We start from the raw sequence: 112478 nt of genomic DNA on the forward strand, positions 1-112478 counted from the left end.
CCCGCCAGGGACCAGGCCGCGGCGGTGGTCCAGGCGTCCAGCGTCTCGGCCTTCTTGTAGAGCGTGGCCGAGAGCCGGTCCACGACCAGGCCCCCCACGAAACACGTCCACCAGGAGTTGAGCAGCGTGAGCTCACGGGCGCCGTCGGCGGCGTACGGGTCCGGACGGCTGGCCCGCCAGGTGTCGACGGCGATCTGGCGCGGGATCCACAGGTTGGCGAGCGGGATGAACCAGGCGCCGATGGCCCAGCCTGGCGTACGGCTGTGGATGTCGAGGGCCCAGACGTCGGAGTTCTTCCGGACCCGGTGGAACCAGATGATGAAGACGACGACGGTCGCCAGGTAGGCGACGCCGGAAGCGAACGCCGTCAGCGCCGGGTCGAGCCCGGCGATGGTGGTCGCCTCGTAGGCGGCCTCCGGGTCGGTGAGTGTCCAGACCTCGTCACCCGCGAGCAGCAGGTCGAAGGCGATGCCGACGCCCAGCAGGGCCATGACGGAGTACGCCAGGCCGTGGGGATTGCACAGCATGAAGGTTCCCCCCAGGAACATGTGAACGGAACGCCCCTCCCCCAAGGGGCCGGGCCGGAACGTATGTCAGGCGGAGGCGTTCCGCCCAGGGGAAAACCCGCAGCTCAGCCGCGCACCTTAGCCGCCAGGGTGCGGAAGTCGGACCACGGCACGGCGGGTTTGCGGGGGTCCCACACCTTCTGGGAGAGGGCCGCGAGCGGGAGGCGGATGCCGGCGGCGACCTGGTCCTGGGTCTGGGCGTCGGCCAGGTCGCACCAGACGGCGAACCGGGCGCCCTGGATCTGCGCGTCGTAGCGGGCCGGGACGGGGGTGGTGCCGCGGACGACCAGCGGGGTCCACTGCTCGTAGATGCGGCGGCCGGTCGGGTAGGTGAACCGGTTGGGCTCGCCGAGCACGTAGTAGAGGTACTCGTCGTTGAGGTTGACCAGCCTGCGGCCCGCCTGGAGGTACGGGAGCGGGGGCCGGGCGCCGTACTCCTTGCCCGTCCAGTACTCGACCTCGATGTCCTTCGCCGCGCTGACGACGCCGCCGGCGAAGAAGCCGTCGTTCCACGCCTTGAGGGTCTTGCCGGTCGGCCGGACGGTGGCGGCGCGGTCGTTGAGCCAGTCGGTCGCCAGGTCCTGGACGCGGCCGGAGGGGCCGTACGCCTCCCGCGCCGCGCGGGCGAGCTGCGGGTAGGTCGCCTCGGGGTCCTTCGCCATCAGGGCCACGTACTCGTCGGCGCCGAGGTGCCAGTAGGCGCCGGGGAAGAGGGCGGTGTACTCGCGCAGCAGGTCGTCGACGATCCGGGCCGCGTCCGGGTCGGAGACGTCGACGGCGCCGCGCGGGGTGCGGCCGCTGACGCTGACCAGCTGGAGGTCCGGGTGGGCGGCGATGACCGCGCCGAGGTGCCCGGGCGAGTCGATCTCGGGGACGACGGTGACGTGCCGGCTCGCGGCGAGCGCCAGGATCCGGCGGACCTCCGCCTTGGTGAGGTGCTGCTTCGACACCACCTCGGGGTGCGAGTCGGACTCGATCCGGAAGCCCTGGTCGTCGGAGAAGTGCAGCCCCAGCTGGTTGAGCTTGAGGTCGCCCATCTCCCGGATCCGGTCCTCCAGCCAGGCGGCGGTGAAGTGCTTGCGGGCGATGTCGACGTTGAGCCCGCGCTGCGGCTTCGCCGGGCGGTCGGCGACCGTGCCCTCGGGCATCGCGCCGCTTCCCCTCACCGACTGCTTGAGGGTGCGGGTGCCGTAGAAGACGCCGGCCTCGTCGGGGCCGGTGATCCGGACCCGGCCGTCCTTCACGGTGAGCGTGTACGACTCGGCGGCGCCCTTGCCGCCGAGCGCCAGCTCGACGTCGCCCGGCCCCGCGGCGGCCTCGCCGCGGTAGCGCAGGCCCAGCTCCCGGGCGAGCAGCCGGCCCTCGTCGGCGAGGCCCGCGCTGTCGGCGCCGAGGACGACCCCGGCGCTCGCGGCGGGCTTCCAGCCGGGGCCCCGGGCCGGTTCGTGGGAGCGGACGGCGGGGACGGTGCGGGGGGCCCGGGAGAGCGGGTAGGTCCGGGTGGGCGTGGGGCTCGGGGTCGGCGCCGCGGTGGGCTTCGCGGCCGAGGTGGTCGCGGCCGGGGCCGTACCGGAGGGTGACGGGGATCCCGCGCCGGAGGGGGAGCCGTCCGAGCAGGCCGCCACGGTGGTCAGGGCCACCGCGGCCGCCAGGAGAGCCGGGCCGCGCAGGGGGCCCCGTGGGGAGTGCCGCATCCCACGCATCCTCCCCCACCCGGGCCGGCCCGGCCACTCGCCGGACGCGCTTCCGCACCCGCCGGAACGGAACCTTCACGTCCATCACACGTTCCTAAACTCTCCCTTCCGGGTGAAATTCGCGCACTCGTCGGACACTTCCCCCGTCCCGTCGATAACGTTGCGTCACGCCCACCCCACTCGTCCCGCCGTCCCGGAGCCCACGCTGACCAGCGACACCCACGCCCCCTGCCACAAGCCGGGCCCGGCGGACGCACCTGCCATACCCGCCCAGAAGTCCGCCGGCGCCCCGCACGGCCTGCTGCCGCTCAACGCCGCCACCCCGGCCGAGGCCGTGGAGCTGCTGCTCTCCTGCTGCCACAGCCGCCGCTGGGCCGAGCGGATCGCCGCCCACCGCCCCTATCCCACGGTGGACGCCCTGCTGGCCGCCGCCGAGGAGGCCGGGTACGACCTGACCGGCGCCGACCTCGACGAGGCGCTGGCCGCCGAGTCCTCCGCGCTGCCGCACCCGGACGCGCCGCCGGCCGCCCGGACCGCGCTGCGGGCCGCCCACGCCGCGTACGAGAGCCGCTTCGGCCATGCGTTCGTCATCAGCCTGGACGGGGTGCGGCCGGGCGAGCGACTTGACGTGGTCCTGGCCGGAATCCGGTCACGTCTCGGCAACGAACCGGAGGAGGAACGGGCCGTCGCGGCCGACGAACTGCGCCGCCTCGCCCGGTCCCGGCTGGCCTTCGCGCTCGCCCGGGGGCTCACCCACAGCCGGGGGAACCCGTGATTCCCCCCGGAATCGCCCGAAACGGCCTCGGACGATAGCCCGTCCGTGCCTGTTTGATCACACTGAAGGACCCCGCGCGAGCGAACCGACAAGTCGTCGCTACGATGACCGGGGCCGGTGGACCGTACCCGGCCGGGCCAGACCGACAGAGAAGCCGGCCGGGCCCCGATCCCCGCTCCCGGAGGGTTTTTCCGTGCCGGCTGGAACGCTGTACCGCGGCCGGGAAGGAATGTGGTCCTGGGTGGCTCATCGAGTCACCGGCGTCCTCATCTTCTTCTTCCTGTTCGTACACGTGCTGGACACCGCTCTCGTCCGCGTCTCCCCCGAGGCGTACGACGAGGTCGTCGCGACCTACAAGACGCCGATCGTCGCTCTTCTGGAGTACGGCCTGGTCGCCGCCATCCTCTTCCACGCGCTGAACGGCCTCCGGGTCATCGCCGTGGACTTCTGGTCCAAGGGCCCCCGCTACCAGAAGCAGATGCTCTGGACCGTCGTGGGCATCTGGGTCGTCCTGATGGCGGGGTCGATCTACCCCGTCCTCGGCCACGCCGCACGTGAACTGTTCGGGAGCTGACGCGCCTCATGTCCGCTGACACCACCTCCGCGATCGGTCCCGTCAAGGACGCCTCCTTCGACGTGGACAACCCCGCCCCGTACATCGAGGCCCCCCGCAAGCGCACGGGCAAGACCCCGCGCGCGACCCGCGGCAACTTCGAGATGGCCGCGTGGCTCTTCATGCGCCTCTCGGGCGTGGTCCTCGTGGTCCTCGTCCTCGGCCACCTGCTGATCCAGCTCTTCCTGGACGGCGGCGTCTCCAAGATCGGCTTCGCCTTCGTGGCCGGCCGCTGGGCGTCCCCGTTCTGGCAGGTCTGGGACCTGCTGATGCTGTGGCTGGCCATGCTCCACGGCGCCAACGGCCTCCGCACGGTCATCAACGACTACGCGGAGCGCGCCAACACGCGCCTGTGGCTCAAGGGCCTGCTGTACACCGCCACGGTGTTCACCATCCTTCTGGGCACGCTGGTGATCTTCACCTTCGACCCGAACATCCGCTAGCCACGGGGCTGAGGTAATCCACGTCATGAAGATCCACAAGTACGACACCGTCATCGTCGGCGCCGGCGGCGCCGGCATGCGCGCCGCCATCGAGGCGACGAAGCGCAGCCGCACCGCCGTGCTGACGAAGCTCTACCCCACCCGCTCCCACACGGGCGCCGCGCAGGGCGGCATGGCCGCCGCGCTGGCCAACGTGGAGGAGGACAACTGGGAGTGGCACACCTTCGACACGGTCAAGGGCGGTGACTACCTGGTCGACCAGGACGCCGCCGAGATCCTGGCGAAGGAGGCCATCGACGCCGTCCTCGACCTGGAGAAGATGGGTCTGCCGTTCAACCGGACCCCGGACGGCACCATCGACCAGCGCCGCTTCGGCGGCCACTCCCGCAACCACGGCGAGGCCCCGGTCCGCCGGTCCTGCTACGCCGCGGACCGCACCGGCCACATGATCCTCCAGACGCTGTACCAGAACTGCGTCAAGGAGGGCGTGGAGTTCTTCAACGAGTTCTACGTCCTGGACCAGCTGATCACCGAGGTCGACGGCGTCAAGAAGTCCGCCGGCGTCGTCGCGTACGAGCTGGCCACCGGCGAGATCCACATCTTCCAGGCGAAGGCGGTCATCTACGCCTCCGGCGGCACCGGCAAGTTCTTCAAGGTGACGTCGAACGCCCACACCCTGACCGGTGACGGCCAGGCCGCCTGCTACCGCCGCGGCCTGCCCCTGGAGGACATGGAGTTCTTCCAGTTCCACCCGACGGGCATCTGGCGCATGGGCATCCTCCTGACGGAGGGCGCCCGCGGTGAGGGCGGCATCCTCCGCAACAAGGACGGCGAGCGCTTCATGGAGAAGTACGCGCCGGTCATGAAGGACCTCGCGTCCCGTGACGTCGTCTCCCGCTCCATCTACACGGAGATCCGCGAGGGCCGCGGCTGCGGTCCCGAGGGCGACCACGTCTACCTGGACCTGACGCACCTCCCGCCGGAGCAGCTCGACGCCAAGCTCCCGGACATCACCGAGTTCGCCCGTACGTACCTCGGCATCGAGCCGTACACGGACCCGATCCCGATCCAGCCCACCGCGCACTACGCCATGGGCGGCATCCCGACCAACGTCGAGGGTGAGGTCCTGGCGGACAACACCACCGTCGTCCCGGGCCTGTACGCGGCCGGCGAGGTCGCCTGCGTGTCGGTGCACGGCGCCAACCGCCTCGGCACCAACTCGCTGCTCGACATCAACGTCTTCGGACGCCGCGCGGGCATCGCCGCCGCCGAGTACTCCCACACGCACGACTACGTCGAGCTGCCGGAGAACCCGGAGTCCCTGGTCGTCGCGCAGATCGAGAACCTGCGCAACTCCACGGGCAGCGAGCGGGTCGCCGACCTGCGCCGCGAGCTCCAGGAGACGATGGACGCCAACGTGATGGTGTTCCGCACGGAGCAGACCATCAAGACGGCCGTCGAGAAGATCGCCGAGCTGCGCGAGCGCTACAAGAACGTGTCCATCCAGGACAAGGGCAAGCGCTTCAACACCGACCTCCTGGAGGCCATCGAGCTGGGCAACCTGCTCGAACTGGCCGAGGTCATGGCCGTCTCGGCCCTGGCGCGCAAGGAGTCCCGCGGCGGTCACTACCGCGAGGACTACCCCAACCGCGACGACGTCAACTTCATGCGCCACACGATGGCGTACCGCGAGGTCGGCGAGGACGGCTCCGAGACCGTGCGTCTCGACTACAAGCCGGTCGTCCAGACCCGCTACCAGCCGATGGAGCGTAAGTACTGATGGCCACCCCCGTTCTGGACAAGGTCGAGGCGGAGTCCGCCGCCTCCCCCTACATCACGGTCACCTTCCGGATCCGCCGCTTCAACCCCGAGATCTCGGACGCGGTGGTCTGGGAGGACTTCCAGGTCTCGATCGACCCGAAGGAGCGTGTGCTCGACGGTCTCCACAAGATCAAGTGGGACATGGACGGCACGCTCACCTTCCGTCGCTCCTGCGCGCACGGCATCTGCGGTTCCGACGCCATGCGGATCAACGGCAAGAACCGTCTGGCCTGCAAGACGCTGATCAAGGACCTCAACCCCGAGAAGCCGATCACCGTCGAGCCCATCAAGGGCCTCACGGTGATGAAGGACCTCGTGGTCGACATGGAGCCCTTCTTCCAGGCGTACCGCGACGTCATGCCGTTCCTCGTCACCAAGGGGAACGAGCCGACCCGCGAGCGCCGGCAGTCCGCCGAGGACCGCGAGCGCTTCGACGACACCACCAAGTGCATCCTGTGCGCCGCGTGCACGTCGTCCTGCCCGGTCTTCTGGAACGACGGCCAGTACTTCGGTCCGGCCGCGATCGTCAACGCGCACCGCTTCATCTTCGACTCGCGCGACGAGGCCGGTGAGCAGCGCCTGGAGATCCTGAACGACAAGGACGGCGTGTGGCGCTGCCGCACCACGTTCAACTGCACGGACGCCTGTCCGCGCGGCATCGAGATCACCAAGGCGATCCAGGAGGTGAAGCGCGCGCTCATCACGCGTCGCTTCTGATCCGTCGCCGTACGCGGGAAGGCCCCGTCTCCCCCTGGGAGGCGGGGCCTTCCCGCGTACGGAGGAGGGGTCAGCCGCCGACCAGGGGGACGAGTCGGAGGAAGACAACCTCGGTGTCCGGGCCGAGCGCCACCGTCTCGTCGGGGTCCTCGATCTGACGGTCGCCGACCAGGACCAGGAAGCCGTTGCGGGAGAAGGCGTCGAGGGTGCGGGCGAGCGCGGCCCCGTAGCCCTCCGGGCCGGTCTCCAGGGCGACCCGGCGGGCGATCAGCTCGCGCAGCGGCAGCCGCTCCTCGGGGACGGCGAGGGGCGCGGAGGCGGTGCGGTCGCCGAGGGTCGTCTCGTCGACGAAGGTGACTGTTCCCATGGCGCCGAGGGTAGGACCCGGCACCGACAGCGGGTCAGCGCGGCCAGTGGGGGACGTCCGGGTCGGCCTCGGCGGCGAGCATGACGCGGCGGAGCAGGTCGTTGAGGGTGGCGCGCTCGGCGGGGTCGAGGACGCCGAGGAGGCGCTCCTCCTCGTGGCCGAGGACGCCCATGGCGCCGACCCAGACGGTGCGGCCCTCCTCGGTGAGCTCGACGACGACCCGGCGGCGGTCGGTGGTGGAGGGGGTGCGGCGGACGAGGCCGCGCCTCTCCAGGGCGTCGAGGCGGCCGGTGACCGAGGCGGGCGCCAGGTCGAGGTCCTGGGCCAGCTCGGAGGGGGCGGCGGAGCCGCCGCGGCCGGCCAGTTTGTGCAGGGTGTCGAACTCGTGGCGTTCGAGGTCGAAGTCGAGGAGGGACTGCTCGCGGACCCGGCGGAGGTGGACGGAGAGCTTCTTCATCCGGGTGACCGCGCCTTCGACGACGGGGTCGAGCTCGGGCAGGACGGGCTGCCAGCGGGCGACGTGCCCGTCGGTCCAGTCCTGTTCCTGGGGCGCTGCGGGGTCCGGCTGGTTCATGGGGCGATCGTACGTGCGGGGGTCCCGCCACCCCCCGTAGAGATATTTCGTTGCCGAATTATTCGGTGCCGAAATACTCTGCGTCCATGGCCGCTCCCGTCACCGCCCCGCCGCCCGTCCGCCACCCCCTGCGCACCCGCCCCTTCCGGCTGCTCTTCGCCGGACGGGTCCTCTCCCTCACCGGTGACGCCGTGATCCCCGCCGCGCTCGCCCTCGCCGTCCTGGAGGCCACCGGCTCCACCGGCGCGCTCGCCCTGGTCCTCACCTGCGCGATGGTGCCGAAGCTGCTCCTGCTCCCGGTCGGCGGCGTCCTCGCCGACCGGTTCGACGCCCGCGCCATCGCCCTCGCCACGGACCTCGTCCGGTGCGCCGCCCAGCTCCTCGTCGGCCTCCAGCTCCTCGGCGGCAGCCCCACCCTGTGGCTGATCGCCGCCGCCTCGGCCGTCGGCGGGGCGGCCGGCGCCTTCGCCATGCCGACCTCCTCCCCGCTGGTGCGCGGCACCGTGGCCGAGGCCGTACTGCACCGGGCCAACGCCGCCATGGGGATCGCGGCCGGCGCCACCCGCGTCGGCGGGCCCGCGCTCGCCGGCGCCCTCGTCCTCACCGTCGGCCCCGGCTGGGCCTTCGTCCTCGACGCCGCCTCCTTCGCGGTCAGCGCCGCGCTCCTCGCCGCGCTGCGGATCGACCGGGTACCGGTCCCCCACCGGCCCTTCCTGACCGATCTGCGCCAGGGCTGGCGGGAGGTCAGGTCCCGCGACTGGTACTGGACCAGCCTCGTCGCGCACAGCGCCTGGAACGGCGCCGCCGCCGTCCTGATGACCCTCGGCCCCGCGATCGCCCTCGACCGGCTCGGCGGGGCGGGCGCCTGGGTGCTGCTGCTCCAGGTCGGCGCGGTGGGGCTGCTCGCCGGCTCCCTCCTCGCCGACCGGCTCAGCCCCTCCCGGCCCGTCCTCGCCGCCAACCTGGCCCTCGCGAGCTACGCGCTGCCGCTGCTGCTGCTCGCGGCCGGGGCGCCCGCCTGGGCCGTCATCGGCGCGTACGGGCTCGCCCAGGTCGGCCTCGGCTTCCTCGGCCCCCTGTGGGACACCGTCGTCCAGCGGAGGATCCCCGAGCGGGTGCTGGCCCGGGTGGTCTCGTACGACTCGCTGCTCTCCTTCGCCGCGATGCCGGTCGGGTACGCGCTGGCGCCGCTCGCCGCCGACGCGTGGGGGCCGGGCGTGCCACTGGCCGTGGCGGCCGTCCTGGTCGGCGGCTGCTGCCTGGCGACGGCGCTGGTCCCGGGGGTGCGGCGGGTGCGCTGAGGCGTTGTCGGTGGCGGGGCCTAACGTCGGGGGCATGGTGGGGAACACGGGCCCGGTGGGCGATCCGATCGAAGCGGTGGCGCGCGCGGCGGCCGAAGGGCCGGACGCCCTGCGGGGGTTGCTGGACGGGCTGGAGGGGGCGGAGCTCCGGGAGGCCGCGCTCGCCCTCCACCTGCGCGTGTGCCGCAGGGACGGCGAGGAGGCGGCGGAGGCCGCGCTCGCCGGTCTGGCCCGGCGGGAGCTGGGATGGTCGGCCGCCGGGGCGGACCTGCTGCTGGGCCGGCTCCTGGGCGGAGAGGCGGTGGTGGCCCCGCACGAACTGCAGTCCAGGTTCCTCGCGGTGGCACCGCTCGCGGTGGCCGCCTGCGAGCAGGCGGAGGACTTCTCCCGGGCGCACGTCCGGTCACTGCGGGGTACGGCCGAGTCCCTGCGCGTGTACCGCCAGGACCGGTTCAGCCTGCTCCGCGACCGGATGGACGCACTGCTGAAGCGCGAGTCGCGGGTGGATCAAGGGGTACTGCCCCGCCATCTCCTGGACGGTTTCGACGACTTCGGTCCGGCCATGCGGGCCGCGCACACGGAGCTGCTGGCGGGGGCGGGGGTGTCCGCGTTCCTGGCGCACTGTGCGCTGATGGGCCGACCGCGGGCGACACGGACCTGGCGCAGGGAGGCGGCTGCGCTGCTGGCGGAGGCGGAGTCTGGTGCGGAGGTGGTGCGGCGGCTGCTGGAGGGGATCGCCGCACAGTCCGCGCACCGGGTGAACGACCCGGACCCGTACGGGATGGGCGTCCCGACCCTGGCGAGCGCCGCCAACACCTCCCTCGTCCGGGGCCTGTTGTGGGCGGCGCTCGGCATCGGGGAGGAGTGGGTGGTGCCGCTGGTGGGGGCCGTGGCGCTGCACGCGGGGACGGGACTCGGCGGATCCGGGGGGATGTGCCGGAGCCGGCCGATCGCGACGGCGGCCGTCGCGGTGCTCGGGGAGTGCCCGGCGGACCGGGCCGAGGCGGCCGTCGCGGAGCTGGGACGGCTGCCGAAGCGGGTGGTCAACCGCACGGTGGGGAAGGGGATCGCGCGCGCCACGGAGGCGGTCTCGGCCCGGGCCGGGGTGACCGCGTCGATGCTGCGGGAGCGAGCCGTGCCGGCGCTCGGCCTGGACGGACGCGGGGCGCGGGAGGTCGCGCTCGGTGCGTACGCGGCGGAGCTGGCGGTACGGGAGCCGGGCACCGCGCTGCTCTCCTTCAGGGGCCCGGAGGGGAGGCTCCTGAAGACCGCGCCGAAGGAGGTGCGGGAGGCGTGCGCCGGAGAGCTGAAGGAGGTCAGGGCGGGGCTGCGGAAGCTGTCGGCGCTGCTCTCCGAGGAGCGGGCGCGCCTGGAGGAGCACCTGGCGGCGGGCACGGTCTGGCCGGCGGCGGACTGGCGGCGGTACTACGCGGACCATCCGGTGACGGGCGCGGTGGCGCGGGCGCTCGTCTGGGAGGCCGGGGACGGCGACGGGGGCTGGACGGCCGGGCGGCCCGAGCGGTCGGGGGACGGCTGGGCGCTGGCCGGGCCGGACGGCGCCGTGCGGCCGGTGGGGGCGGGCGACCGGCTGCGGCTGTGGCACCCGCTGCGGGCCGGGGACGGGGAGGTCGCCCGGTGGCGGGCGGCGCTGCTCGACCGGGAGCAGCGGCAGCCGTTCAAGCAGGTGTACCGCGAGGTGTACCCGCTGACGCCGGCGGAGCGGACGACCGCCACGTACTCGAACCGCTTCGCGGGGCACGTGCTGCGGTACGGGCAGGCGCGGGCGCTGATGACGGCCCGCGGCTGGGCGGGGCCGCACCTGGGGCACTTCTCCGACGGGTACTCCTCCGAGATGGTGAAGGAGCTGCCCGCGCCGGGCGAGCTGCCGGCGGCGGAGGGGACGCGGTGGCGGGCCCGGTTCTTCGTCGACCTGGCCGACGACGGGGCGTACGCGGACGGGGCGGCCCTGCTCTGCGCGACGGACCAGGTGCGGTTCGAGCGGCGGGCGGGGGCGGCGGGGCCGCGCGGGCCGTGGGAGCGGGCGCCGCTGGAGGAGGTGCCGGCGCTGGTGCTGTCGGAGGCGCTGCGGGACGTGGACCTGTTCACGGGGGTGGCGTCGGTCGGGGCGGACCCGGACTGGCGGGACCGGGGCGAGGACCGGGCCCACGGCGACTACTGGACGCGCTGGGGCTTCGGGGAGCTGGGCGAGGGGGCGAGGGTGCGGCGGGAGACGCTGGGCCGGCTGCTGCCGCGGACCCGGATCGCGGACCGGGTGGAGCTGACGGACCGGTTCCTGCGGGTGCGGGGGGAGTTGGGGGCGTACCGCATCCACCTGGGCTCGGGGAACGTGCTGATGGAGCCCTCGGACGCGTACCTGTGCGTGGTGGTGGACCGTTCGCGGGAGGCCGGGCGGGCGGCGGGGAAGGTGTTCCTGCCGTTCGAGGAGGACGGCGGGATGCTGTCGGTGATCCTGTCCAAGGCGTTCCTGCTGGCCGCCGACGACCGGATCACCGACCCGACGATCACCGCGCAGCTGCGGCGGGGGCGCTGAGTCCGGCCAGGAAGCCGGTCAGCAGGGCCAGGGTCTCCTCGGGGCGCTCCAGGGCGGGGAGGTGGCCGGCCCAGGCGAGTTCGACGCGGCGGGCGTCCGGGAGGAGCTCCGCGAGCCGGTCGCCGACGGCGCGGAAGTCGGGGACGTCGTGGGCTCCGGTGGCGACGAGGGCGGGCACGGTGACGCCCCGGAGGTCGTCCTCGGTGACGCCGGAGGGCCGGGCCCCGTGCTCCTCGGGGACGGGGAGCTGGAGGTCGAAGGCGCGGCGCTGCATGGCGTGGACGAGGGCGCGGGCCTCCGGCCCGGCCTCGGGGCCGCACCACAGGTCGACGTTGAGGGCGGTCGCGGCGTCCACGTCGCCGGCTTCGAGGAGGGCTTCCTCGCGCGCGAAGAAGGCGCGGAGCTCGGGGCCCGGCCGGTGCTCGACCGGGGCGGCGGCGCAGAGCAGGGCGAGCGCGGCCGTGCGGCCGGGGTGGCGGACGGCGACGTCGAGGGCGACCTCGCCGCCGAAGGAGGAGCCGACGAGGACGGCCTTCTCGGCGCCGAGGTCGTCGAGGAGGTCGCGGACGTCGTCCGCGTGGAGGTGGGGCGCGTCGACGGGGGTCTCGCCGAAGCCGCGGAGGTCGCAGCGGACGACCCGGTACCCGGCGTCGGCGAGGGCCTGGAACTGTCCGTCCCACATCCGGCGGTCGCAGACCCCGGAGTGCAGCAGGACGACGGTCCGGTGGCCGGTTCCGGCCGTGTCATGAGAGAGCGTCACCCGCGTGACTGTAGACGCTCCCGATGCCCCCGGCCACGCCTTTCCCCATTGACTTGAACACGTTCAAGAAGAGGTCTACAGTCATGCCTGCCAGCATTTGAACGCGTTCAAGGGAGCGTGGGGCATGGACCTCACTGTCGTCGCGTACATCGCCTACCTGCTGATCAGCGTGGCCCTCACCACCTGGGTCGCCCGCACCCTCAGCCGCAACGGAAGGATCTTCCTCGCCGACGTGCTGCACGGGAACGAGAAGCTCGCGGACGCCGTCAACCACCTCCTGGTGGTCGGCTTCTACCTCGTCAACTTCGGCTTCGTCGCCCTCTACCTGCGCCAGGACCAGACCGTCGCCGACGCCCGGGAGCTCTTCGAGGCCCTCTCCGTCAAGCTCGGCGTCGTCCTGCTCGTCCTCGGCGTGATGCACCTCGGCAACGTCTACGTCCTCAACCGGATCCGCCGCCGCGGCGCCATGGAACGCGAGCAGGTCCCGCCCGTCGCCCCGCAGGGCTGGACCGACCCCAAGAGCGGCCCCTGGGCCCCGCCCGCCCCGCAGGCCTGACCACCGTGTCCACGCCGGCACACCCCACGACCCCCGTGGCGCGCCTGACCGTCCTGTACGACGCCGAGTGCCCGCTCTGCGTGCACCTCAGGCACTGGCTGCTGCGCCAGCGGCAGCTCGTGCCGCTGGACCTCGTCCCGGCCGGCTCGCGGCGGGCCAGGGACCTCTTCCCCGGCCTCGACCACGCCGCCACCCTGCGGGAGATCACCGTGGTCGGGGACCGGGGCCAGGTCTACACCGCCTCGGCCGCCTGGATCGTCTGCCTGTGGGCCCTGGCCGAGCACCGGCCCCGCGCCCACTGGCTCGCCGCCCCCGTCGGGCAGCCCCTCGCCCGCGCCGCCGTCCTCGCCGCCTCGAAGTGGCGGGAGGCGCTCAAGGGTTCCGGCGGCGGGGACCGGGACTGCTCCGACGGGCACTGCGAGGTGCCCGGACCGCCCGGTTAGGCTCGACCACGTGACGGAAGAGAAGAAGGCCCCGGACACCCCGAAGGCCGCGAAGGCCCCGAAGAGCGAGCAGACCCGGACGCTCATCCTGGAGACCGCGCTGCGGCTCTTCCGGGAGCGGGGGTACGACAAGACCACCATGCGGGCCATCGCCCAGGAGGCAGGGGTCTCGGTCGGAAACGCCTACTACTACTTCGCGTCCAAGGAACACCTGGTCCAGGGCTTCTACGACCGGATCGCCGAGGAGCACCAGGCGGCCGTCCGGCCGGTCCTGGAGGGCGGCGAGAAGGAACTCGTCGCCCGCATCAGGGGCGTCCTGCTCGCCTGGCTCGACATCGCGGAGCCGTACCACGAGTTCGCGGCGCAGTTCTTCAAGAACGCCGCCGACCCGGACAGCCCGCTCTCGCCGTTCTCCCCCGAGTCGGAGGGGCCGCGCGAGGCGGCGATCGAGGTGCACCGCAGGGTGATCTCCGGCGCCTCGGTCAAGGTCGACCCCGAACTGTCCGAGGCGCTGCCCCAGCTGCTGTGGCTCCAGCAGATGGGGCTCGTCCTCTTCTGGGTGTACGACCGCTCCGAGGGCGCCGCCAACAGCCGGCGCCTGGTGGAACGCCTGGCGCCGGTGACCGCCCGGGCGATCTCGCTCTCCCGCTTCCGGATCCTGCGCCCGCTGGTCAAGGAGACCCACGAACTGCTCGCCGACTTCATGCCCACGGCGGCCGGGATGGCGGCGTCGGGGCGGCCCCGCAGGACCACCCCGAAGAAGGACTGAGCGCCGCCCGGAGCACCGAGCACGGACCGGACCGGGCAGTGGGCGCGGCTCAGATCCAGGAGAGTTCCCACAGCCGCCAGATGCCGGTGCCGTCGGAGAGGTTCTGCGAGCCGCCGACGGCCTCGGTGGCGAGGACGTAGTCGTTCTTCTGCCAGAGCGGGACCAGCGGCACGTCCTCGGCGACCAGGTCCTGGATCGCCTTGAAGTCGCGGGTGGCGCGGGCGCGGTCGCCGTACTGCTGGGTGTCGGCGATCAGCCGGTCGACGGCCTTGCTGGAATAGCCGCTGGAGAGGGCGTTCCCGGTGCCGACGAGCGGGGCGGTGAAGCTGTCCGAGTCGGGGAAGTCGGGGAGCCAGCCGACGGTGTAGGCGTCGTAGGCGCCGCTGGTGTAGCCCTTCTGGAAGGCCTGCCAGTCGGCCTCCACCGCCTTCACCTCGAAGAGGCCGGTCCTCTCCAGCTGCTTCTTGATCTCGGCGGTCTCCGCCTTGTACGTGGCGTCCTGGCGGTAGCCGAAGGTGAACCGGACCGGCGTCTCCACGCCGGCGTCCGCCAGGAGCTTCGCCGCCTTCGCCTGGTCCGGCGCCGGGTAGCGGTCGTAGAAGGCCGTGCTGTGGCCGACGAAGCCCTGCGGGATCAGCGAGTACAGCGGCTCGACCGTGCCCTTGTAGGCGCCGGTGGTGATGGCCGGGCGGTCGAGGACGGCCGCGACCGCCTGGCGCACCGCCTTCTCCGCCATCACCGAACCGGGCCGGGTGTTGAAGTTGAGGTTGCGGATCTCGGCGCTCTCCGCCTCGGTGAGCCGGGTGCCGCCATTGGTGCCGAGGCCTTCCACGAAGGACGGCGGGAGCTGGCGGTGCGTCACCTGGACGTCGCCGGACTTCCAGGCCTCCGCCAGGTCCTCGGACCGCTTGAAGTACTTCACGAGGACCGGGCGGCCCGTCCCCGTCAGCGCGCCCCGGTACTTCGGGTTGGGCTCCAGGAGGGCGCTCCGGCCGGGCTTGTACTCCTTGAGGAGGTACGGGCCGGTGCCGTCGACGGCGTGGTCCTGGCGGAGGGTGTCGGCCTGGTAGCGGTCGCGGTCGACGATCGAGCCGGCGCCGGTGGCCAGCTTCAGCGGGAAGGTGGCGTCCCGGGCACCGAGGTGGAAGGTGACGGTGCGGCCGTCGGCCACGACGCTCTTCAGGGTGGGGAAGAGCGGCGCCGGACCGACCTCCGCCTTGATCTTCAGCATCCGGTCGAAGGAGTACTTGACGTCCTCGGCGGTCACCTTGCGCCCGCTGGAGAAGCTGAGGTCGTCGCGGAGCGTGCACTGGTACGTGGTGAGCCTGTCGCCCACGAACCTGCAGCTCTCGGCGGCGTCCGGGGTGGGGGTGGTGAAGCCGGGCTTGAAGGTCAGCAGCGACTGGTAGACGTTGCCGTAGAGCGCCCAGGAGCCGGCGTCGTACGCGCCGGCCGGGTCGAGCGAGGTGACCTCGTCGGTCGTGCCCACGGGGATGGGGTCGGTGCGTCCCTCGCCGGAGGGCAGGAGTTGCCAGCCCCCCACCCCCGCGGCCACCAGTACTCCACAAGTGATGAGGATCCGGAGACGGACCGTCGACCGCATTGCCGTGCTTCCTTTTTTCGCGCAAACGCCCCAAAGAGCGACGGCCCCCGAATCGTCGCGTTTGCGCCACCCAATCACACGGGTTTCACAGGGGGAAGAGGAAATCTTCACACGGCATGCATATGTCCGGGAAATGCGAATTTAAGTCGATGAGCAGCACGTATCGACCCCGGCGCACGGAGTGACAATCACCGATTACGCCTGTTTCGAGGCGAGTTGGACGACCGTGATGTCGGACGGCGCGCCGACCCGGACCGGGGGTCCCCAGGCGCCCGCGCCCCGCGAGACGTACAGCTGGGTGTCGCCGTACCGCTCCAGACCGGCCACGGTCGGGTTGGCGAGCTCGGCGAGGAGGTTGCCGGGCCAGAGCTGGCCGCCGTGGGTGTGGCCGGAGAGCTGGAGGTCGACGCCGTGGGCGACGGCGTCGTCGATGACGACCGGCTGGTGGGCGAGGAGGACGGCCGCGCGCGAGCGGTCGCGGTCCCCGAGCGCCCGGACGAAGTCGGGCCCCTGCCCCTCGCTCTCCCCGGCCACGTCGTCCACGCCGGCGAGGTCGAAGCCCGCGGCGATCTCCAGGCGTTCGTTGCGCAGCGGCCGCATGCCGAGCTCGCGGACGTGGTCGACCCAGGCGTCGGCGCCGGAGAAGTACTCGTGGTTGCCGGTGACGAAGAAGGAACCGTGCCGGGCGCGCAGCCCGGCGAGCGGCTCGGCGGCCGGCCCGAGGTTCTCCACGGTGCCGTCGACGAGGTCGCCGACGACGGCGATCAGATCGGGCTGGGTGGCGTTGATCGCGTCGACGATCCGCTGCGAGTGCGCCCGGCCGAGGATCGGCCCGAGGTGGATGTCGGAGACGACCGCGATCCGGTACCCGTGCGCGGCCCGCGGCAGCTTCGCCAGCGGCACGGTCACCCGCTTCACCCGGGGTCCGCGCAGCACCCCGTACGCCCCGTTCGCCACGGTCCCCGCGGCGACGGCGGCGGCGGCCCCGCCGACGACCCGGGAGACGAAGAGACGCCGCGACACGCCGCCGACCGGTGCCGTGGCCGGGACCACCTTCGGCTCGGGCTCCACCACGGCCTCCGGCCCGGGCGCGGCTTCCGGCTCCGGAAGCCGCTCCGGTACGGGGACGGGCGCGGGCGCCGGTACGGCCGCGGCCGCCTCGGTCCGGGCCGGGCTCTCGGCCGCGGCCGGGGCCTCGGCGCCCGCCGCCCGCCGCGCGAGCCACCGCGTCAGGAGCGGCCGCACGGCCTCCCCCGCGACGAGCGCGAGCACCAGGTACAGCAGCGTCGCGAGCCACAGGAAGCCGGGCCAGGCCACCACCCTCTGCACCGCGAACGGCATCCCCGCCCGTCCCGACACGAGCGCCGCGACCGACAGCACGGGCAGTACGATCACCACCCCCGTACCGATCCGCCGCGCGAGGCCGCCGGGCGCGGTGACGTCCCGGACCATCCGGCGCCACACGTACCAGTGCACGAGGGCGAGCAGCCCGAGAACCACGACCAGGAAGAAGGCGATCACGCCCGGAACCTCACTTGTGTCAGTCGGCAAGAACGGCGGCAAGCACGGGTGGAACCCCCGCCACCGAATCGAGGGGACCGCGTCGGATACTGGCAGAGCCGACCCGCTCACCTCTCGGAAGGGCACCCGTGAAACTCAACCGGCCCACGTCGTGGTTCCTGCTCGCGTTCGGCGCCTGGTCTTGGGTGATCTGGATCACCTTCGCTCGCAACCTCGTCAAGGACGCGAGCGGACTCGCCTTCGACGACGCGGGCGACCCGACCGCCTACTTCTGGGTGCATCTCGCCCTCGCCGCGACATCGTTCGTCCTAGGGACGGCCGTCGGCGTGATCGGCCTGAGGGGCGTGCGCGCGAACTCGGGCAAGTAGAAAACCCCGCCCATGCGCCACGGGGAGCGCGTAGGCGGGGCAGTCTCGCGGTTCAGCCGGGTCGAGGGACGCGCTTGATCATGCTTGTCCGGCTACGCGGACTCGCCCGTTGCGGTCGCCGTCAGAACGTGGGTAGGGCGGCGCACCAGGGTGCGTCGAACCCTCCGCACTCTTGCTACCGGGGCTTGCCCGGCTGTCTGCGGTGTCAGAGGGCAGCCGACACCTCTTCGTCCTCCTCCTGGGCCTCCTTCTCGAGGTGCCGCCAGTGGAGCGTCACGCGGTCCTCGATCTCGATGTACTTGCGGGACTCCGGGTCCCGGCCGGGGCCGACCGAGATTCCGGAGAGGAAGAGGTCGAGGAACTCGCGGCGCTCGAACACGTCCCACGCCGCCCAGGGAGAGCCGGCGCCCAGGGGGTCCTCGCCCGGTTCGAACCAGTCCGAGGGAACCTGGATCGCTGCCGTGGTCTGCTTGTCCAGTTCTTCCAGCCTGGCCGTGCACCGATCCTCGAAAGTCCGGTACTGCGTCATCGTCGCGCGCCACACGGCCAGCTCCTCCCGCCCCCGGTAGAGCCCCGCCTTGCGGTCGGCCTGGAGTTCGGCGATGGAGTTCCGGACGTGCTCAAGATGCGCCGCAGTCTCGCGCCGCTCCTCCCGGACCCCGGACAGGTCGCGCTGAAGCGCGAATCGGAGTGCCGCCTCCGCCAGCCATTCCCTGTGCTCGTGGTCGTCCACGTCCGCGGCGGCAAGGCGTGCCCAGACGCGCCGGGCCACATAGTCGTCGGCGTCTTTGCGCTTGATGCTCAAACCACCGTGGCCCTTGGGGTTGGCGCACATGTAGTAGTCCTGCCCGCCGTTGTTCCTGCTCTGTCCCATGGACCCCGCGCAGATTCCACAGGTGGTGAAGCGCCACCCGCTCAGGAGCGTGGGTGTGGCCTCTCCGCCGGGCTGCCTGTTGGTCTTGTTGCGCTTGCTGCGCTGCTCCTGGAGTTCCAGCCACTTGGCCCCCGGGACGATGCCCCGGTGGGGAGTCAGGGGCTCCCCGCCCTCACCCCGGGCGACCACGTTCACGTACGCCTTGCCGCGCTTCACCCGTTCGCTGGCGAAGCCTCCGATGGCCGGATGGGAGAGGATCCAGCGGACCGTCTGCGCGCGCCACCGAATGGGGCTGTCCTCGTTCGACACACGGCGCTTCTTGATGGACTGCACCCGCTTCTCGGTGGCACGCCGTTCGGCCTCTCCGGGGGCCGGTACGTCCTCTGAGTCCAGCGTCGTCGCGATCTTGTTGTCGGAGACTCCGGCACATGACAACTCGACCATGCGCTCGACGGTTGCGACGTGGTCCGGATTGTCCTCGTCCGGCTCCAGGACGGAGACGACAAGGTTGCCGATCTTCTCGCGAGTCGCCCTCATGCCGTACGGCGCGGAGCTGGAATGCCGGCCGCCGACCGCCCTGATCACGTCCTTGGCTCCGCGCAGGCGCTCCGCCTTGATGTCGCTGTCCTGCTTCGCGAGGGCTGCGATGAGCGTGAAGATCGCGACACCGACGGCGTTCGACGTGTCGAGGAACGGTTCGAGGACGGAGACGAAGCGGACTCCGTACTTCTTGAACTCGTTGTCGATCTCCAGGGCGTCGTGTGCGCCCTTGCGGGTCAGTCGGGACAGCTCGTTGACCACCACCACGTCGACCTCACCCGCGCGCACGGCGGACAGGAGGTCTTCGAAAGCCGGGCGGACCGCGTGGGGATCCCAACCGGACCTACCGACGTCTTTGAACGTGTGAACGACCTCCCAACCCCGGCTCGCCGCGAGCGCCTCACCGGCTGCCACCTGTGCCTCCGGCGAAGCCTCGGAGGAGTCGGGGCGCGCCTTGGACTGTCGGGCGTACACGGCCGCCCGCACCGTGTCGAGCTGCTTCGCCCCCACGGCCGACACAAACGGAGACATGCTCTCTCACCTGCCCCTTTCGCCCCCCAGGGCGTACCGGTTCAATCCCCATGGAAAGCGATCCAGATGAACCTGCTCACTCTGTCCAACGAAGGAAAGAACCAGAGGACACGACCGCCGAGCGGGCTGCGTCCGAGGACGCCGGACGCTGCCGCGGCCCCGCGTCCGGGTGGACGGGTGGGCGCGGGAGGGGGCGCGGGGTTCGGTTCGGCGGGGCGGGGAGGTACGTTCTCGGTCGTGTCTGTTTCGAACAGGACCGCTGGTGCGGTCGCCGCCGCTCTGTTGCTCCCGTTCGCGATCGGTGTCGGGCCCGCCCACGCCGACGAACCCGTGAAGCCGGGGGGCACGCCGACCGCCTCGGCCTCCGCCACGCCGACCGCCCCGCCGCAGCCGAAGCCGCCGGCGAACATGTCGTCGGTGGGCGGGGCGCTGCTCGGGCTGCCGGGGACCCAGGTGAAGCTGGGGACCGGGGCGCCGGTGCTGCCGAAGGAGCTTTCGGCGCGGTCGTGGATCGTCGCGGACGCGGAGAGCGGCGCGGTGCTCGCCTCGCACAACGCGCACTGGCGGCTGGCGCCGGCCTCCACGCTGAAGATGCTCTTCGCGGACACCCTGCTGCCGAAGTTCACGGATCCGAAGCGGGCGCACCTGGTGACCGCCCAGGACCTGTCGGGGATCGGCGAGGGGTCGAGCCTCGTCGGGATAAAGGAGAAGCAGAGCTACACGGTCCGGGACCTGTGGCTGGGCGTCTTCCTGCGGTCGGGGAACGACGCCGTGCACGTGCTGACGCAGATGAACCAGGGCCTCGCCAAGACCGTCGCCGAGATGAACGCGCACGCGGCGGAGCTCCAGGCGCTCGACACCCAGGTGAAGACGCCGGACGGCTACGACGCCCCGGGGCAGGTCTCGTCCGCGTACGACCTGACGCTGATCGCCCGCAGCGGCATGCAGAAGCCGGCGTTCCGGGAGTACGCGGCGACGGCGCGCGCCGCGTTCCCGGGCGAGGCTAAGCCGGGCAAGAAGCGCGAGACCTTCGAGATCCAGAACACCAACCGGCTGCTGACCGGTGACTTCGGGATCGCCCCGTACCAGGGCATGGCCGGGGTGAAGAACGGCAACACCACGCACGCGGGCGCGACCTTCACGGGGGTCGCCGAGCGGAACGGGCGGGTGCTGCTCGTGACGGTGATGAACCCCTCGTCGAAGGAGCAGCACGCGGTCTACAAGGAGGCCGCGCGGCTGCTCGACTGGGGCTTCGCGGCGTCGGGGAAGGTGACGCCGGTGGGCGAGCTGGTGGCGCCGCGCAACGTGGTGCCGGTGGCGCGGCCTTCGGGCGGTACGGAGTCGGGGGCGGCGGCGGCGCCGGAGCGTCCGCAGTCGGCCGTTCCCGCCGTCGCGGCGGGTGCCCACGGCGGTTCGGGCGGCGTCGGGATCGCGCTGGCGATCGCGGGCGGGGTGCTGGTGCTGCTCGCGGGCGCGGTGTTCCTGGTCAACCGGCGCTGGCCGGCGGCGGGACGGCCCCGTCCTCGTCCCCGGACGGCCGCGTCCGATTCCGCTCCTGGTCCCGGTCCTGGTCCCGAGGCGACTCCTTAGCGTCCACGGCCGTCCAGGCCGAGCAGAACAGCAGGAGTTTCGCGGTGAAGTTGATCCACAGGAGCAGGGCGACCGGCACGCCGAAGGCCCCGTACATCGACTTCGCCGCGACCTCGCGCATGTAGCCGCCGAGCAGCAGTTTGAGGAGTTCGAAGCCGGCCGCGCCGATCAGGGCGGCCACCACGAGCCGGCGGCGCGGCGGTTCGACGCCGGGCAGCGGCTTGAGGACGTAGAGCAGGATCAGGAAGTCGGCGGCCATCGCCACGAGGACGGCGGCGGTCTGGAGGACGACGCCGCCCGCTCCGCCGCCGGAAATGCCGAGCCGGTCGGCGCTCCAGCCGACGGCCGTGGAGCCGAGCCAGGAGGCGGCGAGCGAACAGAGGGCGACGCCGCCGAGGCCGCAGAGGACGATCGCGTCCTTGCCCTTGCGGACCACCGGGTTGCCCTCGTCGGTGTCGTCGAGCCGCCAGACCGCGCGCAGGCAGTCCCGCATCGAGCCGATCCAGCTGATGCCGGTGAAGAGCAGCAGGGCGCCGGCGACGAGGCCGACGGTGCCGGCGTTGGCGACGAGGGCGCCGATGTCGAGCTGGTCGGAGATGCCGGGGACCTGCTCGGAGAGCTTGTCCTCGATGCGTGCGAGCTGGTCGTCGGTGAGCAGCGCGGCGCCGATCGCGGCGGCGACCGTGATCAGCGGGAAGAGGGCGAGGAAGGAGAGGAAGGTGACGGCGGCCGCGAGCCGGGTCCAGTGGACCTCGTCGAGCCGCTCGTAGGAGCGCCAGGCGTGCGTCCTCATCAGCCGGGCGGCCCAGGGGCCGATGACGGGGAGCTTGGTCAGCCAGTCCATGACCCGAGCATCCCCCGGTCGTGGGCGGGGCGCGGGGACCGACACCGGACCGCAGCGACGGCAATGCCGACATAAGAGACATAGACGGCGATACCGTCGCTCTCATGGCTGTCGAACCCCTCCTCGCGGACGACGACTTCGTGCCCCTCACGGGCTCCGGGCGCACCGCACCCTCGCTCGCGCTGCTCGCCCGGCCCCGTACGGCCGCCGAGGCCGCCGGAGCGGTCCTGGCCCGGGGGTCGCGCGGGGCCGTCGCCCGCGGCCGCGGCCGGTCCTGCGGCGACGCGGCGCAGAACGCGGGCGGGACCGTCCTGGACCTGACCGCGCTCGACCGGATCCGCGGCCTGGACGCGGCGGCGGGCCTCGTGGTCTGCGAGGCCGGCACGGAACTGGGCGCGCTCGCGCGGGCCCTGCTGCCGTACGGGCTCCACCCGCGGGCCGGCGGGGGCGGCTGGACGGCCGGCGGGACGGTCGCCTCGGGGTACGGGAACGGGGTCGAGGCGTTCGAACTCCTCGGCGCCGACGGGCGGTCCAGGACCGTCCGGCGCGGCGAGCCGCTCTTCGACGCGACGGTCGGCGGGCTCGGCCTCACCGGCGTGGTCCTCGCGGTGACGCTGGCGCTGCGGCCCGTCGAGACGGCGTACCTGCGGGAGCGGTCCGTCCGCTTCCGTGACGTCGACGCGCTGCTCGCGCACTGGACCGCGCCCGGCGCCGTCCCGGAGCCGTACGCGCGGGCCCGGGTCGAGCCGGCCGGGCGGGGCCGCGCCGTCCTCACGGCCGCCGCACCGGTCCCGTACGCCGGACTGCCCCGGGGCCACCGGGCCCGCCGCGCCCCGCTGGCCCCGCCGTCCTTCCCCGGGCCGTGGGCGGGCGGGCTGCGGCCGCTGCCGGGCCTGGCACGCGCGCGTGCGGTCCCGGCGTACGGCCGTGGTCCCCGGGCGGGCTTCGTGCGGTACCGGTGCGCCGTCCCGGAGGGGCGGGAGGAGGCCCTGCGCGGGCTCCTGGCGCTGCTCGCCGGGCGGCGCTCCCCCGCCCGGGGCGCCCGGCACGCGCGCGTGGAGCGGGTGTACGCGGACGGGGCGGGCCCGCTGGCGTTCCCGGTGCGCGGCTGGTGCCTGACCGTCGAGGTGCCCGCCGGGGCGCGCGGGCTCGGGCGGTTCCTGGACGTGCTCGACGAGCGGGTGGCGGAGGCCGGCGGGCGGGTCTGCCTCGCCGAGGACGCCCGGCTGCGGCCCGCGCTGCTTCCCGTGATGTATCCGCGGCTCGACGCCTTCCGCGGGCTGCGGGCCGCCCTCGATCCCCGGTCGGTGTTCCGCTCGGACCTCGCCCGCCGTCTCGGCCTCTGAAACCGTCCCTCTGAAACCGTTCAGGAGTGATGCGTCGTGAAGGACGCCTTCGGTGCCCCCCCAGTCCCTGCTGCTGCTCGGCGGCACGTCCGCGATCGGGCTGGCCACCGCGCGCCGGCTGATCGCCCGCCGGACCCGGACGGTCTGGCTGGCCGGCCGGCCCTCCCCCGAGCTGGACGCGGCGGCCGCCTCGCTGCGCGCCCTGGGTGCCGGGGTGCGGGTCGTGCCCTTCGACGCGCTGGACACGGACGTCCACGCGGAGCGGCTCGGGCGGGTCTTCGCGGAGGGCGACGTGGACCTGGTGCTGCTGGCCTTCGGGGTCCTCGGCGACCAGGCGCGCGACGAGTCCGATCCGGCGGCGGCGGTGCGGGTCGCGCAGACCAACTACACGGGCGGGGTCTCGGCGGCCCTGGTGTGCGCGGGCGCGCTCCAGGCGCAGGGGCACGGGTCGCTGGTGGTGCTGTCGTCGGTGGCGGGCGAGCGGGGACGGCGCGCGGACTTCATCTACGGCTCGTCGAAGGCGGGGCTCGACGTCTTCGCGCAGGGGCTGGGGGACGCGCTGCACGGGACGGGGGTGCACGTGATGGTGGTGCGGCCGGGCGCGGTGCGCGCGGCGCGGACGGCCGGGCGGCCGGAGCCGGCGCCGCTGTCGACCACTCCGGAGGCGGTCGCGGGCGCGATCGAGCTGGGGCTGCGGCGCCGCTCGGAGACGGTGTGGGTCCCCGCCCCGCTCCGCCTGGTGGCCTCGGCGCTGCGGCACGTGCCGCGCCCGCTGCACCGGCGGCTGCCGGTGGCTCCCTGAGGGCTGCGGACCGGGCCGCCGCCCCGGCCCGGCGTCGCCCTAGGGCGTGCGGACCGGGCTGCCGCCCTGGCTGGGGAGGGCGGCGACGGGGCGGCCGCTGCCGAACTCGTAGTCGTACAGCTTGCGCCAGACGCCGTCCGCGCCCTGCTCGTACAGGGCGAAGGAGGAGCAGGTCCAGGCGGCCTCGTAGTCGGCCAGTTCCTCGTACGCCCGGTCCATGGCCTCCTCGGCGATGCCGTGGGCGACGGTGACGTGCGGGTGGTACGGGAACTGGAGCTCGCGGACGAGCGGCCCGGCCTCGTCGCGGAGGCGGGCCTGGAGCCGGTCGCAGCCGGTCGTGCCCTCGGCGAGGGTGACGAAGACCACCGGGGAGAGCGGGCGGAAGGTGCCGGTGCCGCTCAGCCGGATCGCGAAGGGCAGCGAGTCGGCGGCGACGCCGGCGAGGTGGGCCTCGATCTCCGGCAGCCGGTCCTGGTCGACCTCGGTGGGCGGGACGAGGGTGACGTGGGTGGGGATGGCGTGCGCGGCGGGATCCCCGAAGCCCGCGCGCCGCTCCTGGAGCAGGCTGCCGTGAGGCTCCGGGACCGCGATCGAAACGCCGAGCGTTACGGTCCCCACGTCGTTCTCCTCCGTCGTCCGGGTCGGGTCGGTGTGCGGTGGTGCAGCCGCCAGTGTGCGGCCTGCACCACCCTCATGGCCAGGGTCCTCGGACCTGGTGCGGTCCGACTGTCCGGCTCAGTGCTTCGCGGGCAGGAAGCCGATCTTCTCGTACGTCTGGGCCAGGGTCTCGGCGGCGACCGCGCGGGCCTTCTCCGCGCCCTTGGCCAGGACCGAGTCCAGCGTCTCCGGGTCGTCCAGGTATTCCTGGGTGCGGGCCCGGAAGGGAGTGACGAAGTCCACCATGACCTCGGCGAGGTCGGTCTTGAGGGCGCCGTACATCTTGCCCTCGTAGCTCTTCTCCAGCTCCGCGATGCCGGTGCCCGTGAGGGTGGACATGATCACGAGGAGGTTGGAGACGCCCGGCTTGTTCTCCGGGTCGAAGCGGATCACCGTGTCGGTGTCGGTGACGGCGCTCTTGACCTTCTTCGCGGTGGCCTTCGGGTCGTCCAGGAGGTTGATCAGGCCCTTCGGCGTGGACGCCGACTTGCTCATCTTGATCGTCGGGTCCTGGAGGTCGTAGATCTTCCCGGTCTCCTTGACGATGTACGGCGCCGGGACGGTGAAGGTGTCGCCGAAGCGGCCGTTGAAGCGCTCCGCGAGGTCGCGGGTGAGCTCGATGTGCTGGCGCTGGTCCTCGCCGACCGGCACGTGGGTGGCCTGGTACAGGAGGATGTCCGCGACCTGGAGGATCGGGTAGGTGAAGAGGCCGACCGTGGCGCGGTCGGCGCCCTGCTTGGCGGACTTGTCCTTGAACTGGGTCATGCGGGAGGCCTCGCCGAAGCCGGTGAGGCAGTTCATGACCCAGCCGAGCTGCGCGTGCTCGGGGACGTGGCTCTGGACGAAGAGGGTGCAGCGCTCCGGGTCGAGACCGGCGGCGAGGAGCTGCGCGGCGGCGAAGCGGGTGTTGGCGCGCAGCTCGGCCGGGTCCTGCGGGACCGTGATGGCGTGCAGGTCGACGACCATGTAGAAGGCGTCGTGGGACTCCTGCAGCGCGACGTACTGCCTGATCGCACCGAGGTAGTTGCCGAGGTGGAACGAGCCCGCGGTGGGCTGGATTCCGGAGAGCGCGCGGGGACGAGCATCAGAGGCCATGCACATCATTCTCTCAGGTGCGGGAACCGATCCCGGACTGCCCGTGCGCGGGGAGCGCGGGCCGGCGGTGCGCTGAGACGAGGACCACACCGGGGGGCGGCGGGCGCGGCCCGGACGGGGCCGTTCCGCTCGCGGCGGGACCCCGCCCGGCCGCCGGGCGGGCAGGCGGTGCCGGGGGGCCGAGCGAGCAGATCCGGGTGCCGGACGGGCGGATCCGGGGGCCGGACGGGCGGATCCAGGGCCGGACGGGCGGATCCAGGGCCGGGTGGGCGGACGGGCAGGCCGGGGCCGGGTGGGCGGCCATCGGCTCGGCGACCCCGCCGCGGGCCCCGGCCAGGACGGGCTCGTCCTCGGCCGCGGCGGCGGTGACGGCGTGGGCGGTCCGGTCGGCGACGGGCGGCGACGGGCGGCGAGCCCGGGGTCGGCCCCGGGGAGGGCCGGGTGCCGGGACGGGGTGGTGGTCGCGTGTTCCTCCGGGAGCACGTCGGAACGTCCCGGGGCGGGTGCCGCACGGGACGCGGGGCGGCCCCGTGGTACCCGGGCGAGCGGCACCTCGTGCGGTGGGGCGCGCGCGGCTCTCCCGGGGCCGGTTCCCCGTACGCCGGTCGCCGCGCGTGTTCACGGCCCGGCGGGCGCGCCGTCGTCCGAGGTTTCTTCGTCCGGTGGGCGAGCGACGATAAGAAAGGGGCCACAAGACTTCCCCGGCCGCAGGACGATCGGAGATCCCGTGTCGAGAACGCAAGACGAGATCGCTGCCTCGGACGCGCACAGCGCCCACAACTACCATCCGCTGCCCGTCGTCGTCGCCTCCGCCGAGGGGGCCTGGATGACCGACGTCGAGGGGCGTCGCTACCTGGACATGCTCGCCGGCTATTCGGCGCTGAACTTCGGGCACGGCAACCGCCGGCTGATCGACGCGGCGAAGGCCCAGCTGGAGCGGGTGACGCTCACCTCGCGGGCCTTCCACCACGACCGGTTCGCCGAGTTCTGCGCACGGCTCGCGGAGTTGTGCGGCAAGGAGACGGTGCTGCCGATGAACACCGGGGCGGAGGCGGTCGAGACGGCCGTGAAGACGGCCCGGAAGTGGGGGTACGAGGTGAAGGGCGTGCCGGACGGGCACGCGAAGATCGTGGTGGCGGGGAACAACTTCCACGGCCGGACGACGACGATCGTGTCGTTCTCGACCGACCACGAGGCGCGGGACCACTTCGGCCCGTACACGCCGGGGTTCGAGATCGTGCCGTACGGCGACCTGACGGCCCTGGAGGCGGCGGTCACCGAGAACACGGTGGCGGTGCTGCTGGAACCGATCCAGGGCGAGGCGGGCGTCCTCGTCCCGCCGGCCGGCTACCTGCGCGGGGTGCGGGAGCTGACGGCCCGGCGGAACGTGCTGTTCATGGCCGACGAGATCCAGTCCGGCCTGGGCCGGACGGGCCGGACGTTCGCCTGCGAGCACGAGGACGTCGTCCCCGACGTGTACATCCTGGGCAAGGCGCTCGGCGGCGGCGTGGTGCCGGTGTCGGCGGTCGTCGCGGACGCGGACGTCCTGGGGGTCTTCCGTCCCGGCGAGCACGGTTCGACCTTCGGCGGCAACCCGCTGGCGTGCGCGGTCGCGCTGGAGGTCGTCGCGATGCTGCGGACCGGGGAGTACCAGCAGCGGGCGGCGGAGCTCGGCGAGCACCTGCACGCGGAGCTGGGTCTCCTGGTGGGCGGTGGCGCGGTGGAGGCGGTGCGGGGCCGCGGCCTGTGGGCGGGCGTCGACGTCGCGCCGTCGCGCGGCACGGGCCGCGAGATCTCGGAGCGCCTGATGGGCCGGGGCGTCCTGGTGAAGGACACGCACGGTTCGACGATCCGGATCGCGCCGCCGCTGGTGATCTCGAAGGAGGACCTCGACTGGGGTCTGGAGCAGCTGCGGACGGTCCTGTCGGACTGACCGGGTCCGCTCCCGGGGCGGCGGCGCGGCGCCGCCCCGGGGACAACTCGGCCCATTGACACCGGAGTTGGTCTAGGCCAATGATGCGGCCATGTCGAGACTCCGTCTGCGTCACGCCGCGCGCGGCGCGCTCGCCGTCCTCCTCCCCCTCGCCCTCCTCGGCGCCGCCACCGGCCCCGCCCGGGCGTCCGCGGGGACGTGGGCCGCTCCCGTCGTGTCCCGCGTCGAGACGACGGACCCGGTCGTCTTCCTCACCGTCGACGACGGCTGGTTCCACGACCCCGCCGCCGCCGAGCTGCTGCTCGACCGCCGCGTGCCGGCCTCGCTGTTCCTGCTCCCGGGGGCGTACGCGTACGACTCGGGGTACTTCCACCGGCTGCTGGACCACGGCCGGGTGCGGGTCGAGAACCACACGGTCGGCCACCCGGACCTCACCACGCTCGACGCGGCCGGGCAGCGGGCCGAGGTCTGCGGGGCGCGGGACGCGCACCTCGCGGAGTTCGGCGACGGGCCGCGGCTGCTGCGCCCGCCGTACGGGGCGCACGACGCGGCCACCCGGACCACCGCCCGCGCCTGCGGCGCGAAGGCCGTCGTGACGTGGACGCACGACCTGACCACCTGGGGCGGCCGGACGCCGCCGGCCCCGGGGCTGAAGGCCGGCGACATCATCCTGCTGCACTTCAACGAGACGCTGGAGCAGGACCTGGAGCGGGCCCTGGCCCTCGCCGACGCGGCGGGACTCGCGCCCGCGCCGCTGCGGGAGTACGTGCCGGAGTAGGAGCTACAGGATGACGTGCGGGAGGAAGCGGGCGTACTCGTCGGTGACGGGGCCCGCGGACTCGCGGATGCCGAGGCCCGCGGCCTCGTCCTCGACGACCCACGCGCCGAGCAGGGTGCGGTTGCCGTCGAAGTCGGGGAGCGGGGCCAGGCCCTGGTAGCAGCAGGGCTCGTCGCGGACGGCGGCCTCGCCGCCGGGCTCGTGCAGGGTGACGCCGGCGCCCTCCCGGCCGAGCAGCGGCTTGGCCGCCCAGCCGGTGGTCGTCGCCAGCTCGCGCGGCCCGTCGAGATAGGCGGGCAGCAGGTTGGGGTGGCCGGGGTAGAGCTCCCAGAGGACGGCGAGGAGCGCCTTGTTGGAGAGCAGCATCTTCCAGGCGGGCTCGATCCAGCAGGTGGTGCCGGTGGAACCGCCGTTGTCCAGGGTGGACAGGACGTGCTTCCCGAAGGGGTCGGTGACGAGCCACTCCCACGGGTAGAGCTTGAAGCAGCTGCGGATGAAGCGGAGCTTCTCGTCGACGAAGCGGCGGGAGAGCCGGTCCCAGCCGATCCGCTCCACGGAGAGCGCCTCGGTGGCGAGCCCGGCCTGCTCGGCGGTCTCGCGGAGGTACGCGACCGTCATCAGGTCCTCGCCGAGCTCGTCGGTCTCGGAGTGGGCGAAGTGGACGGGGCCGGGCGGCAGCAGCGGCGCCTGCCGCTTCCAGGCGTCGACGAGCCGTTCGTGGAGCGAGTTCCACTGGTCGGCGCCGGGGAAGCGGTCCTCCATCCAGAACCACTGGGGGCTCGCCGCCTCCACCAGGGAGGTGGGGGTGTCCGCGTTGTACTCCAGCATCTTCGCCGGGCCGGTGCCGTCGTAGACGAGGTCGAAGCGGGCGTAGAGGGAGGGGAGTTCGGAGCGGCGGTGCCAGGACTCCGCGACCCGCTCGGCGACCTTGGGATCGGTGATCCCGAGGTCGGAGAAACGGTTCCGCTCGACGATGTGCGCGGCCGCCGCCAGGCACATGGCGTGCAGCTCCTCGACGACCTCCTCCAGCGCCTCGACCTCGGGCAGCGTGAAGGAGTAGTACGCGCTCTCGTCCCAGTACGGGCGCAGCGAACCGTCCGGGTAGCGGGTCAGCGGATAGACGAGCCCCTGCTCCTCGACGATCTCCTGCCAGCCCGGGCGGGGTTCGATGGTGTGCCGTTCCATGGTGCCGGTCCGTCCGTCCTTCGGTCCTGCGCGTCAGCCGCCGCTCGACCCGGAGGACGAGCAGCCGAAGCCGCCGGTCTCGACGGCCTTCCGGTCGAAGCTGCCGCCGGTCACGCGCGATTCGCGGACGGAGCCGCCGTAGTAGTAGGCGCCGCGGGCGGTGGTGCCGTCGTCATCGTCGTCGTCGGAGGAGCCGGTGTCGCACCGGTAGCTCGGCAGCTCCTCCAGCGTGACCGGGTCCGCGCACCTGCGGTCGGGTTCGGCGCCGCAGGCGGTGATCGTCGCCGCGAGCACGCCCATACCGCCGAGCACCACCGTGCTCGACCTGAGCCTCCGCATGTCCCTCGCCCTCCCCTTCGCGTGGCCGCGTCGCACCCCTGTGCGCGCCGCGCGCCCGCGCTGCCGTACATATGACCGCGCGCCTCGCGACCGCACAGTGTAGGCCGCCGCGTTCCGCCCCCGACACCTAGAGTCGCTATGTGCTCTTGGGTATGGTTTGCGCGCTCGGATCGGCGCTCTGTTTCGGTGCGGCGACCGTCTTCCAGGCCGCCGCCGCCCGCGCGGCCGCGCCCGGGACGGGCAGCGGGGTGGACGTCGGGCTGCTCTGGCGGGCGGTGCGGCGGTGGCGGTACGCGGTCGGGCTCGCGATCGACGGACTCGGCTTCGCCCTGGAGGTCGTGGCGCTGCGGACGCTCCCCCTGTACGCGGTCGGCGCCGCGCTCGCCGCGAGCCTCGCCGTCACCGCCGCGCTGGCCTCCCGGATGCCGGCGGTGCGCCTCGGCCGGGCCGAATGGGCCGCGGTGGCCGCGGTCTGCGCCGGGCTCGCGCTGCTGGCGCTCGCCGCCGGCCGGGAGGGCCACCGGGAGGGACCCGAGGCGCTGCCGTGGGTCCTGCTGGGCGTCGCCGCCGGGGTGCTGCTGCTCGGCGCGGCGGCCGGGCGCCTCCCCGGCCGGCCCCGGGCGCTGGTCCTCGGCCTCGGCTCCGGGCTCGGTTTCGGCGTGGTGGAGGTGGCCGTGCGGCTCCTGGACGGGGTCGACCTCGCGGACCCGGCCCTGTGGGCGCTGCTGCTCGGCGGCGGCGCGGCGTTCCTCCTCCTCACCTCGGCCTTCCAGCGGGGCGCGGTGACGACGGCGACGGCCGGGATGGTCCTGGGCGAGACGCTGGGCCCGGCGGCGGCCGGCCTCCTCTGGCTGGGCGACGAGACCCGCGAGGGCCTCGGCGGGCTCGCCCTCGCCGGCTTCGTCACGGCCGTCGCCGCCTCCCTGGCCCTCGCCCGCTTCGGCGAGCCGCCGGTGCCCGCGCCCGGACCCGTGCGGGAGCGGACCGCCGGGTGACGCGGCCCGGACCCGTGCGGGAGCGGACCGCCGGCCGGCGCTCAGGCCTTCGCGCCGCGCGCCTCCAGGTACTCCTCGAAGGTGACCCGGCCGGTGGCGTGCCCCGGGGCCAGGTGGCCGCCCGCGCGGAAGGCCCGGTACGTACGGCCGGCCAGGGGGACGGGCAGGAGGCGGCGGCCGCGGCCGGTGGCGGCGAGGTGGGCGCGGGCCAGGTCGGCGAGCGTCCGCACCTCGGGGCCGCCCATGTCGGGGACACGGCCCGCGGGCTCGCCGGCCGCGAGCTCCGCCAGCCGCTCGGCCACCTCGGTCACCTCCACCGGCTGGTCCGAGACGCCGGCCGGCAGCGGCATGACCAGCGGGACCTTCCCCGCGGTCGCCAGGACCCGCGCCACCAGGTCGTGGAACTGGGTGGCCCGCAGCACGGTCCAGCCGAGCCCGGACTCCTCGACCAGCCGCTCCACCGCGTGCTTGGCGCGGTAGTAGCGGAGCGGTACCCGGTCGACCCCGACGACCGAGATGTACACGAGGTGCCGGATCCCGGCCCGGCGGGCCGCCGCGATCAGCGTCCGGGCCGCCTCCTCGTCGCCGCCGCGCGGGGAGGAGGCGCAGTGGACGACGGTGTCGGCGCCCGTCAGCGCCTCGTCGAGACCGGCACCGGTCCGCAGGTCCACGGGGTACCGCGGCGAGCGGCGGCTCAGCTCGCGCACCTCGTGCCCGGCGGCGGCGAGCCGCGCGCACAGCGGCCCGCCGAGGGTGCCGGTGGCCCCCGTCACCAGGATCGTCTTCGTCGCCGTCGTCATCTCCGGGGTCCCTTCCCTCCGCGGACGCCCCCGCGGAGCGCCCCTCCCCCGTGGGGACCGGCGGGGCCGCCCGGATGTGACAGCCCCGGCCCCGGCCTCAGTCCCGGCCCCGGCCCATGGCCTCCGGACGGGTGGCGAACTGCCGGCCCGCGAAGACGAGCTTGTCCGGGTTCATCACCATCCGCACGTCGGTGATGCGGCCGTCGGCGCGCGTCTCCACCGTGGCGACGCCGATGAGCCGGGCGCCGACGTGCAGCACGACGCCGGGCGCGCCGTTGACCTCGGCGACGGTGAGCGCGGAGCCCTCCTCGCGTCGGGCGGCGACGCCGACGAGGAAGCGGAGGACGCGGTCGCGGCCGCGGACGGGACGGAGCGCGGACCTGACCTTGCCGCCGCCGTCGCTCCACCAGACGACGTCCGCCGCGAGGACCTTCTCCAGGCCCGCGAGGTCGCCCTCGCGGGAGGCGGCGACGAAGGACTCGACGAACTCCCGGTGCCGCTCGGGCGCGGGCGGCCCGGCGCGGCGGGAGGCCCCGTCGTCGCCGGGCGCGGCCACCCGCCGGGCGGCCCGGACGTACAGCTGGCGGCAGTTGGCCTCGCCGAGGTCGAGCAGGCCGGCGATCTCCCGGTGCGCGTAGCCGAAGGCCTCGCGGAGCACGTACACGGCCCGCTCGGCCGGGGTGAGCCGCTCCAGGAGCAGCAGCAGCGCCGTCGAGACGTCGTCGCTCCGCTCGACGGCCTCCAGCGGTCCCGCGCCGGGCGCGCCGAGCGGGCCCCGGGCGTCGGTGAACACCGGCTCGGGCAGCCAGGTCCCGGTGTACCGCTCGCGGGTGGCGCGGGCGGAGGTGAGCCGGGTGAGGCAGAGGTTGGTGACGACCCTGGTGAGCCAGGCGCCGGGCCGGACGATGGCGGCCCGGTCGGCGCCGTCCCACCGCAGGTAGGCGTCCTGGACGGTGTCCTCGGCCTCCTCGGCGGACCCGAGCATGCGGTAGGCGAGCCCGAAGAGCCGCGGCCGGTACGCGGTGAACTCCCGCGCGGCGGCCTCCGCGTCGCCCGGCGACCGCCCGTCCGGAGTGGAGTACGACATCACGCCCCCACCCTGCCAGACGGCCGCCCCGGCCCGCCCGGCCCCTCAGGCGTCCTCCGGGGACCGGGCCGTGTCGACGCCCTCCAGGACGCGGCACAGGGCCTGGAGGGCGCCCTGCCAGGCGCTGTCGGGCGGGGTGCCGTAGCCGACGACCAGGCCCTCCAGGGTCCGTCGGGCCTGCGGGTGGCGGAAGTGGCCCAGGCCCTGGACCGCGAGGCCGTGCCAGGCGGCGGAGCGGAGGGCGGCGGCCTCGGTGCCGGGCGGGAGGGAGAGGACGGCGTGGAGGCCCGCCGCGATGCCGCCGACGCGGATCCCGGGGGCGCGGTCGGCGAGCGCGGCGACGAGCTGGTCGCGGCGGTGCCGGTAGCGCAGCCGCATGGCGCGGACGTGCCGGTCGTGCGCGCCGGTGGCCAGGAAGTCCGCGAAGGCGAGCTGGTCGGGGGTGCCGCACATCCAGTCCACCACCGCCCCCTTCGCGGCGACGACCTCGTCCACCAGGCTCTCCGGCAGCACCATCCAGGCGAGCCGGAGGCCGGGCGCGAGGGACTTGCTCGCGGTGCCGAGGTAGACGACCCGCTCCGGGTCGAGGCCCTGGAGCGCGCCGACGGGCTGCCGGTCGTACCGGAACTCCCCGTCGTAGTCGTCCTCCAGGACGTGACCGCCGGTCGCCCGCGCCCAGTCGACGACGGCCGTCCGCCGGTCCGGCGGCAGCGCCCCGCCGAGCGGGAACTGGTGGGCGGCGGTCAGCAGCACCGCGTCCGGAGCGAGGGAGGTCAACTCCTCGACGCGGGTGCCGCGTTCGTCGAAGGGCAGCGGCGGGGTGGCGAGCCCGGCGTCCCGCAGCAGCCCGGCGTGCGGGCCGAGTCCGTACGACTCCACGCCGACGGCCCGGGCCCCGCGCCCGCGCAGGGCCCGGCCGATCAGCATCAGACCGTGCGCGAACCCCGAGCAGATCACGATCCGTTCGGGCCGCGCGTGGACGCCCCTGGCGCGGGCCAGGTACTCGGCGAGGGCCGTCCGCAGCTCCTGCCGGCCGCGCGGATCCCCGTACCCGAAGGCCTCGTTGGGCGCGGTGGCGAGCGCCCGCCGGTACGCCTTCAGCCACGCGGCGCGCGGGAAGGAGGCGAGGTCCGGGGTGCCGCTGCGGAGGTCGTACGCCGGTGGGCTCGTCCGCCGCCGCGCGACCCGCCACGCGGAGCCGCCGGGCGTGGGGCCCGCGGGGGGCGCGGGCGGGGCCGGGGACCTCCCGCCCTCCCCCGCAGCGGCCGCCGCCTCCGCCCCGGGCGCCGGCCGGGGGGCCGCGCGGCGGGCCACCCGGGTTCCGGAACCCTGGCGTGCCGTGAGCCACCCCTCGGCCACCAGTTCGGCGTACGCGTCGGCGACGGTGTTCCGGGCCACCCCGAGGTCCGCCGCGAGCTGGCGCGAGGACGGCAGCCGGGTGCCCGGTGCGAGGCGTCCGCTCCGCACCGCCTCGCGCAGCGCGTCCATGAGACCGGCCCTGAGCCGGGTGCCGCGCAGGTCCAGATGGAGGTCGGCGCCGAAAGTGGCCCAGTCATCCTGCATGGAAATGGACCATACCCGCATGCCATCCGCTGCGTACGGTGGCTCCATGACCACCACCACCGTGCACTCCCCCGCCCAGGCCCTCGCCCACGAGCACACCCCGCGCATGCCCTTCGCCGAGCGGGTCCCCGACTTCTACCGGGCGATGCTCCGCCTGGAGCAGGAGGCCGCCAAGGGCGTGGACCCGACGCTCTACCACCTGATCAAGATCCGCGCCTCGCAGCTCAACCACTGCGCGTTCTGCCTCGACATGCACACCAAGGACGCCCTCGCCGAGGGCGAGTCCGTCGAGCGCGTCGTCCAGCTCTCCGCCTGGCAGGAGTCGCAGCACTTCTACACCGAGCGGGAGCTGGCGGCGATCGCCCTCACCGAGGCCGTCACCGTCCTCACCGACGGCTTCGTCCCGGACGAGGTGTACGCCGCCGCCGCCGAGCACTTCGACGAGGAGGAGCTCGCCAAGGTGATCGCCGCGATCGTCGTCATCAACTCCTGGAACCGCATCGCCGTCACGACCCGCATGGTCCCGGGCCACTACACCCCGCGCGCCGCCCACTGATCCCTCCGCGGGAACGGGCGGAGCCCCCCGGTCCGAGGACCGGGGGGCTCCTGCGCGTTCGAGGGCGGGCTCGGATGAGGCCGAGCTCGCGGACCGCGTCGCGCACCGATGTCCCGACGCTCCCCTCGCACCGCTCGGCCCCAGGGGGCCTCCCGGGCTTCGGGAAGCCGCGTCGGACTCCGTCCGACGGCGGGTGGGCTCAGATGAGGCCGAGCTCGCGGACCGCGTCGCGCTCCTCCGACAGCTCCTTGACGGAGGCGTCGATGCGGGCGCGGGAGAAGTCGTTGATCTCCAGGCCCTGGACGATCTCGTACGTGCCGTCCTTGCAGGTGACGGGGAAGGAGGAGATCAGGCCCTCCGGGACGCCGTAGGAGCCGTCGGACGGGACGCCCATGGAGGTCCAGTCGCCCTCGGCGGTGCCGTTGACCCACGTGTACACGTGGTCGATGGCGGCGTTGGCGGCGGAGGCGGCGGAGGAGGCGCCACGGGCGTCGATGATCGCGGCGCCGCGCTTGGCGACGGTCGGGATGAAGGTGTCGGCCAGCCACGCCTCGTCGTTCACGACGTCGGCGGCGTTCTTGCCGGCGATCTGCGCCTGGAAGATGTCCGGGTACTGGGTCGCGGAGTGGTTGCCCCAGATGGTGAGGCGCTTGATGTCCGTGACGGAGGAACCGGTCTTCTGGGCCAGCTGCGTCAGCGCGCGGTTGTGGTCCAGGCGGGTCATCGCGGTGAAGCGCTCGGCCGGGACGCCCTTGGCGTTGGCCTGGGCGATGAGGGCGTTGGTGTTGGCCGGGTTGCCGACGACGAGGACCTTGATGTCGTCCGCGGCGTGGGCGGCGATGGCCTCGCCCTGCGGCTTGAAGATGCCGCCGTTGGCGGCGAGCAGGTCGCCGCGCTCCATGCCCGGGCCGCGCGGACGGGCGCCGACGAGCAGGCCGATGTTCGCGCCCTCGAAGCCCTTGTTCGGGTCGTCGAAGATGTCGATGCCCTTGAGCAGCGGGAACGCGCAGTCGTCGAGCTCCATGGCGGTGCCCTCGGCGGCCTTGACGCCCTGCGGGATCTCGAGGAGGCGCAGCTTGACCGGCACGTCCGCGCCGAGCAGGTGGCCGGAGGCGATGCGGAAGAGCAGCGCGTAGCCGATCTGGCCGGCCGCGCCGGTCACGGTGACATTCACGGGAGTGCGGGTCATGGCGATCTCCGTAAGACAGCTGGCGGTGGGGTTTCCCTGCCCCTGAGACTGGATACCGCTTCCTGATCGATCGATGTCTCGACGTGAAGAGATATCCGGCGGTCAGGCTATCGGAAGCCGACCCCTCCGCACCCCCACCCCCTTGTGGTGCGGCTCACCTCCCGCCCCGTTTCACCCTCCCGTGCAGCCGTCCTCGCCGCCGGTGAGGGCCGCGCAGGCGCGCGCGGCGCCCCCGGAGGCGACCGGGATCATCGCGGTGTACGCGCCGCCGTCGCCGTCCGCGAGGACGTAGGCGACGCGGACGGCGGTGCCCGACTGGACACTGACCTCGTCCCCGGGGGTGCCTCCGCTGATCCGCGCCCAGGCCGCGGCGCAGGCCTCGCTGTGCCGGACCTCGACGAGGGCGGCGCCGACGCGGGTGCGGGCGACGGTGGTGGCGAGCGGCCCGCCGCACCCCATGTCCTCGGGGTCGAGCCCGCCGCAGTCCGCGCCGGTGCAGCGGACGCCCTCGGGGAGGCTGGGGCCGGGCGTCGGGGCGGTGGTGGTGGCGGGCGGGGGCGGGGCGGCCGCCGGCGCCTTCCCGGTCCCGCCGAGGTCCACGAGGAGCACGGCGGCGGTGACGACGAGGGCGGCTCCGACGATCCCGGCGACGTAGAGCAGCGGTGAACCCCGCCGCGGCGCCCGGGCGGCGGAAGGCCCTGGTCGCGGCGCCCGGGCAGCGGAAGGCCCGGCTGCCGGCCCCGGCGGCACGGGCCTGATGCGCATGGTCCGGTCGGCCGCATCGGCCGGGGCGGGCGGGGCCGCCGGTACGGCCGGGACAGCCGGAGCCGCCGAGGTCGCCGGGCCGGCGGGGCCGCCCGGACCGGTTCCGCCGGCCGGTGCGCCCTCCGGGGCCGGCCCCCGCTCCCGTACGCCCGCCCCCGCCCCGGCCTCCGGTGCCTCCGGCACCGCCCGCTCGCGCAGCAGCCGCTTCCAGGCCCGGTCGGCGTGCTCCCAGTGGGCGGTGAGGGGGCCGAGGTCGGCGCCGGTCACGTCGGAGAGCGCGACGACGGCGCTCCTCGGCACGGGCCTGACGGCGTTCGCGTACGCGTCCCAGTCGGCCCGCTCGTGGCCGGTGCGCTCGGCGACGGCGGCGACGCCGAGTCCGCTGCGGTCGATGACCAGCCGGAGCCGTTCCGCGAACGTCCTCACGTCCGGATCGAGTTCACCGGACAGCGCCTTCCACGCCGACATCTGCACCCCCTCGTCGATGTTCCTCGAAGGATGGCAGTTCCGGACGGTGAACGGGACCCGGCCGAGGAGCGCGGATGTACCGGAATGGTCACCTCCGTGCCACAGCGGACGGCGCGAACTTGCCCTCCGTTGGCGCGTACATGACCCTTGATCACGGGACGGCGCCCGCCCTCCCACGGGGGAGAGGGCGGGCGCCGTCGCCACGTGACCGGATGGGGTCAGGTCACCGTCAGATGGAGGACGTCCTCCAGGAACGGGATCCGGAGCCAGGGCCTCGGCTGCACCATGAGCGCGAGCAGCACGATCAGCGAGCCCATCACCCCGTACGTGACCATGTCGGTGAAGCGCGAGCGGACCGCGAGCATGCCCACCGAGGGCAGCAGGCGGCGGAGCACCGCGCCGAGCAGCAGCGCGGCGCCCACCAGCATCGTCCCGACCCGGAAGGACTGTCGGAAGGGGTCCGTCCCCACCACGAGCAGGCCGAGGGCCGCCGTCCCCAGGACGAGGAGCAGCGGCCACTGCCGGGCCGGCGCCGGGGCGTCGCCGCCCGCCGCCCGGCCGCCGCCCTCGGGGCGGGCCGTGTCGGTGGTGACCGTCGGCGGCCGGCGCGAGCCCCGCACCCGGCGGACCTTCGACACCCGGCCGCGCGGCAGCTCCCGCGGACCGTCAGGGCTCCCGGGGGCGGCCGGGCTCCCCGAGGTCATCTCAGAGCGCCGCGGCCGCGCGCTCCGCGGCCTCGACGACGTTCACGAGCAGCTGCGCGCGGGTCATCGGGCCCACGCCGCCGGGGTTCGGGGAGATCCAGCCGGCCACCTCGGCGACGTCCGGGTGGACGTCGCCCAGGATCTTGCCCTCGGCGTTGCGCGAGACGCCGACGTCGAGGACGGCCGCGCCGGGCTTCACGTCCTCCGGCTTGATCAGGTGCGGCACGCCGGCGGCGGCCACGATGATGTCGGCGTTCCGCAGGTGCGCCGAGAGGTCGCGGGTGCCGGTGTGGCACTGGGTCACGGTGGCGTTCTCGGAACGACGGGTCAGGATGAGCGGCATCGGGCGGCCGATGGTGACGCCGCGGCCGACGACCACGACCTCGGCGCCGCTGATCTCCACGCCGTGGGCGCGGAGCAGGGTGACGATGCCGTTCGGCGTGCAGGGCAGGGGGGCGGGCTCGTTGAGCACCAGTCGGCCGAGGTTGGTCGGGTGCAGGCCGTCGGCGTCCTTCGCCGGGTCCATCAGCTCCAGGATCCGGTTCTCGTCGATGCCCTTCGGCAGCGGCAGCTGGACGATGTAGCCGGTGCACTCCGGATCCTCGTTGAGCTCCCGGACGACCGCCTCGATCTCCTCCTGCGTGGCGGACGCGGGGAGTTCGCGCTGGATGGAGGCGATGCCGACCTGCGCGCAGTCGCGGTGCTTGCCGGCCACGTACTTCTGGCTGGCCGGGTCGTCGCCGACCAGGACGGTGCCGAGACCGGGCGTGACGCCCTTCTCCTTGAGGGCCGCCACGCGGACGGCGAGTTCGGACTTGATCGCGGCCGCGGTGGCCTTGCCATCGAGAATCTGGGCGCTCATGGGGACATCCTCCCGGATGACCCCCGCCGAGTTCCAATTCGGTCCCTCCCGGCTCCCGCCGGGGTCCCCGGGGGAGCGCGGGGGGCCGGAACGGAAAGTTGCACGTGCACAACTCCGGTGCGTATCGACTGGACAACACCTCGGAGCTACGGCGACGATGACCAGCGCAGTGCCGCGGGAAGTGCCGGGGGGAGTCCGCTCACGTGCCGTGAAAGTTCCTCCGCGCGGGCCGCGTCGTCCCCGCACGAGAACATTCACGGAGGAAAGCCCCGATGAGCTTCGGCGAACCGAACAACCCCTACGGCCAGCCGCCGCAGGGCCAGCAGCCGGGCTACGGCTACCCGCAGGCCCCCCAGGGCGTCCCGCAGCAGGGCAACTACGGCTACCCGGCCGCCCCGCCCGTCTCGCCGTACGGCGCCTACCCGGGCGGCCCGGGCATGGTGCCGCAGTCGATGCCGGGTCTGCTGACGACGGCGCGGGTCTTCCTGTACCTGATCTCCGCGGTGCAGATCGTGCTCGGCCTCATCTACGTCTACGTGGCGAGCATCGCCAGCGACGCCTCGGACCTCGCGTCCGACTACGGCAGCGGCAGCGACAACCCGTTCGAGGACATCGGCGACTTCGCCGCCGGCGCCGCCATCGCCCTCGCCCTCGTGTTCCTGGGCCTCGCCGCCCTCTCGATCACGCTCGCGGTCAAGTTCGGCAGCGGCGGCCAGGGCGTGCGGATCACCACGGTGATCTACGGCGCGCTCGGCACCATCGTGGGCGCCATCGGCCTCTTCATCGGTCTCGACTCGGGCCTGGCCACGGCCGTGATCTTCCCGCTGATCTGGGTCACCTTCGGCGTGATCATCACGCTCGCGCCGGTGGTCCCCAGCGGCACCGCCTGGTTCTCCCGCCCGCGCTACTGATCCGCGCGGCACGCCGAAGGGCCCGGCTCCCCGACGGGAGCCGGGCCCTTCGGCGTACCCGCTACTTCCTCTTCAGCACCGCGAAGCCGTCCGAGCGGTGGACGATCTCGTACGCCGCCTCCGGGTGCAATTGCGAAGCCGTCACGGCCGGGTCCGAGGTCTGGCCCGACCAGCCGCGCAGGTCGAGGGCCAGGTAGTCGGGGGTGGCGCCCTTCGAGGTGCCCACCCAGTAGACCGTGTGGTCGGCGGTGAGGTGCGCGAGGAGCGGGACGTCCGCCTCGACGGAGGCGCCCTCGGGGACCGCCGCGACGGCCGCGCGGGCCTGCTCGGCGCGGAGGTCGGCGGCGTACGTCTCCGGTTTCAGCAGCTCCCGCAGCGGCAGGTTCGCGGCAAGGACGAGCGCGACGGCCGTGGCGGCGGCGACGGCGACCTTGCCGTAGGAGGCGAGCCAGGGGCGCGGCGAGGTGCGCACCGCGCGGACCGCGTCCACCAGGGCCAGGAAGACGATCGGCATGAGGACGGCGCTGTAGTGCCAGTGCAGGCCCCAGTGGTTGGCGTCCTGGGAGACGAACCGCCAGCCGAGGGTGGGCAGGGCGAGCAGCACCAGCGGGGAGCGCAGCGCGAGGAAGCCGGTGATCGCGAGGAGGTACAGGACCATCTCCCAGCGTTCGCCGGACGTCAGCGCGTCGGTGGCGATCTGGACGAGGGAGGTCTCGGCGCCGCCGCCGGTCTTCTCGATCTTGGCCCAGTAGTCGTACTGGCCGAGCTTGCTGGCCGTCGGGATGAGGACGAGGACGGTCAGCGCGAAGAAGGCGGCGCCGAAGGCGGCGAGCGCCGCGCCGAGCTTCTTCTGTCCCTTGAGGGCGAGGACGACGCCGACCATGGCGACGGTCAGGCCCATGTCCTCCTTGACGAGGACGAGCGGAGCCGACCAGGCGACGGCGGCGGTCCAGCGGCCGAGGAGCAGCGCGCGGCAGGTCAGGGCGAGCAGCGGGACGGCGAAGGCGATCTCGTGGAAGTCGGACTTCACCGCCTCCTGGAGGCCCCAGGACAGGCCGTAGGCGACGGTGAGGGCGAGGCCGGTGGCCCGGCTGCCGAGGATCTGCTGGGCGGTGCGGCCGACGATCACGGCGGAGCCGGCGAAGAGCGCGGCCTGCGCGAAGAGCAGCGAGACCGGCGAGGGCCAGAGCCAGTAGAGCGGGGCGAGGAGCGCCGTCACGGGGCTGAAGTGGTCGCCGAGTATGGGGAAGCCGGGCCCCTTGATGTCGGCGACGGGGACCCGGAACTCGGCGTAGGAGCGGACGGCCTGCCCGAAGATGCCGAGGTCCCAGGAGGGGGTGCGGAAGTGGTCGTACTGCACCCAGGAGTAGAGGAAGTACAGGGCGGTGAGGACGGCCGCGATCAGCACGTACGGGAGGTACGGCACGGGCGCGGCGGCGGTGTCATCGGCGGGCCGTTCGCCGGCGGGGTCCGCCGACGCTCGTCTCAGTACGTCCAACACCACGTCTCCACTACTGCCGGCCGGGCCAGGGCCTGACCATTAGACCAGAGACGACTGTGGGGCCCTCCTGTTCCGGAGGGCCCCACGGTCGCGTGGCGTCAGTGGAAGAAGTGGCGGGTGCCGGTGAAGTACATCGTCACGCCGGCCTTCTTCGCGGCCTCGACGACGAGCTCGTCGCGCATCGAGCCGCCGGGCTGGACGACCGCCTTCACGCCGGCCGCGGTGAGGATCTCCAGGCCGTCGGGGAAGGGGAAGAAGGCGTCGGAGGCCGCGTAGGAACCGCGGGCGCGCTCCTCGCCGGCCCGCTCGACGGCGAGCTTGGCGGAGTCGACGCGGTTGACCTGGCCCATGCCGACGCCGACGGAGGCGCCGTCCTTGGCGAGCAGGATCGCGTTGGACTTGACCGCGCGGCAGGCCTTCCAGGCGAAGGCGAGCTCGGCGAGCTCCTCGGCGGCCAGGGCCTCGCCGGTCGCGAGGGTCCAGTTCGCCGGGTCGTCGCCCTCGGCCTGGAGGCGGTCGGTGACCTGGAGCAGGGCGCCGCCGTCGACGGGCTTGACCTCGACCGGGCTGCTGGGGGCGCCCTCGGCGCGCAGCACGCGGATGTTCTTCTTCTTGGCGAGCACCTCGACGGCGCCGTCCTCGTACGCCGGGGCGACGATGACCTCGGTGAAGATCTCGGCGACCTGCTCGGCCATCGCGACGGAGACCGGGCGGTTGACGGCGATGACGCCGCCGAAGGCGGACAGCGGGTCGCAGGCGTGGGCCTTGCGGTGGGCCTCGGCGACGTCGGCGCCGATCGCGATGCCGCACGGGTTGGCGTGCTTGATGATCGCGACGCAGGGCTCGGCGTGGTCGTACGCGGCCCGGCGCGCGGCGTCGGTGTCCGTGTAGTTGTTGTACGACATCTCCTTGCCGTGCAGCTGCTCGGCCTCGGCGAGGCCGCCCGTGCCGTCGACGTAGAGCGCGGCGCCCTGGTGCGGGTTCTCGCCGTAGCGGAGCACGTTCTTGCGGGCGTAGGTGGCGCCGAGGAAGTCGGGGAAGCCGCTGTCGTCGGCCGCCGCGTAGTCGTCGGCGAACCAGGAGGCGACGGCCACGTCGTACGCGGCGGTGTGCTGGAAGGCCTCGGCGGCCAGCCGCTTGCGGGCGGTCAGGTCGAAGCCGCCGGCCTGGACGGCGGCGAGGACGTCCGCGTACCGCTCGGGGCTGGTGACGATGGCGACCGACGGGTGGTTCTTGGCGGCGGCGCGGACCATCGACGGGCCGCCGATGTCGATCTGCTCGACGCACTCGTCCGGGGTGGCGCCGGAGGCGACGGTCTCGCGGAACGGGTAGAGGTTCACGACGACCAGGTCGAAGGGCTCCACGCCGAGCTCGGCGAGCTGCTCGCGGTGCGACTCCAGGCGCAGGTCGGCGAGGATGCCGGCGTGCACGCGCGGGTGCAGGGTCTTGACGCGGCCGTCCAGGCACTCGGGGAAGCCGGTGAGCTCCTCGACCTTGGTGACCGGGACGCCGGCGGCGGCGATCTTCCCGGCGGTGGAGCCGGTGGAGACGAGCTCGACACCGGCCTCGTGCAGACCGCGGGCCAGCTCCTCCAGACCGGTCTTGTCGTAGACGCTGACCAGCGCGCGGCGGATGGGCTTAACGGTGTCCGTGTTCACCGATCTGAACCTTTCGTCCCTCAATGCGGTAGCCGTGCCGGGCGAGACGCCCCACGACGTCGACGAGCAGCGAGCGCTCGACTTCCTTGATGCGCTCGTGCAGAGCGGATTCATCGTCCGACTCCCGTACCTCGACCACGCCCTGGGCGATGATCGGGCCGGTGTCGACGCCGTCGTCGACGAAGTGGACGGTGCACCCGGTGACCTTCACGCCGTGGGCGAGCGCGTCACGCACCCCGTGGGCACCGGGAAAACTGGGGAGGAGCGCCGGGTGGGTGTTGACGACCCGGCCGCCGAAGCGGGCGAGGAACTCCTTGCCGAGGATCTTCATGAACCCGGCCGAGACGACGAGGTCCGGCTCGTGGGCGGCGGTGGCGTCGGCCAGGGCGCGGTCCCACTCCTCGCGGCTCGCGTGGTCCTTCACCCGGCACACGAAGGTGGGGATCCCGGCCCGCTCGGCCCGCTCCAGGCCGGCGATGGAATCGCGGTCGGCGCCGACGGCGACGATCTCCGCGCCGTAGCCCTCGGGGTCGGCGGCGATGCCGTCGAGGAGGGCCTGGAGGTTGGTACCCGACCCGGAGACCAGAACGACAAGGCGGGCGGCAGCCACTGGGGTCACTCTTTCCGTGGTTATTGTGCGGTCCTACGAACGAATCGTGCCCGTCGATACGGGGAACCCTACGAATGGCTCGACCGTCAGCAACGATACCGGCACACGGGACGGCCCCCACGGGACGGGGGCGGGGCAGGGCGGTAGCGTCAGGGTCCGACGCCGGTCACGCCGCCCGGTGCGAAGCGGTCACGACGACAGAGGGAAGACGCCCAGCAGATGCCGGATCGCCAGTCCACGAACGACAACAACCCGTTCGCCCCGCCGCCCGAGGGCACTCCCGACCAGCCGTGGCAGCCGCGCCGGCCGGACGGTTCCGCGGGCTCCGGCGGCCCGGACGGATCGGGTGCTTCGGGCGGCTCGGACGGCGACGACGCCGGCTCCTCGTCGCCCGTGACGGGCGGCGCCGACGGGCGCTGGAGCCCGCGCCAGCCGGGCCGCTCCTCCGCCGGCTTCGGGCGCGGCCCGGAGCGCGGGGCCGACCGCCAGGGCGGTCAGGGCGGCTCCGGGCCCGAGCGGCCCGGGCTGCGCTGGGACCCCACGGACCCGGCCCAGCGGCGCGCGCGGTACGCGATCCTCGGCGGCATGTGGGCCTTCTTCTTCGCGATCTTCGACATCCCGGAGCTGGCCCTGCTGCTCGGCGCGCTCTCGCTGTACTGGGCGGTCAGCTCGCTGCGCGCCAAGCCGAAGGCGGCGACGGAGACCCCGGCGGGGGTGTCGCCGGAATCACAGGGCGCGTCCCAGCCCTCGGGACAGCCGGCCGCGGCGGCCGGTGCCCCGAACCCGGCCCGCTCGATGCGGACGGCGGCCGTCAGCGGCCTGGTGGCCTCGACCGTGGCCCTGCTGATCGTGGGCCTCGGCTTCACGATGCAGCTGGTCTACAAGGACTTCTACGACTGCCGGGAGGACGCTCTCACCCACGCGGGCGCGGTCTCCTGCAACGACCTCCTGCCCAAGCCGCTCCGGGACGGGTTCGGGGTGCGCGACTAGTCGCCTCCGGTTCCGTTCCCCCCGGTCACTCCGCCCCGGTCGTCCCCGACGGCCGGGGCGGTTCCGTGTGCGGAAGCGGTGCCGCGGGCCGGGGCGGCGCCGGGAGCGGGGGCAGGTCCGCGGGCCGGGGCGGCGCCGGGAGCGGGGGCAGGTCCGCGTACGGGGGCGTCTCCCAGGAGGCGGGGAGGTAGTCGTACGGCACGTAGTCCTCGTCCTCCCCGTCGTCCTCGCCGGTCAGCGGGAAGCCGGACACGGCGGCGGGTGCGGAGGCGACGGAGGGCGCGGCGGAGGCCGCCAGGGCAGGTTCCGGCGCCGCGGCCGCCCTGACCTTCCCGGCCTTCCTGGAGGCCTTCGGCGGCTTCGGCGGCTTCGGTTCCCTCGGCCGTTCCGAGCGGGGGACCCGGCGGCCCCAGGCCCGCACCGTCAGCGCCGTCGGCAGACCGACGGCGACCCCCCACAGCACCGCCGCCGCGCCCGCCTGCCACCACACCGGGCCGAAGGCGAGCAGCCGGCCCGTGCCCAGCGGGCCGCCGGCCGCGCCCGCGAGGACCGCGACCGCCGCCCCGGAGGCCCAGGCCGCGCCCAGCGCCGCGAGCGCCGTCTCCCGGGCCCGGCCGGTGCCGGTGGAGCGGCCCACCGAGCGGCCGAGGGCCACCGCCGCGAGCAGCGGCACGGTCGCCGCCGCCCACTGCGGCCAGCCGCCGCGCCCCTCCGGCGGCAGTGCCGCCAGGAGCGGGAAGGGCGGCACGGCGGGGTCGCCGAGGAGGCCCAGCGGGGTCGCGAGCGCGCCCGTGCCGAGGGCGAAGCCGGGACCGAGGCCGTACGCGGCGGCCCACACGGCGGCGTTCGGCAGCAGCGCGAGGACGAGGAGCGCCAGCGCCACCCGACCGGACCACTCCCCCGCGATTCCCTCGAACGAGGCCCGCGCCGCGCCCGCGCGCCAGACCAGCGCGGTCCCGGCGAGCACCGCGCCGCCCGCGAGCAGCGTCACCAGGCCGGTGCCCGCCCCGCGCAGCGCGGCGGCGACCTCCTCCCGGCCCGGCAGGGGCCGCCCCAGCGCCGCCCAGACGCCCGCGCCGGTCGCGCCGAGGACCACGCCGGGCAGCCACAGCCCGGCGGTGACGAGGTCGGCGGGGAGCGGGCCGCTCTCGCTGTAGACCACGATCACGGCGGCGACCAGCAGGTACCCCCCGGAGACCGCGCCCAGCGCGCCGGCCGGGGAGGGCCTGGGACGGTTCTCGTCGGCGGGGTCGAGGGTGGACCGGGCGGTCCGGTGGAGCAGCCAGACCGGCAGCGCGGAGAGCAGCAGCGGCACGATCCCGAGCGGTGCGGGGAGCCCGCCGAGGGTGTCGGTGCGGAGGAGGTCCACGCCGTGGGCGAGGAGCCAGAGCCCGGCGGCGAGGTGGAGGGCGCCGCCGGCGCCGCTGTCGGGGAACGGCGAGCTGATCCAGGCCACGATCACCAGGACCGCGAGCGTGCCGACGCCGAGTCCGGCGGCGACCCCGCCGCGGACGCAGGCGGTGGCGAACGCGGCGGAACGCCCGCCCTGGACCAGGGTGTGCTCGGTCAGGTGGGTCACGGGGGCCATGCTGCCAACGACACGCGCTTTCGCGGCGTAACAGGCAAACATCCGTTGTGTCGCTCAAGATACGTTTATGTACTTTTCCGCCCAGAGGTGTTCTGCGGGAGGTCGACACCGATGAGCCAGACGAGCCGGGGCGGCGACACCGCGCCCCCCTCCGCCGCCACCGCGCTGCCGACACCGAAGGAGCGGCGCCGGCTGCGCGAGGCGCTCTGCCTGAGCGAGGAGCAGGTCGCCGAGGCGATGGGCGTCACGAAAGCCACCGTCAAGGCCTGGGAGACCGGCCGCTCCGCCCCGCGCGGCCGCAAGCGCGAGGCGTACGCGAAGCTGCTCGGCGACGCGCCGGCGGACGTCTCCGAGGAGACCCCGGGCGCCGCCGCCGAGAAGCCGGCCCCCGGGCCGGCTCTCACGCCCGCGCCCGCCGACGTACGGCCGAAGGTCGCCGCCAAGCGGGCCGCCAAGCCCCCGAAGGCGCCCTCCGGACTCGAACAGCGCAAGAAACCGGCACCGGCACCGGCACCGGCACCGGCACCGCAGCCGGGGCCGGAGCCGGAGCTGGAACCGGAGTCGGAGTCGGAGTCCGTGGTGGAATCCGCGCCCGCGCCCGTGCCCGGGCTCACGCCCGAGCAGGCGTTCGACGCACTGTACGCGTACGCGGCCCCCGGCCTCGTCCACCAGGCATATCTGCTGACCGGACGCCGGCAGCTCTCCCGGGAGGCCGTCGAGCACGCCTTCCGGCACGCCTGGGAGCACTGGCCCGAGGTGGCCACGGACGCCGACCCGGTCGGCTGGGTGCGGGCGGCGGCGTACGAGTACGCCCTCTCGCCCTGGCACCGGCTGCGCCGCGCCCACCGGCATCCCGACGCCCCGCCGACCGAGGCCGGGCGGCGGGCGCTGCTCGGCGCGCTGCTCGACCTGCCGGCGCCGTACCGTCGTACCGTCCTGCTCTACGACGGGCTCGGGCTCGATCTGCCCGAGACGGCCGCCGAGACGGAGGCCAGCACCCCCGCCGCCGCCAACCGGCTGCTGTACGCGCACGCGGAGATCGGCCGGCGGGTGCCGGAGCTCGCCGAGCCCGAGGCGCTCCAGCGGCGGCTCGCCGCGCTGGTCGCGGAGGCGCCGACGGCGACGCTGCCGGGGGCCCGTACGGTCCGCGGCGGCAGCGAGCGGCGGGCCCGGCGGACGACCCGGGCGGTGGTCGGGGCGACGGCGGTGCTCGCCTGCCTCACGGCCCTGACGGCGGTCACGGCGCCGACCCGGTACATCCCGGAGGTCGCGCCCGGCCAGACCGTCAACGGCGTGCCGGTGCGCGGCGGGCCGCAGCAGCTCGGCGAGGAGGACGTGGAGCTGCGCGACCGGCTGCGCTCCCAGCCGAACCCGGGTCCCGAGCGGCTGATCCCGGCCGCCGAGTAGCCGCCGGCGTGCCCCCCGGTACGCGCGTGGGCCCCGCCCCTCCGGTCTCCCGGAGGGGCGGGGCCCACGCGCTTACGGCCTGTGCGGTGCCGTTCCTCAGCCCGCGAGGATGGCGCGCGCCAGCTTGGCGGTCTCGGTGGGGGTCTTGCCGACCTTCACACCGGCGGCCTCCAGGGCCTCCTTCTTCGCCGCGGCGGTGCCGGAGGAGCCGGAGACGATGGCGCCGGCGTGGCCCATGGTCTTGCCCTCGGGGGCGGTGAAGCCCGCGACGTAGCCGACGACCGGCTTGGTGACGTTGGCCTTGATGAAGTCGGCCGCACGCTCCTCGGCGTCGCCGCCGATCTCGCCGATCATGACGATCAGGTCGGTGTCGGGGTCCGCCTCGAAGGCCGCGAGGGCGTCGATGTGCGTGGTGCCGATGACCGGGTCGCCACCGATGCCGACGGCGGACGAGAAGCCGATGTCACGGAGCTCGTACATCATCTGGTACGTCAGCGTGCCGGACTTCGAGACCAGGCCGATGCGGCCCGGCTTCGTGATGTCGCCCGGGATGATGCCGGCGTTGGACTGGCCCGGGGTGATGAGACCGGGGCAGTTCGGGCCGATGAGGCGGGTCTTGTTGCCCTTCTCCACGGCGTACGCGTAGAACGCGGCGGAGTCGTGGACGGCGATGCCCTCGGTGATGACGACGGCGAGGGGGATCTCGGCGTCGATCGCCTCGACGACGGCGGCCTTGGCGAAGGCCGGCGGCACGAACAGGACCGAGACGTTGGCGCCGGTCTCCTTCATGGCCTCGGCGACGGTGCCGAAGACGGGGACCTCGGTGCCGTCGAAGTCGACCTTGGTGCCGGCCTTGCGCGGGTTCACGCCGCCGACGATGTTGGTGCCGTCACCCAGCATGAGCTTGGTGTGCTTCATGCCCGTGGCACCGGTCATGCCCTGGACGATGACCTTGCTGTCCTTGTTGAGGAAGATAGCCATGGCTGTTCTGTCCCTCTTCCCTTACTTCGCAGCCGCGAGCTCGGCGGCCTTGTCGGCCGCGCCGTCCATGGTGTCCACACGCTGCACGAGCGGGTGGTTGGCGTCCGACAGGATCTTGCGACCCAGCTCCGCGTTGTTGCCGTCGAGGCGGACGACGAGCGGCTTGGTGACCTCTTCGCCCTTCGAGGCGAGGAGCTCCAGGGCCTGCACGATGCCGTTGGCGACCTCGTCACAGGCGGTGATGCCGCCGAAGACGTTGACGAACACGGACTTGACGTCCGCGTCGCCGAGGATGATCTCCAGGCCGTTCGCCATGACCTCGGCGGAGGCGCCGCCGCCGATGTCGAGGAAGTTGGCCGGCTTCACGCCGCCGTGGTTCTCACCGGCGTACGCGACGACGTCCAGGGTCGACATGACCAGGCCGGCGCCGTTGCCGATGATGCCGACCTCGCCGTCGAGCTTGACGTAGTTGAGGCCCTTGGCCTTGGCGGCGGCCTCCAGCGGGTTGGCCGCGGCCTTGTCCTCCAGGGCCTCGTGCTCCGGCTGGCGGAAGTCGGCGTTCTCGTCGAGCGAGACCTTGCCGTCGAGGGCCAGGATGCGGCCGTCCTTGGTCTTGACCAGCGGGTTGACCTCGACGAGGAGGGCGTCCTCGGCGACGAAGGTGTCCCACAGGGTGACCAGGACCTCGGCGACGCCCTCGGCGACCTCGGCCGGGAACTTCGCCTGGGCGACGATCTCGCGGGCCTTCTCCAGGGTGACGCCGTCGTTGGCGTTGACCGGGACCTTCGCGAGGGCCTCGGGGGTCTTCTCCGCGACCTCCTCGATGTCCATGCCGCCCTGCACCGAGGCCATGGCCAGGAAGGTGCGGTTGGTGCGGTCGAGGAGGTACGAGACGTAGTACTCGGCCTCGATCTCCGGGGACAGCTCGGCGATCATCACCTTGTGGACCGTGTGGCCCTTGATGTCCATGCCCAGGATGTCCGTCGCGCGGGCGACGGCCTCGTCCGGGGTGGCGGCCAGCTTGACGCCGCCGGCCTTGCCGCGGCCGCCGACCTTCACCTGGGCCTTGACGACCGACTTGCCGCCAAGACGCTCGGTGGCCTCGCGCGCCGCCTCAGGCGTGTCGATGACTTCACCGGCCAGCACCGGTACGCCGTGCTTGGCGAAGAGGTCCCTCGCCTGGTACTCGAACAGGTCCACGCGCGTCCCTTTTCTAGATGATCGCGGTTCGTTGTCTGCGTGGGCGTGCCGCGGAGGGCAACGTGACTGCGCTGTCACTAGGGAGGCGTACACGGTGACCGTGGACGCGGCATGTCCGTCCCGCAGGTTATCCCCGTGGGCCGTGGGTCCCTAAATCGCAGATCACAACCCGGCGGTGATACGGGTCACAGAACGTAGGGGCGAAGGGGCTTTCCGTGGGCGTCCGGGCACCCCCGTCCGGACGCCATCGAGCAGGCGGGGGGCGGGGTTTGCCGCCCTCACGCCACGCCGGTCGGCCGGGTGAGGGCCACCCGGCGGTGGATGTGATATGGGCCTCAGTGGCCCCGGGCGCGCCCGTCCGGGTGGCGGCGCGGCGACGGAATCCGCACGGGAGCGGGCTCAGACGGCGTCGGGTATCGGCAGCGGCCGCTTCTCCAGGGCGGCGGCCATCACCTCCGGGAAGAGGTCGGGGGTGCAGGCGAAGGCGGGCACGCCGAGGGCGGCGAGCGCGGCGGCGTGCTCCCGGTCGTGGGCGGGGGCGCCCTCGTCGGAGAGGGCGAGCAGGGCGACGAACTGCACCCCGGACGCCTTCATCGCCGCGACCCGCTTGAGCATCTCGTCGCGGATGCCGCCCTCGTACAGGTCGCTGACGAGGACGACGACGGTGTCGGCGGGGCGGCTGATCCGCGACTGGCAGTAGGCGAGCGCGCGGTTGATGTCGGTGCCGCCGCCGAGCCGGGTGCCGAAGAGGACGTCGACGGGGTCGTCGAGCGCGTCGGTGAGGTCCACGACGGAGGTGTCGAAGACGACGAGCCGGGTGGCGACGGCCCGGAGCGAGGCGAGGACGGCGCCGAAGACGGAGGCGTACACGACGGAGGCGGCCATCGAGCCGGACTGGTCGACGCAGAGGACGATCTCCTTGCGGACCGCCCGGGAGGTGCGGCCGTGGCCGATCAGCCGCTCGGGGACGACCGTGCGGTGCTCGGGGAGGTAGTGCTTGAGGTTGGCCCGCAGGGTGCGGTCCCAGTCGATGTCCCGGTGGCGGGGGCGGCTGATCCGGGCCGAGCGGTCGAGGGCCCCGGTGACGGTGGCCCGGGTGCGTGCCGAGAGCCGGGCCTCCAGGTCGTCGACGACCTTGCGGACGACGGCCCTGGCGGTCTCGCGCGTGGTCTCCGGCAGCGCCTTGTTCAGGGAGAGCAGGGTGCCGACGAGGTGCACGTCGGGCTCGACGGCCGCCAGCATCTCCGGCTCCAGGAGGAGCGTGGCGAGCCCGAGCCGGTCGATGGCGTCGCGCTGCATGACCTGCACGACGGAGCCGGGGAAGTAGCCGCGGATGTCACCGAGCCAGCGGGCGACGGAGGGCGCGGAGCCGCCGAGCCCGCCCCTGCGCTCCCCGCCGTCCTCGCCGTCTCCGCCCTTCCCGGTGTCGTAGAGGGCGCCGAGGGCGGCGTCCATGCCGGCGTCGGTGCCGGTCAGGGCGCGGCCGGTCCCTTCGGCGTCGCCGCCGCCCAGGACGAGCCGCCAGCGGCGCAGCCGCTCGTCCGCCGTGGTGGTGCGGGTGCTCATGCGGGGACCTCCGGGCCGAGGACGAGCGCGAGGAGGGGGAGGACGCCGTCGGCCCGCTCCTCGTCGAGGGCGGCGGCGAAGCCGGGGACTCGGGCTGCGGAGCCGGGGCCGGCGGCTCCGGGCCCCCGGACGACGAGCTCGCCGAGGGCCCGCCGCACCCCCTGCTCGTACGCCCCGAAGGTGCGCCGCAGCAGCGGCAGCACGTCGGTGAACGCCTCGGCCGGTACGCCGGTGAGCCAGCCGTCCAGGAGGGCGAGGAGGCGCTCGTCGTGGACGAGCAGCAGCCCGCCGCCGGGGCCGCCGACGAATCCGTCGATCCAGGCGGCGGCGTCGGCGGGCGGGGTGCCGGGCGAGAGGGCGAGGCCCATGAGCCGCGCCGTCTCCTCGTCGGGGAGCCGCCCCTCGTCGAGGAGGATCCGCACGGCGCGGCCCCGGAGGACGCCGGGCACCCGCTCCCCGCCGGCGAGCCGGCGCAGGGCGTCGGCCCAGCGGGAGGCGAGGGCGGCCGGGTCGTCGGCCGGCGCGGGGTCGGGGAGGAGGGCGATCGCGGTGTGGACGGCGTCCAGGCGCTCGCGCATCCGGTCGGCGGCGTCCGCGTCGAGCCCGGCGCAGGCGGGCGGGAGGCCGACGCGGATCCGCTCGGCCAGGCCGGTGGCGACGCCGGCGAGGGCGGCGGTGTCGGTGCCGCGCACGTCGCCGTAGCGCAGGGCGCGGGCGAGGGCCGGAAGGGCGTCGGCGAGGTGGGCCACGTCGGTGTCGAGCGCGGCCCGGTCGGCGAGGGCGCCGAGGACGGCGGGGAGGGCGTCGGTGAGGCCGCCGAGGAGGCAGCGCTCGGCGAGGCCGGTGATCTCGCCGAGGTCGGCCGCGGTGAGGGCCAGGGACACGGCCCTGGCGGTGGCGGCGTCCTCGACGGTGGTGCCCCAGACTCCGGCCTCCGCGACCCTGACGTGCAGTTCGGGCTGCCAGCGCAGCCGCCAGGACTCGCGGAAGGTGCCGGTGCCGGCGCGGCCCGCGGCGGGCAGGCCCCAGTCGACGCCGAGGAGCCGGAGCCGGTGGAGGAGGCGGCTGCGGGCGGCGTCGGTGTCGCGGCGCAGGTCGAGGTCGAGCTCGCGCTCCTCGGCCTCGGGTGTGAGCCGGAGGCTCCGGCGGAGCCGGTCGAGGTCGCGCTGGAGCGGGACGGCGGGCGCGGCGGCCGGGACCTCTCCGAGGTCGTCACCGACGACGAGCCGGTCCCTGACGAGGGCGAGCGGCACGTCGGAGCCCTCGCAGAGGACGGCCCGGACGGCGTCGGTGGTCTCGGCGAGGCCGGGGCGCGGCCGGCCGCGCACGGCGGCGAGGGTCTCGGCGAGGCGGACGGCCTCGATGACGTGGGCGGAGGAGACGGGGTGGTCGGCCTCCCGGAGAAGGCCCGCGACCTTGGTCATCCAGCGCTCGACGGGCCGGTCGGGGGCGGCGAAGAGGTGGCCGTACCAGCCGGGGGACTCGACCCCGGCGCCGTATCCGGAGCGGCGGGCGAGCCGGCGGTGGGTCCAGGGGACCCAGGTCAGTTCGGCCTTCACCTTGGGCAGGCCCTTGAGGAGGGCGCGGTCGGCGGTGGCGGTGGTGCGGCGGGCGAGGGCGGGGACGTGCCAGGCGCCGCAGACGACGGCGACGGCGTCCCCGAACTCCTTGCGGGCGGCGCGCAGTTTCAGCCGCATGTGGGCCTCGCGGACCGGGTCGCGCGGCCGGCCGCCGTGCCCGTACCGCTCGCGCAGGGCGGTCATGGCCTCGGCGAGGGCCTCGAAGGGGGCGAGGGGGTCGGTGTCGCCGCGGTGTTCGACGACGTCCTCCCACCACTGTTCGGGGTCCTCCCGACCGGCGGCCCGGGCGAGCGCGGCGAGGGGGTCGACGGGGGCGGAGCCGTCGGCCTCGTCCTCGCCGTCGCCCCAGGTGGGGTCGGCGGCGGCGAGGGTGTGGGCGGCGGGCAGGTCGACGAAGCGGACGGGGACGTCCCGGGCGAGGGCCCAGCGCAGCGCGGTCCACTCGGGAGAGAAGGCGGCGAAGGGCCAGAAGGCGGCCCGGCCGGGGTCGTCGACGGCGTGGGCGAGGAGGGCGACGGGCGGCCGCATCTCCGGGTCGGCGGCGAGCGCGGCCAGCGCGTCGGCCTCGGCGGGGCCCTCGATCAGGACCGCGTCGGGCCGGGCCGCGTCCAGGGCGGCGGCCACCCCGCGCGCGGAGCCGGGTCCGTGGTGCCGGACCCCGAGCAGCAGCGGCCCGGCGGCCTGCCGCGCCCGGAGCTCCGCGGGCGCCGTGGTGAGGGCGGTCATGCGCTCACCTCGCGGCAGGCACGGTAGAAGTCCTTCCAGCCGTCGCGCTCTCTCACCACCGTCTCCAGGTACTCCTGCCAGACGACCCGGTCGGCCGCCGGGTCGCGGACGACGGCGCCGAGGATGCCGGCGGCGACGTCCGAGGGGCGCAGCACGCCGTCCCCGAAGTGGGCGGCGAGGGCGAGGCCGCCGGTGACGACGGAGATGGCCTCGGCGGTGGAGAGGGTCCCCGAGGGGGACTTGAGCCTGGTGCGGCCGTCGGCGGTGACGCCGTCGCGGAGCTCGCGGAAGACGGTGACGACCCGTCGGATCTCCTCGACGCCCTCGGGCGGGGCGGGCAGTTCGAGGGAGCGGCCCAGCTGCTCGACCCGGCGGGCGACGATGTCGACCTCGTCCTCGGGGGTGGCGGGCAGCGGCAGCACGACGGTGTTGAAGCGGCGCCGGAGCGCGCTGGACAGCTCGTTGACGCCCCGGTCGCGGTCGTTGGCGGTGGCGATGAGGTTGAAGCCGGGGACGGCCTGGACCTCCTCGCCGAGCTCGGGGACGGGCAGGGTCTTCTCGGACAGGAGGGTGATGAGCGTGTCCTGCACGTCGGCGGGGACGCGGGTCAGCTCCTCGACGCGGGCGGTCGCCCCGCGCTCCATGGCGCGCATGACGGGGCTGGGGACGAGCGCGGCGCGGCTGGGGCCCTCGGCGAGCAGCCTGGCGTAGTTCCACCCGTACCGGATGGCCTCCTCGGGGGTGCCGGCGGTGCCCTGCACGAGGAGGGTGGAGTCGCCGCTGACGGCGGCGGCGAGGTGCTCGGAGACCCAGGTCTTGGCGGTGCCGGGGACGCCGAGGAGGAGCAGCGCGCGGTCGGTGGCGAGCGTGGTGACGGCGACCTCGACGATGCGCCGGGGGCCGACGTACTTCGGTGTGATCACGGTGCCGTCGGGGAGCGTGCCGCCGAGGAGGTAGGTGGCGACGGCCCAGGGCGAGAGGCGCCAGCGGGCGGGCCGGGGACGGTCGTCGGCGGCGGCGAGCGCGGCGAGCTCGTGGGCGAAGGCGTGTTCGGCGTGGGGCCGCAGGGCCTCGGCGGGGCCCGGGCGGCCCGGGCCGGTGTCCGTCACGGCACCGGCGCCGGGCTGCTCGTCGGTGGTTGCGGGCACGGTCATGGATCCCCCTCCAGATCGTTCGACCTGCTGTGCGATCCACGGTGCACCACGCCACTGACAATCGACTTGCGCCGCAGCTCAGCGGCGCGATCGAGGGGTTCCGACGGCCGGTTGGGGACCGTCGCGGGCGGGGACGGCCGGTGGGAGACCGTCGCGGGCGGGGACGGTCAGTTGAAGACCGGGGAGACGGCGACGCAGCCGCCGGCCATGGCCTGCTCGCCCTTGGCCTCCTTGATGACCTTGCCCTGGTAGACGACCTTGCAGGTGAGGTCGGCGGGCTTGGTGGAGACGGGCATGACGGCGGGCGGCATGATGCCGTGCAGCTTCACGGTCCTGGTCCACGGCACGGTGGGCTTCTTGTCGCTCTCGACCTGCGGCTGCATCGCGGTGCCGTCGCCGGCGTGGTACTCGATCGACTCCACGGCCGTGCCGGTGACCTCGTAGGTCACCTCGTAGCTTTCGGTGACGGCTTTGTCGACCTGGTCGGCGGCCTTGTCGGCCGCTTCGGAACAGGCCCCGAGCCCGAACGCGAGGCCGGCGACGGCGAGGGCCGAGGCGGCGGTGCGGACGGTGCGGTTCATGGTGGTACTCCCCCTGCACGGTGGTGCGGTCGAAGGGCTCACGCTGGTTCGCGCGAGCTCGCACAGCACCGTAAAGGACCGGTAAAACAACGGTGTCGCCGGGGTCCTCCTTCGGCAGGGAATCCCCAGGTCAACTGCGTTGTCAGTGGCGGAGAATACCGTCAGGTGCATGAATGCGACGGGGACGCGGCGGACGGCCGGGCAGGTGCGGGCACTGGCTCCTGACGAGGCGTCGCGCAGAGCGGGCGACGGGCTCGCCACGGCCGGGCCGTGGAGCGGCGCGGGCGGCCGCGACGGGGTCGTCTGGGGGCAGTGCGCGAGCAGCGGCCGCACGCCGTACCGCACGGTCGTGGACACGGCGGGGCCCGTGTACGCGTGCACCTGCCCGAGCCCCACGTCCCCCTGCGCGCACGCGCTCGGTCTGCTGCTGCTCTGGGCGGCGGGCGACCCGGCCGTGCCGGACGGGGCCGAACCGCCCGGCTGGGCCGCCCGCCGGCTCGCGCCGCGGACGGCGGCGCCGGCCGACCCCGAGGCGGCCCGCCGCCGGGCCGAGCGCCGGGCGGCCCGGGTGACGGCGGGCGCGGAGGAGCTGGAGCGCCGGCTCGCCGACCTGGTGCGCGGCGGGCTCGCGGCGGCCGGCCGCCAGGGGTACGGCCTGTGGGAGGAGACCGCGGCCCGCATGGTCGACGCGCAGGCGCCCGGGCTCGCCGCCCGGGTCCGCGGGCTCGGCGCGATACCGGGCTCGGGCCCGGGCTGGCCGGTGCGGCTCCTGGAGGAGTGCGCGCTCGCCCATCTCCTGGACCGCGCGTGGCTGGCCGCCGACCGGCTGCCCGACGGTCTCGCCGCGACGGTGCGGACCCGGGTCGGCCTGCCGTCCGTCGCGGCCGGCCCGGCGGTACGGGACCGCTGGCTGGTCCTCTCCCGGACCGACACCGGGGACGGCCGGCTGACGACCCGTCGCATCTGGCTGTACGGCACGGCCGGCGGTCGTACGGCCCTGGTGCTCTCGTACGGCGCGGCGGGCCGCGCACCCGCCCTCGCCCTGCCGGTCGGCGCCCTGCTGGACGGCGAACTGACCCCGCACGCGGGCTCCGGACAGCTCCGCGCGGACCCCGGCGAGCTGGTCCCGGCCCCCGGCCCGGCCGCCCCGCCGCCGGGCGGACCGGTCGGCGCGGCCCTCGACGCGTACGGCCGCGCCCTGCGCGAGGACCCCTGGCTGGAGTCCTGGCCGGCGACGCTCGCCCGGGTCGTCCCCGCGCGCGCGGAGTACGGCTGGCAGCTCGCCGACGCCGACGGCCACGAGGCCCTTCCCGTGGCGGCCCCGGACCGCCCCGCCCTCTGGCGCCTCCTGGCCCTGTCCGGCGGCGCCCCCGTCACGGTCTTCGGCGAGTGCGGACCCGGGGGCTTCACCCCTCTGACGGCCTGGTCCCCGGAATCCCCGGAGGACCCGGTCCCCCTGACGTGACCTGCCCGCCCCCGCCGTGTGGGCAGGCGTTCCGCCCGGGGGTCCCCCTGGACGAGGTCCTCGGGGGAGGAACGGGTGGGCGCACGGGACGGCGCGCCGAGCCGCGCCCGGACTTCCCCCCTGAACCCGCACCCCGCGCACGCCGCCGTACGGGTGCGGGGCCCACGACCACGGAGGAACCGTGACGACAACAGACACCGCGTGGGAGCGCCTGGTCGCCGCCGCCCTGCTGGGCACCGACCGCCGCCCGCCCGCAGGCGCACGCGGCGCCGAGGCCGCGAGCACGCTGCTCGACGCCGCCGCCCGCCACACCCTCCGCCGCCGCGCGGGCCTCCGCCCCGGCCCCGCCGCCGTACCCCCCGAACCGGCACCGCACGACCCGCGCCCCGCGCTGCCCGAAGCGGCCCGGCGCCGCCTCGACCACCTGCTGGCGGGCCGGGGGGCGGTCCCCGCCGCCGGCCGCCGCGGCACGGCGCCGGACCTCGCCGAACTGCTCCCGCAGTGGCTGGCGCTGGCCGGCGAGCGCGGCTACAAAGCGCCGCCGGCCGCCCTGCCGGCCCTTCTCGACGCGGCCAGGGCCCGTACCGATCTGCGCCCGCGGGCCCTGGCGTTCGCCGGACCGCGCGGAGTGTGGCTGGCCCGGCTCAACCCGGAGTGGCGGTTCGCGCTGCGCGGCGGCGCCGGCGGCGCCCTGCCGGACCCCGGGGACGAGGAGGCGGTGCGGAAGCTGTGGGAGGAGGGCCTGTTCGCCGAGCGGGTCGCCCTCCTCGGAGCCGTACGGGCGAAGGATCCGGCGGCTGGACGGGCTCTGCTGGCCACGACCTGGGCCGGCGAACGGGCCGAGGACCGGCTGATGTTCCTGGACTCGCTGCGCGCCGGCCTGTCGGCGGCGGACGAGGAGTTCCTGGAGGCCGCCCTCGCCGACCGCAGCCGCAACGTCCGCGCCACCGCCGCCGAACTGCTCTCCGCGCTGCCGGGCTCCGCGTTCGCGGGCCGCATGGCGGCCCGGGCACTCACCTGCGTGGGCCTGGACCGGACGGCGTCCGTGCCGACGGTCGTCGTGGAGGCTCCGCACGAGTGCGACGAGGAGATGCGGCGGGACGGCGTGGCCGCGGTGCCCCCGGCGGGCCGGGGCGAGCGGTCCTGGTGGCTGGGCCAGCTGGTGGAGGCCGCCCCGCTGGCCTGCTGGCCGGCCCGGTTCGGCGGGCGGACCCCGGAGGAGATCGTGGCGCTGCCGGTCGCCGACGACTGGCAGCCGGAGCTGCACGCGGCCTGGTGCCGGGCGGCGGTGCGTCAGCGGGACGCGGCCTGGTCGCGGGCGCTGCTCGGCGCCCCTTCGACGCCGCCCGCGACGGGCCCCGGCACCTCGTCGCTGGCCGAGCGGGCGCAGCTGCTGTCGACGCTCGACCCGGCGGAGCGGGCCCGCTGGGTGGCGGCGTTCGTGGCGGCGCACGGCCTGTCCGAGGCCTTCCAGCTGCTCGGGGTGTGCACGGTGCCGTGGGCGGAGCCGCTGGGCGAGGCGGTGATCGACGCCCTGGACGTCGCCCGGGACGCGGGCAGCTATCCGTGGAGCTTCAGCGGGGTGATGGGGCTCGCGGAGCGCTGCCTCTCCCCCGACGCGGCCCGCCTCCTGGCGTCGTCGGCGGCGGTCCCGGAGGCGGAGGACACCTCTCCGGGCGCGGGCGCCTACTGGTCGGAGGCGTTCCAGCGCCTGGTGGCCACGCTGGACCTGCGCGCCCGCATGCGTGCGGAACTGGACGGCCCGCCGGGCTGACCCGCCGGGTGGGGGCACAGGGGGGACCGGACGGCCGGGAGCCCGTCGGAGGGGGCTCCCGGCCGTCCGGTGCGCACGGTGCGTGCGGCCGTCAGGCGGCCACGCGGACGTTCGCGTTGACCCAGTCGACGATCGACGCGGTCGTCGCGCCCGGGGTGAAGATCTCCGCGACGCCCTTCTCCTTCAGCGGCGGGATGTCCGCGTCGGGGATGATGCCGCCGCCGAAGACCTTGATGTCCTCCGCGTCGCGCTCCTTGAGGAGCTCGATGACCTTGACGAAGAGCGTGTTGTGCGCACCCGAGAGGATCGAGAGGCCGATCGCGTCGGCGTCCTCCTGGATCGCGGTGTCGACGATCTGCTCGGGCGTCTGGTGCAGCCCGGTGTAGATCACCTCCATGCCGGCGTCGCGCAGGGCCCGCGCGATGACCTTGGCCCCACGATCGTGGCCGTCGAGACCCGGCTTGGCGACGACCACGCGGATCGGACCGGTCACACCCATCACTGCCTCCACATGCGACCCCCGCGCGTCTGTGCCGGGGAGGTGAACGAACGTTATCGACAGCATCCCGCAACGGGCCGTTTCGCGGTGCCCGGCGAGGGGGAAATCACACGTGGGACACGTTCGTTCCGCGACCTGCTCCGCTCCGGGCCCTCCTCCTGGGCCCCCAGCCGCCCGCGGGGCCGGCCGCGAAAGGAGCCGCGGCGCCGGTCGCCGGGGCCCGTGCCGTCGTCCGTACGGCACGGGCCCCGGCGTACCGCGCCCCGGCGCCGCACGGGAGGTCGGCGATGGAGTTCGCCAAGGTCACCGCCCTGTTGAAGGCCACCACCCTCGAAGCCGCCGTCCTCACCGGCCGCCTCGTCCTCTATCCGTCCGGGATCGTTCCGGAGCGCCTCGCCCCGGCGCGCCCGAACGACGGGCCCGTGCCTCTCGCGGGCGGCGGCGGCCGTCCGGTGGTGCTGCTGCACGGTTTCGTCGACAACCGCTCCGTCTTCCTGCTGCTGCGCCGCGCGCTCGCCCGGCACGGCCGCCACCACGTCGTGTCCCTCGACTACCCGCCGCTCACCGCCGACCTGCGGACCGCCGCCGAGGCCCTGGGGCGGCGGATCGAGGCCGTCCTGGTCCGCACCGGCCGGACCGAGGTGGACCTGGTGGGGCACAGCCTGGGCGGGCTCGTCGCCCGTTATTACGTACAGCGCCTCGGCGGTGACGCACGGGTGCGGACCCTCGTCACCCTCGGCACCCCGCACGCCGGCACCTCGGTGGCGGCGCCGCTCGCCGACGCGCACCCGCTGGTGCGGCAGATGCGCCCGGGGTCCGAGGTGCTGCGGGAGCTGGCCGCGCCGGCACCGGGCTGCCGGACGCGGTTCGTGAGCTTCTGGAGCGACCTGGACCGGATCATGGTGCCGGTGGAGACGGCCCGCCTCGACCATCCCGACCTGCGGGTGCACAACGTGCGGGTGAGCGGCATCGGCCACCTGGCACTGCCCGTGCACCCGACGGTGGCGACCGGAATCCTCACCGCCCTCGACGGGGACGCGGCCGAGGACGGCGGGGCGGAAGGGGCGGCCGAGGGGATCGCCGAAGGAACGGCCGAAGGGGCTTCCTCGGTGGCTTGAAGTCGCCAGTCGACGGCGACACCCCCGACCCGTTTTTCGAACATCTCTCGAACACAAGGCCAAAGGTCTGTGCGCGAGCTGGCGAAACACTGCCGATTGCCCGTTTCCTGCGCCGTCCAAGCCCGCCGAAGATTGTCGGTCCCGCGTACCGCCGGGTACAGTCGCGCCACTGCTTCCCCCCCGGGACACCCCCTGTCGGGCCCGCCCCGGACTGGTCCTGCTGCCGAGGCGAGAGAGACGTTGGTGAACGACCAGCACCCCCACGCCGGGTACGCCGGAGACGGCGCCCACCTCACCGGCGGCTTCGCGGCCGACCCGCTCTTCGGGGCCTGGTCCGACGCCGGCCAGACCGGCCACAGCGGCCAGTGGGACCTCGGTCAGCACGCCGCCGCCGGCGCGTACGACACGACCGGCCAGTGGAGCACCGCCACGGACGCCTACCCGGCACAGGACGTGTACGGGCAGCACCAGCAGTACGACACGACGGGCCAGTGGGACGCCTCCGCCTGGACCGAGGCGCAGCACACCGGCCAGTACGAGACCCTGCACTCCGGCGCCTACACGGCGCAGGGCGCGTACGGCCAGGAGGCGTACGACGCCACCGGCCAGTGGGCCGCCCCCGCCTTCGCGACCGACACCGGCGCGTACGACGCCACCGCCTGGAACCAGACCGCCGACCCGGTCGAGCCGGTCGTCCCCCAGCAGTACGTCCCCACGGCCGAACAGGCCGACCACACCGCCGAGTTCGCCTACGAACCGGCCCCCGAGCCGGAGACGGCGTACGAGTCCGAGGCCGACGTCGCGTACGAGGACGTCGCGTACGAGACCGGACCGGGCCACGAGGACGCGTCCGCCGAGACCCCCGAGCCCGCCACCGAGGTCCGTACCGACGCCGCCGCCGCCCGCCCCGTGCGCCGCTCCGCCGGCGGCAGCCGCGCCCGGCGCCGCACCCCCGCCAAACGCTCCGCGCTGCTGACCGTCGCCGTTCCCTCCGCCTGCGTCATGGGCGTCGCCGGCATCGCGGCCGCCTCCGTCGGCGGGCTCACCGGCGGCACCGAGGCCCCGAAGCAGAAGGACACCACCGCGCTCGCCGCCGCCGACCCGGCCGCCGTGAAGCAGATGGCGGCCAACACCGCGCTCGACACCCAGCTCAGCGCCCTCGACGCCGACGTCCGCGACTTCGGCGACCGCGCCAGCCGCACCCAGGAGCGCATCGACCTCAAGGCCCGCCAGGCCGCCGAGAAGAAGAAGCGCGAGGAGGAGGCGGCCCGCAAGGAGGCCATGCGCCCCAAGTTCATGCTTCCGGTGAAGCTGCACCAGCTCAGCGCCCGCTACGGCCAGTCCGGCGTCAACTGGATGTCCCTGCACACCGGCATCGACTTCCCGGTGCAGTACGGCACCCCCGTCATGGCCGCGACCGACGGCACCGTCCGCACCCAGTGGAACCCCGCCTACGGCAACATGGCGATCGTGACCGCCGCCGACGGCACCGAGACCTGGTACTGCCACCTCAGCAGCACCAAGATCCGCTGGGGCCAGGTCAAGGCCGGCGACGTCATCGCCTACTCCGGCAACTCCGGCAACTCCACCGGCCCGCACCTCCACTTCGAGGTCCGGCCCGGCGGCGGCTCCGCGATCGACCCGCTGACCTGGCTGCGCAGCAAGGGCCTGGACCCCACGAGCTGAGACCCGCACCCGTACGGGGGAGGGCCCGGTCCAGCTGGACCGGGCCCTCCCCCGTACGGGTGACTGGAGACGGGTGGCTAGAGCTTCTCGACCGGCGCGTACCGTAGCACCAGCCGCTTCGGCTTCTCGTCGCCGAAGTCGATCGTCGCCTGTGCCTTGTCGCCCTCGCCCGACACCGCCAGGACCGTGCCCAGGCCGAACTGGTCGTGGGTGACCCGGTCGCCGACCGTCAGCGAGACCACCGGCTTGTCCGAGCCCGCGCGGCGCGTCGCGAAGCCGGACGGGCCGGAGCGGGCGCGCGAGGAGGAGAGCGAGGCCGTCAGCGAGGAGGCGATCCCCGAGGTCGGACCGGCGGGCTTCGCCACCGGCCCCGTCCGCTTCCACTCCAGGTACGCCGGCGGGATCTCCTCCAGGAAGCGGGAGGCCGGGTTGTACGAGGGCTGGCCCCAGGCGCTGCGCATCGACGAGCGGGTGAGGTACAGCCGCTCGCGGGCGCGGGTGATGCCCACGTACGCCAGGCGCCGCTCCTCCTCCAGCTCCTTCGTCTGGCCGAGGGCGCGCATGTGCGGGAAGACGCCGTCCTCCATGCCGGTGAGGAAGACCACCGGGAACTCCAGGCCCTTCGCGGTGTGCAGGGTCATCAGCGTGATGACGCCGGAGCCCTCCTCGTCCTCGTCGGGGATCTGGTCGGAGTCGGCGACGAGCGCGACCTTCTCCAGGAACTCGGCGAGGGTCCCGGCTCCTTCCTCCTCCCCGCGCTCCTGCTCGAACTCCAGTGCCACGGCGGCGAGTTCCTGGAGGTTCTCGATCCGGGTCTCGTCCTGCGGGTCGGTGGAGGCCTGGAGCTCGGCGAGGTAGCCGGTCCGCTCCAGGACGGCCTCCAGGACGACGGCGGGGCCCGCGCCGGACTCGGCGATGGTGCGGAGCTCGTCCATGAGGACGTTGAACCGCTTCACGGCGTTGGCCGAGCGGGCGGCCATGCCGTAGGCCTCGTCGACCCGCTTGAGGGCCTGCGGGAAGGTGATCTTCTCGCGGAGCGAGAGGGCGTCGATCATCGCCTCGGCGCGCTCGCCGATGCCCCGCTTGGGGACGTTGAGGATCCGGCGCAGCGGGACGTTGTCCTCGGGGTTGGCGAGGACGCGCAGGTAGGCGAGGACGTCCCGGACCTCCTTGCGCTCGTAGAAGCGCACGCCGCCGACGACCTTGTAGGGCAGGCCGACGCGGATGAAGATCTCTTCGAAGACGCGGGACTGGGCGTTGGTCCGGTAGAAGACGGCCACGTCGCCGGCCTTCGCCTCGCCCTTGTCCGTGAGCCGGTCGATCTCGTCGGCGACGAACTGGGCCTCGTCGTGCTCGGTGTCCGCGACGTAGCCGGTGATCTGGGCGCCCGCGCCGGCGTTGGTCCACAGGTTCTTGGGGCGGCGGGACTCGTTGCGCTCGATGACCGCGTTGGCGGCCGAGAGGATCGTCTGGGTGGAGCGGTAGTTCTGCTCCAGGAGGATCGTCGTCGCGTCCGGGTAGTCCTCCTCGAACTGGAGGATGTTGCGGATCGTCGCGCCGCGGAAGGCGTAGATCGACTGGTCGGCGTCGCCGACGACGCACAGCTCGGCCGGGCCGAGGTCCTCGTAGCCGGTGCCGACCAGCTCGCGCACCAGGGTGTACTGGGCGTGGTTGGTGTCCTGGTACTCGTCGACGAGGACGTGGCGGAAGCGGCGGCGGTAGTGCTCGGCGACGTCCGGGAACGCCTGGAGCAGGTGGACCGTCGTCATGATGATGTCGTCGAAGTCCAGCGCGTTCGCCTCGCGCAGGCGCGCCTGGTACATCCGGTACGCCTCGGCCAGCGTCTTCTCGAAGCCGTCGGCGGCCTGGTCGGCGAAGGTCTCCTCGTCGATCAGCTCGTTCTTCAGGTTGGAGATCTTGGCGCTGAAGGACTTCGGCGGGAACTTCTTCGGGTCGAGGTCCAGGTCGCGGCAGACCAGCGCCATGAGGCGCTTGGAGTCGGCGGCGTCGTAGATCGAGAAGGAGGAGGTGAAGCCGAGCCGCTTGCTCTCCCGGCGCAGGATGCGGACGCAGGCGCTGTGGAAGGTCATCACCCACATCGCGTTGGCCCGCGGGCCGACGAGCTGCTCGACGCGCTCCTTCATCTCGCCGGCGGCCTTGTTGGTGAAGGTGATCGCCAGTATCTGGCCGGGGTGCACGTACCGCGTGCCCAGGAGGTGGGCGATGCGGTGGGTGAGGACCCGGGTCTTGCCGGAGCCGGCGCCGGCCACGATGAGCAGCGGGGAACCCGTGTGGACGACGGCGGCCCGCTGCTGCTCGTTGAGCCCGTCCAGGAGGGAGGCCGGGTCCACGGCCGGGCGGTGGGCGCCGTCCCGGTAGTACGGGTCGCGGGGCGGGGGCGCGTCGAAGTGCTCCCCGAACAGGTCGTGCGGGACCTCCTCCGCCGGGGCGCCGTGCTCGTCGTCCTCGGGCGGGGGCGGGGCGTCCTCCGGGGAGTGGGACTGGAGGCCGGCCAGGAAGCTGTCGTCAAAGAGGCTGCTCATCGCCTCACGAGTCTAGGACGCCGCGCCGACATCCGGTCCCGCCTTCGTCAGGTCGCGGACGTGACGGCCCCCACCCCCGGCGGGCGCGGCTCAGACCCAGAGGGTCGCGATGAAGACGTTCGCCGTGGTCAGGCCGCCGACGGCGGCGAAGAGGCCCTTGTCGGCGGTCTCGTCGTCGCGCTTGACGTAGACGATGCCGAGGATCACCACGAGGATCGCCAGCTTGATGCCGATCTTGAGGTTGTTCACCGTCTGGTCGTCGGCCTGGTTGAGGCCCACGAGCGCGACGCCGGTGACCAGCATGGTCAGCGCGCCGTGCAGCATGGCCGGGTTGAAGCGGGCCGTGCCGGCCCCGATCGCCTTCATCTGGGTGAGGAAACCGCCCAGGAGGGAGGCGATGCCGATGATGTGCAGCGCGACGAAGACATTGATGAGGACGTCCATGGGGCGGAGCCTAACCGTGCCCCTAACACCGCTCTCCGGCCGGGTCCACCCACTCCCCCGCTTCGGTCGCCCACCCCCTGGAAACCTTCGCCGACCACCCGCGCGGGCGAAAGGAAACGGTCCCCGAGGGCCATCCGACGCCAATAGCGGTCAAGCCCCGGCCGGCGCGTGACGCCCGGGTCTAGCGTCCTGCCCCAGGTGGTCGGCGCCCCACCCCGCCGGTCCACCCGGCGGTGCCGGCCCCCCGCCGGAGAACCCCGGCGGCGGCCCGTCTCCCCTGTGCGGTCCGCCGCCGGCCCCGGCCGGCACCGTCCCCCACAGGGAGAGGATGTGACCCGCCCTCGTGGCAGCGCACCGAAAACCCCGGCCGTCTCCGCTCGGCCGCCCCGCGGCCCGCACGGCCGCCACGCTCGCCCTCGCCTCCGCGGCCACCGCGACCCTCTTCGAGGGCTCCGGGCACGCCGACCCGGCCGGACCCCGCCGCACCCCCGCCCAGGTCAGGACCGAGGTCGACCGCCTCTACCAGGAGGCCGAGGTCGCCACCGAGCGGTACAACGGCGCGAAGGAACGGGCCGACGCCGCCCGCGTCTCCTACGACCGGCTCCGCGACGAGGCCGCCCGCCGCACCGAGCGGCTGAACACCGCCCGCCAGAGCCTCGGGGCCGTCGCCGCGGCCCAGTACCGCTCCGGCGGCCTCGACCCGGCCCTCCAGCTCGCCCTCACCTCGGACCCGGACGACTACCTGGAGCGGGCCGCCCTCGCCCAGAAGGCCGGCGACCGCCAGGCCGCCGCCGTCACCGCCGTACGCCGGGAGATCGCCGGACTCGCCCAGCTGCGCGCCGAGTCCGCCGACCGGCTCACCGCCCTGCGCGGCCACGAGGCCGAACTGCGCCGCCAGAAGGCCGCCGTCCTCGACAAGCTCGCCGCCGCCCGCCGGCTGCTCGCCCGCCTCACCGCCGAGGAACGGGCCCGCTACGAAGCCGCCGTCGCCGCCCGCACCACTCCCGCGGCCGCCGGGGCCTCCGGCACGGCCGCCGGGAGCGGTGCCACGGCCCGGGCGGACCGCTCCTCCGGCGACCGGGGCACGAGCGCCGGGCCCGGAACCACCCCGGCCTCCGCCTCCGTCTCCGCTCCCGCCACCGGCCGCGCCTCGGCCGCCCTCTCCTTCGCCCGCGCCCAGCTCGGCAAGCCGTACGTCTGGGGCGCCACCGGCCCCTCCGCCTACGACTGCTCGGGGCTCACCCAGGCCGCCTGGCGCGCCGCCGGGGTCTCCCTGCCCCGCACCACCTACACCCAGATCAACGCCGGACGCCGGGTCTCCCGCTCCGAGCTGGCCCCGGGCGACCTGGTCTTCTTCTACTCGGGGATCAGCCACGTGGGCCTCTACATCGGCGGCGGTCAGATGATCCACGCGCCCCGGCCCGGCGCCCCCGTCCGGATCGCGCCGATCGACGAGATGCCCTTCGCGGGCGCCACCCGCGTCGCCTGAGCCGCCTCAGACCAGACGGCGGGCGGTGGCCCAGCGGGTCAGCTCGTGCCGGTTGGAGAGCTGGAGCTTGCGGAGCACCGCGGAGACGTGCGACTCGACGGTCTTCACCGAGATGTACAGCTGCTTGGCGACCTCCTTGTACGCGTAGCCGCGGGCGATCAGCCGGAGCACCTCCCGCTCCCGCTGGGTCAGCCGGTCCAGGTCCTCGTCCACCGGAGGCGCGTCGGTGGACGCGAAGGCGTCCAGCACGAAGCCGGCGAGGCGCGGGGAGAAGACGGCGTCCCCCTCCTGCACCCGGAAGATCGAGTCCACCAGGTCGGTGCCCGTGATCGTCTTGGTCACATAGCCGCGGGCACCGCCCCGGATCACGCCGATCACGTCCTCCGCCGCGTCCGAGACGGAGAGCGCGAGGAAGCGGACCGGGTCCTCGGCGGCCGCCATCAGCCCGGCGCAGCGGCGCAGCACCTCGACCCCGCCGCCGCCGGGCAGGTGGACGTCGAGGAGGACGACCTCCGGCCTGGTCGCGGTGATCACGGTGACGGCCTGGTCGACGTCGGCGGCCTCGCCCACGACCTCGACGCCGGTGACGTCGGTCCGTCCGATCTCGGCCTGCACGCCGGTGCGGAACATCCGGTGGTCGTCGACGAGGACGACCCGCACCCGGCGCCCGGCACCGCCCGCGCTCCCCGCCCCGTCCGCGCCCGTCTCCCCGCCGGCTCCGGCCGTCGTCCCGGTCTCGTCGCTCATCCGTCCGCCCTCTCCATCTCCAGCTCGACCTCGGTACCCCCGCCCGGCACGGCCCGCAGGCGAGCCGTGCCGCCGTTGCGCTGCATCCGGCCGATGATCGATTCCCGTACGCCCATTCTGTCCTCGGGGACCTGGTCCAGGTCGAACCCGGGGCCGCGGTCGCGCACCGACACGAACACCGTGCGCCCCTCCACCTCGGCGTACACCTGCACCGCTCCGCCCTCGCCACCGTACTTCGCGGCGTTGACCATCGCCTCGCGCGCGGCCTGCATCTGCGCGGCCAGCTTCTCGTCGAGCGGGCAGTCTCCGACGACGACGACCTCCAGGGGCACGCCGTGGTTGTCCTCGACCTCGGCGGCTGCCCGCTTCACCGCCTCGGCGAGGGTCTCGGGCTCCTCGTCCTTGCCGGTGCCCTCGGGCTTGTAGAGCCAGTTCCGCAGCTCCCGCTCCTGGGCGCGGGCGAGCCGGCGGACCTCACCGGCGTCGTCGGCGTTGCGCTGGATCAGGGTGAGGGTGTGGAGGACGGAGTCGTGGACGTGGGCGGCGACCTCGGCCCGCTCCTGGGCGCGGATGCGCAGGGTCCGTTCCGCGGTGAGGTCCTGCGACATCCGTATGAGCCAGGGGCCGGCGAGGAGCGCTATGCCGGTGAGGACGGCGACGGAGGCGGTCAGCGCGGTGCCGATCTGGGCGATGGAGCCGCGCACGACGACGAAGACGGCGAGGCCGGTGCCGACCAGGGCCACGCCGACGAGCCCCCGCACGAGGTGGAAGCTGCGCCGATGTCGCGTGGCCCCCCGGCCGGTCCAGACCTCGGCGCGGGCGTTGTCCGCCTGGCGCCAGACCAGGACGACACCGACGCCGATGAGGAGCGTCGGCCACACGTACCGTCCGGTCTCGCCGTCGATCCGCAGGTTCGCGATGAAGACGGACGCGCCGATCGCCAGGGCGACGAGGGCGAGGATCTGGCCGCGGTCGGGTTTTCGGAGCCGGCGCCTGCCGTCCTCGGAGACCTCGAAGAGAGGGCGGGACTCGGCCTTGCCGCCGACGCCGAGCGGGACGACGATCCAGAACACCGCGTACAGCAGCAGCCCGAGGCCCTCGGTGAGGACGAGCACCGCGAAGACGGCGCGCACCCACGCGACGGGCAGACCGAGGTGTCCGGCCAGACCGCGCGCGACGCCGCCGAGCCACCGCCCGTCGGCGCTCCGGTAGAGCCTGCGCACGGGCGGTTCGTCGGTGTCGGTGACACGAGCGGTTGCGGACATGCACCGATCGTCACACGCCCGGCGCGCCCCGGACATCAGGGTCCGCCCTGAGATCGACCCCGGGTTCGTCTCGGGGTGGCGCGGCCGCCGAATATCAGGGTCGTGCCAGGGTCGTTCCCGGTGCCGTCCCGGGGTCACGGGCGGTCACCATGGACGCATGACGAGTTCGACGCGTTCGCAGCACACGCAGCACGAGGCCCCGCCGGCCGCCGGCGCGGCGCCGGCCGCTCCCCTGCGCCGCTCGCACACGAGCCGAGTGGTCGGCGGGGTCTGCGGCGGTCTCGGCCGGCACTTCGACATGGATCCGGTGATCTTCCGGATCGTGCTGTCCGTGCTGGCGGTGACCGGCGGCATAGGGCTGGTCTTCTACGGCTTCGCGTGGCTGGTGATCCCGCTCGCGGGCGAGGAGGAGAGCGAGGGGCGGCGGCTGCTGACCGGCCGGGTGTCGGGTGCCTCGCTCGCGGCGATACTCATGGCGCTGGTGGGCTGCGGCATCTTCCTGTCGATGCTGCGGACGGGCTCGCTGCTGGGCTTCGCGGTGACGCTGACGCTGGTGACGGCCGGTGCCGCGTACTGGTCGCAGCGGCGCGGGGTCGACGGGGAGGCCGAGGGCGACCCGGCGGCGAAGCCGGCGGCCCCGCACGTCCGGGTCCCGGTGCCGCCGGAGACCAAGGCTCCGCCGCTGACGTTCATCGAGCGGGAGATGAGCTCGTGGTGGCGGGACCCGATCGTGAAGGACGGGTCGACGGGCAAGGTGGCCATCGGCTACCTGTGGGGCCCGCACGGCATCGTCGACGAGCGGGGCCGGGTGGGCGGCGAGGTGCCGAAGCCGGGCAGCCAGTGGGGTCCGCCCGCCGATCCCGGGCGGCCGGCGCCGTCGGTGCGGCGCAGTCCGTACTCGATCGCCGGTCTCGTCGATCTGCTCTCGATCGCCGCCGCGATCGCGGGCACGGCCCTGACCTGGGAGACGCAGCCGCTGGGCACCAGTCTGGCGACGGGCCTCGCGGCCGCGCTCGCGGTGCTCGGTCTGGGTCTGGTCGTCAGCAGTTTCCTGGGGCGGACCGGCTTCGGGACGATCGTCCAGACGGTGGTGACGGCGGCGCTCCTCGCCGGGGCGGTCGCCCTGCCGGACGAGATCACCACGGACTGGACGCGCGAGACGTGGACGCCGGCCACGGTGGCCGCCGTCCAGCCGCGGTACGACCTGGGCGCGGGGGTGGGGACGCTGGATCTGTCCCGGCTCGCGGTGCCCGAGGGGAAGTCGGTGGCGACGGCGGTGGACGTGGGCGCGGGGAAGGTGGAGGTGATCGTGCCGCGGGACGTGGTGGTGAAGCTCCACGCCCAGGTGGGACTCGGTGATCTCCAGCTGCCGGGGCAGGCGCCGGACGACATCGACGTCGCCCCGGACCGCGACGAGACGCGGACGCTGAACCCGCCCGCCGGGACGGACCCGGCGGGGACGCTGGACCTCTCGCTGGAGGTCGGGCTCGGACAGGTGGAGGTCACCCGTGCTGCTTCATGAGTTCCGTCCGGGCCGGCTGGTCGTCGGCGTGGCCGCGCTCGGCCTGGCCGGGGCGTACGGCGGGGAGCTGGCCGGCTTCTGGTCGGCCCCGTGGTGGCTGGCGGTCCCGGTGATGTGGTGTGCGCTGTGGGTGGCCGGCCTGGTGACGTGGGTGGCCTACGGCATCCGGCGGCGTTCGGCGAGGAGCCGGTCGGCGGAGAGCACCGGCGCCCCGGCGAGCAGCAGCGGCAGCCAGGCCATGAGATAGGCGAGGTCGTTGCCGAGGTAGTAGGGCTGGACCTGCCAGCTGACGGTGAGCCAGAGGCTCAGGGAGATCAGCGCGCCGCCGAGGGCGGCGACCCGGGCGAAGAGGCCCAGGAGGGTGCCCAGGCCGACGGCGAGCTCGCCGAGGGCGATGGCGTAGCCGAAGCCGCTGGGGTTGCGGAGGGCGAGGTCGACGAGGCCGGGGAGGGCGGAGGAGTCGCGGACGCCGCGCATGGTCTCGCCGATGGAGCCGGTGCCGGTGTCGGCGAGGAAGGCCGGGTCGGTGAGCTTGTCGAGGCCGGCGTAGACGAAGGTGACGCCGAGGAAGATCCGGAGCGGGAGGAGGGCGTAGCGGGAGGCGGTGGCCCGCCAGGCGTCCGTGCGGCCCTTGAGGCCGGACGCGGGCCTTCGGGGGCGGTCCGTGTACTCGCTCATGATCGGTCATCTCTCCACGCCCCGTAGGACTGTTCGTGGACCGATTGTCTCCGCTTGGCCTGTGAGGCGACACGGGGAGGGACCGGATGCTCAGTCGGCGACGTCGACCGTCACCCGGTTGGTCTCGAAGCCGGCGGCGGTGACCACGGAGATCTCGACCCGGCCGGGCTCGACGTCTGCGGGGAGGGGGACGGTGAGGACGGTGTCGGTGGGGTTGGCGAAGCCGCCGGGGACCGGGACCAGGGGCACGTGGGCGTGGACGGGGCCGATGCGGACGACGAGCCGGGTGAGCGGGTCCGGGGCGGTGGCGCCGGGCGGGACGAAGCCGTGGCCGCGGATCTCGATGTCGTCGCCGGTGCGGATGGGGGCGTCGAGGTCGCCGGCCTCGCGGGCGCGGACCACGGCGTGGACGACGGGCGGGCCGCCCTCGGTGCACTTGGCGGCCAGGTGCCAGGCGGCGGAGACGGCGAGGAGCAGGACGAGCGACCAGGGCGGTTCGGGAAGGCGGGCCGGGTCGGCGGCGAGCCGGACGGCGGCGAAGGCGAGGACGGCGCCGGAGACGAGGACGTACTGGACGTCGGCGAGGTCGGCGCGGCCGTTGTCGTCGCAGAGGAGGTCGGCGGCGCGGGGCCGGTCGGCGCGGACCTTCTGGAGCCGGCGGCCGGCGATCCGGGTGGAGACCACGAGCCGGGCGGTGACGGCGACGGCGGAGACCAGGGCGAGGACGGTGACGAGACCGCCGGCGCGGGCGAGGCCGAAGGCGGCGGGGGGCACGGTGAGCGCGCGGAAGGTGAGGAAGAGGAGGGCGTAGCAGAGGAAGAGGAGCCAGGCGGCGGCGACGGCGCGGGTGGTGGACAGCCGGTTGTCCTCGCCGGTGAGGGGGGCGAGGAGGCCGCCGCGGGCGCGGTGGGCGTGGGCGGCGGCGGTGAGCGGGGCCGCGAGGAGGAGGGCGGTGCAGAGGCCGGCGGTGCGGGTGGTGGTCCAGCCGGTGCCGAGAGCGGTGAGGGCCTGGCCGAGGAGGAGGGCGAGGACCGCCGCCCAGATCGCGGCGAGGCTGCCGGTGCGGACGCGGGTGAGCCAGGCGAGTCCGGCCTCCCGGCCGTGAGCGGTGACGGCGCGGGCGGACTGGGCGAGTTCGTCGGAGACCCACTGGCGGGCGGCGACCGGGGAGTGGGCGACGGCGACGGGGACGCCGTGGCCGGCGGCGAGTTCCTCCCGGCGGGCGAGGAAGGCGGCGACGGCCCGCCGGTGGCCGGTCTCGCCGCAGTGGGCGCGGCCGGCACAGGCCGTCGGGTGGGCGTCGGCGCCGTGGCGCCCGCCGTAGTGTCTCGCCTCTTGGACCGCCACGGTGCTGTCACTTCCCGAGTTCGAGGTTTCGACCTCAACCTGCCGCTGGTTGCTCGGAATTGTGCCGCACCGAGGGTGCTCGGGAGGGCCGCGCGCGCCCCTCCGAAGAGTGATTGCCGATCCATCCCATTGACGTACAGAAGGGTGAAGCGATGGTGTTACGACAGGAGTTCGGGCTCCGCTCGGCTGATCCTGCGCCAGAGGGGCTGGTAGTTGATCCAGGCGACGAGGTCGCTGCCGAGCTGTTCGCGGGTGGCGACGGCGTCCTTGTGGTCGATGAGGACGGGTCTGCCGGCGGCGCGGGCGGCGAGCTGGATGCGGGCGCAGCGGTCCATGGCGATGAACCACCAGGCGGCGGCGTCGACGGAGGCACCGACGGTGAGAAGGCCGTGGTTGCGCAGGACGATGCCCTTGAAGGGGCCGAGGGCGAGGGCGATCCGCCGGGCTTCCTCGGCGTCGACGGTGACGCCGGTGTAGGCGTCGTAGAGGGCGTGGTCCTGGTAGAAGGCACAGGCCTCCTGGGTGAGGGGGTCGAGGAGTTCGCCGAGGGCGGCCAGCGCCCGGCCGTGGGTGGAGTGGGTGTGCGCGACGGCGACGGCGTCCGGGCGGGCGCGGTGGACCTGGGCGTGGACGGTGAAGGCGGCCTGGTTGACGTGCTGGCCGCCGAGGACGACCCGGCCCTCCCCGTCGGCGAGGACGAGGTCGCTCGCGGTGAGGTCGCCGAAGGGGGCGCCGAAGGGGTTCACCCAGTAGCAGTCGTCGTACTCCGGGTCGCGGACGGTGATGTGACCGGAGACGCCCTCCTCGTACCCGAGCCGTCCGAAGAGGCGGAGCGCGCCGGCGAGCCGCTGCTTGCGGTGGACGCGTTCCTCCTCGGCCGTCGCGTGGACGGGCGGCAGGGCGAAGTGGAGCCGGTCGACGGGGACGGGGGCCGGTGTCTCGGTCATGCGCCGGAAGGTAACGCCCGGCCCGTCAAGTCACCAGAGGCCGGACGGGACGGGTCCGGGCGGGCGGGCCGGGAAGCGGCGAGGCCGCCGCCCGCGGGGTGCGGGGGCGGCGGCCTCGTGCGCGTGCGGGAGGGGTCACTCCCACTCGATGGTGCCCGGCGGCTTGCTGGTGACGTCGAGGACGACGCGGTTGACGTCGGCGACCTCGTTGGTGATCCGGGTGGAGATCTTGGCGAGGACCTCGTACGGCAGGCGCGACCAGTCGGCCGTCATGGCGTCCTCGGAGGAGACCGGGCGCAGGACGATCGGGTGACCGTAGGTGCGGCCGTCGCCCTGGACGCCGACGGAGCGGACGTCGGCGAGCAGCACGACCGGGCACTGCCAGATCTCGCGGTCGAGACCGGCGGCGCTCAGCTCCTCGCGGGCGATGGCGTCGGCCTCGCGGAGCAGGTCCAGGCGCTCCTTGGTGACCTCGCCGACGATGCGGATGCCGAGGCCGGGGCCCGGGAAGGGCTGGCGCTGGACGATCTCCTCGGGGAGGCCGAGCTCCTGGCCGACCATCCGGACCTCGTCCTTGAAGAGCTGCCGCAGCGGCTCGACGAGCTCGAACTCGATGTCGTCGGGGAGGCCGCCCACGTTGTGGTGCGACTTGATGTTGGCGGTGCCGGTGCCGCCGCCGGACTCGACGATGTCCGGGTAGAGGGTGCCCTGGACCAGGAAGGCGACCTCGGGGCCCTCCTCCTGGAGGATCTCCAGCTGGGCCTGCTCGAAGACGCGGATGAACTCGCGGCCGATGATCTTCCGCTTGGTCTCCGGGTCGGAGACGCCGGCGAGGGCGTCGAGGAAGCGCTTCTCCGCGTCGACGACGACCAGGCGGGCGCCGGTCGCGGCGACGAAGTCCTTCTCGACCTGCTGGGTCTCGCCCTTGCGCATCAGGCCGTGGTCGACGTAGACGCAGGTGAGCTGATCGCCGATGGCCTTCTGGACGAGGGCCGCGGCCACGGCGGAGTCGACGCCGCCGGAGAGGCCGCAGATGGCTCGCTTGTCGCCGACCTGGGCGCGGATGGCCGCGACCTGCTCCTCGATGACGTTGCCGGTCGTCCAGGAGGGCTCGATGCCGGCGCCGCGGTAGAGGAAGTGCTCCAGGATCTGCTGGCCGTGCGTGGAGTGCAGCACCTCCGGGTGGTACTGGACGCCGTAGAGCTTCTTCTCGTCGTTCTCGAAGGCGGCGACCGGGACCACGTCGGTGGAGGCGGTGACGGTGAAGCCCTCGGGGGCGGCGGAGCACGCGTCGCCGTGCGACATCCACACGGACTGCTCGACCGGGGTGCCCTCGAAGAGGGTGGAGCCGGCCTTGGAGACGTGCAGCGGGGTGCGGCCGTACTCGCGGGCTCCGGTGTTGTCGACGGTGCCGCCGAGCGTGGTCGCCATCAGCTGGAAGCCGTAGCACATGCCGAAGACGGGAACGCCGGCCTCGAACAGCGAGCGGTCGAGGCGCGGGGCGCCCTCGGCGTACACGGAGGACGGGCCGCCGGAGAGGATGATCGCCTTGGGGTTCTTGGCCAGCATCTCGGCCACCGGCATGGTGGACGGGACGATCTCGCTGTAGACCCGCGCCTCACGGACGCGACGGGCGATGAGCTGGGCGTACTGGGCGCCGAAGTCGACAACGAGGACTACGTCCGGGTTGGTGACGTCGGGCGCGGCAGCGGGGGACGCTGATGACACTACGGCGGCCTTCCGGCGGTAGGAGGGCTCCCCCGGCGGTGGGAGGTTTCCCGAGGGAGGGGGCTATTTGTCGATTCTACCGGCGCGCGCGTGAGGCTTTTCGTCTCACCATCCGAACCGGGGTGGCCTTCGTCTCACCATGCGGGCCCGACTTGCCCCGGTACGGCGGGCGGGGGCCATACTGGGCGTCATGCGCAAGCACTCGACTTTCGTGTTTACCTATGGCAACCGGCCCACCGGCTGCCATGGTCGTGCTGCTTGAGCAACTGACAAGCGACTTCCCAGGCGCCCCGGGCCGACAAGGCCCGGGGCGCCTGTCGTTTCCCGGGCCGTGCCGATCCGGGGCCTCCACACCACCCAGGAGCCCCGCATGACCACGAAGACCGCCACCCCGAAGACCGCCGCTCCGAAGACCGCCGCCCCGAAGACCCTCGCCGAGCAGACCGGCGCCCGCACCAACGAGGCGGCCTCGCTGATCGGCGACGCCCGCGAGCGGATCGACGCCCTGGACGACCGGATCATCGGTCTCATCCAGGAGCGGATGGCGATCTCCGCGGTGATCCAGGAGGCCCGGATCTCCTCCGGCGGCCGGCGGGTGAACCTCGCCCGCGAGATGGACGTGCTCGCCCACTACCGGGACGCGCTGGGCAAGCCGGGCACGGCGCTCGCGATGACGATGCTGGAGCTGTGCCGGGGCAGCGTCTGAGACGGCCCGCGCCCGCCTCCGCGCCCGCGCCCGCCTCCGCGCCCGGGCCCGCCCGCGCCCTTTCCCGTGACCGGACCCGCCCGCGCCCGCCCTCCGCTTCCCTGGGCCCGCCCCCGCACCGGCGCCGCACCCGACGGGTGGGTCCCCGCACCCCCGTTCGGTGCCGGACTCACCCGTACGGCGCGTGACCGGCCCCCGCCGGGCTTCGTTGAGCGGGGTGTCCGTGCCAGCCAGGGGCGGGCCCGCAGGAAACCACGCGTGGCTTCGCTGGGGCGTGTGACGTGCTTCTGGCACGTCGTGGGACCTCGCCCCAGCGCGCGTGACCGGACGGCAGGGGACAGCAGCCCGGTCACCCAGAAAGGGCGGTCGGTCCCGGGGACGCCCGGGGCCGACCGCAACCGGCTCACCTTCCCCCACCGCTCCACCTCGTCCCCAGGGCCGTCCCTCCCCCTCCCCCCGGCCTCTCCCCGGGCTCCCCCGGACCTCTCCCCCGAACTTTTCTCCCCGACGCGGCGCACCCCCCGGCGCCGCTCCGCTCGGCACCGCCGCTGCCCTGACACCGGTGCCGACCCAGGGCCCGTGCCGCGACCGGAATCGCGGCACGGGCCCTTTTCACGCTCCGCCACCACGACGTGACGCGCGTCACACAAAGATCCCGTACAACGCCTACAACCAAAGGCGGGGTCCGGCGGTCATCTATGCAGCAACACCGAAAAGCCGGAAGGGCGCTGCACTCGGAGGGGGGTGCAGCGCCCTTTCCGTCCGTCCGGGGCCGGACGTCCTCCTCCGTCCGTCAGAGCGTCTTCTTCGGCGGGACCGCCGGGATGCCGAGGAAGGGCAGCCGCAGCGCGCCGAACGCCTCGGCCGGGACCGCCGGGGACTTCGGCTCGACCGCCGCCACGCGCGCGTACGCCTCGCCCTGCCGCGGCCGCGGGTCCTCCTCGCCCTTGTTCGGCCAGAAGGACATGGCCCGCTCCGCCTGCGCGGTGATCGTCAGCGACGGGTTCACACCGAGGTTGGCGGAGACCGCCGAGCCGTCGACGACCGAGATGCCCGGGTGGCCGTAGAGCCGGTGGTAGGGGTCGATGACGCCGGACTCCGCGTCCGCGCCGATGGGGCAGCCGCCGAGGAAGTGCGCGGTCAGCGGGGTGCCCATCAGCTCGCCGACGTTGGAGCCGGCGAAGCCGTTGATCTCCTCGGAGAGGAGGGTCGCGGCCCGGGTCGCCGCCTCGATCTGCGTCGGGTTCGGCGCCCCGTGGCCCTGGCGGGCGGTGAGCAGGCCCTTCCCGATGCCGCCGGGCTTGCGGTAGGTCGTCAGCGAGTTGTCGAGGGACTGCATGACGAGGCCGATGATGGTCCGCTCGGACCAGCGCCGGTTGGAGAGCGAGCGCAGCGCGAGCAGCGGGTGCCGGGCCATGTTGAGGGCCCAGTTGCGCACCCGGTGGGCGCCGTACGGGACCTGGAGGACGGTGAGGCCGCCCATCGAGTTGGAGCCCTTGCCGTAGCGGACCGGCTCGATATGGGTGTTCGCGTCCGGGTGGACGGACGAGGTGATGGCGACGCCCCGGGTGAAGTCGGGCTTCTGCCCGCCGTGCTTGCGCCGGTAGCGGCGGTCGGTGGTCTGGGCGCCGACCAGGCCCTCCGAGTTGGTGCGGGTCAGCTCGCCGAGCCGGGCGGAGATCCGGGGCAGCAGCCCGCTGTCCTTCATGCGGTGGAGCAGGGTCTGGGTGCCGTACGTGCCGGCCGCGATGACCACCCGGCGGGCGGTGAAGGTGCGGCCCCTGCCCTTCTTCCGGTTGTCGGTGGGGAGGGTCTTCACGGCGAAGCCGCCGCGCGAGTCCTCGGTGACGGCGACGACCGAGGTCATCGGGTGGACGACCGCGCCCGCCTTCTCGGCGAGGTAGAGGTAGTTCTCGTTGAGGGTGTTCTTGGCGCCGTGGCGGCAGCCGGTCATGCACTCGCCGCACTCGATGCACGCCTTGCGGGAGGGGCCCACACCGCCGAAGAAGGGGTCGGCCACCTCTCCGCCGGGCTTCGCCTTCGCGGTGCCGGCCCCGTCCTCGCCGACGGCGTCCTGTCCGTCCCCGAAGAAGACGCCGACCGGCGCCATGTGGAAGGTGTCGCCGATCCCCATGGCCTGGGCGGCGGCCTTCAGGTGCACGTCGGAGGGGGTCACCGTCGGGTTGAGCCGGACGCCCAGCATCCGCTTCGCCTGGTCGTAGTACGGGGCGAGCTCGGCGCGCCAGTCGGTGATGTCCTTCCACTGCGGGTCGTCGAAGAACGGCGCCAGCGGCTCGTACAGCGTGTTCGCGTAGTTGAGGGAGCCGCCGCCGACGCCGGCGCCGGCGAGGACCATCACGTTGCCGAGCAGGTGGATGCGCTGGATGCCGTACAGGCCGAGGGTCGGCGCCCACAGGAAGTTCTTCAGGTCCCAGGAGTTCTTCGGCAGGGTCTCCCGGGTGAAGCGGCGGCCGGCCTCCAGGACGCCGACCCGGTAGCCCTTCTCGGTGAGCCGGAGGGCGGTGACCGAACCTCCGAAGCCGGAGCCGACCACGAGGACGTCGTAGTCGTACGCGTCCTCGGCCGGGGCCGCCTCGTCCTGGATTCGGGCAGGGGGTACCGCGGTCATGGCTCTCCTCGCAGAACCTCGTGGGAAAAGTGAGAAACGTAAGGAACACGGCTGGACGGACACGGGCGGGTGCGGACGCGGCGTCAGCTCAGGCGCAGGGTCTTCAGCGCCTTCAGGGAGAGGCTCATCACCGCCGCGTACGTCGCGTCGTCCATCCCGAAGGACGGCGCCAGCGGCATCAGCCGCTGCTGGGCGACGGTCTGGGCCTCGGTGTACTTGAGGATGCCCTCGGAGCCGTGGCGGCGGCCGAGGCCGGAGTCCTTCATGCCGCCCATCGGCGCGCGGACGCTGCCGTACGCGGGCGCGTACCCCTCGTTGATGTTGACCGTGCCGGTGCGCAGCCGGGCGGCGACGGCGTGGCCGCGGCGCGCGTCGGTGGTCCAGACGGAGGAGTTGAGGCCGTACGGGGTGGCGTTGGCGCGCTCGATCACCTCGTCCTCGTCGGTGAAGCGGTAGACCGAGACGACCGGGCCGAAGGTCTCCTCGGCGCAGACGGCCATCGGGGCCTCGACGCCGTCGAGGATGGTCGGCTCGTAGAAGAGCGGGCCGAGGTCGGGGCGGGCGACGCCGCCGGCGACGAGCGTGGCGCCCTTGGCGACGGCCTCGTCGACGTGCCGGGTGACGGCCTCCAGCTGGCGCTCGCCGACGAGGGAGCCCATGTCGGCGCCGTACGCGAGGGAGTTGCCGAGGCGCATGGCCTTGGTGCGGGCGGCGAAGCGGTCGAGGAAGGCGTCGGCGATCGACTCGTGGACGTACAGGCGCTCGATGGAGATGCAGAGCTGGCCGGCGGAGGAGAAGCAGGCGCGGACGGCGCCCTCGGCGGCCTTCTCGACGTCGGCGTCCCTCAGGACCAGCATGGCGTTCTTGCCGCCGAGTTCGAGGGAGACGCCGACGAGCCGGGCGGCGGCGCCCTTGGCGACCTCGATGCCCGTGCGGGTGGAGCCGGTGAAGGAGACGTAGTCGGCGTGGCGGACGACCTCGGGGCCGACGACCGGGCCCTCGCCGAGCACGACCTGGAAGACCTCGGCGGGCAGCCCGGCCTCGATCAGCAGCTCGCGGGCCCACAGGGCGGTGAGCGCGGTCTCGGTGTCGGGCTTCATGACGAGCGCGTTGCCCGCCACGAAGGCGGGCAGGGCGTCGCCGACGGAGAGCTCAAAGGGGTAGTTCCAGGGCGCGATCTGGCCGACGACCCCGCGCGGCTGGCGCAGCTCGGTGACCTTGGTGAGGGTCGGGACGACGCCGGTGTGCCGCTTGGGGCGGAGGTACGAGGACGCCTTGCGGCCGTAGTGGCGGGCGGCGACGGCGACCGCGAGGACCTCCTCGTGGGCGTGCAGCCGGGCCTTGCCGGTCTCCAGCTGGATGAGGTCGAGGATCTCGGACTGGCGGGCGAGGACCAGGTCGTGGAAGCGCAGCAGGACGGCGGCGCGGGCCCGGACGGGGGTGGCGGCCCAGGCGGCCTGGGCGGCGCGGGCGCGGTCGAACGCCTCGGCGACGTCCTCCGGGGTGGCCTCCGGCAGGTCCGCCAGCTTCGCCCCGGTGAAGGGCGTGTGGTTGGCGGTGCGGCCGGAGCCGACGACCCCCCGGGTGAGCCGGGCGACCAGCTCGGGCGTCACGACGTCGGCGGCGGTCCGGGCTCCGGCCGGCGCGGGGGCGACCGGGTTGGTCGCGCCGGCCGGGGCGGCGGGGCGGGCCGCCGGGGCGGGGTCGGCGGCGATCGTGAGGGCGGCGGGGGCCTGCGAGTCCGTCATGAGGCCGAGGGTAGGCCTCGTTCCGACCTTTGGGTACCCGCCGGTAACGCGTTTTCACCCCGCACACACATCGCGCCAGTGATCACTGGCACATAAGCCCTGATCAGCGGCTCACGGCCCCACGGGCCCCTCGTGAAGATTTTTCCGGGGTCAGGTGCCGGGTGCCCGCCAGTGCTGGAGGACGAGGTCGAACTGCTCGCGCGTCGTGTCCCAGCTCGACTCCGGCGAGGTCATGTAGATCGCGTACTCGGTGCCGTCGTCGGCGTAGTACAGCCGGTCGATCGCGTGCCGGGGGCCCGGGAAGTTCTGCTTCTCGGTCCAGGTGAACTCCCAGAGCGCGGACTTGACGTGATCGCGGTAGGTGCTCTGGTTCAGCCACACCCGCCGGTAGTCCATCCGCTTCTTGAGCGTCTTCTCCAGGTCCAGGAGGTGGGCGTACGGGGTGTCGAAGTCGGGGCTCGGGTCGATGCTGATCCGGAGGCGGTGGTTGCCGCGGTCCGGGGTGTAGTCGATGTTGTCGTTCTCCACCTGGCGCTTCCAGCCCTTCGGGACGATCAGCGAGAAGCCCTTGGGGTCGTCGACCCGCTTCCAGCCGGCCGGTACCTCGTCCGCCGCGACGCCCTTGCGGTCGGTGGCGGTGGGACCGGGGGTGGTGGGACCGCTGCTCGCCACCGGGCCCGGCACGCCCCCGCCTCCCCCGCCGCCGTACTGCATCACGGCGAAGACGGCGCCGCCCGCGACGGCGGCGGCGAGCACCGCGGTGAGGACGGCGGAGCGCCAGCGGCCCTTCCCCGCGGGGGCGGCGGGGCGCGGGCCCGGCGCGGGGGGCGCGGGCGGGGGCGTGAAGGTCCCGGCCGCGTTCCCCGCCGGGTCGGGCCACTCGACGGTGCGCGGGGTCAGGGGCGACCCCGCGGTCACCGCGGCCTCGGGGACGGCGGCCGCACCGGAGGACGTGCCGGCCTGCTCCAGGTCCATCCGCTGCGTCGGCACGTACGCCTGCGCGGTCTGCGGGCTGCGGCCCTCCATCGCGTCGAGCAGCATCCGCTCGGTCTCGTCCGCGCGCGGGCGCTGCTCCGGGTCCTTGCGCAGCAGCGCGACGATGACGGCGGCGAGCGGCCCCGCGTTCGCCGGGGGCGGCGGCTCCTCGCCGACGACGGCCTGCATGGTGCTGATCGGGGAGGTGCGGCGGAACGGCGAGGTGCCCTCGACGGCCGTGTACAGGGTGGCGCCGAGCGACCAGAGGTCGGAGGCCGGGCCGGGGTCGCCGCCCCGTACCCGCTCGGGCGCCAGATAGTCGATGGAGCCGACGAGTTCACCGGTCCGGGTGATGGTGGAGTCGCCCTCGATCGCCGCGATGCCGAAGTCGGTGATGAGGACCCGCCCGTCCCGGGCGAGCAGGACGTTCCCGGGCTTCACGTCCCGGTGCAGCACGCCGGCCGCGTGCGCGGCGCGCAGCGCGCCGACGACGTGGAGGCCGACCCGGGCCGCCTCGCGGGGCGCGATCGTCCCGGCCTCCTTGACGGCGTCGGCGAGCGACGGGCCGTCGACGAACTGCATGACGATCCAGGGGCGGGCGTCGTGTTCGAGGACGTCGTGGACGGTCACCACACCGGGGTGGGTGATCCGGGCGGCGGCCCGCGCCTCCTTCTGGGTGCGGGCGTGCAGCACCAACCGGTCGGCCTCGGCGACGAACCGGCCCGCCGTCAGTTCCTTCACCGCCACCACGCGGTGCAGCACCTCGTCGTGCGCGCGCCAGACCCTGCCCATGCCGCCGCGTCCGATGGACTCGACGAGCCGGTACCGTCCGGCGAGCAGCAGCCCCGCGCCTGTGCCCTGAGAATCTTCCACTTGCCCCCGCCCCGTAGCTTCCGGTGCCAGGTTACGGAGGAGGGGACGGCGGACGGAACCGCGGGGCCCGCAAAGGAACCGCACCGTGACCGCGGGCGCCCGTACCGACCGGGTGGTCGGCCCCGGCCCCGGCCGGTGACGCGGCTCAGCGGCCCGGACGGAAGCCCTTGACCGCCTCGCCGTAGATCTCCGAGACCCTGTCCCGGTCGCTGTCGGGACCGATCACCTGGACGACGTGGTACCGGCCGCCCTCGATGAGCGCGAGGTTGTGGACGAAGACCTTGCGGCCCGCGCCGTCGTACCAGGTGTACTGGCCCTCGGCGGTGGGCGTGCGGCCGATGTCCACCCGCCGCGACCTCACCAACTCGGACCAGCTGGACTGCCGGTAGGGCTCCAGCTCCCGCTCCTTGGTGTTCTGGTACTCCAGCGGATCGGAGCCGTTGTCCCGGACGCTGTCCCGGCCCGGCACGACGATCATCGTGAAGTCGCCGCCGGTGTAGCGGACTTGGCCCGCCGCGTTGACGGGGCTGCGCCGCCAGTCGCGCGGCACCCCGATCCGGAAGCCCTCCGGGTCCTCGCGCAGCACGTAACCGGAGGCCAGGGCGGGGCCGGAGGCGGACGCGGGCGGGGAGGCGGGGGCCGAGGTCGGGGCGGGCGGGGCCGACGTCGGGGCGGTGGGCGGCGGGGTGGTGGTCGCGGCGGTCCCGGTGGGCTCCGCGGCCGGCGGCGCCGTGGTCGCCGTCGGACGGGCGCCGGCGGGCTTCTCGCTGCCCCGGGGCAGGGCGACGGCGACGTACGCGAGGGCGGCGCCGAGCAGCAGGAGCCCGACGAGCAGCACGTGCCGGCCGCGCGGGCGCGGGGAGGTCCGGGGGCGCGGCGGCTCGGGCTCCGCGTCCTCGTATCCGTACGCGTACTCCTGGCGGGGCTCGTACTCCTGGTGATGCTCGTACGCCCGGTGGGACTCGTGTTCCTGGCGGGATTCGTGGTCCTGGCGGGGGCCGTGGTCCTGACGGGATGCGTGGTCCCGGGGTTCGAACAGTTCCTGTGGCGCGAAGGGTTCCTCGGGTACGGGGGTGGGCGCGGGCGCGGAGACCGGCGCGGGCCCGGCCGCCGCCTTGCCGCCCCGGGGGTCCTTGCCGCGGCGGTGGCGGTGGCGGTTGCGGCCCGAACCGGCGGCGCGACGGCGGCGCACCAGCTCGCCCCTGCGGCGCAGGATCGGCAGCCGCCTCGCGTCGAACGGCGACCGGGGCGCGGCCGGGAAGTCCGCCTCGGGCTCGGGCGCGGAGCGGACCAGCGACCGCAGCCAGCCGCGCAGCTCCTCGAAGTCGGGTCGCTCGGTGGGGTCCTGGCGCAGCAGCGACTCCACCACCGGGCGCAGCGGGCCGCACTCCTCGGCGAAGGCGGGCGGTTCGGCGCAGACCAGCTGGACGAGCTCGGCGGCGCTGTCCTCGGGGTAGGGGGCGTGGCCCTGGACGGCCCGGTAGAGCAGCGCGCCGAGCGCCCACAGGTCGGTGGCGGGGCCGATCGGCGGGGCGAGCCGCCAGTTCTCGTGGACGGGACCGGCCTGTTCGGGCGCCCAGCGCTCGGTGACGGCGCCGACGACGGCGATCCGGGTCTGCCGGGCCCGCTCGGCGGCGAGCCGGGTGGCCGGGCCCCGGTACCGCTCGCCCGCCGGAACCTGCTGCGCGGGGACGGCGGCGGCACCGGCGTGCGCCGGGACCGCGCGGGCGGGCTCCGGGGCGGCCGCCGTGTACCCGGCGGGCAGCGCCGGGCGGCCGGAACCGGGCAGCAGCGGGCTCCCGCCGGCCGGGACGGGCGGCGAGCCGTCCCGGGAGGCGTGCGGGCCGTCGGTCCAGCTGCCCTTGAGCATCAGGCGGGGCGGGTGCGGGCCGTCGCCGTACGGCCGCCGGCCGTCCGCGTCGCCGCCCTCGTCGACGTCCTCGTCCCCGTCGTCCCCGTCGTCCTCGTCGTCCGCCGCCCGCGCCCACCACTGCGGCGCGGGCCCGGGCCGGCCGGCCTCCGGAAGGGCCGCTTCGGCCCGGGACGCCGGGCCCGGCTCGGACCCGGGATCCGGCTCGGGAGCGCGCTGGACCGGGAGCGGACCGGTGTCGCCGAGGCGCGCGGCGGCGGCGCGGGTGGCCGCGCGGTAGGCGGCGATGGCCCCCGCCCTGGCCGCCCGCAGATCGGCGCTGGGCGGCACCGCCGGGGCCTCCGGCGGGCTCGCGGGGCGCGGGGCGGGGGTCGCGGTCCCGTAGGGATCGACCCCGTACGGGACGGGCTCGGCGGCAGGCGGCGGTTCGGGGACGTCACCCTCCGGCGCCACGTACTCCCCGGTCTCGTACCCGTCGGACTCGTACGCCCGCGTCTCGTACCCGTCGGCCGCGTACGCCTGCGTCTCGTACACCTCGGGCTCGTACGCCTCGGTCTCGTGTGCCTCGGTCTCGTACGCCTCGGTCTCGTGCGCCTCCTCGGCGGCCTCGTCGTAGGCCTCCGCCTCGTACTCCTCGTACTCCCCCTGCTCCTCGTGCTCCGTGTACTCTCCCCGCTCCTCGTACGCGTCCTCCGGGGCCCGGAAGGCGGGGTCGTCGGGGTCCGGGACGGGGGCGTAGCCGCAGAGCGCCTCCTCGGCGGCACCGGCGGCGAGGCCGGTGAGGAGGACCCGGCCGTCGTCACAGACGAGGACCGTGCGGGCGGTGATGTTGCGGTGGACCCAGCCGTGGGCGTGGAGGGCGCGCAGGGCGGTGAGGACGTCCGCGGCGATCTCCGCGGCGCGGAAGGGGTTGAGCGGGCCCTCGTCGAGGAGGGCGGAGAGCGGGCGCGCGGCCACGTACTCGCTGACTATCCACAGCGAGCCGGCCTCCGCGAAGACGTCGAAGACCTGGTCGAGTAACGGGTGGTCGGGGATCTGGGCGGCGGCCTGGGCGGCCTCGATCGCCCGGCGGACGACCGGTTCGGCCGGTCTGCGGGTGGCGCCGCCCCCGGCGCCGTACGCCCCGCTGGGCGCGGGTCCCTCGCCGAGGACCTCCGCGTCGACGATCTCGGGCAACGGGACCTGACGGACCCGCACCTCCTGCCCGCTGTACGTGTCGAAGGCGCGGGTGTCGGCGAGGTCGACGAGGCCCGCGGAGCCGGCGGGCGGCAGCGGAAGGCGGTAGCGCTCCGCGAGCACTCGTCCCGCGTACTCGTCCACGGCGCCTCCCCCTGCGCATTGGTCGTGCCCCGCCCCTCACGATACGGGCCGCGGTCAGTCCTTGGGGCTGAACGTGGCGAACGCCGTCTCGCGCAGCGTCCGGCACTCCGCGCCGTCCCACTCCTCGGCCTTGCAGCTGACCATGATCGAGTAACCGTGCTTCGCGTCCACCTTGAAGCCCCGGTTGAGGACGTGGACGCGCATGCCCTTCTGGGTCCGCTCGAACTCCCAGTCGGCGACGGTCGGGTAGCCCTTGTACGAGACGGAGTCGACGCGGATGTGCTTGTAGGCGGTGCTGCTGGCCCGGACGGCGCCGACGGCGGCGAGCCAGGCGGCCCTCGCGTCGTCCTTGGGGCTGGCGTTGAAGTCGACCTGGACGCGCGGGAAGCCGCCGCTCTCGCTCCATATGGCGCCCCCGCTGTAGCCGTCTATGGGGCGCATGGAGAAGGAGGCGGGCATGGCCATGGAGAACTTGAAGCGGTCGTTGGTGACCACCGTGTAGCCGGCCGGGAGCGCGGCGCCGGTGCCGGTGCCGCCACTGGGCTTGGTGGTGGGCGTGGTGCCGGTCTGGCCGGTGGACGCGCCCGTGGCGCCGTTCGTGCCGTTCGCCCCGCCGTTGTCCGAGGTGCCGGTCTCACCGGGCCGGGAGCCGCCCTGCTCGGTGGGGTCCCCCGACGCGCCGCCCTTGCCGCCGTCGGTGCCGGAGCCGCCGTCGCCGCCGTCGCCGCCTGCGGTGGCGCCGGCCGAGGCGGTGGTCTCGCCGCCCTTGCCCTCGGAGCCCTTGTCGTCGCCGTTCAGGGAGACGGCGAGGATGGTGCCGAGGAGGGCGAGGACGGCGACCGCGGCGATGATCACCAGGGTGCGCCGGGGGACGACGTCGGTGAGCGGGGCGCGGGGCGGGGCCGGCCGGGAGCCGCCCCGGTCGGGCACGGGCCGCTGCCCGCCCTGCTCGCGCGGCTTCTCCTTGGAGCGGTCCTTCGCCTTCGCCTCGGCCTTGGCGGCCGCGGCCGCGTTCCGCACGGAGGCGAGGGCGCCCCGCACCCGCTCGGCGGCGGGCTCGGGGGCCTTCTCCTGGGCGACGGCCGTGGCCTCCGGGCCCCGCTCGGGGCGGGTCGGCAGCGGAACGATCCTGGTCACCTCGGGCGAGGGCTCCGGCGCCGCCTCGGGGGCGTCGAGCACGGCGCGCAGCAGCACCCGGGCACCGGCGTCGTCGAGCCGCTGCGCCGGGTCCTTGGCGAGCAGCCCGTAGATGACCTGCTCCAGCTCGGGGCCCGCGTTCTTCGGCGGGTCGACGGGCTCGGTCATGACGGCGGTGAGGGTCGCGATCGCGGAGCCCTTGTCGTACGGCGGGGAGCCCTCGACGGCCGCGTAGAGCAGACCGCCGAGCGACCACAGGTCGGCGGCGGGGCCGGGCTTGTGGCCGCGGGCGCGCTCGGGGGAGATGTACGAGGGGGCGCCGACGAGCATGCCGGTGGAGGTGATGGAGGGGTCGCCCTCCACCTGGGCGATGCCGAAGTCGGTGAGGACGACGCGGCCGTCGTCGGAGATGAGGACGTTGGACGGCTTCACGTCGCGGTGCAGGATGCCCTCGCGGTGCGCGGAGCGCAGGACGTCGAGGATGGCGAGGCCGACCTCGGCGGCGCGGCGTGGGGTGAGGACGCCGTCCTCGCGCACGGCGTCGGCGAGCGACTTGCCCTCGATGAGCTCCATGACGATCCAGGGGCGGTCGTCCTCGTCGACGACGTCGTAGACGGTCACGGCGCCGTTGTTGCGGATCTTGGCGATGGCCTTGGCCTCGCGCAGGGTCCGGGTGATCAGGCGGCGCTTCTCGTCCTCGTCGATGCTGTTGGGGAAGCGGAGTTCCTTGACGGCGACGGTGCGGCCGAGGGTCTCGTCGACGGCGCGCCAGACGGTGCCCATGCCGCCGCGGCCGAGGAGGGCGCCGAGCCGGTAGCGGCCGGCGAGCAGCCGGCCCTCGGTCTCGGTGGCGGAGGAGGAGCCGGCGCCCTTGCGGAGCCGGTCGGCCGCGGGCCGCTGGCCGTCGCCGTCCCCGGCCCCGAACCCGGCCCGTCCGGTGGACGGCTCGGTGCCCGGCACCCGGTCCCGGGGCGCGGCCGGGGCCCGCTCCGACCGCGGGTCCGCGGACGTGCCGCCCGGGGACTTCGCGTCCTGGGGCCGCGCGTCCCGGGGCCCGGTGTCCTCGTCCCGTGCGTCCGGGGACTTCGCGTCCCGGGACGCCGCGTCACCCTGCCCGGCGCCTCTCGGCCCGGTGTCCCCCGGCGCGGTGTCCTGGAGCTTCGCCCCCTGGGGCTTCGCGTCCTGGGGCCTGGTGTCCTGAGGCTTCCCGTCCTCGGGCTGCGCCGTGTCCCGCGACTGCTCCGACTCCGACATGCGTCCCCTCTGCGTTCCCTGATCTCCGCCGCGCCCGCCGCACTCCACACGCTGCGGCAACCCGCCCTGGAAGAGAGGCCATTGTCCCTCACCTCAGGACGGGCGGCGCCCCCGGGTCCGTACTCCGGTATGACGACGCGCCACACGCGCCCCCGGGTTCCCCCTCGTCACGAACGCTCCGTCAGGCGGAGCCCCCGTCAGATCGGGACGATGTCGGGCGCACCGAGCCGTGCGGCGTCGGCCGTGAGGTCGTCGGGCTGCCGCTGCGACTCGCGCTCGGCCTCGACCCGCTTCTCGTAGTGCTCGACCTCCCTCGCGATCTGGCCCGCGTCCCAGCCGAGGACCGGGGCCATGAGTCCGGCGGCCTCGCGCGCGCTGCGGGTGCCGCGGTCGAAGGTCTCGATGGAGACCCGGGTGCGGCGGGTGAGGACGTCGTCGAGGTGGCGGGCGCCCTCGTGGGAGGCGGCGTAGACGACCTCGGCGCGCAGGTAGTCGTCGGCGGCGGCGAGCGGTTCGCCGAGCGAGGGGTCCTCGGCGACGAGCGCGAGGACTTCCTCGGCGAGGGAGCCGTAGCGGTTGAGGAGGTGTTCGACGCGGACGACGTGGAGGCCGGTGCGGGCGGCGATCCTCGCCCGCGCGTTCCACAGCGCCCGGTAGCCCTCGGCGCCGAGCAGCGGGGTGTCCTCGGTGACGCAGGGGGCGACCCTCTGGTCCAGTCCGTGGACGGCCTCGTCGACGGCGTCCTTCGCCATCACCCGGTAGGTCGTGTACTTGCCGCCCGCGACGACGACGAGGCCGGGGACCGGGTGGGCGACGGTGTGCTCGCGGGAGAGCTTGCTGGTGGCGTCGGACTCGCCGGCGAGCAGCGGGCGCAGGCCCGCGTAGACCCCTTGGACGTCGTCGCGGGAGAGCGGGGTGGCGAGCACCGTGTTGACGTGCTCCAGGAGGTAGTCGATGTCGGCGCTGGAGGCGGCGGGGTGCGCCTTGTCGAGGTCCCAGTCGGTGTCGGTGGTGCCGATGATCCAGTGCCGTCCCCAGGGGATGACGAAGAGGACGGACTTCTCGGTGCGCAGGATGAGGCCGGTGGTGGAGTGGATCCGGTCCTTGGGGACGACGAGGTGGATGCCCTTGGAGGCGCGGACGTGGAACTGGCCGCGCTCGCCGATGAGGGCCTGGGTGTCGTCGGTCCACACCCCGGTGGCGTTGACGATCTGCTTGGCCCGGATGACGTACTCGCCGCCGGTCTCGACGTCCTGGACGCGGGCGCCGACGACCCGCTCGCCCTCGCGGAGGAATCCGGTGACCCGGGCCCGGGCGGCGGCGAGGGCGCCGTAGGAGGCGGCGGTGCGGACGAGGGTGAGGACGAAGCGGGCGTCGTCCATCTGGGCGTCGTAGTACTGGAGGGCGCCGGTGAGGGCGTCCCCGCGCAGGCAGGGGGCGACGCGGAGGGCGCCCTTGCGGCTGAGGTGGCGGTGGACGGACAGGCCCCGGCCGTGGCCGGAGGAGACGGACATGGCGTCGTACAGGGCGACGCCGGAGCCGGCGTAGAGCCGCTCCCAGCCCCGGTGCTGGAGGGGGTAGAGGAACGGCACCGGTTTCACCAGGTGGGGGGCGAGCCGCTCCAGGAGCAGGCCGCGCTCCTTGAGGGCCTCGCGGACCAGGGCGAAGTCGAGCATCTCCAGATAGCGCAGTCCGCCGTGGATGAGCTTGCTGGAGCGGCTGGAGGTGCCGGAGGCCCAGTCGCGGGCCTCGACGATGCCGGTGGAGAGTCCGCGCGTGACCGCGTCGAGGGCGGTGCCGGCGCCGACGACGCCGCCGCCGACCACCAGCACGTCCAGCTCGCGCTCGGCCATGGCCGCGAGCGCCGCGGCGCGCTCGGCGGGTCCCAGTGTCGCTGTCCTCACGGCTGCCGCCTCCCGTCGTCGTGTGGCGTCCCGGTGTCCCTCGTCGTCGCGGTGACGAACCGGACCGCCCTCGGTCCGGCTCCCCGTCCCGATTCTGGACCGGTCCGGCGGCTTCGGCCACCGCCCCCGTGCGGACCTGTGGATAACACTCGGCGACCTTCGATCATGCAATGCCGCATATCGGTCATATTTACTCCTAGTCTGACATTGATTACCTGTTGCGTACGCAGCGGACAACGGCTACCGGGAAGGACGGCACACCTCATGCCCGCAGACCTCGCCGTCATCGGCCTCGGCCACCACGGACTCCCCCTCGCCCAGGCCGCGACCGCCGCGGGCATCGCCACCGTCGGCTTCGACACCGACCCCCGGCCGGTCGCCGACCTGGCCGCGGGCCGCCCCCCGGTCGACGGCTCCCTCACCGCCTCCGACATCCGCCGCATGCTCTCCGGCGGCTTCCGCGCCACCACCAGCCCGGTCGAGCTCGGCCGGGTCCGCACCGCCGTCCTCTGCGCCCCCACCCCCCTCGGCCCCGACGGCGCCCTCGACCTCACCGCCGTCGCCGACGCCGCCCGCGCGCTCGCCGCCCGGCTCCGCCCGCACACCACCGTCGTCCTGGAGTCCCCCGTCCCGCCCGGCACCACCGAGGGCCTCCTCCGCGAGCTCCTGGAGGACGGCTCCGGCCTGCGGGCGGGCCGCGACTTCCACCTCGCGTACTCCCCCGGCCGCCTCGACCCCGGCACCCGACCCGGCCCCGCCGGCGTCCCGAAGGTCATCGGCGGCCTCACGCCCGCGTGCACCGAGTCCGCCGCCGCCTTCTACGGACGCTTCACCGACAAGGTGGTACGCGCGCGTGGCCCCCGCGAAGCGGAGACGGTCAAGCTCCTGGAGACCAACTTCCGGCACGTCAACATCGCCCTCGTCAACGAGATGGCGGTGCTCTGCCACGAACTCGGCGTCGACCTCTGGGACGTCATCCGCTGCGCCGAGACCAAGCCCTTCGGCTTCCAGGCCTTCCGCCCCGGCCCCGGCGTCGGCGGCCACGGCGTCCCCGTCGAGCACCTCGGCGCCCACGGCCCCCTCCGCCTCGTCGAACTCGCCGGCCAGGTCAACCAGCGGATGCCCCGCTACGTCGTCCAGCGCGCCGCCGCCCTCCTCAACGAGCACGGCAAGTCCGCCCGCGGCGCCCGGGTCCTGCTCCTCGGCATCACGTACAAGCCCGACCTCGCCGACCGCGAGGGCTCCCCCGCCGACGAGATCGCCGGCCGGCTCATGGACCTCGGCGCGGCGGTCAGCTTCCACGACCCGCACGTCCCCGACTGGCGGGTGCGCGACCTCCCCGTCCCCCGCGCCGACTCGCTCTACGAGGCCGCCGCCCAGGCCGACCTGACCGTCCTGCTCCAGCACCACCGCGTCTACGACCTCCAGGGCCTCGCGGTGAAGGCGCAGCTCCTCCTCGACACCCGCGGCGCCACGCCCGCCGGTACCGCGCACCGCCTCTGAGGCACAGGTAACGGGTGGGCCACTGTCGGAGCGGGCTGCTAGTGTCCGGCCCCATTGGTCGCACGCCCGTGCGGCATCCGTCTTGGGGGACCACCATGAGCCAGCCCGTTCCGCCGCCCGGCAACCCGTACGCCCAGGGCGTCCCCGGCCAGCAGCCCGCCGGCCAGAACCCGTTCGGCCCCGGCGCGCCCCAGCAGCCCGGCCAGAACCCGTTCGGCGCCTACCCGCCGGCGCCCGCGCCAGCCCCCCGCCGGAACAACGTCGGCCTCGGCATCCTCGCCGCCGTCGTCGCCGCGCTGGTCACGGCCGGCATCTACGGCGCCATCATGGGCGGCGTCGAGGCCGAGATCGGCTGGGCCGCCGTCGGCGTCGGCTTCGCGGTCGGCTTCGCCGCCGGCAAGGTCGGCGGCAGCAACCCGGTCCTGCCGATCGTCTCCGCGCTCCTCTCCCTCGGCGCCGTCTACCTCGGCCAGCTCGTCGGCATCGCGGTCTTCCTCACCAAGGACTACGGCGTCTCCTTCACCGACGTCTTCTTCCAGGACTTCGGCGCGCTGATGGACCTGTGGAGCGAGGCCAAGGAGCCGCTGACCTTCCTGTTCCTCGCGCTCGGCCCCATCGCCGCCTTCTCCGGCGCCAAGAAGGCCGCCGCCTGATCCGCGCGGAGACGCGCGAGGGGCCCCGCACCGGTCGGTGCGGGGCCCCTCGCGTGCGTACGGGGACGCGTCAGCGGCGGTGCTGCGAGTCCGCGACGGTGACCTCGACGCGCTGGAACTCCTTGAGCTCGCTGTAGCCCGTGGTGGCCATCGCGCGGCGCAGGGCGCCGAAGAAGTTCATCGAGCCGTCGGGGGTGTGCGACGGACCGGTGAGGACCTCCTCGGTGGTGCCCACGATGCCCAGGTCGACCAGCTTGCCGCGCGGCACGTCCTCGTGGACGGCCTCCATGCCCCAGTGGCGGCCCTTGCCGGGCGCGTCCGTGGCGCGGGCCAGCGGGGAGCCGATCATGACGGCGTCGGCGCCGCAGGCGATGGCCTTCGGCAGGTCGCCGGACCAGCCCACGCCGCCGTCGGCGATGACGTGGACGTACCGGCCGCCGGACTCGTCCATGTAGTCGCGGCGGGCCGCGGCCACGTCGGCGACGGCGGTCGCCATCGGGACCTGGATGCCGAGGACGTTGCGGGTGGTGTGCGCGGCGCCGCCGCCGAAGCCGACCAGGACGCCCGCGGCGCCGGTCCGCATCAGGTGCAGGGCGGCGGTGTACGTGGCGCAGCCGCCGACGATGACCGGGACGTCCAGCTCGTAGATGAACTGCTTCAGGTTCAGCGGCTCGGCGGCGCCGGAGACGTGCTCGGCGGAGACCGTGGTGCCGCGGATGACGAAGAGGTCCACGCCCGCGTCGACGACGGCCTTGGAGAACTGGGCGGTGCGCTGCGGGGAGAGCGCGGCGGCGGTGACGACGCCGGAGTCGCGCACCTCCTTGATGCGCTGCCCGATCAGCTCCTCCTTGATCGGAGCGGCGTAGATCTCCTGCAGACGGCGGGTGGCGGTGGCCTCGTCCATCTCGGCGATCTCGTCGAGCAGCGGCTGCGGGTCCTCGTACCGGGTCCACAGGCCCTCGAGGTTCAGCACGCCGAGGCCGCCGAGCTCGCCGATCCGGATGGCGGTCTGCGGGGAGACGACCGAGTCCATCGGGGCGGCCAGGAAGGGCAGCTCGAAGCGGTAGGCGTCGATCTGCCAGGCGATCGAGACCTCCTTCGGGTCCCGGGTGCGCCGGCTCGGTACGACGGCGATGTCGTCGAACGCGTACGCCCTGCGGCCGCGCTTGCCGCGCCCGATCTCGATCTCAGTCACGATGTGTGGCCTTTCCCTCTATGTCTGCGCCTACCAGTATCCCCGACACGCGCGCGAGGGGCGGCTCCGGCCACATGCCGGAACCGCCCCCTGGGTCACGCGGTGTTACTTCCTGCTGTAGTTCGGCGCCTCGACGGTCATCTGGATGTCGTGCGGGTGGCTCTCCTTGAGGCCCGCGGAGGTGATCCGGACGAAGCGGCCCTTCGACTCCATCTCCTCGATGGTGGCGGCGCCCACGTAGCCCATCGTCTGGCGCAGGCCGCCGACGAGCTGGTGGACGACCGAGGAGAGCGGGCCGCGGTACGGCACCTGGCCCTCGATGCCCTCGGGCACGAGCTTGTCGTCGGAGGTGACGTCGGCCTGGAAGTAGCGGTCCTTCGAGTAGGACCGGCCCTGGCCGCGGGACTGCATGGCGCCGAGCGAGCCCATGCCGCGGTACGACTTGAACTGCTTGCCGTTGATGAAGAGCAGCTCGCCGGGCGACTCCTCGCAGCCCGCGAGGAGGCTGCCGAGCATCACGGTGTCGGCGCCGGCGGCGAGCGCCTTGCCGATGTCGCCGGAGTACTGCAGGCCGCCGTCGCCGATGAGCGGGACGCCCGCGGCGCGGGCCGCGAGACCGGCCTCGTAGATCGCGGTGACCTGGGGGACGCCGATGCCGGCGACGACGCGGGTGGTGCAGATGGAGCCGGGGCCGACACCGACCTTGATGCCGTCGACACCGGCGTCGATCATCGCCTGGGCGCCGTCGCGGGTGGCGACGTTGCCGCCGATCACGTCGACGTTCACGCTGGACTTGATCTTCGCCATCCAGCTCAGGGCGTTGCTGTTGTGGCCGTGCGAGGTGTCGACGATGAGGAAGTCCACGCCGACGGCGGCGAGCGCCTGGGCGCGCTCCAGCGCCTCGGGGCTGGCGCCGACGGCCGCGCCGACGAGCAGCCGGCCCTCGGAGTCCTTGGCGGCGTTCGGGTACTTCTCCGCCTTGACGAAGTCCTTGACGGTGATGAGGCCCTTGAGCACGCCCTCGTCGTCGACGAGCGGCAGCTTCTCGATCTTGTGGCGGCGCAGCAGCTCCATGGCGTCGACGCCGGAGATGCCGACCTTGCCGGTGACCAGCGGCATCGGCGTCATGACCTCGCGGACCTGACGGCTGCGGTCGGTCTCGAAGGCCATGTCGCGGTTGGTCACGATGCCGAGGAGCTTGCCGTCCGGGGAGGTGACCGGGACGCCGCTGATGCGGAACTTGGCGCAGAGGGCGTCCGCCTCGCCGAGGGTCGCCTCGGGGTGGACCGTGATCGGGTCGGTCACCATGCCGGACTCGGACCGCTTGACGAGGTCCACCTGGTTGACCTGGTCCTCGATGGAGAGGTTCCGGTGGAGCACGCCGACGCCGCCCAGACGGGCCATGGCGATCGCCATGCGGGACTCGGTCACCTTGTCCATCGCCGCGGAGAGCAGCGGGATGTTGACCCGGACGTTACGAGAGATGCGGGACGAGGTGTCGACCGCGTTCGGGAGCACCTCTGAAGCTCCCGGCAGCAGCAGCACGTCGTCGTAGGTCAGCCCGAGTGTCGCGAATTTACCGGGCACTCCGTCGACGTTGGCAGTCATGACACCTTCCCAAATGGCCTTGATCGGTGCGGGATGTCCATGCTAACGGGCCGGAGCGGTGTCTCATTCCACGATCAAGATCAGCGAAAAGCTTTGGACCTTCGTACGTGGACGAAAGGGATGATCGGGTGTGGTGAGGCTTACTGCTCGGCCAGGGCCCGGAGCCGGCTGAGGGCGCGGTGCTGGGCGACCCGGACGGCGCCCGGGGACATGCCGAGCATCTGGCCGGTCTCCTCGGCGGTCAGGCCGACGGCGACCCTGAGGACGAGGAGCTCGCGCTGGTTCTCGGGGAGATTGGCGAGGAGCTTCTTGGCCCATTCGGCGTCGTCGCTGAGGAGGGCGCGCTCCTCGGGGCCGAGGGAGTCGTCGGGCCGCTCGGGCATCTCGTCGGAGGGCACGGCGGTGGAGCCGGGGTGACGCATGGCGGCCCGCTGGAGGTCGGCGACCTTGTGTCCGGCGATGGCGAAGACGAAGGCCTCGAAGGGGCGGCCGGTGTCCTTGTAGCGGGGCAGGGCCATCAGGACGGCGACGCAGACCTCCTGCGCGAGGTCCTCGACGAAGTGGCGGGCGTCACCGGGCAGGCGGTTGAGCCGGGTACGGCAGTAGCGCAGCGCGAGGGGGTGGACGCGCGCCAGCAGGTCGTGGGTGGCCTGCGCGTCCCCTTCGACGGCGCGGTGGACGAGCGCACCGATCTCCCCCTGCCCGGCAGGCATGGGGGAACCCATGGTCTCGTCGTCGCGCATCGCTCCATGGTGCCTTGACGCCGGCCCGTCCGCGGCACCCTGTCCGTAGTTGTGCACCGAAGCGTTATGAGCAGGTGCGCCGGGATTCATCTCTGGCGCCCTCCCCTTCCGCTCGATCGACTCGTCCCCGAGGAACTCCACATCTCAAGGATGCGGCATCGGACGGGGAAGTGACACAGGCCCGCCCCGTCCGCCCCTCGGTGGACGGGGTACGGACGGGGAGACGGCCGGTGCGCGACGGCTCAGCGGACCAGGCCCCACCGGAATCCGAGCGCGACGGCGTGCGCGCGGTCGGAGGCGCCGAGCTTCTTGAAGAGGCGTCGGGCGTGGGTCTTGACGGTGTCCTCGGAGAGGAAGAGCTCGCGTCCGATCTCCGCGTTGGACCGGCCGTGGCTCATGCCTTCGAGGACCTGGATCTCGCGCGCGGTGAGGGTGGGCGCGGCGCCCATCTCGGCCGAGCGGAGCCGGCGCGGGGCGAGCCGCCAGGTCGGGTCGGCGAGCGCCTGGGTGACGGTGGCCCGCAGCTCGGCGCGCGAGGCGTCCTTGTGCAGGTAGCCGCGGGCGCCGGCGGCGACCGCGAGCGCCACGCCGTCGAGGTCCTCGGCGACGGTGAGCATGATGATCCGGGCGCCGGGGTCGGCGGAGAGCAGCCGCCGGACGGTTTCCACACCACCGAGGCCGGGCATGCGCACGTCCATCAGGATGAGGTCCGAGCGGTCCGCACCCCAGCGGCGGAGGACTTCCTCGCCGTTGGCCGCGGTGGTCACGCGCTCCACGCCGGGCACGGTCGCGACCGCGCGGCGAAGCGCCTCTCGGGCAAGCGGGGAGTCGTCGCAGACGAGAACGGACGTCATGACTGACCTCCGCGGCTCTCGCAGCTGATGCGCGTCACCTTGAGCCTCCAGGGCTGTACGTATCGTCACCTGTGCGGTTGACGCTCCCGGACACCTGCCCGATCGCTTGTTCATCCAACCGCCTCGCACTCTCAACGATGGTCACTCGAAAGAGTTACGGGTCGGACGAGACCTTCGGCACTCCTTGTGAGGGGCCGTGCACGGAGAAGAGCGTCGCAGGTCGTTGCGTCCACCATCAGAAGCTATGCCCCATTTAGCGGGTTTTCTTCCCTTTTCGCAGTGTCTGTGGCTAGATTCGCAATGAGTCATATTTACATCTACTTCGACAGTAGTCGGATAGACCGGACCGAACGGGGCACGAGGAACCCCGGGCCTACAGCCACTTCCCGCCCACCCACCCACCCGTCTCGACACGGTTTCAAGGGGACTAGCGCAATGGCAGATTTCTCCCGCCTTCCCGGACCCAACGCCGATCTGTGGGACTGGCAACTGCTCGCGGCCTGCCGCGGCGTCGACAGCTCCCTGTTCTTCCACCCCGAGGGAGAGCGCGGCGCGGCACGGAGCGCGCGTGAGAACTCGGCGAAAGAGGTCTGCATGCGGTGCCCGGTCCGCGCGGAGTGCGCGGCACACGCACTCGCCGTGCGGGAGCCCTATGGCGTATGGGGCGGCCTCACCGAGGACGAACGCGAAGAACTCATGGGCCGAGCGCGCAACCGCCTGATCACGGCGGCTCCGGCCGCGTCCGCCGGCCGATCGATCATGGGACACGCATGAAGGAACGTTTCCCTTCATTCGTCGGGGCCCCGAGTCCGGCATAGGCCGGGACCCCGGGTCCGACCGAATCCCCGAGAGGCTCCCCGAGGCCCCGGGGAGACGCGCTACGCGCGCGTGGCGGCGCGGGTCAGCTCGTCGAGGGTGGCCGCGACCGCCGGGACCTGGGCCAGGTCCGGCAGCGTCAGCGCCACGATCTCCCGCTCCACCGCGGGCTCGACGGCGACCGTCCGCGCCCCCTTGGGCCGTACGGACTCGATGGCCAGCTCCGGCAGGACGGCCACGCCGAGCCCCGCGCCCACCAGGCCCACCACCGCCGGGTAGTCGTCGGTGGCGAAGTCGATGCGCGGGGCGAAGCCGGCCTCCTCGCAGACGTCGACGAGCTGGCGGCGGCAGCGCGGGCAGCCCGCGATCCAGGAGTCCCCGGCCAGCTCGGCGATGGAGACGGAGCCCGCGTCCGCGAGCGGGTGGGCCTCCGGGACCAGGCCGACGAGCCGGTCGGTGAGGAGCGGACGGACCACCAGGTCGTCCCACTCGCCGGGCGCGTGGGACGAGCCGTACCGGAAGGCGAGGGCGATGTCGCAGTCGCCCTCGCGGAGCATCTCGACGGAGCGCGGGGGTTCGGCCTCGACCAGGGACACCCGGGTCCCGGGGTGGGCGGCGCGCAGGGCGGCGAGGGCGGTGGGGACGAGGGTGGAGCTGCCGCTGGGGAAGGAGACCAGGCGGACCCGGCCGGCCCGGAGGCCCGCGATGGCGGCGACCTCCTCCTCGGCCGCGGTGAGCCCGGCGAGGATGCCGGCCGCGTGCCGGACCAGCACCTCGCCGGCCTGGGTGAGGCGCATCTCGCGGCCGGTGCGGATGAGCAGCGGGGTGCCGGCCGAGGTCTCCAGGGCCTTCATCTGCTGGCTGACGGCGGGCTGGGTGCAGCCCAGTTCGCGGGCGGCGGCGGAGAAGGAGCCGGTGGCGGCGACGGCGCGCAGGACGCGGAGGTGGCGTGCCTCGATCATGGATCCGAGCATAAGCGACGCTTGGGTCCGACGGCGAATGTTCGATCAAAACTTTGAGGTGGGGTGGAAGGGGCCCGCCTAGGCTGCCCGCATGACCTTGTTGAGCGTGAACGCGGGCCGGGCGAAGAACGTCGGCTACACCGACTCCCCCGCCGGGAGGACGGGCATCGACAAGCGGCCCGTCGACGGACCCGTACGGATCCAGTCACCGGGGCCCACCGGTGTCGGCGCGAGCGGGGTGGCCGGGGACGACGTGTGCGACCTGCGCTTCCACGGGGGCGCCGACCGGGCGGTGTACGCCTTCGCCCGCGAGGACCTGGACCGCTGGGAGCGGGAGCTGGGCCACGAGCTGGCGAACGGCTCCTTCGGGGAGAACCTGACGACGAGCGGCGTGGACGTGAACGGGGCGCTGATCGGCGAGCGCTGGCGGATCGGCGAGGACGTGGTCGTCGAGGTGACCGGTGGCCGGATCCCCTGCCGCACCTTCCAGGGCCACCTGGAGGAGCGGGGGATCGACTCCCGGGGGTGGGTGAAGCGGTTCACGCGGACGGAGGCCGGTCCCGGCGCGCTGCTGCGGGTGATCGAGCCGGGCGAGGTGCGGGCCGGCGACCCGGTCACGGTGGTGCACCGGCCGGACCACGCGGTCACCGTCGCCTTCCTGCACCGCGCGGCGACCACCGAGCGGCACCGGCTGGCCGAGACGCTGGTGGCCGCCGAGTGGATGGAGTCCGGACTGCTCGACCTCGCCCGCGCGTACGCGGAGAAGTACGCCGGCTGACGCCGGGCCGCGGGAGGGCCGGCGGCGCGCCTCCGGGCACTACGGTTCCGGTATGACCACTGCACTGATCACGGGAGCCACCGCCGGCATCGGAGCCGCCTTCGCGCGCAGGCTGGCGGCCGACGGGCACGACGTCGTCCTGGTGGCGCGGGACCGGTCGCGCCTTCGGGAGCAGGCCACCGAGCTGCACGACCGGCACGGGGTGGAGGCCGAGGTGCTCGCCGCGGACCTCTCCACCGAGGAGGGGATCGCCGCGGTCGAGGCCCGGCTGTCCGACCCGCGCCGCCCGGTCGACCTGCTGGTGAACAACGCGGGCTTCGGCAACAAGGGCCGCTTCCTCGACGTGTCGATGGCCGACGAGCTGAAGATGCTGACCGTGCACTGCGAGGCGGTGCTCCGGCTGACCTCGGCGGCGGCCGCCGCGATGCGGGAGCGCCGGCGGGGCGGGGTGGTGAACGTGGCCTCGGTGGCCGCCTTCGTGCCGCGCGGCACCTACGGCGCCTCGAAGGCGTGGGTCGTGCAGTTCACCCAGGGCGCGGCCAAGGACCTCGCGGGCAGCGGGGTGCGGCTGATGGCGCTCTGTCCCGGCTTCGTGCGCACCGAGTTCCACGAGCGGGCCGGGATGGGCACGGACAACATCCCGGGCTGGATGTGGCTCGACGCGGACAAGTTGGTGTCGGCGGCCCTGGCGGACCTGGCGCGGGGCAGGACCGTGTCGATCCCGGACCCGCGCTACAAGGCCCTCATGGGCGTGGTGAAACTGGCCCCGCGCTCGCTGCTCGGCGGGGTGTCGTCGAAGGCCGGGCGGAAGTACGGGCCCCAGTAGGCACGTCCGTCGTTCCTCACGGGTACTCAGAGGCGGTTGAGTACGTTCCCGCCTGTGCGATCCCGGCCGCGTGCACGAATCTCGGACACATGAACGGAATTCTTCGGCGTCCGCGTGCCTTCTCCCCGGCCGGTGTGGTGACGGCCCTCCTCGCGATGGCTTCCTGGGCCGCCTGGCTGGGCTGGGACCAGAGGCGGGACGTGCATCCGGACGGCTCGGAGACGGGGCCGTACGAGACCTGGCAGGTCGTCGGGCTCGCGCTGACGCTGCTGGTGCCGGTGGTCCGGGCGGCGGTGCGGGGGCACGGCCGGGACGGCGCGCTCGGCACCTCGGCCGGGCTCGCGCTCGCCGCGTTCCTCGACTGGTCCGACGACGCGAGCGGTCTCTACCTGGTCGGCACGGTCATGGTCGCGGGCGGCTGTCTCTCCGCGACCCTGCTGGCCCAGGCGCTGGTCACCGTGTGGTCGGACCGCCGGGCGCCGCGTCGAGGCGCGCCGAGGCACCGTCCCACCAGCTGACGCTCAGCACGGTGCCGCCGAGGACGCGGACCTCCGCGAGGGCGGCGGCCGGGGCCGGGTCGGGCTCGCCGGTGAGCGAGGCGAGGGCGGCGAAGAGGGAGACGGGACCCCGGGTGGTGCCGTGGACGGCGGGGGTACGGGTCGGGGCCGGGCCCTGGAGGGTGGCGCCGGTGGCCAGGGCGGTGACCTCGGGGTCGTAGCCGTGGACGGGGTGGAGCTGGGAGACCGGTGCGCCGGGTCCTTCCGCGGTGGCCCAGCCGGTCTGCCGTACGGGGGTCCCCTCCGGGGCGCCCAGGACGACGTGGACGCGGAGTTCGGCGCGGCCGTGGACGACGGTGGTGGAGACGACCCGGACACCGGGGAGCGGGGTGTGCGCGGAGGCGGCCCGGTCGGGGCCGGCCGTGAGGGGTTCGGCCCGGCCCCGGTGGGTGGCCGTGCCGTCGGGGCCGAGCAGGGCGAAGTGGTTGTCGGCCGGGTCGGGGGCGCCGGTGGGGCCGGTGCGGGTGGCGTAGGCGAAGCGGGCGTAGCCGGGGTCGTCGCCGTCCTCGCCGCCGGCGGCGATGTGGTTGCTGCCGTGGTTGTGGAGGCGGACGAGGCCGTCGGCGGCGGTGGTCTGGACGAGGAGCCCGGTGGGGCCCAGGGGGCGGACGGTGTCGGCGCGTTCGGCCGGGAGGGGTTCCTCGGGGTCGGTCCAGGCGGGGTGGTCCGGTGGGAGCAGCAGCCCGAGGAAGCCCTTGGCGGCCCAGTAGGGGGAACCCGGTCCCGAGTACGCCTGGACCAGCGGCGGGTGGGGGCCGTGCCAGCCGAGGGTGAGCAGTCCTTCGGCGTCGGTGGCGCCGCGGTCGAGGAAGTACCGCAGGCTTCCGGAGGCGAGGCGGCGGGTGGCGCCGGGGGTGAGCGGGGTGTGGCCGGTGAGGGTGCCGAGCCAGGGGGCGGCGGCCGCGGCGAAGCGGTAGATCAGGGAGCGTCCGTAGGGGACGGGGGCGCCGTTCGCGTCGAAGAGGTGGGCGTGGTCGGCGAGGTGGGCGCGGAGCCGGGGCCCGTACCGGTCGAGGAGGGCGCGGTCGCCGGCGAGGTGGGCGTGGAGCACGGGGTAGAGGTGCAGGGCCCAGGAGTTGTAGTGGTCGAAGGCGCGGTTGTCGCCGTCGCTGTACCAGCCGTCGCCGAGGTACCACTCCTCGATCCGGGCGAGGGAGCGGTCGACGGTGGCGGCGGCGCGGTCGGCCTCGACGCCGGCGTCGCGGAGGAAGCCGGCGACGGTGAGGCCGAAGAGCCACCAGTTGTTGTCGACGGGGGACGGGCCGAGGGCGGGGAGCAGCCACCGCACGAGGCGTTCGCGGGCCGGGGCGGCGAGCCGGTCCCAGAGCCAGGGTCGGGTGAGGCGCAGGGCGAGGGCGATCGAGGCGGATTCGACGACCGCCTGGCGGGTGTCGGCCATCAGGGGCCAGGACTCCCCGTCCTCGCGGCCGGGGTGCGCGGTGCCGGCGGCGAGGCCGGAGGCGTACCGGTCGAGGTGACCGTGCGGGTCCGCCCCGCGGGCCCCGGCGACGCGGAGGGCGGCGAGGAGGAACGTCCGGGCGAAGCCCTCCAGGCCGTCGGAGCGGGCGCCGGACCAGCTGGGGCGGGGTCCCGGCAGGCCGACGAGGGCGCCGCGCGGCGAGGCGTGGGGGCGGACGGCGAGCAGGAGCCGGTCGGCGGCCTCCTCCCAGTGGGCGCGGGTCCAGCCGGTGTACGGACTGAGCTCACGGTCCTCGGGCGGCGTGGGCATGATGCTCCCTGGGATCCGTGGGGGCCGCGGCGCCGGCGCCCGGGCGCGGCTTCGGGCGGTCGCCGGAATCCTCGGCGGGGGCTGATCGAATCGTCAAGGGATCCGGAGCGAATGATCGAAACTCCCGTCGTTCGATCATTTCGTCTAAGGTCAAGGGACCCCGGGCCGGGAACCACCGCCGCCGGGCCGGGAACCACCACCGCGAGGGGGAACCGCACGTGCGCGAGAGTGCCGCCGAACGACACGCCCGACTGCTGGACCTGGTGCGCGAGCGCGGCACGGTCCGCGTCGCCGAACTGGCCGGCCTCCTGGGGGTCTCCCCGGTGACCGCCCGCCGCGACGCCGAGGCGCTCGCCTCGCGCGGACTGCTCGACCGGGTGCACGGCCAGGTCTCCTGGCCCCGGGCCGCCGTGCCCGGCGCCCCGGCCGGCGAGGGTCTGGTGCTCGGCCTGCTCGCGCCCTCCGCCACGTACTACTTCGCCGAGGTCATCCGGGGTGCGCACGAGGCGGCGGCCCGGGCGGGCGCCCGGCTGGTGCTGCGGATCTCGGACTACCGCCCCGAGGAGGACCGGGCCCGCACCGAGGGGCTGCTCGCGGCCGGCGCCGAGGGCGTGCTGGTGGCACCGGGCTGGCGCGGGCCCGAGGACCGGCTCGCGTACGGCGGCTGGCTGGCGGAGCTGCCCGTGCCGGCGGTGCTCCTGGAGCGGCGCGCCGAGCCGGGCGGCCCGCTCGACGGCCTGGACCGGGTCTCCTCCGACCACGCCCACGGGGTGCTGCTCGCCCTGCGCCACCTGCTGGGGCTCGGCCACGCCACCCCGCTGCTGGTGGCGCGCGGGGACTCGCCGACCGCGCTCGCGGTGCGGGCCGGGTACGCGGAGGCGCTGGCGGTGCTGGGGCTGGAGCAGCCGCTGCCGGTCATCGAGTCCGTGCCGGCCGAGGCGGATCCGGAGGGGTTCGAGCGGGCGGTGCGGGCGCTGTACGAGGCGGTCCGCTCGGGTGTGGCGAGCGCGGCGCTCGTCCACAACGACGTGGACGCGATCGAGATCACCCAGCGGCTCGCCCCGCTCGGCGTGCGGGTCCCGCAGGACCTCGCCCTCATCGCGTACGACGACGAGGTCGCCGCCCTCGCCGACACCCCGCTGACGGCGGTCGCCCCGCCGAAGCGGCAGGTGGGCCGGCACGCCACGGAGCTGCTGGTGGAGCGGCTGACCGGGAGCGGGGGCGAGGAGGAGGCGAGCCGGCACGTGAGCCTGCTGCCCCGGCTGCGGGTGCGGGCCTCGTGCGGGGCCCCGGGCCCGGCTCCCGCCCTCTGATCGATCTGATCTTTTTTCGATCATTCAATCTTTCGCTCTTGACTTCGCTCAGGAACGGTCCCAGGATCACGGCCAACCCCGTCCGCGCCGCCGATCAGGAGCCGTGCCGTGAGCCTCAGCTGGAGCAGAACGACCCGCGTCATAGCCGGCACCGCCACCGCCCTCGCCGTCCTCACGGCCTGCGGCGGGGGCGGTGACGACACCGATTCCGCCGACGGCGAGCCCGTCACGATCACCTTCTGGGGCTGGGCCAAGGGCACCAAGGACGTCGTCGACGCCTTCAACGCCTCCCACACCGACATCAAGGTGACGTTCGAGGAGATCCCCTCCGGCAACGCCGGCGGCTACGCCAAGATCTCCAACGCCGTGAAGGCGGGCAACGCCCCCGACCTCGTCTCCATCGAGTACCCCTCGCTCCCCGAGTTCGTCTCCTCCGGCGCCCTCCAGGACATCGGCGAGGCCTTCACCGAGGCCGACCGCGCGAAGTTCCTCCCCCAGGCCGTCGACCTCACCACCCTCGGCGGCCGGTCCTGGGCCGTCCCCTTCGACGCCGCCCCGCAGGCCTTCTACTACCGCAAGGACCTCTTCGAGAAGCACGGGATCGAGGTCCCCGCCACCTGGGACGACTTCCGGAAGGCCGCCGAGCGGGTGAAGAAGGCCGACCCGAAGGCCAGGATCGCCACCTTCTTCCCCGACGACCCCACCACCTTCGAGGCCATGGCCTGGCAGGCCGGCGCCCAGTGGTTCAAGGCCGAGGACGACACCTGGAAGGTCGACACCACCGACCCGGCCACCACCAAGGTCACCGCCTACTGGCAGGGCCTCCTCGACGACGGACTCGTCCACAAGAACGCCTCCTTCAGCCCCGAGTGGACCGGCTCCCTCAAGAACGGCACCACCCTCGGCTACCTCGGCGCCTCCTGGGGCGCCGGCGTCCTCAAGGGCACCCTCCCCGAGCAGTCCGGCAAGTGGGCCGTCGCCCCCGTGCCGAGCTGGGACGGCAGGCCCGCCTCCGGGATGCTCGGCGGCTCCACCTTCGCCGTGCCGAAGAACAGCACGAAGAAGGCGGCCGCCGTCGAGTTCGCGGAGTGGATGACCACCACCGAGGAGGGCGTGAAGGCCCGCATCGCCTCCGGCACCTCCAGCGCCTTCCCCGCCGCGACCGCCCTGCGTCCCGCCGCCAAGAAGGCCTTCGACGCCGGCTACTACGGCGGCCAGGACATCTACGCCCTCTTCGAGGCGGCCGGCGCCTCCATCTCCCCGCGGTGGTCCTGGGGCCCCACCACCGGCACCACCAACACCGCCATCAAGGACCGCTTCGGCGCCGTCGCCCCCGGCGGCCCCACCCTCGCCGAGGCGGTGAAGGCCGGCCACGACGCCACCGTCGCCGAGCTCACCAAGCGCGGCCTGAAGGTCGAGGGCTGAGCGCGTGAAGGCCCGCACCCGTGCCGCGGCACTCCTGCTGACCCCCTTCCTCCTGCTCTTCACCGCGGTGCTGGTGGTGCCGATCGGCTACGCGGTCTGGCTGAGCCTCTTCACCGAGAAGCAGTCGGGACTGGGCTTCGGCGGCTCCGAGACCGTCTTCACCGGCCTCGGCAACTACGCCACGGCACTGGGTGACCGGGCCTTCCGCGAGGGCTTCGGCGTGCTGCTCGGCTACTGCCTGCTCTACCTGCCGCTGCTGCTCGGCGGCGCCCTCGGCCTCGCCCTCCTCCTCGACTCCGCCCTCGCCCGCGCCCGCCGCTTCTTCCAGCTCGCGCTCTTCCTGCCGCACGCCGTGCCCGGCATCATCGCCGCGCTGATCTGGGTCTACCTCTACACGCCCCAACTCAGCCCGGTCGTGAAGGCGATGGAGGCCGGCGGGATCGGCTTCGACTTCTTCTCCCCCGAGGGCGCGCTGCCGTCCGTCGTCAACATCGCCCTCTGGGAGTGGCTCGGCTACAACCTGATCATCTTCTACGCCGCCCTCCAGGCCATCGACCGCTCCGTCCTCGAAGCCGCCACCGTCGACGGCGCCGGCGCCTGGCGCACCGCCTTCTCCGTCAAGGTCCCGCTGCTCCGCGGCTCCCTGGCGATGGTCGGCCTCTTCACCGTCATCGGCTCCCTCCAGCTCTTCACCGAACCGCTGATCCTCAGCAGGGGCACGGGCTCCGCCGTCACCTCCACCTGGACGCCGAACATGTACGCGTACTCCGCCGCCTTCGACCGCAACGACTACGGCCTGGCCGCGGCCGCCTCGATCCTGCTCGCCCTGACCGCCGCGCTGCTCTCCTTCGCCGTCACCCGCCTCACCCGGGACCGGAAGGAGAAGGCCGCATGAGCACCCCCCGCTCCCGCTGGCTGTCGAAGGGCGCCGTCAACGGCGTCCTCCTCCTGGCCACCTGCTACATGCTCTTCCCGCTCGTCTGGCTGGTCACCGCCGCCACCAAGGACGCCGGCGGCCTCCTCGCCGGCGACGCCTTCTCCTTCGAGGGCTTCGACCTCGGCGGCAACCTCGCCCGGCTCGCCGCGTACAACGACGGCGTCTACTTCCGCTGGTACCTCAACAGCCTCCTCTACGCCGGCGTCGGCGCCGCCGCCTGCGCGCTGATCAGCGTCGCCGCCGGATACGCCTTCCACGTCTACGACTTCCGCGGCAAGGAGAAGCTCTTCGGCCTCGTCCTGCTCGGCGTCCTCGTCCCCACCACCGCGCTCGCCCTGCCGATGTACCTGCTCGCCAGCGACCTGGGGATCGTCAACACCTACGCCGCCGTGCTCCTCCCGGTCCTCGTCAACCCCTTCGGGGTCTACCTGTCCCGGGTGCTGTGCGCCGCCTACGTCCCCGACGAGGTCCTGGAGGCCGCCCGCATCGACGGCGCCGGCGAGCTGCGGGTCTTCTGGTCGATCGGTCTGCGCACGGTCATGCCGGGCTTCGTGACCGTCTTCCTCTTCCAGTTCACCGCCGTCTGGAACAACTTCTTCCTCCCCCTGGTGATGCTCTCCGACCAGAAGCTCTTCCCGCTGAGCCTCGGCCTGTACGCGTGGAACAGCAACGCCCACGCCGAACCGGACTACTACCCCCTGGTCGTCACCGGCTCCCTGCTCGCCGTCGTCCCCCTCGTCCTCGCCTTCGTCTCGCTCCAGCGCCACTGGAGGGCCGGCCTCACCGCCGGCAGCGTCAAGTGAGGAGCCCCGTCACGTGAGGAGCTCACCTCCCACCATGCACCCGACCACCGACCACCGCCCCGCCCTGCTGCTCGCGATGGGCCCCGGCGTCGCCGACCGCCTCCTCACCGACGCCCACCGCACCCGTCTCGCGGCCCTCACCCGGACCGACCCGTACCTGGTCGCCCACGACCTGACCGCCCCCGGCCCCCGCGCCGCCGCCGCCCTCGCCGAGGCCGAACTCCTCCTCACCTGCTGGGGCGCCACCCCGCTCACCCCGGAGGTGCTCGCCCGCGCCCCCCGCCTCAAGGCCGTGGTGCACGCGGCCGGTTCGGTCAAGCACCACATCACCGACGCCTGCTGGGAGCGCGGCCTGAAGGTCACCAGCGCCGCCGCCGCCAACGCGCTCCCCGTCGCCGAGTACACCCTCGCCGCGATCCTCTTCGCCGGGAAGCGGGTGCTGCCCGCGGCCCGGCGGTACGCCGAACTCCGCGCCGGCCACGGCTGGCTCGCCGAGTCCGCCGCCTGGGGCAACTACCGCCGCACGGTCGGCATCGTCGGCGCCTCCCGCATCGGCCGCCGGGTCGTCGACCTCCTGCGCCCCTTCGACGTCGAGGTGCTGCTCCACGACCCGTACCTGACGGCGGCCCCGCCGGGCGCGGCCCTCACCGGCCTGGACGAACTCTGCGCCCGCAGCTCGGTGGTCTCCGTGCACGCGCCGCAGCTCCCGTCCACGTACCGCATGATCGGCCCCCGCCAGCTCGCCGCCCTGCCTGACGGCGCCACCCTGATCAACACCTCCCGGGGTTCCCTGGTCGACGAGGACGCCCTCCTGCCGCACCTCACCGCGGGCCGCCTCCACGCGGTCCTCGACGTCACCGACCCCGAGCTGCCGCCGCCCGACTCCCCGCTCTACAGCCTGCCCAACGTCCTGCTCACCCCGCACATCGCCGGCTCCCTCGGCAACGAGCTGCACCGGATGGCCGATCAGGCTCTGGACGAGATCGTCCGCTACGCCCGCGGCGAGCCCTTCGTGGAGGAGGTCAGGGCCGCCGACCTGACGCACTCGGCCTAGACCGGCCTAGACTGGAGGGGTCCACCCGCGGCTTCGCCCGGTCGGAGGCGGCCATGACCTTCGTGCAGATCATCGATTGCAGGACGAGCCAGGTCGAGGAGCTCAACCGGCTCATGGACCGCTGGGTCGAGCAGACCCGGGGGAAACGGACCGCCACCCACGCCGTCGTCGGCACCGACCGGTCGGACGCCCAGCACGTCGTGGAGATCGTGGAGTTCCCCTCGTACGACGTGGCGATGCGCAACTCCCAGCTGCCGGAGACCGACCGGATCTTCCGGGAGATGGTCGCCCTCTGCGACGAGATGCCCACCTTCACCGACCTGGACGTGGTCCGGGACGAGGCGCTGTACAAAGCGAACGCGCGGCAGCTGTTCGGGATGCTCGCGGACGGCACCGACCTGGCCCTGCTCGACGGCGTCCTCGCCGAGGGCTACCACGACCACGATCCGACGAACCCGCAGGACGTCCTCGGGATGGACGCGGTCCGGCGCGAGGTGGAGGAGTGGCGCGCGGGCTTCGACTTCGCGTTCGCGGTCGAGGACCAGATCGCGGAGGGCGACCGCGTGTGCACCCGCTGGACGTGGACCGGCACCCATGTCGGGGACTTCATGGGCCTCCAGCCGACCGGCATGGAGGTCACCATGACCGGGACCACCCTCCACCGCTTCCGCGACGACGGGAAGATCGCCGAGGGCTGGTGGCAGTACGACCTGCTCGGGCTGATGAACCGGCTCGGCGCGGTCGAGACCTGAGGGCCGAGGGGCGGGCCCGGCGCGGACGCGCCCCGAGGAACGGGCGAGGCCCGGTGCCCCCGCGACGGGGGCACCGGGCCTCGTGACGTGGGAACGTCAGTGGGAGTGACCGTGGCCGTGACCGTGGTCCGCCGGCTCCTCCTCCTTCTTCTCCACCACGAGGGTCTCGGTGGTGAGGAGCAGGGAGGCGATCGACGCGGCGTTCTCCAGGGCGGAGCGCGTGACCTTCACCGGGTCGATGACGCCGGCCTTGACCAGGTCGCCGTACTCGCCGGTGGCGGCGTTGAAGCCCTGGCCCTTGTCGAGCTCGGCGACCTTGGAGGTGATGACGTAGCCCTCCAGGCCGGCGTTCTCGGCGATCCAGCGCAGCGGCTCGACGGCGGCGCGGCGGACGACGGCGACACCGGTGGCCTCGTCGCCCTCCTTGCCGAGGTTGCCCTCCAGGACCTTGACGGCGTGGACGAGCGCGGAGCCACCACCGGAGACGATGCCCTCCTCGACCGCGGCGCGGGTCGCGGAGATGGCGTCCTCCAGACGGTGCTTCTTCTCCTTCAGCTCCACCTCGGTGGCGGCGCCGACCTTGATCACGCACACGCCGCCGGCCAGCTTCGCGAGGCGCTCCTGGAGCTTCTCGCGGTCCCAGTCGGAGTCCGTGGACTCGATCTCGGCCTTGATCTGGGCGACGCGGCCCGCGACGTCGGCGGAGTCGCCGCCGCCGTCGACGATGGTGGTGTCGTCCTTGGTGACGGTGACGCGGCGGGCGGTGCCCAGCACGTCGAGACCGGCCTGGTCGAGCTTGAGGCCGACCTCCTCGGCGATGACGGTGGCACCGGTGAGGGTAGCCATGTCGCCGAGCATCGCCTTGCGGCGGTCGCCGAAGCCGGGGGCCTTGACGGCGACGGCGTTGAAGGTGCCGCGGATCTTGTTGACGACGAGGGTGGAGAGCGCCTCGCCCTCGACGTCCTCGGCGATGATCAGCAGCGGCTTGGAGCCACCGGACTGGATGACCTTCTCCAGGAGGGGCAGCAGGTCCTGGATGGAGGAGATCTTGCCCTGGTGGATCAGGATGTACGGGTCGTCGAGGACGGCCTCCATGCGCTCCTGGTCGGTCACCATGTACGGGGACAGGTAGCCCTTGTCGAAGGCCATGCCCTCGGTGAAGTCGAGCTCCAGGCCGAAGGTGTTGGACTCCTCGACGGTGATGACACCGTCCTTGCCGACCTTGTCCATGGCCTCGGCGATGAGCTCGCCGACCTGCTGGTCCTGGGCGGAGAGCGCGGCGACGGCGGCGATGTCCGACTTGTCGTCGATCGGGCGCGCGGTGGCGAGCAGCTCGTCGGAGACGGCCTTGACGGCGGCGTCGATGCCCTTCTTCAGGGAGGCCGGGGAGGCGCCGGCGGCGACGTTGCGCAGACCCTCGCGGACGAGCGCCTGGGCGAGCACGGTGGCGGTGGTGGTGCCGTCACCCGCGATGTCGTTGGTCTTGGTCGCCACCTCCTTGACGAGCTGGGCGCCGAGGTTCTCGTACGGGTCCTCGATCTCGACCTCGCGGGCGATCGTGACACCGTCGTTGGTGATGGTGGGGGCGCCGAACTTCTTGTCGATGACGACGTTGCGGCCCTTGGGGCCGATCGTCACCTTCACCGTGTCGGCAAGCTTGTTGACGCCGCGCTCAAGGGCGCGACGGGCGTCCTCGTCGAACTTCAGGATCTTCGCCATGGGAGCGATTCAGCCCTCTCGGAAATCGTGTGGGAAAACAAACCGCGCCCCTGGACGCCCAAGTAATCAAGGGGTCAGGGGCGCGGTTCAAAGCAGGTACGTCGTCTTACTTCTCGATGATCGCGAGCACGTCGCGGGCCGAGAGGACGAGGTACTCGTCGCCGTTGTACTTCACCTCGGTGCCGCCGTACTTGCTGTAGAGCACGACGTCGCCGACCTTGACGTCGAGCGGCAGGCGCTCGCCGTTCTCGAAGCGGCCCGGGCCCACGGCGAGGACGGCGCCCTCCTGGGGCTTCTCCTTCGCGGTGTCCGGGATGACCAGGCCGGAGGCCGTGGTCTGCTCGGCGTCGAGCGGCTGGACCACGATGCGGTCCTCAAGCGGCTTGATGGCAACCTTGGAGCTGGCGGTCGTCACGATCCGACCTCCCCCTTCGGAGATCTCGCGGGGTTAACTGTCTGGGGTCGCGACCAGCTGGGATCCGTCGTCGCGGGTGCCGGACCTGCCCGTCGCTGTCCTGGCACTCTCCGGTGGGGAGTGCCAGAGCCGAGACTATGACCGCGATTAGCACTCGGTCAAGCGGAGTGCCAATTCCTCACTCCGTGGCGGCCCCCGGGAGGTCCCGGCGGAGCCGCGGTCGGGTCTCGATCCGGGAAACGCGCGCGCGGAGTTCCGGGTTCCGTACGAGGGTGCGGGGATGGACCCGTCCCGTCCCCCCACCGCCTTCGACGTCGTCCTCGCCGTGGTGCTGCTCGTGGTCGACGCCGCCGCGCTGGGGATGCTCCTGTTCCTGTCGGCGCTCGCGGCGCTGGGCTCGGGCGCCCCGGAGCACCCCGGGCAGCGGGCCGCGAGCGTCCCGTCGCCCTGGTGGCTCGTGGCGGCGATGGCGCTGATCGCCCTGTCCGGCGTGGCACTGTGGCGCGGGGGGTGGTTCTGGGCGGGCGGGACGCAGATCGTCGTGGCGGTCCTGCTCGCCGGCGCCGCCCTGCTCTCCGTGGCCGAGGACCGGCTGCGCGAGGGCGCCTCCCGGCCCGGGGGGCGCCCCGCGCCCGGGGCGTCAGCGCCGGGGACGGTCCGCGCGGACGTCCTGCCCGTCCGGGCCGTGGTCCGTGACCCGCTCCACCGCCTTGCGGCCGAGCCGTTCGAGCGGGTCGACGGCGGAGGCGCAGCCGGTGAGGCCGAGGAGGAGGGCGGCGATCACGAGCGGCCGGAGCCGGTTCGACCCGGGCCCGCTCATACGTAGTCCTCCAGCTTGGCGACGGCGTATCCCTTCGAGGTGATCACGTTCATCACCCGCCGGATCATGTCCGGCATGCTGCCCTTCCAGTCCTCCTCGCCGCGGAAGTGGGTGAGGACGATGTCGCCGGGGTGCAGGTCCCGGTCCCACTCGCGCCACTCCATGTGGTCGGAGAAGGCCTCGGAGGCCCAGAGCGGGACGGCCTTGACGCCGCACGCCTTCGCGGCGCGCAGGGTGTCCTCGTTGTAGTTGCCGTACGGCGGCCGGAAGAGCTCGGGGCGCTCGCCGTACTTCTTCTCGATGACGTCCTGCATCCCGCAGATCTCCCGCTTCTGGCGGGCGTAGGAGAGGCCGGGCAGGTACTTGTGGTTCAGGGTGTGGTTGTGGAGGGCGACCCCGCGCGGCTGCGACTTCCGCATCTTCGCGAAGTAGCCGTAGTCGTCGCTGATCACGTAGTCGCTGAGGAAGGCGCTGTACGGGATGTCGAGGTCGGCCATCATCCGGATGAGTTCGGGGTCCTTCTCGGCACCGTCGTCGATCGTCAGGAAGACGACCTTCTCCTTGGTGGGGACGGTGGTGAAGACGGGCGGCAGGCCCTCGCCGTCGGTCTCGAAGCCCTTGCGGGTGGTGATCCTCGGCTTGGTCTTCGGCGGGGCGGGTGCTTCGAGGGGGGCCAGCTTGAGCCCCCACTTCTTCGCGGCGGCGGCCCGTGCCGCCCGCCGCTTCGCCAGGGCCGCCTCCTTCTCCCGGGCGAGCTGGGCGGCGGTCTTCGCCGGGGCCTGCTGGCCGGCGGCGGGGGCGGGGGCGCCCGCGGCGGCCCGTCCGGGGCCGTCGGCGCCGCCGGAGCAGGCCGCGGTGGAGGTGAGCGCGGCGACGAGGAGCGCGGCACCCAGGGCACGACGCGAAGGACCCTTTGCCATCATTTCTTCCTTTTGTCGTACGACCGGTATGGCGCCGCATCCTGTCAGCGCGGCCCGCCCGACCGGCCGCGACACCGCCGTACCGGCCCCACCGTCCCCCGCCCGGCCCACAGGGAGAATGGGACGGTGACCGACCTCGCCGCCTTCACCGCCCTGCTCGCCCCCGAGGGCCAGGCCCTCCTCGCCGCCCTGCGCGACTACGACCCCGCCCAGGAGCTGGCGGTCGCCTCCCGGCTGCGCCGCGACCACCCCGCCGAGCTGGTCTCGGCCGCCCTCGGGCAGGCCCGGCTGCGGCAGCGCGCGGTGGCGAAGTTCGGCGCCGAGGACGCGTACCGCATGTACTTCACGCCGAACGGCGTCGAGCAGTCCACCCGCGCGACCGTCGGCGCCTACCGCGCGAACCGGCTCAAGGCCCTCGGCGTCGGCTCGGTCGCCGACCTCTGCTCCGGCGTCGGCGGCGACGCGCTCGCGCTCGCCCGCGCCGGCATCTCCGTCCTCGCCGTCGACCGCGATCCGCTCACCGCCGAGGTCGCCCGCGCCAACGCCGCCGCGCTCGGCCTCGACGGCCTGATCGAGGTGCGGTGCGCCGACGTCACCGAGATCGACACGACACCGTACGACGCCGTCTTCGTCGACCCCGCCCGACGCGGCGGCCGGGGCCGCGTCTTCGACCCGGAGGCCTACTCGCCGCCGCTCTCCTGGGCCGTGGAGGCCGCCCGCGAGGCCCCGCGCGCCGCCCTGAAGATCGCCCCCGGCATCCCGCACGAGACCGTCCCCGACGAGGCGGAGGCCGAGTGGATCTCGGACGGCGGGGACGTGAAGGAGGCCGTCCTCTGGTTCGGTACGGAGCCGGGCGCGCGCCGCGCCACCCTGCTGCCCTCCGGCGCAAGCCTCACCGGCCGGGGCCTGCCCGACCCGGCGGTCCGCCCCGTCGGCCGCTACCTCTACGAGCCCGACGGCGCCGTCATCCGCGCCCACCTGGTCGCCGAGGCCGCCGAGGAGCTGGACGGCGGCCTGATCGACGCGACGA

General features: G+C 73.9%; 95 protein-coding genes and 1 pseudogene (2 of these 96 cut by a window edge). 42 read left to right on the forward strand and 54 right to left on the reverse strand.

Annotated elements, in window-relative coordinates; translation table 11 throughout:
- Together IE245_RS16245 and IE245_RS16250 are read right to left on the reverse strand one after the other, a co-directional pair.
- Nucleotides 1–527, reverse strand: partial view of a DUF4328 domain-containing protein gene (locus IE245_RS16245; RefSeq protein ID WP_189948005.1) — the 5' portion only. 106 nt of this gene lie to the left of the window's left edge; the window shows 527 of its 633 coding nt (coding positions 1–527); it begins with the start codon at nt 525–527; its stop codon lies off the left edge, out of view.
- Between the two features lie 104 nt (nt 528–631).
- Entirely contained in the window at nt 632–2260 is a 1629-nt protein-coding gene (locus IE245_RS16250) for a beta-N-acetylhexosaminidase (RefSeq protein ID WP_189948007.1), read from the reverse strand.
- A gap of 160 nt (nt 2261–2420) precedes the next feature.
- On the opposite strand from IE245_RS16250, the gene IE245_RS16255 reads away from it, so the two are divergent.
- From IE245_RS16255 to IE245_RS16275, 5 genes are all read left to right on the forward strand, one after another.
- Nucleotides 2421–3035: a 2-oxo-4-hydroxy-4-carboxy-5-ureidoimidazoline decarboxylase gene (locus IE245_RS16255; RefSeq protein ID WP_373305338.1), complete on the forward strand. Its 615-nt coding sequence runs from the start codon at nt 2421–2423 to the stop codon at nt 3033–3035.
- Between the two features lie 193 nt (nt 3036–3228).
- Nucleotides 3229–3609, forward strand: coding sequence for a succinate dehydrogenase, cytochrome b556 subunit (gene sdhC, locus IE245_RS16260; RefSeq protein ID WP_189948009.1), 381 nt, complete (start codon nt 3229–3231; stop codon nt 3607–3609).
- An 8-nt stretch (nt 3610–3617) separates the two neighbouring features.
- Entirely contained in the window at nt 3618–4091 is a 474-nt protein-coding gene (locus tag IE245_RS16265; protein ID WP_189948012.1) for a succinate dehydrogenase hydrophobic membrane anchor subunit, read from the forward strand.
- 25 nt (nt 4092–4116) lie between these two features.
- Entirely contained in the window at nt 4117–5871 is a 1755-nt protein-coding gene (sdhA, locus tag IE245_RS16270; protein ID WP_189948014.1) for a succinate dehydrogenase flavoprotein subunit, read from the forward strand.
- Nucleotides 5871–6629, forward strand: a complete 759-nt coding sequence (locus IE245_RS16275; protein ID WP_189948017.1) for a succinate dehydrogenase iron-sulfur subunit — start codon at nt 5871–5873, stop codon at nt 6627–6629. Before sdhA ends, IE245_RS16275 begins: the two co-directional genes overlap by 1 nt.
- Nucleotides 6630–6699: 70 nt before the next feature.
- On the opposite strand, the gene IE245_RS16280 is transcribed toward IE245_RS16275, so the two are convergent.
- Together IE245_RS16280 and IE245_RS38065 are read right to left on the reverse strand one after the other, a co-directional pair.
- Nucleotides 6700–6996 carry a hypothetical protein gene (locus IE245_RS16280; RefSeq protein WP_189948019.1) on the reverse strand — a complete coding sequence of 99 codons (297 nt, stop codon included), beginning with the start codon at nt 6994–6996 and terminating at the stop codon, nt 6700–6702.
- A gap of 34 nt (nt 6997–7030) precedes the next feature.
- Nucleotides 7031–7570: a MarR family winged helix-turn-helix transcriptional regulator gene (locus tag IE245_RS38065; RefSeq protein ID WP_189948021.1), complete on the reverse strand. Its 540-nt coding sequence runs from the start codon at nt 7568–7570 to the stop codon at nt 7031–7033.
- 86 nt (nt 7571–7656) lie between these two features.
- Here IE245_RS38065 and IE245_RS16290 point away from each other — a divergent pair, with 86 nt between their 5' ends.
- Nucleotides 7657–8871: an MFS transporter gene (locus IE245_RS16290; protein ID WP_189948023.1), complete on the forward strand. Its 1215-nt coding sequence runs from the start codon at nt 7657–7659 to the stop codon at nt 8869–8871.
- Between the two features lie 34 nt (nt 8872–8905).
- Complete coding sequence (locus IE245_RS16295; protein ID WP_189948025.1) at nt 8906–11422, forward strand: DUF4132 domain-containing protein; 2517 nt, start codon at nt 8906–8908, stop codon at nt 11420–11422.
- Here the strand turns inward: IE245_RS16295 and IE245_RS16300 are convergent.
- Complete coding sequence (locus IE245_RS16300; protein ID WP_189948027.1) at nt 11394–12182, reverse strand: alpha/beta fold hydrolase; 789 nt, start codon at nt 12180–12182, stop codon at nt 11394–11396. The genes IE245_RS16295 and IE245_RS16300 overlap by 29 nt on opposite strands.
- 124 nt (nt 12183–12306) lie before the next feature.
- Between IE245_RS16300 and IE245_RS16305 the strand changes: the two genes are divergently transcribed.
- Genes IE245_RS16305 through IE245_RS16315 form a run of 3 tightly spaced genes read left to right on the forward strand, consistent with a single transcriptional unit; the run spans nt 12307 to nt 13950 of the window.
- Entirely contained in the window at nt 12307–12738 is a 432-nt protein-coding gene (locus IE245_RS16305; protein WP_189948029.1) for a hypothetical protein, read from the forward strand.
- A 5-nt stretch (nt 12739–12743) separates the two neighbouring features.
- Nucleotides 12744–13181 carry a thiol-disulfide oxidoreductase DCC family protein gene (locus IE245_RS16310; RefSeq protein WP_229851328.1) on the forward strand — a complete coding sequence of 146 codons (438 nt, stop codon included), beginning with the start codon at nt 12744–12746 and terminating at the stop codon, nt 13179–13181.
- Between the two features lie 10 nt (nt 13182–13191).
- A complete protein-coding gene (locus IE245_RS16315; protein WP_189948031.1) occupies nt 13192–13950 on the forward strand; it encodes a TetR/AcrR family transcriptional regulator in 759 nt (252 codons plus the stop codon).
- Nucleotides 13951–13999: 49 nt separating this feature from the next.
- Here the strand turns inward: IE245_RS16315 and IE245_RS16320 are convergent, their stop codons facing one another.
- On the reverse strand, nt 14000–15553 hold the full coding sequence (locus IE245_RS16320; protein ID WP_189948033.1) for an ABC transporter substrate-binding protein: 1554 nt from the start codon (nt 15551–15553) through the stop codon (nt 14000–14002).
- Between the two features lie 195 nt (nt 15554–15748).
- Nucleotides 15749–17074, reverse strand: a complete 1326-nt coding sequence (locus tag IE245_RS16325) for a metallophosphoesterase (protein WP_189948036.1) — start codon at nt 17072–17074, stop codon at nt 15749–15751.
- Nucleotides 17075–17202: 128 nt separating this feature from the next.
- Between IE245_RS16325 and IE245_RS16330 the strand changes: the two genes are divergently transcribed.
- Complete coding sequence (locus IE245_RS16330) at nt 17203–17442, forward strand: SCO4848 family membrane protein (RefSeq protein WP_189948038.1); 240 nt, start codon at nt 17203–17205, stop codon at nt 17440–17442.
- 205 nt (nt 17443–17647) lie between these two features.
- Here IE245_RS16330 and IE245_RS16335 read toward each other — a convergent pair whose 3' ends face one another.
- A complete protein-coding gene (locus tag IE245_RS16335; RefSeq protein ID WP_229851329.1) occupies nt 17648–19366 on the reverse strand; it encodes a recombinase family protein in 1719 nt (572 codons plus the stop codon).
- A gap of 258 nt (nt 19367–19624) precedes the next feature.
- Between IE245_RS16335 and IE245_RS16340 the strand changes: the two genes are divergently transcribed.
- A complete protein-coding gene (locus IE245_RS16340; protein WP_308436614.1) occupies nt 19625–20977 on the forward strand; it encodes a D-alanyl-D-alanine carboxypeptidase family protein in 1353 nt (450 codons plus the stop codon).
- Here IE245_RS16340 and IE245_RS16345 read toward each other — a convergent pair.
- Nucleotides 20874–21821, reverse strand: coding sequence for a YihY/virulence factor BrkB family protein (locus IE245_RS16345; protein WP_189948045.1), 948 nt, complete (start codon nt 21819–21821; stop codon nt 20874–20876). The genes IE245_RS16340 and IE245_RS16345 overlap by 104 nt on opposite strands.
- Before the next feature lie 104 nt (nt 21822–21925).
- Between IE245_RS16345 and IE245_RS16350 the strand changes: the two genes are divergently transcribed.
- On the forward strand, nt 21926–23167 hold the full coding sequence (locus IE245_RS16350) for an FAD-binding protein (protein WP_189948047.1): 1242 nt from the start codon (nt 21926–21928) through the stop codon (nt 23165–23167).
- 36 nt (nt 23168–23203) lie between these two features.
- A pseudogene (dprE2, locus tag IE245_RS16355) lies at nt 23204–23969 on the forward strand (decaprenylphospho-beta-D-erythro-pentofuranosid-2-ulose 2-reductase).
- Between the two features lie 39 nt (nt 23970–24008).
- Here dprE2 and IE245_RS16360 read toward each other — a convergent pair.
- Nucleotides 24009–24587 (reverse strand): 2'-5' RNA ligase family protein, encoded by a 579-nt coding sequence (locus tag IE245_RS16360; RefSeq protein ID WP_189948052.1) that lies wholly within the window; start codon nt 24585–24587, stop codon nt 24009–24011.
- Nucleotides 24588–24704: 117 nt separating this feature from the next.
- The gene (gene trpS, locus IE245_RS16365; RefSeq protein WP_189948054.1) at nt 24705–25721 is read right to left on the reverse strand and encodes a tryptophan--tRNA ligase; all 1017 of its coding nucleotides are present in this window, start codon (nt 25719–25721) and stop codon (nt 24705–24707) included.
- A 727-nt stretch (nt 25722–26448) separates the two neighbouring features.
- On the opposite strand from trpS, the gene rocD reads away from it, so the two are divergent.
- A complete protein-coding gene (gene rocD, locus IE245_RS16370) occupies nt 26449–27654 on the forward strand; it encodes an ornithine--oxo-acid transaminase (RefSeq protein ID WP_189948056.1) in 1206 nt (401 codons plus the stop codon).
- Between the two features lie 91 nt (nt 27655–27745).
- Entirely contained in the window at nt 27746–28432 is a 687-nt protein-coding gene (locus IE245_RS16375) for a polysaccharide deacetylase family protein (RefSeq protein WP_189948058.1), read from the forward strand.
- A gap of 3 nt (nt 28433–28435) precedes the next feature.
- On the opposite strand, the gene IE245_RS16380 is transcribed toward IE245_RS16375, so the two are convergent.
- Both IE245_RS16380 and IE245_RS16385 read right to left on the reverse strand, forming a co-directional pair.
- Nucleotides 28436–29617, reverse strand: a complete 1182-nt coding sequence (locus tag IE245_RS16380; protein ID WP_189948060.1) for a glutathionylspermidine synthase family protein — start codon at nt 29615–29617, stop codon at nt 28436–28438.
- A 33-nt stretch (nt 29618–29650) separates the two neighbouring features.
- Nucleotides 29651–29956, reverse strand: a complete 306-nt coding sequence (locus tag IE245_RS16385) for a hypothetical protein (RefSeq protein ID WP_189948062.1) — start codon at nt 29954–29956, stop codon at nt 29651–29653.
- 152 nt (nt 29957–30108) lie between these two features.
- Here IE245_RS16385 and IE245_RS16390 point away from each other — a divergent pair, with 152 nt between their 5' ends.
- Complete coding sequence (locus IE245_RS16390; RefSeq protein WP_189948261.1) at nt 30109–30951, forward strand: hypothetical protein; 843 nt, start codon at nt 30109–30111, stop codon at nt 30949–30951.
- Nucleotides 30952–30992: 41 nt separating this feature from the next.
- Here IE245_RS16390 and IE245_RS16395 read toward each other — a convergent pair whose 3' ends face one another.
- From IE245_RS16395 to pdxR, 3 genes are all read right to left on the reverse strand, one after another.
- Entirely contained in the window at nt 30993–31751 is a 759-nt protein-coding gene (locus IE245_RS16395) for an SDR family oxidoreductase (protein WP_189948064.1), read from the reverse strand.
- 97 nt (nt 31752–31848) lie between these two features.
- Nucleotides 31849–32838 carry an RNA polymerase sigma-70 factor gene (locus IE245_RS16400; protein WP_189948066.1) on the reverse strand — a complete coding sequence of 330 codons (990 nt, stop codon included), beginning with the start codon at nt 32836–32838 and terminating at the stop codon, nt 31849–31851.
- Nucleotides 32839–32883: 45 nt separating this feature from the next.
- Nucleotides 32884–34401, reverse strand: a complete 1518-nt coding sequence (gene pdxR / locus IE245_RS16405; RefSeq protein ID WP_189948067.1) for a MocR-like pyridoxine biosynthesis transcription factor PdxR — start codon at nt 34399–34401, stop codon at nt 32884–32886.
- Nucleotides 34402–34447: 46 nt separating this feature from the next.
- Here pdxR and IE245_RS16410 point away from each other — a divergent pair, with 46 nt between their 5' ends.
- Nucleotides 34448–34957, forward strand: coding sequence for a carboxymuconolactone decarboxylase family protein (locus tag IE245_RS16410; protein WP_189948070.1), 510 nt, complete (start codon nt 34448–34450; stop codon nt 34955–34957).
- Nucleotides 34958–35156: 199 nt separating this feature from the next.
- Here the strand turns inward: IE245_RS16410 and IE245_RS16415 are convergent, their stop codons facing one another.
- The 4 genes from IE245_RS16415 to IE245_RS16430 form a co-directional block, all read right to left on the reverse strand.
- Nucleotides 35157–36146 carry a malate dehydrogenase gene (locus tag IE245_RS16415; RefSeq protein WP_189948072.1) on the reverse strand — a complete coding sequence of 330 codons (990 nt, stop codon included), beginning with the start codon at nt 36144–36146 and terminating at the stop codon, nt 35157–35159.
- Between the two features lie 171 nt (nt 36147–36317).
- A complete protein-coding gene (locus tag IE245_RS16420) occupies nt 36318–37379 on the reverse strand; it encodes a DUF2690 domain-containing protein (protein ID WP_189948074.1) in 1062 nt (353 codons plus the stop codon).
- A 218-nt stretch (nt 37380–37597) separates the two neighbouring features.
- Nucleotides 37598–38083: a DUF3017 domain-containing protein gene (locus IE245_RS16425; protein WP_189948077.1), complete on the reverse strand. Its 486-nt coding sequence runs from the start codon at nt 38081–38083 to the stop codon at nt 37598–37600.
- A 1-nt stretch (nt 38084) separates the two neighbouring features.
- A complete protein-coding gene (locus tag IE245_RS16430; RefSeq protein ID WP_189948079.1) occupies nt 38085–38945 on the reverse strand; it encodes a bifunctional methylenetetrahydrofolate dehydrogenase/methenyltetrahydrofolate cyclohydrolase in 861 nt (286 codons plus the stop codon).
- A gap of 272 nt (nt 38946–39217) precedes the next feature.
- Between IE245_RS16430 and IE245_RS16435 the strand changes: the two genes are divergently transcribed.
- Nucleotides 39218–39856 carry a hypothetical protein gene (locus tag IE245_RS16435; protein ID WP_189948081.1) on the forward strand — a complete coding sequence of 213 codons (639 nt, stop codon included), beginning with the start codon at nt 39218–39220 and terminating at the stop codon, nt 39854–39856.
- 61 nt (nt 39857–39917) lie between these two features.
- On the opposite strand, the gene IE245_RS16440 is transcribed toward IE245_RS16435, so the two are convergent.
- The 3 genes from IE245_RS16440 to purN form a co-directional block, all read right to left on the reverse strand.
- Nucleotides 39918–41357, reverse strand: coding sequence for a DUF2079 domain-containing protein (locus tag IE245_RS16440; protein ID WP_373305339.1), 1440 nt, complete (start codon nt 41355–41357; stop codon nt 39918–39920).
- A 98-nt stretch (nt 41358–41455) separates the two neighbouring features.
- On the reverse strand, nt 41456–43015 hold the full coding sequence (purH, locus tag IE245_RS16445; RefSeq protein WP_189948083.1) for a bifunctional phosphoribosylaminoimidazolecarboxamide formyltransferase/IMP cyclohydrolase: 1560 nt from the start codon (nt 43013–43015) through the stop codon (nt 41456–41458).
- Nucleotides 42996–43625, reverse strand: coding sequence for a phosphoribosylglycinamide formyltransferase (gene purN, locus IE245_RS16450; RefSeq protein ID WP_189948265.1), 630 nt, complete (start codon nt 43623–43625; stop codon nt 42996–42998). Before purN ends, purH begins: the two co-directional genes overlap by 20 nt.
- Nucleotides 43626–43844: 219 nt before the next feature.
- On the opposite strand from purN, the gene IE245_RS16455 reads away from it, so the two are divergent.
- Nucleotides 43845–44615, forward strand: a complete 771-nt coding sequence (locus tag IE245_RS16455) for a hypothetical protein (RefSeq protein ID WP_189948085.1) — start codon at nt 43845–43847, stop codon at nt 44613–44615.
- A gap of 25 nt (nt 44616–44640) precedes the next feature.
- On the opposite strand, the gene IE245_RS16460 is transcribed toward IE245_RS16455, so the two are convergent.
- Complete coding sequence (locus IE245_RS16460) at nt 44641–46203, reverse strand: cell division protein PerM (RefSeq protein ID WP_189948087.1); 1563 nt, start codon at nt 46201–46203, stop codon at nt 44641–44643.
- A 111-nt stretch (nt 46204–46314) separates the two neighbouring features.
- Here IE245_RS16460 and IE245_RS16465 point away from each other — a divergent pair, with 111 nt between their 5' ends.
- Nucleotides 46315–47610 (forward strand): helix-turn-helix domain-containing protein, encoded by a 1296-nt coding sequence (locus IE245_RS16465; protein ID WP_189948089.1) that lies wholly within the window; start codon nt 46315–46317, stop codon nt 47608–47610.
- Nucleotides 47611–47706: 96 nt separating this feature from the next.
- Here IE245_RS16465 and sucD read toward each other — a convergent pair whose 3' ends face one another.
- The 6 genes from sucD to IE245_RS16495 all read right to left on the reverse strand — a co-directional run bounded on the left by sucD (nt 47707) and on the right by IE245_RS16495 (nt 55398).
- Nucleotides 47707–48591, reverse strand: a complete 885-nt coding sequence (gene sucD / locus IE245_RS16470; protein ID WP_189948091.1) for a succinate--CoA ligase subunit alpha — start codon at nt 48589–48591, stop codon at nt 47707–47709.
- Nucleotides 48592–48612: 21 nt separating this feature from the next.
- The gene (gene sucC / locus IE245_RS16475) at nt 48613–49791 is read right to left on the reverse strand and encodes an ADP-forming succinate--CoA ligase subunit beta (RefSeq protein ID WP_030750058.1); all 1179 of its coding nucleotides are present in this window, start codon (nt 49789–49791) and stop codon (nt 48613–48615) included.
- 399 nt (nt 49792–50190) lie between these two features.
- Nucleotides 50191–51357, reverse strand: a complete 1167-nt coding sequence (locus IE245_RS16480; protein WP_189948093.1) for a VWA domain-containing protein — start codon at nt 51355–51357, stop codon at nt 50191–50193.
- Nucleotides 51354–53663, reverse strand: a complete 2310-nt coding sequence (locus IE245_RS16485; protein ID WP_189948095.1) for a DUF5682 family protein — start codon at nt 53661–53663, stop codon at nt 51354–51356. Before IE245_RS16485 ends, IE245_RS16480 begins: the two co-directional genes overlap by 4 nt.
- Entirely contained in the window at nt 53660–54817 is a 1158-nt protein-coding gene (locus IE245_RS16490; protein WP_189948097.1) for an ATP-binding protein, read from the reverse strand. Before IE245_RS16490 ends, IE245_RS16485 begins: the two co-directional genes overlap by 4 nt.
- 167 nt (nt 54818–54984) lie before the next feature.
- Nucleotides 54985–55398 (reverse strand): hypothetical protein, encoded by a 414-nt coding sequence (locus IE245_RS16495; protein WP_189948099.1) that lies wholly within the window; start codon nt 55396–55398, stop codon nt 54985–54987.
- Between the two features lie 169 nt (nt 55399–55567).
- Here IE245_RS16495 and IE245_RS16500 point away from each other — a divergent pair, with 169 nt between their 5' ends.
- Entirely contained in the window at nt 55568–56863 is a 1296-nt protein-coding gene (locus IE245_RS16500) for an SWIM zinc finger family protein (protein WP_189948102.1), read from the forward strand.
- Between the two features lie 181 nt (nt 56864–57044).
- Complete coding sequence (locus IE245_RS16505; protein ID WP_189948104.1) at nt 57045–58637, forward strand: DUF5691 domain-containing protein; 1593 nt, start codon at nt 57045–57047, stop codon at nt 58635–58637.
- Between the two features lie 91 nt (nt 58638–58728).
- On the opposite strand, the gene icmB is transcribed toward IE245_RS16505, so the two are convergent.
- Entirely contained in the window at nt 58729–59136 is a 408-nt protein-coding gene (gene icmB, locus IE245_RS16510) for a coenzyme B12-dependent isobutyryl CoA mutase small subunit (RefSeq protein WP_169088618.1), read from the reverse strand.
- 287 nt (nt 59137–59423) lie between these two features.
- Between icmB and IE245_RS16515 the strand changes: the two genes are divergently transcribed.
- Nucleotides 59424–60254 carry an esterase/lipase family protein gene (locus IE245_RS16515; RefSeq protein WP_189948106.1) on the forward strand — a complete coding sequence of 277 codons (831 nt, stop codon included), beginning with the start codon at nt 59424–59426 and terminating at the stop codon, nt 60252–60254.
- A gap of 240 nt (nt 60255–60494) precedes the next feature.
- Entirely contained in the window at nt 60495–61940 is a 1446-nt protein-coding gene (locus tag IE245_RS16520) for a M23 family metallopeptidase (protein ID WP_444545736.1), read from the forward strand.
- Nucleotides 61941–62017: 77 nt separating this feature from the next.
- Here IE245_RS16520 and pcrA read toward each other — a convergent pair whose 3' ends face one another.
- Entirely contained in the window at nt 62018–64483 is a 2466-nt protein-coding gene (gene pcrA, locus IE245_RS16525; protein ID WP_189948110.1) for a DNA helicase PcrA, read from the reverse strand.
- A gap of 90 nt (nt 64484–64573) precedes the next feature.
- Nucleotides 64574–64927, reverse strand: coding sequence for a hypothetical protein (locus IE245_RS16530; protein ID WP_189948113.1), 354 nt, complete (start codon nt 64925–64927; stop codon nt 64574–64576).
- Nucleotides 64928–65270: 343 nt separating this feature from the next.
- On the opposite strand from IE245_RS16530, the gene IE245_RS16535 reads away from it, so the two are divergent.
- The gene (locus IE245_RS16535; protein WP_189948115.1) at nt 65271–66416 is read left to right on the forward strand and encodes a C40 family peptidase; all 1146 of its coding nucleotides are present in this window, start codon (nt 65271–65273) and stop codon (nt 66414–66416) included.
- A 6-nt stretch (nt 66417–66422) separates the two neighbouring features.
- Here the strand turns inward: IE245_RS16535 and IE245_RS16540 are convergent, their stop codons facing one another.
- Nucleotides 66423–67163: a LuxR C-terminal-related transcriptional regulator gene (locus tag IE245_RS16540; RefSeq protein ID WP_189948117.1), complete on the reverse strand. Its 741-nt coding sequence runs from the start codon at nt 67161–67163 to the stop codon at nt 66423–66425.
- The gene (locus tag IE245_RS16545; RefSeq protein WP_189948118.1) at nt 67160–68428 is read right to left on the reverse strand and encodes an ATP-binding protein; all 1269 of its coding nucleotides are present in this window, start codon (nt 68426–68428) and stop codon (nt 67160–67162) included. The genes IE245_RS16540 and IE245_RS16545 overlap by 4 nt, the downstream gene beginning before the upstream one ends.
- 157 nt (nt 68429–68585) lie before the next feature.
- Between IE245_RS16545 and IE245_RS16550 the strand changes: the two genes are divergently transcribed.
- Nucleotides 68586–69950 carry a PspC domain-containing protein gene (locus IE245_RS16550; protein ID WP_189948120.1) on the forward strand — a complete coding sequence of 455 codons (1365 nt, stop codon included), beginning with the start codon at nt 68586–68588 and terminating at the stop codon, nt 69948–69950.
- Between the two features lie 156 nt (nt 69951–70106).
- Here IE245_RS16550 and IE245_RS16555 read toward each other — a convergent pair whose 3' ends face one another.
- The 4 genes from IE245_RS16555 to guaA form a co-directional block, all read right to left on the reverse strand.
- The gene (locus IE245_RS16555; RefSeq protein WP_189948122.1) at nt 70107–70628 is read right to left on the reverse strand and encodes a DoxX family protein; all 522 of its coding nucleotides are present in this window, start codon (nt 70626–70628) and stop codon (nt 70107–70109) included.
- Between the two features lie 90 nt (nt 70629–70718).
- A complete protein-coding gene (locus tag IE245_RS16560; RefSeq protein ID WP_189948124.1) occupies nt 70719–71975 on the reverse strand; it encodes a hypothetical protein in 1257 nt (418 codons plus the stop codon).
- A 158-nt stretch (nt 71976–72133) separates the two neighbouring features.
- The gene (locus IE245_RS16565; RefSeq protein WP_189948125.1) at nt 72134–72922 is read right to left on the reverse strand and encodes a class II aldolase/adducin family protein; all 789 of its coding nucleotides are present in this window, start codon (nt 72920–72922) and stop codon (nt 72134–72136) included.
- 135 nt (nt 72923–73057) lie between these two features.
- Nucleotides 73058–74650: a glutamine-hydrolyzing GMP synthase gene (gene guaA / locus IE245_RS16570; protein ID WP_189948127.1), complete on the reverse strand. Its 1593-nt coding sequence runs from the start codon at nt 74648–74650 to the stop codon at nt 73058–73060.
- A gap of 370 nt (nt 74651–75020) precedes the next feature.
- Between guaA and IE245_RS16575 the strand changes: the two genes are divergently transcribed.
- Nucleotides 75021–75356 carry a chorismate mutase gene (locus IE245_RS16575; protein WP_189948129.1) on the forward strand — a complete coding sequence of 112 codons (336 nt, stop codon included), beginning with the start codon at nt 75021–75023 and terminating at the stop codon, nt 75354–75356.
- Nucleotides 75357–76149: 793 nt separating this feature from the next.
- Here the strand turns inward: IE245_RS16575 and IE245_RS16580 are convergent.
- The 6 genes from IE245_RS16580 to IE245_RS16605 all read right to left on the reverse strand — a co-directional run bounded on the left by IE245_RS16580 (nt 76150) and on the right by IE245_RS16605 (nt 89066).
- Nucleotides 76150–77985, reverse strand: coding sequence for a GMC oxidoreductase (locus IE245_RS16580; protein WP_189948132.1), 1836 nt, complete (start codon nt 77983–77985; stop codon nt 76150–76152).
- 83 nt (nt 77986–78068) lie between these two features.
- A complete protein-coding gene (locus tag IE245_RS16585; protein WP_189948134.1) occupies nt 78069–79733 on the reverse strand; it encodes a succinic semialdehyde dehydrogenase in 1665 nt (554 codons plus the stop codon).
- Between the two features lie 150 nt (nt 79734–79883).
- On the reverse strand, nt 79884–81581 hold the full coding sequence (locus IE245_RS16590; protein ID WP_189948136.1) for a serine/threonine-protein kinase: 1698 nt from the start codon (nt 81579–81581) through the stop codon (nt 79884–79886).
- 145 nt (nt 81582–81726) lie between these two features.
- Nucleotides 81727–84771: a serine/threonine kinase C-terminal domain-containing protein gene (locus tag IE245_RS16595; protein ID WP_189948138.1), complete on the reverse strand. Its 3045-nt coding sequence runs from the start codon at nt 84769–84771 to the stop codon at nt 81727–81729.
- A 54-nt stretch (nt 84772–84825) separates the two neighbouring features.
- The gene (locus IE245_RS16600) at nt 84826–87162 is read right to left on the reverse strand and encodes a serine/threonine-protein kinase (RefSeq protein WP_189948140.1); all 2337 of its coding nucleotides are present in this window, start codon (nt 87160–87162) and stop codon (nt 84826–84828) included.
- Between the two features lie 197 nt (nt 87163–87359).
- Nucleotides 87360–89066: a glycerol-3-phosphate dehydrogenase/oxidase gene (locus tag IE245_RS16605; protein ID WP_189948143.1), complete on the reverse strand. Its 1707-nt coding sequence runs from the start codon at nt 89064–89066 to the stop codon at nt 87360–87362.
- A gap of 264 nt (nt 89067–89330) precedes the next feature.
- Between IE245_RS16605 and IE245_RS16610 the strand changes: the two genes are divergently transcribed.
- Nucleotides 89331–90569, forward strand: a complete 1239-nt coding sequence (locus tag IE245_RS16610) for a nucleotide sugar dehydrogenase (RefSeq protein ID WP_189948145.1) — start codon at nt 89331–89333, stop codon at nt 90567–90569.
- 95 nt (nt 90570–90664) lie between these two features.
- Entirely contained in the window at nt 90665–91222 is a 558-nt protein-coding gene (locus IE245_RS16615; RefSeq protein ID WP_189948148.1) for a hypothetical protein, read from the forward strand.
- 70 nt (nt 91223–91292) lie between these two features.
- Here IE245_RS16615 and IE245_RS16620 read toward each other — a convergent pair whose 3' ends face one another.
- From IE245_RS16620 to IE245_RS16635, 4 genes are all read right to left on the reverse strand, one after another.
- A complete protein-coding gene (locus IE245_RS16620) occupies nt 91293–92417 on the reverse strand; it encodes a GuaB3 family IMP dehydrogenase-related protein (protein WP_189948150.1) in 1125 nt (374 codons plus the stop codon).
- Between the two features lie 105 nt (nt 92418–92522).
- Nucleotides 92523–94025, reverse strand: coding sequence for an IMP dehydrogenase (gene guaB, locus IE245_RS16625; protein WP_189948152.1), 1503 nt, complete (start codon nt 94023–94025; stop codon nt 92523–92525).
- 140 nt (nt 94026–94165) lie between these two features.
- The gene (locus IE245_RS16630; RefSeq protein WP_030750140.1) at nt 94166–94768 is read right to left on the reverse strand and encodes a sigma-70 family RNA polymerase sigma factor; all 603 of its coding nucleotides are present in this window, start codon (nt 94766–94768) and stop codon (nt 94166–94168) included.
- Between the two features lie 242 nt (nt 94769–95010).
- On the reverse strand, nt 95011–95622 hold the full coding sequence (locus IE245_RS16635) for a response regulator transcription factor (protein WP_003948568.1): 612 nt from the start codon (nt 95620–95622) through the stop codon (nt 95011–95013).
- 435 nt (nt 95623–96057) lie between these two features.
- On the opposite strand from IE245_RS16635, the gene IE245_RS16640 reads away from it, so the two are divergent.
- Nucleotides 96058–96396 (forward strand): WhiB family transcriptional regulator, encoded by a 339-nt coding sequence (locus IE245_RS16640; RefSeq protein ID WP_189948154.1) that lies wholly within the window; start codon nt 96058–96060, stop codon nt 96394–96396.
- Between the two features lie 104 nt (nt 96397–96500).
- On the opposite strand, the gene IE245_RS16645 is transcribed toward IE245_RS16640, so the two are convergent.
- The gene (locus IE245_RS16645; RefSeq protein ID WP_189948155.1) at nt 96501–97400 is read right to left on the reverse strand and encodes a LysR family transcriptional regulator; all 900 of its coding nucleotides are present in this window, start codon (nt 97398–97400) and stop codon (nt 96501–96503) included.
- A 91-nt stretch (nt 97401–97491) separates the two neighbouring features.
- Here IE245_RS16645 and IE245_RS16650 point away from each other — a divergent pair, with 91 nt between their 5' ends.
- The 3 genes from IE245_RS16650 to IE245_RS16660 all read left to right on the forward strand — a co-directional run bounded on the left by IE245_RS16650 (nt 97492) and on the right by IE245_RS16660 (nt 99522).
- A complete protein-coding gene (locus IE245_RS16650; RefSeq protein WP_189948157.1) occupies nt 97492–98178 on the forward strand; it encodes an MOSC domain-containing protein in 687 nt (228 codons plus the stop codon).
- A gap of 52 nt (nt 98179–98230) precedes the next feature.
- Nucleotides 98231–99004, forward strand: coding sequence for an SDR family NAD(P)-dependent oxidoreductase (locus tag IE245_RS16655; protein ID WP_189948159.1), 774 nt, complete (start codon nt 98231–98233; stop codon nt 99002–99004).
- An 89-nt stretch (nt 99005–99093) separates the two neighbouring features.
- Nucleotides 99094–99522, forward strand: a complete 429-nt coding sequence (locus IE245_RS16660) for a hypothetical protein (RefSeq protein WP_189948161.1) — start codon at nt 99094–99096, stop codon at nt 99520–99522.
- Here the strand turns inward: IE245_RS16660 and IE245_RS16665 are convergent.
- On the reverse strand, nt 99458–101290 hold the full coding sequence (locus tag IE245_RS16665; RefSeq protein ID WP_189948163.1) for a DUF2264 domain-containing protein: 1833 nt from the start codon (nt 101288–101290) through the stop codon (nt 99458–99460). The two genes, IE245_RS16660 and IE245_RS16665, sit on opposite strands and share 65 nt — an antisense overlap.
- Before the next feature lie 218 nt (nt 101291–101508).
- Between IE245_RS16665 and IE245_RS16670 the strand changes: the two genes are divergently transcribed.
- The 6 genes from IE245_RS16670 (at nt 101509) to IE245_RS16695 (ending at nt 107574) form a co-directional block, all read left to right on the forward strand.
- Complete coding sequence (locus IE245_RS16670; RefSeq protein ID WP_189948165.1) at nt 101509–102603, forward strand: substrate-binding domain-containing protein; 1095 nt, start codon at nt 101509–101511, stop codon at nt 102601–102603.
- A 108-nt stretch (nt 102604–102711) separates the two neighbouring features.
- Nucleotides 102712–104028 (forward strand): ABC transporter substrate-binding protein, encoded by a 1317-nt coding sequence (locus IE245_RS16675; protein ID WP_189948167.1) that lies wholly within the window; start codon nt 102712–102714, stop codon nt 104026–104028.
- 4 nt (nt 104029–104032) lie between these two features.
- Nucleotides 104033–104923 (forward strand): carbohydrate ABC transporter permease, encoded by an 891-nt coding sequence (locus IE245_RS16680; protein WP_189948170.1) that lies wholly within the window; start codon nt 104033–104035, stop codon nt 104921–104923.
- Complete coding sequence (locus IE245_RS16685; protein ID WP_189948172.1) at nt 104920–105768, forward strand: carbohydrate ABC transporter permease; 849 nt, start codon at nt 104920–104922, stop codon at nt 105766–105768. The genes IE245_RS16680 and IE245_RS16685 overlap by 4 nt, the downstream gene beginning before the upstream one ends.
- Nucleotides 105769–105802: 34 nt before the next feature.
- Nucleotides 105803–106822, forward strand: a complete 1020-nt coding sequence (locus IE245_RS16690; RefSeq protein ID WP_189948174.1) for a hydroxyacid dehydrogenase — start codon at nt 105803–105805, stop codon at nt 106820–106822.
- 53 nt (nt 106823–106875) lie between these two features.
- A complete protein-coding gene (locus IE245_RS16695) occupies nt 106876–107574 on the forward strand; it encodes an ester cyclase (RefSeq protein WP_189948175.1) in 699 nt (232 codons plus the stop codon).
- Nucleotides 107575–107670: 96 nt separating this feature from the next.
- Here IE245_RS16695 and groL read toward each other — a convergent pair whose 3' ends face one another.
- Both groL and groES read right to left on the reverse strand, forming a co-directional pair.
- Complete coding sequence (gene groL, locus IE245_RS16700) at nt 107671–109293, reverse strand: chaperonin GroEL (RefSeq protein WP_189948177.1); 1623 nt, start codon at nt 109291–109293, stop codon at nt 107671–107673.
- Between the two features lie 106 nt (nt 109294–109399).
- Nucleotides 109400–109708 (reverse strand): co-chaperone GroES, encoded by a 309-nt coding sequence (gene groES / locus IE245_RS16705; protein ID WP_004955293.1) that lies wholly within the window; start codon nt 109706–109708, stop codon nt 109400–109402.
- A 280-nt stretch (nt 109709–109988) separates the two neighbouring features.
- On the opposite strand from groES, the gene IE245_RS16710 reads away from it, so the two are divergent.
- Nucleotides 109989–110534 carry a DUF6234 family protein gene (locus IE245_RS16710; RefSeq protein ID WP_189948180.1) on the forward strand — a complete coding sequence of 182 codons (546 nt, stop codon included), beginning with the start codon at nt 109989–109991 and terminating at the stop codon, nt 110532–110534.
- Here the strand turns inward: IE245_RS16710 and IE245_RS16715 are convergent.
- Nucleotides 110525–111448 (reverse strand): polysaccharide deacetylase family protein, encoded by a 924-nt coding sequence (locus IE245_RS16715; protein WP_189948182.1) that lies wholly within the window; start codon nt 111446–111448, stop codon nt 110525–110527. The genes IE245_RS16710 and IE245_RS16715 overlap by 10 nt on opposite strands.
- 126 nt (nt 111449–111574) lie before the next feature.
- Here IE245_RS16715 and IE245_RS16720 point away from each other — a divergent pair, with 126 nt between their 5' ends.
- A protein-coding gene (locus IE245_RS16720) for a THUMP-like domain-containing protein (RefSeq protein WP_189948184.1) crosses the window boundary here: on the forward strand, nt 111575–112478 show its 5' portion. Its footprint extends 272 nt past the window's final position; 904 of the gene's 1176 nt are visible here — the first part of the coding sequence; the start codon lies at nt 111575–111577; the stop codon falls past the right edge of the window.

This window comes from Streptomyces roseolus (genome assembly GCF_014649855.1).
GTDB classification, from domain to species: domain Bacteria; phylum Actinomycetota; class Actinomycetes; order Streptomycetales; family Streptomycetaceae; genus Streptomyces; species Streptomyces roseolus.

What these genes read in the sequence shown, in the direction of transcription:
- IE245_RS16320 (WP_189948033.1), bottom strand. Translation starts at nt 15,553, where the DNA reads ATGCGGTCGACGGTCCGTCTCCGGATCCTCATCACTTGTGGAGTACTG.
- IE245_RS16410 (WP_189948070.1), top strand. Translation starts at nt 34,448, where the DNA reads ATGACCACCACCACCGTGCACTCCCCCGCCCAGGCCCTCGCCCACGAG.
- IE245_RS16375 (WP_189948058.1), top strand. Translation starts at nt 27,746, where the DNA reads ATGTCGAGACTCCGTCTGCGTCACGCCGCGCGCGGCGCGCTCGCCGTC.
- IE245_RS16580 (WP_189948132.1), bottom strand. Translation starts at nt 77,985, where the DNA reads ATGACCGCGGTACCCCCTGCCCGAATCCAGGACGAGGCGGCCCCGGCC.
- IE245_RS16415 (WP_189948072.1), bottom strand. Translation starts at nt 36,146, where the DNA reads ATGACCCGCACTCCCGTGAATGTCACCGTGACCGGCGCGGCCGGCCAG.
- IE245_RS16655 (WP_189948159.1), top strand. Translation starts at nt 98,231, where the DNA reads ATGACCACTGCACTGATCACGGGAGCCACCGCCGGCATCGGAGCCGCC.
- sdhA (WP_189948014.1), top strand. Translation starts at nt 4,117, where the DNA reads ATGAAGATCCACAAGTACGACACCGTCATCGTCGGCGCCGGCGGCGCC.
- IE245_RS16430 (WP_189948079.1), bottom strand. Translation starts at nt 38,945, where the DNA reads ATGAGCGCCCAGATTCTCGATGGCAAGGCCACCGCGGCCGCGATCAAG.
- IE245_RS16635 (WP_003948568.1), bottom strand. Translation starts at nt 95,622, where the DNA reads ATGACGTCCGTTCTCGTCTGCGACGACTCCCCGCTTGCCCGAGAGGCG.
- IE245_RS16565 (WP_189948125.1), bottom strand. Translation starts at nt 72,922, where the DNA reads ATGACCGAGACACCGGCCCCCGTCCCCGTCGACCGGCTCCACTTCGCC.
- IE245_RS16305 (WP_189948029.1), top strand. Translation starts at nt 12,307, where the DNA reads ATGGACCTCACTGTCGTCGCGTACATCGCCTACCTGCTGATCAGCGTG.
- IE245_RS16345 (WP_189948045.1), bottom strand. Translation starts at nt 21,821, where the DNA reads ATGGACTGGCTGACCAAGCTCCCCGTCATCGGCCCCTGGGCCGCCCGG.
- IE245_RS16280 (WP_189948019.1), bottom strand. Translation starts at nt 6,996, where the DNA reads ATGGGAACAGTCACCTTCGTCGACGAGACGACCCTCGGCGACCGCACC.
- pdxR (WP_189948067.1), bottom strand. Translation starts at nt 34,401, where the DNA reads ATGCAGGATGACTGGGCCACTTTCGGCGCCGACCTCCATCTGGACCTG.
- IE245_RS16575 (WP_189948129.1), top strand. Translation starts at nt 75,021, where the DNA reads ATGACCACGAAGACCGCCACCCCGAAGACCGCCGCTCCGAAGACCGCC.
- IE245_RS16465 (WP_189948089.1), top strand. Translation starts at nt 46,315, where the DNA reads ATGAGCCAGACGAGCCGGGGCGGCGACACCGCGCCCCCCTCCGCCGCC.
- IE245_RS16480 (WP_189948093.1), bottom strand. Translation starts at nt 51,357, where the DNA reads ATGAGCACCCGCACCACCACGGCGGACGAGCGGCTGCGCCGCTGGCGG.
- IE245_RS16275 (WP_189948017.1), top strand. Translation starts at nt 5,871, where the DNA reads ATGGCCACCCCCGTTCTGGACAAGGTCGAGGCGGAGTCCGCCGCCTCC.
- IE245_RS16455 (WP_189948085.1), top strand. Translation starts at nt 43,845, where the DNA reads ATGCCGGATCGCCAGTCCACGAACGACAACAACCCGTTCGCCCCGCCG.
- IE245_RS16550 (WP_189948120.1), top strand. Translation starts at nt 68,586, where the DNA reads ATGACGAGTTCGACGCGTTCGCAGCACACGCAGCACGAGGCCCCGCCG.
- IE245_RS16515 (WP_189948106.1), top strand. Translation starts at nt 59,424, where the DNA reads ATGGAGTTCGCCAAGGTCACCGCCCTGTTGAAGGCCACCACCCTCGAA.
- IE245_RS16540 (WP_189948117.1), bottom strand. Translation starts at nt 67,163, where the DNA reads ATGAGCGACGAGACCGGGACGACGGCCGGAGCCGGCGGGGAGACGGGC.
- icmB (WP_169088618.1), bottom strand. Translation starts at nt 59,136, where the DNA reads ATGGGTGTGACCGGTCCGATCCGCGTGGTCGTCGCCAAGCCGGGTCTC.
- IE245_RS16640 (WP_189948154.1), top strand. Translation starts at nt 96,058, where the DNA reads ATGGCAGATTTCTCCCGCCTTCCCGGACCCAACGCCGATCTGTGGGAC.
- IE245_RS16290 (WP_189948023.1), top strand. Translation starts at nt 7,657, where the DNA reads ATGGCCGCTCCCGTCACCGCCCCGCCGCCCGTCCGCCACCCCCTGCGC.
- IE245_RS16610 (WP_189948145.1), top strand. Translation starts at nt 89,331, where the DNA reads ATGCCCGCAGACCTCGCCGTCATCGGCCTCGGCCACCACGGACTCCCC.
- IE245_RS16630 (WP_030750140.1), bottom strand. Translation starts at nt 94,768, where the DNA reads ATGCGCGACGACGAGACCATGGGTTCCCCCATGCCTGCCGGGCAGGGG.
- IE245_RS16425 (WP_189948077.1), bottom strand. Translation starts at nt 38,083, where the DNA reads ATGACCTCGGGGAGCCCGGCCGCCCCCGGGAGCCCTGACGGTCCGCGG.
- IE245_RS16665 (WP_189948163.1), bottom strand. Translation starts at nt 101,290, where the DNA reads ATGCCCACGCCGCCCGAGGACCGTGAGCTCAGTCCGTACACCGGCTGG.
- IE245_RS38065 (WP_189948021.1), bottom strand. Translation starts at nt 7,570, where the DNA reads ATGAACCAGCCGGACCCCGCAGCGCCCCAGGAACAGGACTGGACCGAC.
- IE245_RS16400 (WP_189948066.1), bottom strand. Translation starts at nt 32,838, where the DNA reads ATGTCGTACTCCACTCCGGACGGGCGGTCGCCGGGCGACGCGGAGGCC.
- IE245_RS16530 (WP_189948113.1), bottom strand. Translation starts at nt 64,927, where the DNA reads ATGGACGTCCTCATCAATGTCTTCGTCGCGCTGCACATCATCGGCATC.
- IE245_RS16500 (WP_189948102.1), top strand. Translation starts at nt 55,568, where the DNA reads ATGAATGCGACGGGGACGCGGCGGACGGCCGGGCAGGTGCGGGCACTG.
- IE245_RS16420 (WP_189948074.1), bottom strand. Translation starts at nt 37,379, where the DNA reads ATGTCGGCGTGGAAGGCGCTGTCCGGTGAACTCGATCCGGACGTGAGG.
- IE245_RS16645 (WP_189948155.1), bottom strand. Translation starts at nt 97,400, where the DNA reads ATGATCGAGGCACGCCACCTCCGCGTCCTGCGCGCCGTCGCCGCCACC.
- IE245_RS16685 (WP_189948172.1), top strand. Translation starts at nt 104,920, where the DNA reads ATGAGCACCCCCCGCTCCCGCTGGCTGTCGAAGGGCGCCGTCAACGGC.
- IE245_RS16585 (WP_189948134.1), bottom strand. Translation starts at nt 79,733, where the DNA reads ATGACGGACTCGCAGGCCCCCGCCGCCCTCACGATCGCCGCCGACCCC.
- IE245_RS16615 (WP_189948148.1), top strand. Translation starts at nt 90,665, where the DNA reads ATGAGCCAGCCCGTTCCGCCGCCCGGCAACCCGTACGCCCAGGGCGTC.
- IE245_RS16385 (WP_189948062.1), bottom strand. Translation starts at nt 29,956, where the DNA reads ATGCGGAGGCTCAGGTCGAGCACGGTGGTGCTCGGCGGTATGGGCGTG.
- IE245_RS16695 (WP_189948175.1), top strand. Translation starts at nt 106,876, where the DNA reads ATGACCTTCGTGCAGATCATCGATTGCAGGACGAGCCAGGTCGAGGAG.
- IE245_RS16295 (WP_189948025.1), top strand. Translation starts at nt 8,906, where the DNA reads ATGGTGGGGAACACGGGCCCGGTGGGCGATCCGATCGAAGCGGTGGCG.
- IE245_RS16265 (WP_189948012.1), top strand. Translation starts at nt 3,618, where the DNA reads ATGTCCGCTGACACCACCTCCGCGATCGGTCCCGTCAAGGACGCCTCC.
- IE245_RS16485 (WP_189948095.1), bottom strand. Translation starts at nt 53,663, where the DNA reads ATGACCGCCCTCACCACGGCGCCCGCGGAGCTCCGGGCGCGGCAGGCC.
- IE245_RS16715 (WP_189948182.1), bottom strand. Translation starts at nt 111,448, where the DNA reads ATGGCAAAGGGTCCTTCGCGTCGTGCCCTGGGTGCCGCGCTCCTCGTC.
- IE245_RS16435 (WP_189948081.1), top strand. Translation starts at nt 39,218, where the DNA reads ATGAGCTTCGGCGAACCGAACAACCCCTACGGCCAGCCGCCGCAGGGC.
- IE245_RS16390 (WP_189948261.1), top strand. Translation starts at nt 30,109, where the DNA reads ATGGTTTGCGCGCTCGGATCGGCGCTCTGTTTCGGTGCGGCGACCGTC.
- IE245_RS16250 (WP_189948007.1), bottom strand. Translation starts at nt 2,260, where the DNA reads ATGCGGCACTCCCCACGGGGCCCCCTGCGCGGCCCGGCTCTCCTGGCG.
- IE245_RS16460 (WP_189948087.1), bottom strand. Translation starts at nt 46,203, where the DNA reads ATGGCCCCCGTGACCCACCTGACCGAGCACACCCTGGTCCAGGGCGGG.
- IE245_RS16490 (WP_189948097.1), bottom strand. Translation starts at nt 54,817, where the DNA reads ATGACCGTGCCCGCAACCACCGACGAGCAGCCCGGCGCCGGTGCCGTG.
- IE245_RS16710 (WP_189948180.1), top strand. Translation starts at nt 109,989, where the DNA reads ATGGACCCGTCCCGTCCCCCCACCGCCTTCGACGTCGTCCTCGCCGTG.
- IE245_RS16395 (WP_189948064.1), bottom strand. Translation starts at nt 31,751, where the DNA reads ATGACGACGGCGACGAAGACGATCCTGGTGACGGGGGCCACCGGCACC.
- IE245_RS16690 (WP_189948174.1), top strand. Translation starts at nt 105,803, where the DNA reads ATGCACCCGACCACCGACCACCGCCCCGCCCTGCTGCTCGCGATGGGC.
- IE245_RS16650 (WP_189948157.1), top strand. Translation starts at nt 97,492, where the DNA reads ATGACCTTGTTGAGCGTGAACGCGGGCCGGGCGAAGAACGTCGGCTAC.
- IE245_RS16380 (WP_189948060.1), bottom strand. Translation starts at nt 29,617, where the DNA reads ATGGAACGGCACACCATCGAACCCCGCCCGGGCTGGCAGGAGATCGTC.
- groL (WP_189948177.1), bottom strand. Translation starts at nt 109,293, where the DNA reads ATGGCGAAGATCCTGAAGTTCGACGAGGACGCCCGTCGCGCCCTTGAG.
- pcrA (WP_189948110.1), bottom strand. Translation starts at nt 64,483, where the DNA reads ATGAGCAGCCTCTTTGACGACAGCTTCCTGGCCGGCCTCCAGTCCCAC.
- guaB (WP_189948152.1), bottom strand. Translation starts at nt 94,025, where the DNA reads ATGACTGCCAACGTCGACGGAGTGCCCGGTAAATTCGCGACACTCGGG.
- IE245_RS16350 (WP_189948047.1), top strand. Translation starts at nt 21,926, where the DNA reads ATGGCTGTCGAACCCCTCCTCGCGGACGACGACTTCGTGCCCCTCACG.
- IE245_RS16555 (WP_189948122.1), bottom strand. Translation starts at nt 70,628, where the DNA reads ATGAGCGAGTACACGGACCGCCCCCGAAGGCCCGCGTCCGGCCTCAAG.
- IE245_RS16545 (WP_189948118.1), bottom strand. Translation starts at nt 68,428, where the DNA reads ATGTCCGCAACCGCTCGTGTCACCGACACCGACGAACCGCCCGTGCGC.
- IE245_RS16660 (WP_189948161.1), top strand. Translation starts at nt 99,094, where the DNA reads ATGAACGGAATTCTTCGGCGTCCGCGTGCCTTCTCCCCGGCCGGTGTG.
- IE245_RS16495 (WP_189948099.1), bottom strand. Translation starts at nt 55,398, where the DNA reads ATGAACCGCACCGTCCGCACCGCCGCCTCGGCCCTCGCCGTCGCCGGC.
- sucD (WP_189948091.1), bottom strand. Translation starts at nt 48,591, where the DNA reads ATGGCTATCTTCCTCAACAAGGACAGCAAGGTCATCGTCCAGGGCATG.
- IE245_RS16600 (WP_189948140.1), bottom strand. Translation starts at nt 87,162, where the DNA reads ATGTCGGAGTCGGAGCAGTCGCGGGACACGGCGCAGCCCGAGGACGGG.
- trpS (WP_189948054.1), bottom strand. Translation starts at nt 25,721, where the DNA reads ATGGCCTCTGATGCTCGTCCCCGCGCGCTCTCCGGAATCCAGCCCACC.